Source organism: Neorhizobium sp. P12A (assembly GCF_008365395.1).
GTDB lineage: Bacteria > Pseudomonadota > Alphaproteobacteria > Rhizobiales > Rhizobiaceae > Rhizobium.
Map to the genome: position 1 here is coordinate 847149 of NZ_QOVX01000002.1, position 111550 is coordinate 958698.

Here is a 111550-nt window from a genome sequence, read left to right on the forward strand (position 1 = left end):
AATGCCCTCGGTTGCAAGCCTTTTGTGTAGCCGTACCTCACAAGGCGGCGTGCAGGGTCTGGCAATGGCCGATCACGGGCATGTGAAAAAGGTAAATGCAGTCGCTGCTGCAGCGCACAAAATTAAATGATTTTAAAGCTGTAACCGCTAGTTTCACGGTGATTGAGATGATCCCTTCTGATGGATCGCGCCTGCCATGATGGCATTTGCCACCCGCCCCGTCCAATCATGCCAATTCATTGATTTAGCGAACATTCCCGCCCGCTGGCGCAGGTCGATGTTCGCGAAGGACAACGCTCAGGAGGCGCTCGCCCATGTCTGCGAAAAACCTTTCCCTTAATGGCAAACTTGCGATCACCTTTGTCGCGCTCATTTTGATATTCATTTCCGTTTCCGCATTTGTTTATTCCAAGGCACAGATTTCAGCCAAGGCCTCGGCTGAACAGGCGCAATCGCAGCAGTTCGTGAACCTGATCGATGACTCGCTGCAGGCAATGCTTGAGCAGGCCGTCAACCTGCGCGGCTTCCTGCTGTTTCGTAGCGACAGCACCTACGGCGATATCTTCGCGAACCGTAACCGCATGCTGAAGAGCATCGACGCCGCCAAGGATGCAGCCGACGGCCAGGCCGACATGCTGCAGGCGATCGACACCATGCAGAAGGCCGCCGACCTCTATTTCCACGAGCTCGCCGAGCCGCAGGCCAAGGCCCGCAAGGAAACTGAGATGCCGGTCGACCAGATCGTCAAGATCGGCGTCAACGAAACAAAAGGCCAGCTGGACGGTTTCCGCGAGGCTGCCGCCAACATCAAGAAGGCCGCCCGCGCCAAGGCTGATGCGCTTGCCGCGATGCAGGAAGAGGCAAACAGCACTCTCAGCATGACGCTTACCATCGGTGGTATCGTTGCCGCGCTGGCAGCAGGCGTTCTGGCATGGCTGCTGTCGCGTACCATCGTTCGCCCGATCGTCGGCATGACATCGGCCATGGGGCGTCTCGCCAGCGGCGAAACCGATATCGAGGTTCCCGCCCTTAACCGTAGCGACGAAGTCGGCCGCATGGCCGAAGCCGTTCTCGTCTTCAAGGAAGCGGCGATCGACAAGATGCGTCTGACCGGCGAAACCGAAAAGATGCGCGTCGACGCAGAGCGACAGCGTCAGCTTGGCGACGAGCAGAAGGCCCGCGAAGAGGGCGAGATCCGCTTCGCGATCCAGGCGCTTGCCTCGGGATTGTCGTCGCTTGCCGGCGGCGATGTTGCCGCGCGCCTCGAAAAGCCCTTCGCCCCGCAGTTCGACAGCCTTCGTGCCGACTTCAACAATGCCGTGGAAAAGCTGGAAGCGGCTCTTCAGTCGGTTGGCCATAACGCATCGGCCATCAATGCCGGCGCCGGTGAGATCCGCTCTGCCGCAGACGACCTTGCCCGCCGCACCGAGCAGCAGGCTGCCGCCGTAGAGGAGACGGCTGCCGCCCTCGAGGAGGTTACGACGACGGTTCGGGATTCGGCCAAGCGCGCCGAGGATGTCGGCCAGCTCGTCGAGCGTGCCCGCATGGGCGCCGAGCGCTCCGGCGAAGTGGTCCGCAAGGCCGTTCTCGCCATGCAGGAGATCGAGAAGTCTTCCGGCGAGATCAGCAACATCATCAGCGTCATCGACGACATCGCCTTCCAGACCAACCTTCTGGCGCTGAACGCCGGCGTCGAAGCCGCACGTGCCGGTGAAGCCGGCAAGGGCTTTGCCGTCGTCGCCCAGGAAGTCCGCGAACTTGCCCAGCGCTCCGCCAATGCGGCGAAGGAAATCAAGGCGCTGATCAACACCTCGAGCGACCAGGTTCATTCCGGTGTCTCGCTCGTCGGCGAAACCGGCAAGGCGCTGGAGACGATCGTGACGGAGGTCCAGGAGATCAACCGCCACGTCGGCGCGATCGTCACGGCAACCCGCGAACAGTCGGTCGGCCTGCAGGAGATCAATACCGCCGTCAACAACATGGACCAGGGCACGCAGCAGAACGCCGCCATGGTCGAGGAACAGACGGCCGCAAGCCATGCGCTCGCCAAGGAAGCCGGCGCATTGAACGAACTCCTGCGTCAGTTCAGGCTCGGCAACGAAAGCCGCGCAGCGGCACGTCCCGCTGTGGCCACCGCTCAGTCACGCCCGGCAGCATCGCCGGCCCGCGCACTCGCCGGCAAGGTCGGCAGGGCATTCGGCGGCGGTGCCGCGACGGCGGCCGCTGTCCAGGAGAGCTGGGAAGAGTTCTGAGAAGCAGCCGGTGTTGGCTTAGTGTGACCTACAGCCTCCGAGGGCAACTTCGGAGGCTGTTTTGTATCCCTAGGGTTCACCGAGAGCAATGCGCTTGCCGCCCCCCTCATCCGCCCTCCGGGCACCTTCTCCGCGAGGGGAGAAGGGGAGCCGCGCACCTTCAGCCGGCAGCCCCAACGATCCGGCTGCGACCAAGTGCCTTGAACACGGTCTGGACGATCCCTGATCGGTCGATGCCCGCCTGGGCATTCATGACCTCGGGCTTTGCCTGATCCATCCAGATGTCTGGCATGACCAGCGAACGGATCTTCAAGCCATGGTCGAGCAGGCCTTCCATCGCGAGGAACTGCATGACCTGGCTGCCGAAACCGCCGACGGAGCCTTCCTCGACTGTGATGAGCACCTCGTGGTGGCTGGCGAGCTGGCGGATCAGGTCGTGATCCAGTGGCTTGGCAAAGCGGGCATCGGCAACCGTGGTCGAGAGACCGGCAGCATCGAGATCTTCCGCAGCGAGCAGACTGTCGGCAAGTCGGGTGCCGAAGGAGAGCAGCGCCACTTTCGAGCCCTGCTTGACGACGCGGCCCTTGCCGATCTGCAGGATCTGGCCGCGTTCGGGCATCTCGATCCCGACGCCTTCGCCGCGCGGATAGCGGAAGGAAATCGGACCGTCGTCATAGGCGGCGGCGGTGCGCACCATGTGTTTCAGTTCCGCTTCGTCAGCCGCTGCCATGACCACGAAGCCGGGCAGGGTGGCGAGGAAGGCGGTGTCGAACGAGCCCGCATGCGTCGGCCCGTCGGCGCCGACGAAACCGGCGCGGTCGATCGGGAAACGAACCGGCAAGCCCTGGATCGCTACATCATGCACCACCTGGTCATAGGCGCGCTGCAGGAAGGTCGAATAGAGCGCCGCGAACGGCTTGAAGCCCTCGGCGGCCAGACCGGCCGCAAACGTCACGGCATGCTGCTCGGCAATGCCGACATCGAAACAACGCGCCGGGAAGACTTCCTGCAGCCTGTCGAGCCCGGTTCCGTTGGGCATGGCGGCGGTGATGCCGACGATCTTGTCGTCGAACGTTGCCTCCTGCACCAGGGCCTCGGCAAAGACGCTGGTATAGCTCGGCGCATTCGGCTTCACCTTCGCCTGCGCGCCGGTGATGACGTCGAACTTGTTGACGCCGTGATACTTGTCGGGCGCGGCTTCCGCAGGTGCATAGCCCTTGCCCTTCTGCGTCACCACATGGATCAGCACGGGACCGCGGGCATTATCGCGAACATTGCGCAGCACCGGCAACAAATGGTCGAAGGAATGGCCGTCGATCGGGCCGATATGGTAGAAACCCATCTCCTCGAACATTGTCCCGCCGGTCACATAGCCCCGGGCATGCTCGACGGCGCGGGTGATGGCGCGGTCGACGCTCTTGCCGAGATAGGCGGTCAGCTTCTTTCCAAAATCGCGGAAGCCCATGTAGCTGCGGCCCGATGCCAGGCGCGCAAGATAGGCGCTCATCGCGCCGGTCGGGGGCGCAATCGACATATCGTTGTCGTTGAGGATGACGATCAGCCGCGCATCGAGCGCGCCGGCATTGTTCAGCGCCTCATAGGCCATGCCGGCCGACATGGCACCATCGCCGATGACGGCAATCACCTTGCGGTCGGTCTTGGCAAGATCGGAAGCCACGGCCATGCCAAGGCCAGCCGAAATCGATGTGGACGAGTGAGCAGCGCCGAACGGGTCGTATTCGCTTTCCGCGCGCTTGGTAAAGCCTGACAGCCCGCCTTCCTGGCGCAACGTACGAATGCGGTCGCGGCGGCCGGTCAGAATCTTGTGCGGATAACATTGGTGGCCGACGTCGAAGATCAGCCGGTCTTCCGGTGTGTCGAAAACCTTGTGAATGGCAATGGTCAACTCGACGACGCCGAGACCTGCGCCTAGATGCCCGCCCGTGCGCGACACCGCATCGATCATCTCGTCGCGAACTTCGCGCGCGAGCCCCGGCAGATCCCGATCTTCCAACTTTCTGAGGTCGGCAGGGATTTGCACCTGATCCAGCAGGGGCGTCTCTGGCAATTTGGTCACGGGCTGGAGCCTCTTTCTTGCTATTCTATGGGCCTGGCTGCCCGCATTACTCCAAAATAGATTGCGGCGAAAGAAGACGAATTCAAGGACGACGCCAGACTATCCTAAACGATTTAACTCTCCGGCAAAGGAATGAACTCTTCCTCGTCGCCTGGAACGATATCGAAGCGTCCGGTACGCCACTCTTCCTTTGCCTGCTCAATACGTTCCTTGGAGGAAGAAACGAAATTCCACCAGATATAACGCTTTGAATTCAGCGCGGCACCCCCGAAAAGCATGAGGTGACAGCCTTTTTCGCCGGCAACGAGCGTAATCGCATCACCGGGCCGGAAGACGAGCAACTGATCCGCTTCGAAACGGTCGCCCGCGACGATGAGGGAACCGGCGAGGATATAGACCGCGCGCTCCTCATGCTCCGCTCCAAACGGGAACGACCGATTGGGCTGAAGCTGCAGGTCGACATAGAGCGTGTCGGTAAAAACCTTCACCGGCGAGGAAAGTCCGTCGAAATTGCCGATGACGACGCGGCCGCTCGCCCCGTCACTGTCGATAAGAGGCAGCTCGGTCTTTTCGGTATGATGGAAGGCCGGGTCGATCTCTTCCTTGTCGTCAGGCAGCGCAAGCCATGTCTGGAGACCGGACATTGCCAGCGGATGGCCGCGGAGGTTTTCCGGCGTCCGCTCGGAATGAACGATGCCGCGCCCCGCCGTCATCAGGTTGATGTCCCCCGGCCGGATGACCTTTTCCGTGCCCAGGCTGTCAAGATGGCGGATCTCGCCGTCGAAGAGATAGGTGACCGTCGAAAGCCCGATATGCGGATGCGGGCGCACATCCAGCGCCTGGTCGGCCCTGAAGATTGCCGGCCCCATGCGGTCGAAAAAAATGAAGGGCCCGACCAACCGGCGCTTGGCCGTCGGCAAGGCACGCCGCACCGAGAAGCCTCCGAGATCTGTCGTCCGCGGAATGATCAGGTTCTCGATGGCATCACAGGCGAAGGCATCGCCTGGCAACGGGTCTTTGCCGGGAAAGAAGGACATGGGTCGGATCTCCAATCGCTGGAATGGGTAGCCTAGCGGGAATGTGGGGGAGCAACCAGTAAAACTTTCCTGTCGCTTTCAGCAGCAGGATCGGTGGTCGATTATAAAATGTCCGACCACCGTTTCGTAGGGGGCTTAAGCGCCGTCCAGCGGCTCGACGCCCTGCGGCTTGCCGGCGCGGTCGAGCCTGATCTTTTCGATGCGGTTTTCGGCGGCGCTGAGCAGCGTTTCGCAATGCTTCTTCAGCGCCTCGCCGCGCTCGTAGATGGCGATGGACTCGTCGAGCGCCACATCGCCGCGTTCCAGCCGGGCCACGATGCTTTCCAGCTCGGCGACGGCCTTTTCGAATGAATAGTCGGAAACGTCCGGCTTGGCGCTTTCACTCATCATCAGCCCTTCATCATGCGCAGAATATGCAGCCCTGCCGATTCGGCGAGCCCTTCCAGATCATAGCCGCCTTCGAGCAAGCTGACGACCCGGTTCTTTGCGCTGCGGTCGGCGGCTTCGAGGATGCGTCCCGTCGCCCAGTCGAAATCTTCGCCGACGAGGTTGATCTGCGCCAGGGGATCGCGGTGATGGGCGTCGAAGCCGGCCGAAATGATGATCAGGTCAGGCCGGAAATTCTCAAGCGCCGGCAGCACGCGCGACTTGAAGGCCTCGCGGAAATGGTCGCTGCCAGTGTTGGGCGAAAGCGGTGCATTGACGATGCTGTTATGCGCGCCTGTCTCGCCCTTGGCGCCGCTGCCGGGATAAAGCGGCATCTGGTGCGTCGAGCAGAAGAGCACCGAAGGATCGTCCCAAAAGATATCCTGCGTGCCGTTGCCGTGATGGACGTCCCAATCGACGATGGCGATGCGCTCGGCGCCATGCTTGCGTTGTGCGTGGCGGGCAGCGATGGCAGCATTGTTGAAGAAGCAGAAGCCCATTGCCTTGTTCTTCTCGGCATGATGTCCCGGCGGACGCGAGGCAACGAAGACGTTGTCGGCAGCGCCCGAAAAGACGTCATCGACAGCGGCCATCGCGCCGCCGACCCCTGTCAGTACCGCCTGAAAACTCTTCGGGCTGGCATAGGTGTCGGCTTCTAGCTGGTTGATCTCGTCTTCTCCCCGATCTCCATCCGGGATCGAGCGCATGACGAAGCTCAGATGCTCCTCAGGGTGGGCCAGCAGCACGGCATCCTCGTTGGCTTGCGGTGCCTGCTTGCGCTCCAACCGTGCGAAATTGGGATGCTCCAGCGCGATATTCAGCGATCGGAGCCGGTCGGATCGCTCCGGATGCCCTTCGGGCGTGACATGTTCGAGAAAGATCGGATGTTCGTAAAGACGTGTGCTCATGGGGCTAACCTATAGATGAGACATGTCGGGTTCCACTCCACATGGCGCGTATCACCACAATGTCAACAACACGTCTTAACCAAGACATGTGACCGCCCGTTTACTTCCGGTGAGGCAATGCTTAAGCTTTTGTTAAGGTGCGGCATCGCCAGTCAGGGTTTTGAGTAATGGTGAGCGTAGAAAGAGCCGATGTAACGGAGATGCGGGTTCCGCCCCGCGATGTCGATAGATATGGGCAGATGTTCATAGCCGCCTACATTTCGGTGGCTGAAACTGCCCTGTCGAATTTCTGGCGCTCGCGCCCTTTCGTGGCCGACGAGCCGATTTATGTCTCGACAAAGGCCTCGTGTTCACTGCATCGCGCCTTGCGCTACGACGATCTCGCGCGTTTCTCCGTCAGCGTCAACAAGATTGGCGGCAAGTCCGTCGGCTTCATGGTCATGGTCGAAACCGGAAACGAACTGGCCGCAGAGGTGGAAATTCTCTGGCTTGCCGTTCGCGGGGAGGAGCATGACCCCGTTCCGCTGCCGGAAGATACCCGCGACTGGCTCTACAAATACCTGATCTGATCAGCTCCGCTGCGGCAATAGCGGATAGCCCATCATGACGGCCCGCCCGACGAGCGCGGCCACGACTGCCTTCACCACATCGCCCGGGACGAAAAGCAGCGAGCCGAGGAAGGCTCCGGAAAAGCCGGTCTTGCCGGCGATGGCCAGATAGCCGATCCCGAAGGCATAGAGCACCAAAACGCCCCCGATCACGGCAGCAAGAAAGAAGCCGACGCCTTGGACTAGCGCCGATTGCTCCGGCCGCACCAGCCTCTCAGAGAGATAGCCGGTGACGAGGGCGGCGAAGATCCAGCCGACGAAGAAGCCCGCCGTCGGACCGACGAAGACAGCAAGGCCGCCGCGACCGCCTGAAAGCACCGGCAAACCGATCGCAACAAGCACCACCACGATCAGCACTGCGACCGTCCCGCGCCGGGCGCCGAGCACGACGCCCGCCATCATGACGCCGAGCGACTGAGCGGTGATCGGCACCGGGATCAGCCCGATCGAAATGGGCGGCAGCAGGCCGAGAGCGACGATGATCGCTGCAAATAGCGAGGAAAGAACGAGATCGCGGGTGCTCATGGCAGGCTCCAATCAAGAATGTCTTCGTTCAATGCCGCCGAATGCCGCGCGCGTCAATCGCAGCTGCAATGTTGTCGGCATCGCGCAGGGTCAGAATGATCAGCGGTACCAGGGTCGTCAGAATGCGGATTTTCAGCCCGCGCGCCTCGTGCGCCTCGCGGATGGCGCGATAACGCCCGAGAATATCCGGCACGAAGCGGATGACCAGGCCAACGGCGAGGCCGATATCGGCTGCCCTGACAAGACCGATCCTTTCAAGGGGTACGGCGAGCGCAGTGATCTCGTCTATGAGGGCGGCAATCGTTGTCGTGGCCGTTACCGTGGCGGCAAAGAGCACGAGCGCGGTCAAACGGAATACTGTTGCAATGGCATCGTGCAACGGGTTGAAGAGGAGGCTGAAGGCTGCCACGAGCACGATGGTGAGGATGGCGGGCCGGAGCCGCCGGAGCGCCTCGCGCCACGGCATGCCGGCCCGGAAATAAAGAACTGCCGTGACGAGCACAGTCGTCCCAAGCACGCCGAGCCGATCGGTGAGGAACAGCCCGACACCGAGAAACGCCAGTATTGCGAGTTTCGGCCGCGGCGGCAGCCGGTGCATCCAGGTATCGCCCTCGATATGCAGCTCCCGCATCAGGCCGCGATCTCCCTATATTGCGCAATGATTTCGGCCGGCCGTCCGTCTCCGACGAGGTGCCCGTCATGGAAAAGCAGCACGCGATCGAAATCCGCAATCAACGGCAGATCGTGGCTGATGACGATGAGGTTCTCGGGCAATCCGGCCATCGTCTCCTGTACGCGAGTGCGATTCCTGAGGTCGAGCTGGTTCGTCGGCTCGTCGAGGATCAGGATGTCCGGTCCGGTGACCAGAACGGAGCAAAGTGCTGCCATCTGCAACTCGCCGCCGGAAAGCTCGTGTGCCCGGCGGCCGGCAAGGTGCTGCACGCCAAATCGTGAAAGAATGGCGTCCACAGCGGCCTCGATGGCCGCCTTGCCGAGGCCACGGCTTTTTAGTCCAAAAGCGATATCATCGCGCACGATAGGCAGGATGATCTGGTTTTGCGGCGACTGAAAGATGTAGCCAACTGTACCGAGCACTTCCTTGGCATCTGCGATTGTGTCAAGGCCGTTGACGGTGACGCGCCCGGTGCTCGGTTTTGCCAGGCCATTCACCAGTCGCGCGAAGGTGGTCTTCCCTGAGCCGTTGAGGCCGATAATGCCGATTCGCCGCTCGCTGAGCGTAAGAGTGAGGGGATGCAGGGCAATGCGTGCATCGAAGCTTACGCCGGCTTCCTCGAAGCGGATATTCAATTCAGGCCCCTGTCCAGTCACGATAGTGGTCCTATAGACCCTAAAAGAAAGAAGGAAAATCCGCGAGCTGCAGATTTGAAAACGTAGGAATAAAGGCCTATGTTTTGACCATGACGAATCTGCTTTCCAATCGTGACGCCCGCCGTGTGTTCCTTGCCAAGCAAGGGCTTGCCAATCCGCCGAACCGGGCTTTGACGAAGGCCGGCTTGCTGCAACTGATCCAGGACATCGGCTTCGTGCAGGTGGACAGCATTTCGACCGTCGAGCGAGCGCATCATCTGATCCTCTTTTCCCGAAACCAGACCTATCGGCGGGAACACCTGACGGAACTGCTGGAGAAGGACGGCGCGCTCTTCGAGCACTGGACGCATGACGCCTCGATCCTGCCGAGTGCCTTCTTCGTCTATTGGAAGCACAAGTTCCACCGGGAAGAGCAATCGATCGTCGAACGCTGGCGCAAATGGCGCGGCGAGGGGTTCGAGGCCGCCTTCGAGGAAACCTACAAACGTGTCCTGCAGGGTGGCGCCATCATGGCCCGCGAGATCAAGGCGGATGGTCATGTCTCCGGCGGCTGGTGGAACTGGCATCCGAACAAGACCGCGCTTGAATATCATTGGCGCACTGGCAAGTTTGCCATCGCCGGCCGCACCAACTTCCAGAAGGTCTATGATCTCGTCGAGCGCGTCATTCCCGCCGAATTCCATTCGCCGGAAGTCGAGCACGACGAATTCGTCGACTGGGCCTGTCGCAGCGCGCTCGAACGGCTGGGCTTTGCGACGTCAGGGGAAATCGCCGCCTTCTGGGATCTGGTGACGCCGCAAGAGGCGAAGGCCTGGGTCGATGCGCATCGCGAGGAACTCGTCGAAGTGCTGATTGCGCCCGCCGATGGCGGAAAGCCGCGACCGTCCGTCGCGCTGTCAGGTTTTCTGGAAACGCTCGATAGTTTCCCCGAGGCGCCGGCGCGAATCCGGGTGCTGAGCCCGTTTGACCCGACCTTGCGCGACAGAAACCGTACCGAACGACTTTTCGGCTTCTTCTATCGCATCGAGGTCTTCGTGCCGGAGCCGAAGCGGGAATATGGTTATTACGTCTTCCCGCTGCTGGAGGGAGATCGGCTCGTCGGCCGCATCGATATGAAGGCCGATCGAAAAGCCGGAACGCTCGATGTCAAGCGGCTGTGGCTGGAGCCGGGCGTGAAGGCTTCTGCCGGCCGGTTGGAAAAGCTGGAGGCCGAACTGGAGCGGATCGCGCGGTTTGCCGGGGTGGAGAAGGTGGTGTTGATGGAGGGGTGGAGGGGGTAGCTTTGCGGATTGCGCGCGAAGACTGCATTGCGAAAATTACGCACGCAAAAGCTATATTTTCTTAACGAACTCGCCGTCTAATGAGCGGCAGAATCAATCCGCCGCGAACGCATGATGCCGTGACGAACTCACACCACTGTTCCCATGAAGGTCGGACAGGGGTCTATTGAGGAATCCGCAGTGACATCGATCCCCTCCGTAAACGGCAGCACCGCTTTATTGATCCTGCAGCAGCAAAGCCCTGTTGCGCCAAGCGTCACCCAGAGCAAGAAGAGCGCCGCAGACAATATCCTCGCGGTCGCAAGCGGCGTACCGGCTCAGCAGGCATCCGGTGTTGGTGTCAGCCCGCAGCCGACCAAGACAGAGTCGAAAATCTCGCAAGACATGTTCAGCGTGAACTCGACCAATCTCACCAAGGTCAAGCTCGATCTGTTCGAGCGTGTCGGAGACGCACTCGGGATAGACGAAAGCGATTATGGTTCCGACGCCGAATACGGCGCGGCGATCTCGAAGCAAATCGCGTGGGATAGAGCGCAGCCGAATGGCGAAGCGACGATCAACGCGATCTCACAGAAGCTGGGGCTCGATAAGCTCGGCGTTTCCCTCGATACAATCGTGGATGCGATCATTGATCCGCAAGGCGGAGCGAACGACACGCTGGATGCGGCCCTGGAAAAGCAATACGGCCAGGACAAGAAAAAGGCGCTGGATAGCAGCCAAGCAAACGAGCAGAACCAGCTTCACGTCAGACCTGACGACGCCGGTATCTATAGCTACAGCATATCGACGAACGGCTGAACGCTGAGCCGAATGCGGGCCGGATTACCCGCATCGTGGCGAGGTCGCCGAGACGCGCAGGTGGGGCGGTGATTGTGGCATTCAAAGAAGCCAAAAGATCGTCCTACCCAGGAGCTTTTCTCCGACTCTCCCCTTGGGGAGAGGATGTGGTCAGCAAATCTCGGTCTTGGCGATCTTGATCCCGAACCCTTCGAGACCAACGTAATGCCGCTCGCGGGTGGTCAGCAGCTTGATCGAGCTGACGCCGAGATCCTTCAGGATCTGCGCGCCGAGACCGATCTCCAGCCATTCGCTGTCGCGGCTCTGGGCCGTGCCGTGGGCTTCGCGGTCCTGCTGGCGGCTCTTGCGGCCGTTGTCGTGGTGGCCGACGCCGACGGAGCCTTCGCGCAGGTAGACGATGACGCCGCGGCCCTCTTCGGCGATCTTGCGCATATAGTGCTCGACCGGACGCGCCTTGCCGAACACGTCGCCGGCAACACTTTCCGGATGCAGGCGCACCGGTACGTCGATGCCGTCGCGGATGTCGCCGAAGACGACGGCGAGATGCTGCATCGGATCCCAGGGCAGCGAATAGGCATGCGCCTTTGCCTTGCCGTAGGGCGTCTCGATGTCGAAGCTGGAGCCGAGTTCGATCAGCGTTTCCTTGCGCTGGCGATAGGCGATGAGGTCGGCGACCGAGACGGCCTTCAGGCCGTTGCTTTCGGCGAAGGCCGAGACCTGCGGGCCGCGCATCACGGTGCCGTCGTCATTGACGAGTTCGCTGATCACGCCGATCGGCGGCAGGTTGGCGAGCTTGCAGAGATCGACGGCGGCTTCCGTATGGCCGGAGCGCATCAGCACGCCGCCCTCGCGGGCAACCAGCGGGAAGATGTGGCCGGGGCGGACGAAATCCGAAGCACCGATATTCGGATTGGCGAGGTTGCGGACCGTCAGCGTGCGGTCATCGGCTGAAATGCCCGTTGTCGTGCCATGCTTGAAATCGACCGAAACGGTGAAGGCCGTCGTATGCGCGCTGTCGTTTTCGGCGACCATGGCGTTCAGGTTCAGACGCTTGGCCTCCTCGCGCGGCATCGGCGTGCAGACGATGCCCGATGTGTGGCGAACGATGAAGGCCATCTTTTCCGGCGTGCAGTGGACAGCAGCGACAATCAGGTCGCCTTCATTCTCGCGGTCGTCGTCATCCATGACGACAACGATCTCGCCGGCCTCGAAGGCCCTGATAGCATCGACGACGCGCTTCTGGTCGTAGGGCATGGGATTGTCCTTATTTCAGGCGGCCTGTCTGGCCGCGATCTCTGAGGTAGTGATCGGCAATCGCGCAGGCAACCATGGCCTCGCCGATCGGGACGGCGCGGATGCCGACGCATGGGTCATGGCGGCCCTTGGTGCGCAGATCGACATTGTTGCCATCGGCATCAATGGTGCGGCGCTCGGTGAGGATAGAGGACGTCGGCTTGATGGCGAACCGCGCGATGACCGGCTCGCCCGTGGAAATGCCGCCAAGGATGCCGCCGGCATTGTTGGACAGGAATATCCGGTTGCCGTCATTACCCATGCGCATTTCGTCGGCGTTCTCCTCGCCGGTCAGTTCGGCCGCGCCGAAGCCGTTGCCGATCTCGACGCCCTTGACGGCGTTGATCGACATCAGCAGCGAGGCGATGTCCTGATCGAGCTTGCCATAGATCGGCGCGCCGAGACCTGATGGCACGCCCTCGGCCACCACTTCGACGACGGCCCCGATCGACGAACCCGCCTTCCGGATGCCGTCGAGATATTCTTCCCAGACCGGCACGATTTCCGGATCAGGCGAGAAGAAGGGGTTCTGGTCGACCTGCGCCCAGTCCCAGTTGGCGCGATTGATCTTGTGCTTGCCGATCTGGACCAAGGCGCCGCGCACGGTAACACCGGGCACGACAAGACGTGCAATGCCGCCGGCAGCGACACGCGCCGCCGTCTCGCGGGCGGAGGAACGTCCGCCGCCGCGATAGTCGCGAATGCCGTATTTGACGTCATAGGTGTAATCGGCATGGCCGGGGCGATATTGGCGGGCGATCTCGCCGTAATCCTTGGAGCGCTGATCGGTATTCTCGATCAGCATCGAGATCGGCGTTCCAGTTGAGATCATCGTCTCGCCATCGGCATCCATCATCACGCCCGACAACACCTTGACGAGATCGTCCTCGCGCCGTTGCGTCACGAAGCGGGATTGGCCGGGCTTGCGCTTGTCGAGCCACACCTGGATGTCTTCAAGCTTGAAGCGCAGGCCGGGAGGGCATCCGTCGACGATGCAGCCGAGCGCCGGTCCATGGCTCTCGCCCCAGGTGGTAATGCGGAAAAGATGACCGAATGTATTGTGCGACATGGGATAGACCGGATTGCTCTGAATGCGGCAGGGCCGCATCCGCCTTCAGAAATTCGGCCCACTCATAGGCCAAAAACCTGTCGAGACAAAAGCCTTTATTTCTGCCCCACATATGTGCTGCGGGAATGAATTTCCATGAAGCCCTTATGAGGCAATCTGCCAAGGGGTGTTGCCGGCTGCAGCAGTCGCAAAGTCCTCGAAGGAGAGGGGACGGGCAAAGGCATAGCCTTGCAGCAGATCGCAGCCGAGTTCGCGCAGCCATACCGCGTGATCCCGCGTCTCGACGCCTTCGGCCACGGTTTCGATGCCGAGAGAACCGGCGATCTCAATGATTGAGCGCACGAGGGCGCGTTCCTGCGGCGATGTCAGGATCGGCTTGACGAGCTGGCGATCGATCTTCAGCCGCTTCGGCTTCAGCTTCAGCAGGCTGACGATCGAGGTATGTCCGGTCCCGAAGTCGTCGATCTCGATATCGATGCCAAGTTGCTTGATGCGTTCCAGATTTTGCGAGACGACATCTTCGCTTTCGTCGAGGAAGATCGATTCCACCAGTTCGAACGAGAGTTCGCCCGGCGCGATCTGCAGGCCATTCAAACTATCGATCAACCCGTCATCATGCAGGCGGCGGGAGGAAACGTTGACCGAAACCTTCGGAACGATAACGCCACGCGCCGCCCAGCGCATCTTGTCCTTGAGGGCGGTTTCGAGAACGATGCGGTCGAGGACATGCACTACGTTCAGTTCGTCGGCGATGTGCAGGAACTGGTCCGGGGTCAGCACGCCCCTGGTCGGATGGATCCAGCGCACCAATGCTTCGACGCCGGTCAGTTCCATCGTGCGGGCGGAGAATTGCGGCTGATACCAGGCCGCGAACTCGCCATTGTCGAGGCCTGCGAGGATCGCGTCGGCCGTTCTCTTGCCCTTGATGATCTCGGCCTGGAGATTCTGGCTGAAGAATTCGTGGCGGTTGCGCCCCATGCTCTTGGCGCGATAGAGCGCGATATCTGCGCGGATCAGGATCTTCCGTGCGTCAATATTCACGCCACCGGCCTGTGCGATGCCGATCGACACCCCGCAACGGCACGCAAAGCCCTCGAAGTCCATGGGCTGACGGACTTCCTCGATGATGCGCGTAGCCAGTGCCGACATCTCTGCGGGATCGTTACTGCCGATGATAACGATGACGAATTCGTCGCCGCCGATACGGGCGACGATATCGTTGTGGCGCACGCTCCTTGCCAGCACTTTCGAAACGTGGACAAGCATCGCGTCGCCGGCCGCATGGCCGAGCGTGTCGTTGATTTCCTTGAAGCGATCGAGGTCGATATGAAGGATGGAGAATTTCTGCCTTTGCGAGCGGCTGTCGGCCGTCAGTTTCTCCAGTGCCAGATCAAGTTTGCGGCGGTTGGCGAGTGCCGTCAGCGGGTCGTGAAGCGCATTGTGCTCGATCCGGTTCTTGGCAAGCTCCAGCTCGATATTCTTGGCAACCGCTTCCTCGTTTGCGGCCTTGAGCTGAGCCGTCAGCAGCGCGTCCTCGGTGGCGTCGAAGGCGATACCGAGGAGTTTCAGCTGTCCCGTCGCAGTCTGGTGCACCTTGCCGGTCGAGCGGATGTAGCGGATGCTGCCATCGTCAGCCTTGACGCGGCAGATAAGCGTGTGGATGTCGCCCAGCTGTTTGAAATGCCGTGAGCTTTCCAGCGCAAGGTCGCGATCTTCGGGGAGGATGCAGGAAAGCCAGCGCTCCTCGGTCATGAAACCGTGCACTGGTTCCAGTCCGTAGAGCTCATGCATGCGCTCGTCCCACAGGGCGCCGGGGCCGCCGGGAACCGCCTCCCAGATGCCGCACTGATAGCAATTGAGAGCCAGATCGAGACGCGTCGAAAGCTCGGCAAGCTCCATCTCGCGTCGGGAAAGTTCGTCCAGCGCCAGTTCCAGTTCGGCATTCTTGATGTCGCTGTGGTCCTTGGCATTGCGCAGCAATTCGGCTGCCTCGGCATCTGCGGTCACATCGGCGACGATACCGACCGTCCGGCGCTTTCCTGCCGCGTCGTTATAGAAGGAGCCGACCGACCGCAAATGCCGGATACTGCCGTCCTCGAGCCTGACGCGGTATTGGACCGTGCAGGAGGTGCCGGCCACGCTGCAGTTGAAGAAGTGTCTCTCGGCGATTGGACGGTCTGCGACGACGATCGCCTCAAGCCAGCTTTCGAGAGGATGGTTCCCCTCGCAGGGCGGATGGCCGTGAAGGCTAGCCGCGCGCACGTCCCAATAGACGTTGTGGCCATTCTCCTGCAGTTCCCAGATGCCGATATTGGATGAATCAAGCGCCAGGTTCAGCCGTTGCGAAAGCTCGAGCAGCCGCGCCTCGCGCGCCTCAAGCTCGCTCACATTGCGGCTGCGCTCGCCGAGCAGCAGGGTTGCGAAAAAAATCGGAAGGATGATGACGGCGCCGCCGGCGATAATGATCAAACGAAGCGGAAGCTGGTTCGGCGGAGATTGATTCCACCCCGCCTTCGGCACTGCGGAAACCTCCCATTCCCCGCCTGCGAAGCTGACCCTGCGGTGCAGTGGCTGATGGGTAAGCACATCGACGCTGCCGAAGAAGGGGAGAGTATTGTCTCCTGCCGATGTGCCCAGATCGCGCACTGCAAGCGAAAGATGGTCGAGATTTGGATAGCGTTCCTGATTCTCGCTGCTGCGCGATGGTATCAGGCCGGTATCTTCGTAGAACATATCCCGATCGACCGTGACTTCGACTGCCCCCCAAGCCTTGCGCTGTCCGTCCTCCATGACGAAGATTGGATAAAAGATCGCGAAGGCATTCCTGCCATTGCCGGCATTGACCGGACCATAAAAACGGGCCTGCGGATATCCGGCATTGCGGACGCCGGATTGATCGAGCATCGTCCCGTCACGGACATCCCTGCCAATGCGGTTCCCGGCGGACTGAAGCGGGAAGACCTTGCTGACGACAAAGCCGGGCGCGATCGTGATATTGATGAAACGGGGGTTCTGGATGAGCAGCCAGTTGATCCGGCGCTCCATTTCTTCGCTGTTGGTATTCGCGCTCAGCGAGATCATGCTGGAGAGATCCCGCACGACCGTCACATCGATGTTGATCTGGGCCGCCACGCGGGCGCGGATGAGGTTCGTCTCGTTTTCCGTGCGGATCTGCAATTCGCGGAGATAGGAAGCGGTATTTGCCCGATCGAGCGTAATGCCGACCACGACGACCACGAATGCCACCAGGGCTGAAACCAGCAGTGAAGCCCAGGTGTTTTCCAATACGCTTTTAAATTGAATATTATTGCCTAATCGGAAAACCAAAGCACTCCCCTTGTTCAGCGGAAACTTTAGGAGGAACCGGTTAATTTACGATTTCGCGAGCCGTTAACGCCCACTCTGGGTGTCATCGAATTGTCGTTCATCAATTGGGCAGCAAAAGCCTTTGTTGCGGGCGATTTCCGCCATATTCGGGGAGCTATCTTTGACCCATGAAAAATTGATATCGAATCTAAAAGGGTCCTCCCAATGCGCTTCTTTGTGGCGACACTGCTGGCCGCGGCAAGCATACTTGCTCCGGTTGTGGGATATGCGGAAAGTGCGGATGTGGAGGCAACGATCCAGAAGGTCGATGCCAAGAACCTCAGTATCGTCCTCGATGACGGCAAAAGCTATCACGCGCCGCACGATTTCGATTTCACCGGTCTTGAAGCCGGCGTGAAAGTGATCGTTTTCTACACGGAAGTGGACGGCAAGCGCGTCATCAACGATCTCGATATCGTTCATCACAGCAATTTCGGCAAAACCGCGTGAGTTAAGGCGCGGCCGCGCCTATTCGATCCAGCCGATGATCTTCCAATCGGTATCGATCTTCAGAATTCGGTCCTGCGGTATTTCGGCTTCCGCGGCATCTTCCCTGGAAATATCCGCAATCAGGCGGAAAAGCGTGCGGATAACGCCGCCATGCGTGACGCAGACCGTCGGTCGGTCGACCGACAAGAGCCAGGAACCGACCCGCCAGGACAGGATCTCATAGCTTTCCGCATCTTCGCCGGGCGGGATGAAATCCCATTTCGCGGCCCTGCGTTCCGCCAGCCGGTCAGCCTGGGTCGCTTTGATTTCCTTGAGTGTGGAACCTTCCCAATCGCCGAAGGAGACTTCGACCAGCCGATCGTCGGTGCGGTAATCCTGCGGCGGCAGGCCCATGGAACTGCGTACGAGCGCCATCGTTTCGCGCGTGCGAGCGAGGGGACTTGCGACGAAATCGAATTGATCCGTCTCGTCCTCCAGGAGCTCCGCAAGCAGGGCGCCATTCTGACGCGCCTGCTTGCGGCCGAGTTCGTTGATATCGATGTCACGCTGGCCTTGCAGCCGGCGTTCCGCATTCCAGTCCGTCTGTCCGTGGCGGATCGCATAGATGAGCACGGAACTGGTTCCTGTGAGTTATCAGTCCTTGATGACCGAAATATCAGGTGCATCGACCGCCTTCATGCCGACCACATGATAGCCGCTGTCGGCATGGTGGACTTCGCCGGTGACCGAGCGGGACAGGTCGGACAGCATGTAGAGGCCGACATCGCCCACCTCTTCGATGGTGACCGTGCGGCGCAGCGGCGCATTGTACTCGTTCCACTTCAGAATATAGCGGAAATCGCCGATGCCTGATGCGGCAAGCGTCTTGATCGGGCCGGCCGATATCGCGTTGACGCGGATGTTCTTCGGGCCGAGGTCGACCGCCAGATATTTCACGCTGGCTTCGAGAGCCGCCTTTGCCACGCCCATCACGTTGTAGTTCGGCATGACCTTCTCTGCGCCGTAGTAGGTCAGCGTCAGCATGGAGCCGCCATCCGTCATCAGCTTTTCGGCGCGACGGGCAATCGACGTAAAGGAATAGACCGAAATCTGCATCGTCTTGGCGAAATTGTCCGCGGACGTATCGACATAGCGTCCCGTCAGCTCGTCCTTGTCGGAGAAGCCGATGGCGTGAACGACGAAGTCGATCTTGCCCCAGAGCTTTTCCACATTTTCGAAGACGGCGTCGATACTGGCTTCGTCGCTGACGTCGCAGTGGCCGGCAAGCACGCCGCCGATTTCGGCAGCCAGCGGCTCAACCCGCTTCTTCAGCGCGTCGCCCTGATACGTGAAGGCGATTTCTCCACCCTGCGCGTGAATGGCCTTTGCAATACCCCATGCGATGGAACGGTTGTTAGCGACGCCAAGAATGACGCCACGTTTGCCTGCCATGAGGCCTGTTGCTTGAGCCATATTCTGCTCCCTTGGACTTTCGATCGAACCTGCCTATGGCATAGGCCGTTTCATGGTTCAAGCATGAGGGAGATCATCAACTGTTAGGCATCGTAATAAAGGGTGCTCTTGTCACCGAAATTTCACAAAAACAAGCCGTCCTTCATACTGCGCATCAGATCGGTGACCTTGTCATCCGGCTTTTCCCATAGCATCAGGCGCAGTTCTACCACGAGATCGCCCTTGGCACCATTTCCGTCCGGCAATCCGCCGCCTGCAATGCGGATAACGTGATCGGAGCCGGACCATGCCGGCACGGTCACATCAACCGCGCCACGCGGTCCTTCCACCTGGGTGTGCCAGCCCAGGACAGCGTTCTCGATGGTCAAAGGCAAAATTGTGTGGATATCGAAACCGTTGACGCGGAAGCGCGCATCTTCTGCCATGTGGACAGTGATTGCGACGTCGCCACGCTGCATGCCCTGCAGCTTCAGACCTTGCGCCTTGAGATGGACCACATGGCCGTTGCTCATGCCGGCGTCTGCCTGGAAACGCACCTCCTTGCCATCCGACAACGGAACGTTGATCCAGTTTCCCTGCAGAATGTCGTCGATGCTGACGGTTGCTTCCGCCGCAATCTCAGGTGCTTTCTCTTGAACGGGCGTCGATGCGGTGCCGGTGATGCGCCGCACGAGGGAGCTCAGAATGCCGAAAGGCTGTGAGATGATGGAGCCTATTCCACCGCCTGAAAGTGCATATTCGCCTTCGGCCGTCTCGCTGTCGCCGGCCTGTTCCTCGGTACCTGCTGCTGCATCCCTATGTTTTGCACCGCTCTCGTCTGCGTCGCTCTTCGGTGCCGACGCCTGCGGATGCGATCCGAAGATGCGCTCAATCATATCCTCAGGCGATTCCGCCTGTGTCGCTCCGGATTGTTGTGTGCCTGCAGATGGCTGTGCACTGCCGGTGTTGGTGCGGGAGCCTGCCGCATTGGCGGCGGCCTGCGCAGCGGCATTTGCCGCCGCAGCCTTGGCGGCCTTCTGCGCATTCACGCGCGCCAGTTCTTCCATGACCCGCTCTGCATTGGCGCGGGCTGCCTTGGCGCGCTCGGCTGCTTCGCGCGCAGCGTTGCGCTGCTGCATGATCGTCTGCTCGGGGCTTTGATTGGTCGCCTCCGCCATGCGGATGACCTGATCGTAGCGGCTCCGCTTTTTGGGATCCTTTAGGGTTTCGTAGGCGCGGCCGATCTCGGCGAACCGTTCCGTTGCGGTCGGATCGCTCTGATTGTGATCGGGATGAACCGCCTTGGCGAGATTGCGCCACGCCGTCTTGATTTCGGCTGCCCCTGCATCCCGCTTTACGCCAAGTGTCTTGTAAGGATCACGCATAGTACAAACCGCCAATTTTTCGACGTGGCGCTTTTCCTACCCAGCGCCCAGCCCCCAAATAAACAAACCGTTGCGCCGCTCGTTCCCTTCCCCGGAAAGTAGACGGACGCATCTATAGTGCGATCCTGTCCGACAGTTGCTAATCAGTTCTTACGGGAGGGCAGGCGGCTCGAATTGTTTTTCGGCAATGGTTAGTCATTCCCTAAATATTCGATTTGGTTCGATAGAAATCGTTAACTATACTTGATGCGTCAGGTCTCTTACAACAAGACGCGATCACGGTGATTTCAACTTGACAATAAGTATAGACAAATCTTTCATGATGCCGCCCGGCGGGTTGGCGCAGCTTTGACCCCCACCCACATCAGGCATATCGAAAAGCACGAGCAGGAAGCGCGGCATCCCATGCAGGAAATCTGGATCGACTATCTCAACGCCATCGACGCGAAAGCCCTGGCACTGACCAACGACGAGATCCTCGACGCGGTCAGCAAAGCGCTCGACGCACAGGGGCGGGGAGAGACGGTCATCGAGCCGCGGGTCCATCTCGTTCCGGAAAGTTCGGACAAAGGCCATTTCAACGTTCTTCGCGGCTATGTGAAGTCGCTCGACTATGCCGGCGTAAAGGTCGTCGGCGACTTCGTCGACAATTACAAGCAGGGCCTGCCATCCGAAATGGCCGTGCTCAATCTTTTCGATCCACGCACCGGCATGCCGAAGGCGATCATAGATGCGACCGCGATCACCGATATGCGCACCGGCGCTGTAACGGCCATCGGCGCACGGCATCTTGCGCGCAAGGACAGCAAGATTCTCGGGCATATCGGCGCGCGCGGCACGTCCTATTGGAATGTCCGCCTGCTCGACCACATCTTCGATTTCGAGGAAATCCGCGTTCACTCCCGCCGGCCTGAAAGCCAGAACGCTTTTGCCGCCCGCCTGGAAAAGGACCTGGGCAAGAAGATTATCGTCACCGACAACTGGGAGGATTGCCTCAAGGACGCTGACATCATGGTCGAGGCGAGCCGCCTTCCCGAGCCGACGCCGCTCTTCAGGACCGCCTGGGTCAAGAAGGGCGCTTTCGTCGTTCCCTATGGCACGATGAGCGCGCTGGAGTTCGACCTGACAGATATCATGGACAAGGTCGTGGTCGACGACTGGGGTCAATGCGGGCCGGGCCGCCCCTATGGCGCACTCCGCCGCCATGTCGATGAAGGCAAGGTGACGGCGGAGAACCTGCATGCCGAGATCGGCCAGATCGTCGCCGGCATGAAGCCCGGCCGCGAGAGGGACGACGAGACCATTCTCTTCTGGCACCGCGGCCTCAGCACGACCGATGTCGCCCTCGGTGCCGCCATGGTGGACAAGGCGCGGCTGATGAAGATCGGCCAGCGCCTACGCTTCGCTTAAGGAGTGCGCGCCATCATGGAAGCGGACGCCGGTCGGAAGAGTGTTACGTTTGGGGCCGGCGGCACGACCGTCGAAATGATCTGCGCGGTCGCACGCGACGCAGCCGAGGTGACGATTGCCGAAGATGCGCTGGCTGGCATCGAGGCTGCCTATGATTGCCTGGTTCGTCATGCCGAAGGCGGTCAGGCGATCTATGGTGTCAGCACCGGCCTTGGTGCCGCCGTCGATACCAAGATCGCTCCGTCGAGCGGCCCCAGCCAGTATCGCATTCCCCGCGCTCGCGCGGTCGGTGTCGGCCATTTTGTCGAACCGGATGAGGTTCGCGCCATGATGGCGGCGCGCGTCGCCCGCTTCTGTCTCGGCTATTCCGGCGCCTCTGCAGCAGCCGTTGGGGCGCTCCGCGACATGCTCAACCGCTCGGTCCACCCCTGGGTGCCGATGACCGGCTCCATCGGCGAGGCGGATCTCCCGCAGCTCGCGCATATCGCCCTTGTCATGATCGGCGAGGGAAGGGCGGTTCTCCCTGATGGCACTGCCGTTTCTGGTGCCGAGGCGCTGGCGGCTGCCGGCTTGAGCCGGCCGACATTCGGCATCAAGGATGGGCTGTCACTCATTTCCTCCAATGCCGCCTCCGTAGGCTTCGCCTGCCTCGTGCTCCAGGACGCCAGGCGTGTGTTCGATGCGCATATCGGCGCGACAGCACTTTCCTTCGAAGGCTTCCGCGCGAACATTGATCCTCTCGATCCGTTGGCGAGCCGCCTGCGACCCAGCCCAGGGCAGGCGCGCGTGGCCGCGGCGATACACTCGCTCGTCGATGGCGGCGACCTGATGAAGCCGGGGGCGGCGCGGCGTCTGCAGGATCCGCTGAGCCTGCGATGCGCACCCTCGGTGATGGGGGCGGGTTGGTATGCTCTTGAACAGGCATGGCTTGCAGTCGAGCTGGAGCTGAATTCCAGCGATGACAATCCCTCTGTCATCGCCAACGAGGATCGCGTCTTGCCGACAGGCAATTTCGATCCGACCCATATGGTGCTCGCCTTCGATACGCTGTCTCTCGCGCTCGCCCGGCTGGCCGCGATGGCCGCGGAGCGGATGATGAAGCTCATGTCGCCGGGTTTTTCCGATCTGCCGCGGTTCCTCGCGCCCGCCGAACCGGGATCGAACGGCTTTTCCGCGCTGCAGAAGACGATTGCGGTGCTGGCGGCGGAGATCGGCCATCTTGCATTGCCCATGCCCTTCGCCGTCACGCCGGTCGCCGACAGGGTAGAGGACTATGCTTCGCTCGCCATGTCGGTTGTCGACAAGACTGCGCGGCTGGTCGAGAAGCTGCGTTATCTGACGGCGATAGAACTGATTGTCGCCGCCCGCGCTATCGATTTGCGCGGACCCGTCGCGCTCGGGAACGGGGCAGGGGTGCTGTTTCGGAAAATCAGGGAAGCTGTTCCGCCGCTCGATGTCGATCGCTCACCGAGCGAGGATATCTACGCAATTTCTGACATGATTGCTGCTGGAAGCCTTGTGGAGCCTCTGCTCGAAGTGCTGCACCGGCACGACAGTGCCTCTTAAATGGAATGGGTAGTCGCCGGCCGTCAGCCGTCCTGCTGGAAGCTCAGAAGCTGCCAGTTGCCGGCGCCGACTAGGCAGGTCTTGCCGTAGAAATTGGCAATGCCGTCATAGGCATGCCGGGTCGTGCGGAATTGGCGGCAGATCTCACCGGAATCAGATTTTTCGACGATCGTGTCGATTACGCCGGCGCTGCCCGTGGAAGCGTTCGCCCAAGGTAAGGGCTGACCGTTCAGCTTAGTCAGATCGGCGGAGGTGACGGCATTGCGCACGGTCGTTTCATCGGAAACGGTATCCGTCGTGACCACCGCCTGCGGCACGGTTCCGGTCGAAACGGAGCGATCGACCTTGGCGGAGCTCAGGAAATCCATGCCGCCGGTCATGCAGCCGGTAAGCGACAGAAGAGCGACGGACGCCACGATCATGACGCCACTCTTTGCCAGCTTGCCCTTTGTATGAAGCGTCGACTTTGCTATGACTTCCACCTTAAATCCTGTCCAGTTTATGAAAACTGGGCAAACGATCAAATCCGAGGCATTTGAACTAATATGTCGGAAAACGAGTTAACAAGCGGTGACTTCACCGAGCAGAGCGAACCCTTCACACTATTTGCGGAATGGCTGCGGGAGGCAGAAGGAACTGAGCCGAATGATCCGAATGCGGTTGCTTTGGCAACGGTGGATAGTGATGGATTGCCAAACGTCCGCATGGTCCTCCTGAAAGGTTTCGATCATCAAGGATTCGTATTTTATACAAATTTCGAAAGTCAGAAAGGCCAAGAACTGCTTTCCCATAAAAAAGCTGCCATGTGCTTCCACTGGAAGTCTCTCCGGCGGCAGGTTCGTCTGCGCGGATTGGTTGAAGTTGTGACCAATCAGGAGGCAGATGACTACTTCAGGTCGCGCGCCCGTGGCAGCCGCATCGGCGCCTGGGCGTCAAAGCAGTCCCGTCCACTCGAAAGCCGGTTTGCGCTTGAAAAGTCGGTAGCGGAATACACCGCGCGCTTTGCGATCGGCGAAATCCCGCGCCCAGACTACTGGTCGGGTTTCCGGATTCGTCCGCTTTCGATCGAATTCTGGCACGACCGCAATTTCCGCCTGCATGACCGTGTCGAATTCCGGCGCGAGGTACCCGAAGGCGCCTGGCAAAAGGTGCGCATGTATCCCTGAAGGAAACCTGCGTCAGGGGAGGGGAGCGAAGCCGCGCTACCCCTTCTGCCCCATCAGTCGCATCGGAATGCCCGAGGCAAGAGCCGATGCGTAGCGGGCTTTCTGATAGAAGCCATTGAGCGACAGGCGGGGCAAAAGCGTCGTGGGCATGCCGGACCGTACGACCCCCGGCCGCGTCGATAACCCGATCGTAAAGCCGAGTTCGCCGACCAGCCGTGCCTCCCGGGGCGAAGAGGCTGCGTTCGTGCCATAGGGAAACGCAATCGCCTTTGGCTGTTCGCCGGTGATGATCGCGACATAATTGGCCGACAGCGCCATCTCTGCCGCCGCCTCCGCTTCCGTCAGCCGTCCGACAGCCCTGTGGCTGACGGTATGTGCCCCGAGGGAGGCCAGAGGGTGACGGGCGACCTGTGCCAATTCTTCTCGATCCATGATGAGCGAGCGTGAGATGTTCAGCGGCTCCAGCCCGTGCTTGCGAGCAAGTTCATCGATTGCCGCGACGGCCAGCGCCTCGTCGGAACCATGCACGTAGTCGGCAAATCGGCCGTATATCTTTTGCCGCATGTCCGGCTGCCGCAGATCGAAGCTTTCGTCGCCGGACCCGAAATCGAAGGTCAGGCGGTCCAGCCGGCCGAGCAAGGCATCGAGCGTTTCCCACCACATGCCGTGCGTGCGCTCCGAAAGACCCTGCGTTACGAAGATCGTGAAGGGAACGTCGTGCCGCGCAAAGACGGGCAGGGCGAATTCCAGATTGTTGCGATTGCCATCGTCGAGGGTAAAGGCTGCGAAACGCGGCTGTGTTCCCTCGCGTGCCATGCGCTCGGGGACCTCGTCCAGCGGCAGAAACTCATAGCCTTCGCCCTTCAACTGCCGGATCGCCACGTCGAGAAAATCGGGCGTGATTTCCAGATGCCGGTTCGGTTCGAATGATTTCGGTTGGTATGGCCGGACATGATGCAATGTGAAGATCACGCCGAGGCCGCCCGCGCGCTGCATGAGGCCGAGGGATTGCAGGATGGAAGCGGTCTCCAGCCCACCTGTAATGATCGCTTGTTTCAGGCGGCTCTTGATAGCCAGTTGCATGAGATCCATCCGGCGAATTGGACGTCGCGTTCCTGCCCTCTGCAGTCTCGTTTATCTCGACCGATATCAAACCTTACTGAATAAGCAAGCTTACTAGGCCATTGTTAATGCTTCATTTACCACTAATGGCAAAATTGCGTTTTCATCCAGGCAGTTGCCTCAAGATCGCACAAATGAACAGCTTCTGTCGCGAAAGCGCACAGGACGCTGTTGCTGCATTGCATTTTATGGTTGGGGATAAACATGAAGAGAATGATGATGATCCTGTCGGCAGCGGCGGCGCTGCTGGGTTCGTCGATTGCTGCCGTGGCCGGTAGCGCCTATTTCGTCATGGACGCAAAGACCGGCAAGGTCCTCGCGTCTGACGATGCCGACACGCTGAACCATCCGGCGTCGCTTACCAAGATGATGACGCTCTACCTGACCTTCGATGCAATCCATCGCGGCAAGATCGGCTGGGCGACCAGGGTCCCGGTATCGCAGAACGCGGCCAACAAGCACCCGACCAAACTTTTTCTGAAGGCCGGCAGCACTGTCACCGTGCGCGACGCCGTCAACGGCATGATCACCCGCTCGGCCAATGATGCCGCTGCAGCCATGGCTGAGGAAATCGGCGGTAGCGAAGGCAATTTCGCCCGTCTGATGACGCAGAAGGCCCGCCAGCTCGGCATGAGCCGCACCACCTTCGTCAACGCATCGGGCCTGCCAGATGATCGCCAGGTCACAACCGCGCGCGACATGTCGACGCTCGCCGTTGCGCTGATCAACGATTTCCCCAGGGAATACCGCCTCTTCTCTCAGCGCAGCTTCGTCTACAATGGCACCCGCATCAACGGTCACAACAACCTGATGTACCGCTACAAGGGCATGGATGGCATCAAGACCGGCTATACCAATGCGTCGGGCTTCAATCTCGTCAGCGCCGTCAAGGACGGCAATCGCCGCGTCGTCGGCGTCGTCATGGGCGGACCGACCGCTCGCAGCCGCGACGACAAGATGGCCTCGCTGTTGAACCGTTATATGGACGATGCATCCGCCAAGTCAGGCGCACGACTGGTCGCAAGCGTCGGCAGCCGCGCAAAGAGCAAGGCGGTTGAAGTCGCTTCTGCCTCGGATGATGGCGACGTTCCAGTACCCTCGGTCGCATCCCGCCCCGACGATGTCACGCGTTCCACCGCATCCGCAAGTGATGTGACGCTTCCGCTCGATCGTCCCCAAGTCGCCGACGAAATCCAGAACGCCGGAAAGCCGAAGGAAGGCCGTTGGCAGCTGCAGATCGGCGCAACGCCTGACGCCAAGGCCGCAAAGGCCCTGCTTGAAAAGGCACAGTCGAAGACCGGCGGCCCGCTGGAGACGGCTTCCCCTTATACCGAAGCGGTTGGAAAAGGACGCGGCAGGCTCTATCGGGCACGGTTCACCGGCTTTGAAAGCCGCGATGCCGCCGATGCCGCCTGCAGCGCGCTGAAGAAGAACGATTTCGAGTGCCTGCTGCTGCCGAGCCAGGGCTGATCGGAGGAGGATAAGGGCGGGAGCGCGCGCAATGGCCGGCTCTACCGCCATTTCCAAAAGGCTCGACATATCGAGCAGAATCGTTCACCTCTGCCAGGAACGTAAAGGGAACGATCATGCTGAAGACACTGGCGGAGAAATTCGAGACGGCCTCGGGGCAATATGCTGCCGAGCACGGGATCGAGCGGGATGACGATTGGTTCATCCTGAAGCTTCAGGAAGAGATGGGCGAACTGACCCAGATCTGGAACAGGGCGAAGGGTAGGGGGCGCCGCAAGGGCATGTCCGATGCCGACATCGCAACTGCGCTCGCCGATGAGGTGGCCGATGTCCTCGGCCACATTCTGCTCTTCGCCAACCGCAACGGCCTTGATCTCAACGCCGCGATCGAACGCAAATGGCGCTTCCGCCTCGAGGGCTGACAGTCCTCAACCGCGCAGGCTGAGACGATAGAATTTCGTATCGACCATCATGCGCGGAAAGGATGCCGGCAGGTCCTCTGCCGAAATTTCCACAAACCCGTTCTTTTCATAGAAACGATGCGCGGCAAGAAATTTTGCCGTCGTGCCGAGGATAATGTCGCCGAGGCCGACCGCCCGGGCATGATCCACGAGACCGGCAAGCAGCCGCGTGGCGACGCCATGCTCGCGTCCGCGATAGGCGGCGGCAACGAACATCTTGCGCAGCGCCGCCTGGTCATTGCCGATATCCTTCAGGCCGATCGTGCCGACGACACCGCCATCGCGAACAGCGACCCAGAACTGGCCCTTACCTGTCTGGTAGAAGGACGGGATCTCCGCGAGATCCGGCTGGTCGGCCGCCGATATGGCGACGCCGAACTCCTCGCGCTGGATCGGTAGGATCAGCGCGATAACGCCAGCTTCATCGCCCGCACGGAACGGCCGGATCTCGATATCGGTCATGATCGTCCGCTCAGGCCTTGGTGCCGCCGACCGTTACCTGATCCATGCGCAGATGCGGCTGGCCGACGCCGACAGGCACCCACTGGCCGGCCTTGCCGCAATTGCCGCTACCGGTATCCAGCTTCATGTCATTGCCGATCATGGAAACGCGCTTCATCGCGTCGGGACCGTTGCCGATCAGCATGGCGCCCTTGATCGGCGCGCCGACCTTGCCGTTCTCGATCATGTAGGCCTCGGTGCAGCCGAAGACGAACTTGCCAGAGGTGATATCCACCTGGCCGCCGCCGAAGGAGACGGCATAGATGCCCTTCTTGACTGACGCAATGATCTCTTCCGGCGTCTTGTCGCCGCCGAGCATATAGGTGTTGGTCATGCGCGGCATGGGCACATGGGCATAGCCCTGCCGGCGGCCGTTGCCGGTCGCCTTCATGCCCATCAGCCGGGCGTTCTGCCGATCCTGCATGTAGCCGACCAGCTTGCCGTTCTCGATCAGCACATTGTAGGCCGAGGGCGTGCCCTCGTCATCGACGGTGATGGAGCCGCGGCGATTCTCGATCGTGCCATCGTCGACGACTGTCACGCCGGGCGCAGCAACCATCTGGCCCAGCAGCCCGGCAAAGGCCGACGTCTTCTTGCGGTTGAAATCGCCTTCCAGACCGTGGCCGACGGCCTCGTGTAGCATGACTCCAGGCCATCCCGAGCCGAGCACGACGTCCATCGTGCCGGCAGGCGCGTCCATGGCTTCCAGGTTGACCAGCGCCTGGCGCAGGGCGTCATCGGCGCCGTGCTGCCAGCTTTCCTCGGTGATGAAATCGGCAAAGCCGACACGACCGCCGACGCCATAGGAGCCGGATTCCTGCCGGTCGCCCTGACCGACCATGACCGATATGTTGATGCGCGTCATCGGCCGTATATCGCGGACGCGATGCCCGTCGGCGCGCAGAATGTCGACCACCTGCCAGCTTGCCGCGATAGAGGCCGTGACCTGGCGGACCTTCTCGTCCTTGTCGCGCAGATAGGTGTCGATCTCCTTCAGAAGCTTGGCCTTGGCTTCGAAGGTCGGCGCCCCGATCGGATTTTCGTCGCTGTAGAGAACCTTGTTCGTGCGCTGTGGGGCTGCCGCATAAGAGCCGGAATGGCCGCGCGTAACCGAGGTGACGGCATCCGCCGCCCGCCTCAGCGCCGCTTCGGAAAGATCGCCCGCATGCGCATAGCCAACAGCTTCGCCAGCCACTGCCCTAAGGCCGAAACCCTGCTCGGTGTTGAAGCTGCCGCCCTTCATGCGCCCATTGTCGAAGGTCAGCGATTCCGCCTGGATATGTTCGACGAAAAGCTCGCCGTCATCGGCATCGGCAAGCGCATCGGCAACGATGCCGCGCAGCTTCGTCTCGTCGGCATCGAAAAGGGTGAGGAGATCGGTGTTCATGGTGAGGTGCTCCGTTCAGTGCCGATGTAGGTCCGTGGCGTTGCAAGAGCAAGCCCTCTCGATCACTGCAGCGCGTCATAGCCTTCTGCGAAGCCCTTGAGCTCGACCGGAATGCCGATGCCTTCCTCGGGCGTCTGGAAGAGAATGAAGGTCGCCGTCTTTCCGGTCCGCAAGGTCTTCACCAGCGCATCTTCGAGGATGGCCTCGGCATAGCAGCCATCCGAGAAGCAGCGCGTGAAGTTCACCCGGCCGATATCCTTGCCGTCGATGTTGAGGCCAAGGCCATTGGGCAAGAGGATATTGAGAGGCGCGCGCACCCGCAGAATCTTCGATTTACGATCGGCGGAGTTCAGCACGATGACGGAAAGGGTGATTTCCGGGCGGTCTTCCGCCACGACGTCCTGGATCAGTCCGCATTGGTCGTTCGAGGCGCCGTTCGGCTTGTCGCACACGATCGACCATGCCCCATGGGTCGACTTAACAGTGCCAGGTGGCTTCGGCTGCGATGGAGTCGCTCGGGACGGCTGGGCTGCCGTCGGAGGCTGCTGCTCCTGCTCGTCCTCAGGCGCTGCCTGCGGCTGATCCGGTTGCTGGGCCCGAACCCCGGGCAGTTGATCCTGTTGAGCCGGCTGCTGCTGCTGGGCTGACGGCTGCGGCGCAGCGCTCTCGGCTGAAAAGGCAATACCCGGAAATAGCAGAAGTACCGCTGCAACGCGGCTGGCCACCCAAAGACCGGAAGAAGAACCAAACGTCATGAACGCCCCTTAGAATGAGGACTGCCGCTTGCCAAGGCGAATGCCGGGCGATGCTCAGGGCAGGGCATCATAACCTTCGGCGAACCCCTTGAGTTCCACGGGAATACCGATGCTATCCTTATCCCCGGTCTCGCGGATCGAAAAGACGGCTGTGGATCCGACACGCAGCATCTTCATGAGATTATCATCGATTTCGACTTCAGCGTAGCATCCATCGGCAAAGCAGCGGGCAAATTGCGTATTGCCGAGGTTTTCGCCGTCGACGATCAGGCCGAGGCCGCCGCTGACCGGCGGACGCGTATCGAGAAGGACGCCGAGCGGGGCGAGCACGCGAAGGATCCGCGACTTGCGGTCGGCGGTTTTCAGCACGACCACGGAAAGGCCGATTTCCGGTTGATCCTCGGCGATGACGTTCTGCATCAGCGCGCATTGATCGGTCATCGCGCCCGGAGGCTTGTCGCAAATGACAGACCATGCGCCATGGCTCGACTTTACGGTTCCGGGCGGCTGCTGGGCCGGGGAGGGCGCATTTGGGCTGCCTTGGGGCGCTGCCGCCGGGGGAGCGGGCTGGGCGGCCGGCGGTTTCTGGGCCGGCTGAGATTGCTGGGCGAGAACGGGTACTGTGGCCGCGGCAGCGATGCTGGCGGTTAGAAGCCAAAACCGCGCGAGGGAACGAAAACCCATGGATACCTCTAGATTCGAATCAGTCGGGCCATTGTCGAGGTCGCAGCCGACAATGAAAAGCCCTGGCCGCTGGATTCCAATTCGACTGCGGCAGAAATAGGACTAAGGCTGACTTTGTTTCCCGTAATGATTGGACCCAAGCATTGTTTTGCCTATGATGATGAAAAGGCTTGGTGTTGTTTGCGCAATGGGATGAGGACTTTAGTTTGCGCAAAAATGCCGCATAGCCGATTGCTCTGAGTTGTTGCGGACCGCCTGAAACTGTGGTTTGAAACGGTTGAGGATTGTAGGGATTCTGCGCCTGTGACTGATCCAGAACGGGCGCTTGAGGGAGAGACATCGTGATTAAGAGGGCCAACGCAGTTATGGCGGCGACCGCCTGTCTGCTTTTTGCAACCGGCAGCTATGCCGATCAGCCATCTCCATGGCAAATCAACTTGCAGCCGGCAGCGACACCGATCATGAGCCAGATTCGCTGGTTCAATGCCTACTCGCTTTGGTTTGTCGTACCGATCACGCTGCTGGTTCTTGCTCTCCTTTTTGTGGTGATGATCCGGTTCCGCGCCAGCAAGAATCCGGTTCCCTCGCGCACCAGCCACAATACGGTCATCGAGGTGATCTGGACGATTGGGCCGGTGCTCATCCTGCTGTTCCTGGCGGTTCCCTCTTTTCAGCTTCTGACCGAGCAATTGACCTTCCCCCAGAATCCGGACGTAACGGTCAAGGCGACGGCTACCCAGTGGCAGTGGAACTACGAATATGAAAATAGCGGCGACAATCCGCTGGCCTTCGATTCCTATATGCTGAAGGAGCCGGACCGCGCTGCTGCCGGCAAGGATGACAAGTCGATCTATCCGCGTCTTCTGGCTGTCGACAACGAGATGGTCATTCCGGTCGGCAAGACGGTGCGCGTGCTTGTCACCGCTGCACCGACGGATGTCATCCACTCGTTCTCCATGCCGTCCTTCGGCATCAAGATCGACGCTGTACCGGGCCGCCTGAACGAGACCTGGTTCAAAGCTGAGCGCGAAGGCATCTTCTACGGCCAGTGTTCCCAGCTCTGCGGCAAGGACCACGCCTTCATGCCGATCGCGATCCGCGTCGTTGCCGAAGACAAGTACAAACAGTGGCTGACGGCTGCCGCCACCGATCTCGGCAAGGCGAACAAGGCGCTGATGGCTGAGGTCGATGTGCCGGCCAAGGTGACCGATGTCGCCGCTAACGTCACGCAGTAATCCGGGAGGGGACTTAAAATGGCTGGATCTGCCGCTCACGACGACCATTCGCACGATCATCGCGACGCCCATGCGCACGACGATCATCATTCGCACTCCCACAAGCCGAGCTTTATCGACCGTTGGTTCTTTTCGACCAACCACAAGGATATCGGCACTCTTTATCTGATCTTCGCGATCTTCGCCGGTCTCGTCGGCGGTTCGCTGTCGATCCTGATGCGCATGGAATTGCAGGAGCCGGGCATCCAGATCTTCCCGGGCCTCGCACAGATGGTCTACGGCTACTCCGCTGACGCCGCGCTCGATGGTGGCAAGCAGATGTACAACGTCTTCACGACGGCCCACGGCCTGATCATGATCTTCTTCATGGTCATGCCGGCCATGATCGGCGGTTTCGCCAACTGGATGGTGCCGATCATGATCGGCGCACCTGACATGGCCTTCCCGCGCTTGAACAACATTTCCTTCTGGCTGATCGTACCGGCCTTCCTGCTGCTGATCCTCTCGATGTTCGTGGAAGGTCCGGCAGGTGCTTATGGCGCGGGTACGGCATGGACGCTCTATCCGCCGCTGTCGAGTTCTGTCGGTCATCCGGGGCCGGCCGTCGACCTTGCGATCTTCGCGATCCACATCGCCGGTGCATCGTCGATCCTCGGCGCGATCAACTTCATCACCACGATCCTGAACATGCGCGCGCCGGGCATGACGCTGCATAAGATGCCGCTTTTTGCCTGGGCCGTGTTGATCACCGCCTTCCTGTTGCTGTTGTCGCTGCCGGTTCTGGCAGGCGCCATCACAATGCTGCTGACGGACCGCAACTTCGGCACGACGTTCTTCGCGCCGGAAGGCGGCGGTGACCCGCTGCTCTACCAGCATCTGTTCTGGTTCTTCGGCCATCCGGAAGTCTACATCCTGATCCTGCCCGGCTTCGGCATGATCAGCCACATCGTCTCGACCTTCTCGAAGAAGCCGGTCTTCGGCTATCTCGGCATGGCCTACGCCATGGTCGCGATCGGCGCCGTCGGCTTCGTCGTCTGGGCTCACCATATGTATACGGTCGGCCTGTCGCTCGATACGCAGCGCTACTTCGTCTTTGCGACCATGGTTATCGCGGTGCCGACGGGCGTGAAGATCTTCTCCTGGATCGCGACAATGTGGGGCGGCTCGATCTCGTTCCGCACGCCGATGATCTGGGCGATCGGCTTCATCTTCCTGTTCACCGTCGGTGGCGTCACCGGCGTGCAGCTCGCCAATGCCGGCCTCGACCGCTCGCTGCATGACACCTATTACGTCATCGCGCACTTCCATTACGTGCTGTCGCTGGGCGCCGTCTTCGCGATCTTTGCCGCCTGGTACTACTGGTTCCCGAAGATGACGGGCTACATGTACAATGAGACGATTGGCAACCTGCACTTCTGGGTCATGTTCATCGGCGTCAACATGGTCTTCTTCCCGCAGCATTTCCTCGGTCTTGCCGGCATGCCGCGCCGCTACATCGACTATCCCGATGCTTTCGCCGGATGGAACTATGTTTCCTCGGTCGGTTCGTATATATCGGGCGTCGCCGTGCTGATCTTCCTCTATGGCATCTATGATGCCTTCTCGAAGAAGCGCGTCGCCGGCGACAATCCTTGGGGCGAGGGGGCAACGACGCTGGAATGGCAGCTGTCGTCTCCGCCGCCATATCACCAGTGGGAACAGCTCCCGCGTATCAAGTAACGGAATTCCGGGCGCCGTTGAAACTGCGGCGCCCGCGCATCAAGAGAAACTGGACGGGATAATGGCAGTCATCGACAATCACGAGCCACTTGCGCAACAGGCCGAGATCGGCCTGTCGGAAGCAGGAGCGCGCGATTATTTCGAGCTTTTGAAGCCTCGCGTCATGTCGCTGGTGGTCTTCACTGCCTTTGCCGGACTGGTGCTTGCTCCGGGCCATATCAATCCCATCATCGCCTTCATTTCCATCCTGTGCATCGCCGTCGGCGCGGGCGCGTCCGGCGCGCTCAACATGTGGTACGACGCCGATATCGACGCGGTCATGACCCGCACCGCGCGCCGCCCCATCCCCGCCGGCCGCATCAGGCCTTCCGAAGCTCTGGCTTTCGGCCTCGTCCTGTCCTGTTTCTCGGTGGTGATCCTCGGGCTTGCGGTCAACTGGCTGTCCGCCTTCCTTCTCGCCTTCACCATCTTCTTCTACGCTGTCGTCTACACGATGTGGCTGAAGCGCTCGACGCCGCAAAATATCGTCATCGGCGGTGCCGCCGGTGCCTTTCCGCCCGTTATCGGCTGGGCCTGTGTGACCGGCACGGTTCCGGTCGAGAGCATCGTTCTCTTCCTGATCATTTTTCTCTGGACGCCGGCGCATTTCTGGGCGCTGGCCTTGTTCAAGATGCGTGACTACGAGGCCGTCGGCGTGCCGATGCTGCCGAACGTGTCGGGCATTCCAACGACCAAGAACCAGATCGTTGTCTATGCTGTGCTGACGGCGATTGTGGCAGTCGTGCCGACAGCGATGGGCTTCGCAAGCCTGGGCTATGGCGTCGTTGCCGCGGCCCTTGGCGCCGTCTTCATATACTGTTCCATCGCCGTCTGGCGAATGCCGGACGGCGACGTGAAGATGATCCCGGCCAAGAAGCTCTTCGGTTTTTCGATCTTCTATCTCTTCGCCATCTTTTCGGCGCTCATGATTGACCGGCTGGTAGCCTTCGGCATTTCGGGAACCGGAGGATGGTTCTGATGGAACTGATTAAGCTCACGGAAGCGCAGAAGAAATCGCGGCGGGGGCGCAATGTCGCTCTCGGGCTGGTGCTGGCGGGGTTGGTCATCATCTTCTACGTCATGACCATCATAAAGATTGGCACCGGACATTAGTGAGGAGGACACGAATGGCGGAGGGGGCATCAGACAGGACAGGAACAGCGGGCCGAAATAACGGCCTGATTGTCGGGATGTGCCTCAGCTTCATTGTCGGCATGGGCGCGATGAGCTATGCCGCCGTTCCGCTTTATCGCATGTTCTGCCAGGTGACCGGTTTCAACGGCACGACGCAGCGGGTCGAGCAGGCATCCAACGTCATCCTCAACAAGCGCATCCAGGTCACCTTCGACGCGAATGTCGCGCCGGGTCTTCCCTGGGATTTCAAGCCGATGCAGCGCGAGATCGATCCGAAGATCGGCGAGACGGTCGAAGTCAAGTTCATGGTCGAGAACAAGTCCGATCAGCCGACGCACGGCCAGGCGATGTTCAACATAACGCCGTTTTCGGCAGGCGCCTATTTCAACAAGGTGCAGTGCTTCTGCTTCAGCGAGACAGACCTTGCGCCCGGGGAGAAGCGCGAGATGCCTGTGCTCTTCTACGTCGATCCGGACATCACCAAGGCAGAAGAAACCAAGGATATCGGAACGCTGACGCTTTCCTACACCTTCTATCCGCGCGAGGAAACGAAGCCGGTGGCTTCAAGCGAGGGCGCGGCGAAGGACGTGGAAAAGAAACTTTGATGAGTTGAGCTTTTCGGCTGAGCCGGAAGCAATATGGGAAAAGTTATTCGGGGAATTGCTGACATGGCCGAAGCGCATCAGAAAAATCACGACTATCACATTATCGATCCTAGCCCGTGGCCAGTCCTGGCATCACTCTTTGCTTTTGTGCTGACCTTCGGCGGCGTGTGCTACATGCGCTACCTGAACGGCGGCTCGATCAAGCTTCTGGGCCTCGAAATGGCCAATCCCTGGCTGTTTTTCATCGGCCTGGCGGGTATTTTCTACGTGATGTTCGGCTGGTGGGCCGACACGATCAAGGAGGCGCACGAGGGCGCCCATACGCGTGTCGTCTCGCTGCACCTGCGCTACGGCATGATCATGTTCATCGCTTCCGAAGTGATGTTCTTCGTTGCCTGGTTCTGGGCCTATTTCGACGCCAGCCTGTTCCCGAACGAGGCGATCCAGGCCTCGCGCACGGCCTTCACAGGCGGCACTTGGCCGCCGAAGGGCATCGAGGTTCTCGACCCCTGGCACCTGCCGATCTACAACACCATCATCCTGCTTCTCTCCGGCACGACCGTCACCTGGGCACATCATGCCCTGCTGCACAACGACCGCCGCGGCCTGATCCAGGGACTGGTTCTGACAGTGCTGCTTGGCGCGCTCTTCTCCAGCGTTCAGGCCTTTGAGTACATCCACGCGCCCTTCGCGTTCAAAAACTCGATCTATGGCGCGACCTTCTTCATGGCGACCGGCTTCCACGGTTTCCACGTCTTGATCGGTACGATCTTCCTGCTGGTCTGCCTCGTCCGCGCCATCAAGGGGGACTTCACGCCCAAACAGCATTTCGGCTTCGAAGCCGCCGCCTGGTATTGGCACTTCGTCGACGTCGTCTGGCTGTTCCTGTTCTTCTGCATCTACATCTGGGGCGGCTGGGGCGCGCCTGTCGCTGCGGGCTGATCTGAAGCCTATTGCCGGAATTGAAAAGGCGGGCGCCATGGCGCCCGCCTTTTTAGTGATTGGGATGCGTTCCGGGAACGAGATGCTCTCAGCCTCCGGAGGCAGGTGCCACAAGTGCCAGGACCAATGCTCTATTTGCCTTCGGCAATTCTCTCGAAGGCGGATGGGCGCTCGATGCCGCTGTCGAGCTTCTCCCGGATCATCTGGACGCATTCAGCGGGCGTGAGCACCGAAGTGTCGATCTCGAGATCGTAGATGCCGGGAATGTGCACCTGTTCCTGCCAGCGCAGGACAGCGGCCGGCGGTGGCTCTGTCGCAGATACCGTCAGATACTCACCGATGCGTTCCGCCGCCGGTGCGCGCCGCCGCTCCATGATGGTCTCGACCGGACAATGCACGCCGACGAAAAGCACAGGGAGATCCGCGAGCCGGCGCGCGCAGTCGATGAGGATACCGAGCGGCTGAGAATAGGTGTCGTGGTGGCCGAAATCGGCAACGACGTTCAGGCCGAAGCCGCTGTGGATTGCGATGGACTCATAGAGCGCGGCGTAGAAGAGGGGCACAAGCTCCTCCAGATCGGGCCGTTCGCCGCCCGGACGCAGGCCGATCCCAGGTCTGTATCGCTCCGGCGTGACATGCCGGACATAGGTATCGACGCCGAGATTCATCCACGGACCTTCGAATCTCTCCTGAATGGTCCTTGCAATGGTGGACTTACCGGATCTCGGCGCGCCGTTCAGAATGATGATCTGGCCGGCATGGTTGTCTGAATTCATGGTCTCTTTTCTTCATTTCATGCGAATCACTGGGACGAAAGCGCACAGGCATTCCCGATTCCCTTCGCTGTGGGAATACTCTATGTGAGAGTTGAGGAGTAATTGAGGAGATCGATGGAAGAGGATAGCGCTCATTTCCCGCCGGTGGATCCCGTTAAGGTCGGGCTCAAAGGCTGCTGCCCGCGCTGCGGCGAGGGCAAGCTCTTCGACGGCCTTTTGTCGCTGAAGCCGCGCTGCGCCGCCTGCGGGCTAGACTATTCCTTCGCAGATGCCGGCGACGGCCCGGCCGTCTTCGTCATCCTGATTGTCGGCTTCATCGTCATCGGGTCGGTGCTGTGGCTGCAGGTCAATTACGGCCCGCCGATCTGGGTGCATATCCTGCTCTTTGGACCGCTGACGATCATTCTTTCGCTTCTGTCATTGCGCTGGTGCAAGGGCACCCTGATCGCGCTCCAGTTCCGCAACAACGCCAGCCAGGGACAGATCCAACGTGACTGAAGCCGTCATGCCCGCGCGTCGAGAAAGTCTCGGATGGCGGATCGCCAAGCCGATCATCCTTTTCGTCGCCCTCGCGATCCTTCTTTCGCTGGGCACCTGGCAGGTACAGCGCCTGCATTGGAAGGAAGGACTTCTCGCCGATATCGCGGAACGCCGCGTTGCTGCGCCCGTGCCGCTCTCGATCATCGAGGCAATGGCGGCAAGCGGCGGCGACATCGAATATCGGAACGTTACGGCGACCGGCCGCTACCTCAACAACAAGGAGCGCCACTTCTTCGCCACCTATGACGGCGCCTCGGGTTTCTACATCTATACCCCACTGCAACTCGACGACGGGCGCTATCTCTTCGTCAACCGCGGTTTCGTGCCCTACGATGCCAAGGAGCCGGAGATGCGCGTCGACGGCCAGTTGACCGGCCAGCAGACGGTAGCCGGCCTGGCGCGGGCCAAGCTGCCCGGCAAGCCATCCTACATCGTGCCGGACAATGATCTCGCCAAGAACATTTTCTACTGGAAGGATCTCGACGTCATGGCCTCGAGCGATGGCTTCGACAAATCCAAGGTCATCCCCTTCTTCGTCGATGCCGACAAGACGCCCAATCCGTCCGGCTTGCCGATCGGCGGCGTGACAATCATCGATCTGCCGAACGATCACCTGCAATATGCCTTTACATGGTATGGGCTTGCCGCAGCGCTGGTCGCGATTACCGGAATTTCCTGGTATCGCAAACGCCATCCCGAGGCGCCCGCGCAATAGAATTGCTTCATTTCCTCTTTAGAATGCTCTAGAGCAGGCATGACAGGATCTATTGCGGAAAAGACATGAACATAGCAGTGTCCAAACCTCCTTTGACCATTCGCCTCTGCGGCCCGCGCGGCTTCTGCGCCGGCGTGGATCGCGCTATCCAGATCGTTGTCCTCGCGCTGAAGTCCTATGGCGCGCCGGTCTATGTCCGCCACGAGATCGTCCACAATCGCTATGTCGTCGAGGGCCTGGAAGCCAAGGGCGCGGTCTTCGTCGAGGAACTGGACGAGATCCCGGTGGAGCACAGGGCTCAGCCGGTCGTTTTCTCCGCACATGGCGTGCCGAAATCCGTGCCCGCCGATGCCGATAGCCGCAATCTCTTCTATCTCGACGCCACCTGTCCGCTGGTCTCGAAGGTTCACAAGCAGGCGATGCGCCACAATCGCCTCGGCCGCCACGTCGTCCTCATCGGCCATGCCGGCCATCCTGAAGTGATCGGCACTATGGGTCAGCTTCCCGAGGGTTCGGTTTCGCTGGTCGAGACTGTGGAGGATGTCGATGCCTACACGCCGGTCGATCCCGACAATCTCGGCTATGTCACCCAGACCACGCTGTCGGTTGACGACACCGCCGGCGTGATCGCGCGCCTGCAGGAGCGTTTCCCCAATCTGACGGCCCCGGCTGCCGATTCCATCTGCTATGCCACGACCAACCGCCAGGAAGTGGTGAAACAGGCAGCACCCGGCTGTGATCTCTTCATCGTGGTCGGCGCTCCCAATTCGTCCAATTCTAAGCGTCTCGTCGAAGTGGCGCTCCGTGCCGGCGCAAAAAAATCCATCCTGGTGCAGCGCGCGTCGGAAATCGACTGGGATGCGATGGGCGATATCTCTACGGTCGGCCTGTCAGCGGGTGCTTCCGCGCCTGAGGTCATCGTCAACGAGATCATCGAGGCTTTCCGCATGCGTTACGATGCGCAGGTCGAACTCGCAGAAACCGTCAAGGAGACGGAGAATTTCCTGGTGAACCGGGAACTGCGCAATATCGAACTGACGGCTGCCGACATGGCCTTTGTTAATGGGTGAGCCGCGGTCCCGCGAAGAGGGAGCAATCGATCCAGTGAATCGATTGCAGCGGCGAACGCCCGAAGCCCAGGCGTAGGGCCGGGCGTGAATTTGATTGTAAAACATTACTAGTGAGACCTCACCTTGGCCGTTTATACCGACATCACTGAAGACGACCTCAAGCGCTTTCTGACTGAATATGATGCCGGTGAACTCACCTCCTACAAGGGGATCGCCGAGGGCGTCGAGAATTCGAACTTCCTGCTGCACACGACGAAGAATCCGCTGATCCTGACGCTTTATGAAAAGCGGGTGGAGAAAAGCGATTTACCCTTTTTCCTCGGCCTGATGCAGCATCTGGCAGGCAACGGCCTATCGTGCCCGCTGCCGCTGCCGCGCCGCGATGGTGCTTTGCTGGGTGAACTCTCGGGCCGACCGGCAGCGCTGATCTCCTTCCTCGAAGGCATGTGGCTGCGAAAGCCGGAGGCGAAGCACTGCCGCGAGGTGGGCAAGGCCTTAGCGCAGATGCATGTTGCGGGCGAGGGGTTCTCGATCAAGCGTCCGAACGCGTTGTCGCTGCACGGATGGCAGGCATTGTGGGAAAAATCCGAGGCTCGTGCCGACGAGGTCGAACCTGGACTGCAGGACGAGATTCGCGGCGAGCTTGACGTGCTGGCATCGAACTGGCCGAAGGGTTTGCCGACAGGTGTCATCCACGCCGACCTTTTCCCCGATAATGTCTTCTTTCTCGGTGATGAGCTTTCCGGGCTGATCGACTTCTATTTCGCCTGCAACGACATGCTCGTCTATGACGTTTCGATCTGCCTCAATGCCTGGTGCTTCGAAAAGGATGGCGCCTACAACATCACCAAGGGCACGGCGCTGCTCGAGGGTTACCGCAGCGTTCGCCCGCTGAGCGATGACGAGATCGCGGCGCTGCCGATCCTGTCGCGCGGTTCGGCGTTGCGCTTCTTCCTGACGCGCCTCTACGACTGGCTGACGACGCCTGTTGGCGCGATGGTGACCAAGAAGGACCCGCTCGAATATCTGCGCAAGCTGCGCTTCCACCGTCAGGTCGCCTCCAGCGCCGAATATGGGCTGGCGCTCTGATGAAGCACGTTGATATCTTCACGGATGGCGCTTGCTCCGGCAATCCCGGTCCCGGCGGCTGGGGGGCGGTGCTTCGGTACGGCGACGTCGAAAAGGAAATGTCCGGCGGCGAGGCCGAGACGACAAACAATCGCATGGAGTTGCTGGCCGCAATCTCGTCATTGAGCGCCCTGAAGACGCCCTGCGAGGTCGATCTCTACACGGACTCGAAATATGTCATGGATGGCATCTCCAAATGGATCCATGGCTGGAAGAAGAACGGCTGGAAGACTGCCGACAAGAAGCCCGTGAAGAACGCCGAACTCTGGCAGGCGCTGGAAGAGGCGCGCAACCGGCACAAGGTCACGCTTCACTGGGTGAAGGGGCATGCCGGCCATCCTGAAAACGAGCGCGCCGACGAATTGGCGCGCATGGGGATGGCGCCCTTCAAGAAACGATAAGCGGCTTCGCGGATCGTTCATCGAGCGAGTTCGGAAAGGCAAGCGACATCGCCGTCCGTTAACGACGGCTCTGGCGCTTGTTTTTTACGATTTTGGAGAGGATTTGGACGAACGTCCACGCTTCTTGGGAGATGCGTCACTATCTGCTGGCGCGCTGGCGGCTTGTTGCAAGCGTAGTGCCTTCAGTCTTTCTGTCTTGCGTTCACGCTCCGAAAGCTCAGCGGCAATGATAGCCCGCGCCGTATGATCGGTGGCAGCGGCCTTGTCTTGCGCCGAAAGCTTGGCGGCATTGAAGAATTTTTCCTTTGTAGCGGTCATCGCGCTCTCCTTTCCAGCAGTGGTCCATGGTGGACGACGCACGCCTTGGCGCCGGAAAAATTACCGCGCGCGGAGCACTTTCTTTGGCGCAGGGAGCAGGCCTTCGCGCTGCATCTGCTTGCGGGCGAGCTTGCGCTGGCGGCGGATGGCTTCAGCCTTTTCGCGCGCTCTCTTTTCCGAGGGCTTTTCATAAGCGCTGCGCGCCTTCATTTCGCGAAATACGCCTTCGCGCTGCAGCTTCTTCTTCAGAACCCGGAGTGCCTGATCGACGTTGTTGTCTCTGACGAGAACCTGCAAAACTATATCCTCCATCTGGCGACGCCTGGCGTCGCGACTAACTGGCTTTCGCCGTTCTTGTGAATTTCGAATGCGAGATCGGCAACCAGGCGGACAAAACGGTCAGCCTGGCGCGTCAGACAAAAAAGGCCGGGCACAACCCCGACCTCTTCCCGTCACTCAGCCCATATGCTGCCAGTACATCCGTGGTCAGCCAAGGCGAATGACAATTATGCGGCCTGGAGATTATCGGCAGAATTCTTGCCGGACTTGCGGTCACGTACAATATCGTAGCGAATCTTCTGGCCTTCGGTCAGCTCGCGCATACCGGACCGCTCAACAGCGGAAATATGAACGAAAACGTCGGTGGAACCGTCGTCAGGCTGAATGAAGCCGAAACCCTTGGTTCCATTGAACCACTTTACAGTACCTGAATTCATAACGATCTCCTTTCAATCGTTGTTAATACAAGGCGAAACCTCGCCGTTTTTAATCGATGTTGAGAGGAAATCTGACTTAACGCTGTTTCGCGTTGACAAAGGTCGCAAGCAATACTCGACAGGTATCTATGTAGGGCCGTTTTCGAATTATGCAATATCTAATGTGTAAAAGAACGTATCCTTTCCGCGAAAGTCACTTTTTCATCGGACGCATAAGTTGTGGCGGCCGCATTCGGACGCTGTTTTGCCGCTCTTCGGGAACCATTTGAACACAAGTCCGTTCCGAAAACGTCGATGTATGGAAAGGGAGAAGGACCATGAAATCGCTCGTTTTAATTGTAGCTGCCTCGTTGATGGCATTTGCGTCGGTAGCCAGCGCTGCAACCACCCATCACACCAAGGCCAAGCCGGCCGAGCCAGCTGCAACGGGGCAGAAGAGCCGAATGGGTACGCTATCCTGCGAGGTCGCCGGTGGCGTCGGCATGATCATCGGATCCAGCAAGGCCGTTCAATGTGATTTCATCAAGAGTTCCGGCCCGCGTGAGCGATATGTCGGCAGTATCGGCAAATTCGGTGTCGATATCGGCGTAACCCAGAAATCCTATCTTCGCTGGGTCGTCTACAATCTCTCGGCCAATCGTGCGGGCGAGGGCGCGCTTGCGGGTAGCTATGTCGGGGCCACAGCCGGTGCATCCGTCGGTGTTGGTTTGGGGGCCAATGCGCTGATCGGCGGTACCGCCAAGAATTTCGGTCTTCAGCCGCTTAGCGGCGAAGCGACGAAGGGGCTGAATGTCGCAGCCGGTGTAACGCAACTCCAGCTTCGCCCGGCCAAATAAGCGCAGGCGCATAATCACTGGAAATGTGGCCCGGAGCATGACTTGCTCCGGGCCGCTTTCCCTCTATGCTGCCGAAAAACACCATAGGGAGATTTCGAGTGATCCTGCATTGCGTTTTCCTGCGGCTGAAGGCGGCCATGACACCCGATGAAAAGCAATCTCTCTTCGAAGCGGTCGTCGCGCTGAAGCAGTTCATTCCCGGCATTCTTGACGTGAAATATGGCCCGAATGTCTCGCCCGAGGGCCTGCATAGCGGCTTCGTCGACGGCTTTGTCGTCACCTTTGACGGGCCGGAGGCGCGCGACACCTATCTCGGTCACCCCGAGCACGCAATCGTCGGCGAACGTATCATTACTTCCACGGACGGCGGATTAGCAGGCATCATGGTCTTTGATCTCAATATCTGAGCGATTGGGGAGGCATGCTGTGGGGTCCCACAGCATGCCTTAGCCAACTCAGCTGGATTTCGCTATCGCGGCCGCAAGCTGATCAACGTTATAACGGAACATTTTTTCATATGTCGGAGCCGGCCCGTTCGCCTTCGATAGAGCCTCGACATAGAGCACGCCGCCCGGCGCTGCACCGGTTGCCTTGGCCACCTGCTTGACCAGCCTCGGATCGTTCGAGTTTTCGAAGAAGTAGGTCTTCACGTGCTCCGTCTTGATCTGCTCGATGAGCTTGGCGACATCCGCCGCAGAGGCTTCCGATTCCGTCGAGAAGCCGAGCGGCGAGAGGAAGCTGACATTGTATTCGCGGCCGAAATAGCCGAAGGCGTCGTGGCTGGTCAGGATCTTGCGGCGATCGGCCGATACACCGTCGAATTTCTTGTGTGCATAGGCATCCAGCTCGGTCAGCGTCTGGGTATACTTCGTGGCATTCGCCTTGAAGTCGGCGGCATCGGCCGGATCTGCGGCTTCGAGCGCTTTTTCGATATTGGCCACCCAGATTTTTACGTTGACGGGGCTGTTCCACACATGCGGATCGGTGATCGTCTTGCCGTCGTCGACCATGGTGCGGGTGTTGATGCCCTCGGATGCGACGACCGGAGTTCCCTTATAGCCGGATGCCGTGATCAGCCGGTCCATCCATCCTTCCAGGCCTTCGCCGCTGACGAAGGTGATCTTGGCAGCATTGAGCTTCTTGGCATCGGCCGGCGACGGCTCGAATTCATGGGGGTCGCCGTTGGGGCCGACAAGGCTCGATACCTTTACATGGTCGCCGCCGACCTGCTTGACGACATCGGCAAGTACGGTGAAGGAGGCGACGACGGGCAGCGTTTCGGCCGAAGCCGGGGCGGCGATGCCGGCCGCGACAAGTGCCGGCAATGCGGCGGAGAGGAGCAGTCTGCTATACTTCATGAAAATCTCCTTCATGGATGTGGATCAGGGGAAGGCCTAGCCCTTGAGATGCGGGCGAGGAGCGAGCCGCCGGGCTATGCCCGAGGGACCGAAGAGAATGGAAAAGCCGTAGATCAGGCTCGCCGTAATGATGATCGTCGGGCCGGAGGCGAATTCCAGCTGGTAGGAGGCAATGAGACCGATATAGCCCGAGGCTACGGCGCTGATAGTGGCAATCACCATCATCTGCGGCAGGCTGCGCGACCAGAGCTGCGCAATCGCCGCAGGCAGCATCATCAACCCGACCGCCATCAGCGTGCCAAGCGCCTGGAAACTGGCAACGAGATTGAGGACGACCATCAACAGGAAGAGAAAGTGGTAGAGCGGCCCGCGTCCGCCGACCGCCCGCAGAAAGCCGGGATCGAAGCACTCCATCACAAGCGGCCGATAGATAATGGCAAGCACCACCAACGTCACGGTCGTGATCGCGCCGATCTGGTAGAGAGCCGGCGCATCGATCGCCAGGATCGTGCCGAACAGCACATGTAGGAGATCGATGTTCGATCCGCGCAGCGAGACGATCAGGACCCCGAGCGCCAGCGACGTCAGATAGAAACTCGCAAAGCTGGCATCTTCCTGGAGAACGGTCGTGCGGCTGACGAGCCCGGACAGCAGGGCGACCGAAAGCCCAGCCACCAAACCACCGATCCCCATCGCCGTCAGCGATAGCGAGCCGGCAACGAGATAACCGATCGCCGCACCCGGAAGCACCGCGTGGCTCATGGCGTCACCCATCAGGCTCATGCGCCGGAGCATCAGGAAGACGCCGATCGGGCCGGAGCCCAGCCCCAGGCAGAGGCACGCGATCAGAGCGCGGCGCATGAAGCCGTAGTCGGCAAAGGGCGCCAGGAAGATGTCGTAAGCCGTCATTCAGCCGGTTCCCACTTTGCCCGCGGTTGCTCTGGCAGGCAGGCTTCCGCACTCTCATCCCAGCTTTCCGCCATGGCCCGCGCGGCGACGAGATTGGCAGGGCTCATGACATCCTGCGTCCGGCCCCAGCCGACCAGTTCGCGGGCAAGCAGCAACGTCTCGGGAAAATGCGCGCGAACCTGCTCGAAATCATGCAGGACGGCAATCACGGTCCGGCCGTCGCCGTGCCAGCGCAGAACGATGTCGAGCAGGTCGCGGGTGGTGCGCTGGTCTATGGCTGTAAAGGGTTCGTCGAGCAGGATGACACGGGCGTCCTGCAGCAACAGGCGGGCAAAGAGCACGCGCTGGAACTGCCCGGCCGAAAGCGAACCGATGTGCCGCCGCTCGAATCCGCCCAGTCCAACTGCAGCCAGGGTCTCCTTCGCCCGCTCCATATCATCGCGAGAAAAACCGCCGAAAGCACCGGAATTCTTCCAGGCACCCAGCATGATGGTATCGGCCACCGAGATGGGGAACCGTCGATTTATTTCTGCCGCCTGCGGCAGGTAGCCAAAATCGCTGCGTTGCAGGGCTCCGCAATCGATCGTGCCGCTGGCTGGCTTCAGCTCCCCGACGATCGCCTTGAGAAGCGTCGACTTTCCCGCCCCATTAGGCCCGGCAATCGCCGTCAGGCTACCGGCCTGGAATGCGCCGGAAACATGATGCACCGCCGGATGCCGCTCATAGGCGACGGTAACGTTGTCTAAGTGTATCGCCGGCCTGCTCATGGAAGCACCACCGCCCAAGTGATGGCGAGCCATAATAGAACAAGGACAACGGCTACGCCGACGAGGCGCGCCAAGGCGGAGCGTCCGATCAGGGACGAGAGGTATGGATCATTCAACAAGGGCATGGCTGCTTCGTGTAATGGAAATGTAATAACGTTACGTTTGTAGCTGGAAGATTACGGCAAAAAAGAGGCGGCTGACAAATTGTCCCGCACTACCTGAGAAGCTCGAAAACAAAAGGGCGCCCATCGGACGCCCTCCATCATTCCATAATCAAGACAGCCGCTCAGAGCTGCTCGATCATCGCGGCAGCGCCGGAAACCGTGGCCTGGCCTGGGGTTTCCTCGATGTTGAGGCTCTTGACCACGCCATCCTCGACGAGCATCGAATAGCGCCTGGAGCGGACACCAAGGCCGCCGCCGGAGAGATCGCCATCGAGACCAAGGGCCTTTGCGAAGGACGCATCCCAATCGGCGAGGAAATGGATCTTGCCCATGCCGCCGGAGGACTGCGCCCAGGCGCCCATGACGTGCCAGTCGTTGACGGCAACGACAGCAATATCGTCCACGCCCTTGGCAAGGATGGCGTCGCGATTTTCGAGATAGCCCGGCAGATGGTTCAGCGAGCAGGTCGGCGTGAACGCGCCGGGTACGGCAAAGAGAACGACGCGCTTGCCGTTGAAGAGTTGTTCGGTCGTGATCTCGACCGGACCGTCTGCCGTCTTTTCCTTGAAAGTGGCAGCAGGCAGTTTATCGCCGACAGCGATGGTCATGGGGTCTCTCCTCGTGTCTTGAAGTTGGATGGCGCGGGCGCCACCGGTTGAAGTAAAACTATAAATTCCGGTCAGTCGAAAGCAAGCGTCGTTTCGATGGCGCGATCGCCGTCGATTGCAAGGATGTCCCAGCGCTTGCCCTTAATGTCATAAGTCTTCGGAAGCCGGCCGATCATGATATCGGTCTGGAAGTCGCGGCCGTCGCGCTTGTCGTTCATCCGCTTGAAGAATACATATCCGCTCGGGCCGGTCACATAGATCTGCGGCGCATCGCCCGCCGCCTCCGGCAACGTCATCTTCAAGGACAATTTCTTACCGTCCGCCGAAAGCGAATGGCTCTCGACGGAGAAATCCGGGGAGGGCGGTTTCGGCAATGTCGCTGCGGTCGCATCCAGCACCGCCACCTCTTCAGGTTCGGATTGCGCCGCCGACGAAAGCGGCAGCGAAAACGATGCCTGGAAAGGGATGCAGATATCCTTGCAGAGGCCGATGAATGCCGTCAGGTCCAGCTTGGCCGGCTTGGCATCGCCCGCAACCTTCAAGTCGAGCGGCAGCGTCACGGGCTCGTCGTAGCCGATCTCCTGGATGGGGCCGATTGCAATCGGTTTCGGCACCGGATAGCTGATTTTATCGAGCGTCGTGCCGCTGTCTGCTGCAAGTGTGATTTGCGGCGGGATTCCGCTGTCGCCAGGCTCGCGCCAATAGGTGACCCAGCCGGGTTTCGGCTCGATCTGCAGCGCTGCCCTGATACGCCCCTGGTCGTCGGGCGACAGCGCTATAAGACGCATTCTCCCGCCTTCGTTAAGCTGCCAATCACTGCTGGCGGCGTCCGCAATTTGGACAGACAAGGCGAAAACTGCCGCGGTTACAGCGATCATTTTCTGAAACAGGCATGAGTTTAATGTCATGGAACAGGGATTTACCCGATAGGGGAAGAGGCCGCTATAACCGCGCTAAAAAGATTTGATCATTTTCAGTTGATTGATTTGTGACATTGCCCCATCTTCCCTCTTGCGGGTGCCATACGCGCCGCAGGCAGGAGGAACGATGTCCCTATCGACTCTGAAGAATAGGCGTGAGCGAGGCTTTCTCGACGGTCAGTTTTTGATTGCCATGCCCGGTATGGCCGACAGCAATTTTGCCCGCACAGTCATCTATATCTGCGCGCACTCCGATGCCGGTGCCATGGGCTTCGTCATTAACCGCAGCCAGAACCTCACCTTCACCGACGTTCTCCTCCATCTCGAGATGATCAAGCGGGACGATGCCATTCTCTTGCCCCAGGATGCGCGTGATTTTCCGATCCAGACAGGCGGGCCGGTCGAGAGCGGCCGTGGCTTCGTGCTGCATTCCGATGATTATCTCAGCGACAGCAGCATCCCGGTCAGCGATGACATCAGCCTGACGGCGACGCTCGATATCGTTCGGGCCATCTCCAAGGGCGGCGGGCCGAAGCGCGCTACGATGCTGCTTGGCTATGCCGGCTGGGGTTCCGGCCAGTTGGAAGCCGAAATCGCCAGCAACGGCTGGCTCAATTGCGCTGCCAACGAGGAGCTGATCTTCGACCGCAGCCTTGATGATAAATATGAGCGGGCTCTTGCTCTGATGGGTGTGACCCCTGCCATGCTTTCCACAGAAGCGGGACACGCCTAATCGGCTGCGCTGCGGAACGAAATCGATACGGCTACGTTTCCTCACTGCAAGTGCGAACAAAGGTTCGCCAAACAGAGGAGACCCGATATGGGTAGCACGAGCGATAAGATCTCCGGCAAGGTCAACGAAATGGCCGGCAAGGCCAAGCAGGCTGTCGGCAAGGCCACCGATGACAAGGAAATGCGCGCCAAGGGCGCTGTCCAGGAAGGCAAAGGCAAGGCTCAGGTCGCCGTTGGCAAGGCCAAGGACAAGGTGAAGGGTGCCGTCGATCGTATGTGATCGTGTGGTCAACTCTGCAAGAGCCTGCCGCGTTCCCGCGGCGGGCTCTTTTGGGATTTGGGCAGTTCATTTCGGACGGGGTATCGGAAATGCGGCTCTACACCTGCGATCATTGTGGACAGGTCGTTCACTTCGACAACCGTCAATGCGTCCGCTGCGGCTACCGGCTCGGTTTCGCGCCCGAACGCTTGATCATGTATGCCCTGGAGCCGGCCCCCGATCCGAATTGGCACCTCTTTTCGGAGCCGCAACGGTCCGTGCGGTTTTGCTCCAACGCCACTCTCGATATCTGCAACTGGCTCGTCGATGCCGCCGACGAGAATGCATTCTGCATCGCCTGCCGCCACAATCGCCTGGTGCCGAATACCGGCACGCAGGAGGGTGTCGAGCATTGGCAGCGTATCAGCCAGGCGCAACGGCATCTGTTCTATTCGCTGCTTCGTCTCAACCTGCCGCACCCCGATCGCCAGGAGGATCGAGAAGGCGGCCTCGTCTTCGATTTCCTTGAAGACCAGGTGGAGGTCGACGGCAATATCAAACCCGCAATGACCGGTCACGAAGAGGGCCTGATCGCTATCCGCGCCGCAGAGGCTGACGACGTGACGCGCGAGCTTGCCCGCACTTCGATGAACGAGCCCTATCGCACTCTGCTTGGCCATTTTCGCCACGAGACGGGGCACTTCATGTGGAACAAGCTGGTTCGCGATCGCAATGGCTTCGAGGCCTTTCGGTCCGTCTTTGGCGACGAGCGCGAGGACTACGCTGCGGCGCTGCAGCGACACTACGATAATGGCCCGTTGCCGAACTGGCAGGAGAGCTTCATTTCCGCCTATGCGAGCACGCATCCATGGGAGGATTTTGCCGAGTGTTTCGCGCATTATCTTCATATCGTCGATACGCTGGAAACCGCGCGCAGCTTCGGTATTGCGATCGACCCCCGCGGCCACGAGGAGATGGCCGCCGAAGTCGACTTTAACCCCTATCGGGCAAGGAGCGCCGAGCAGCTGGTCAGCGCCTGGATTCCGCTAAGCGTTGCGATCAACTCGATCCAGCGCAGCATGGGACAAAGGGATTCTTATCCTTTCGTCCTGTCGCCGCCGGTCGTGGCGAAACTCGAATATATGCACCGGCTGATCCAGGATGCTGCGTAGCGTCGATCGATCGATCGATCGAACTGGAAGGGCAGAGTGCTTACGCCCGCTTTGTCAGGGGAAAACGTTCTTTCAGCAGCCGCAGCACGGAATCGGTGCCCATGGGCGGTCCGAAGATGAAGCTCTGGCCGTAACTGCAGCCCATCTTGGCAAGCTCCAGCGCATCCTCTTCCGACTCGATACCCTCGGCGACGACCTTCATGTCCATTTCGCGCGCCATCGAAATGACGGAGCGCAGCAGCACCGCCTTCTTGTCGCTCTCGTCGCGCACTAGGCTCTTGTCGAGCTTGATCGTGTCGAATGGGAAGCGAGTGAGATAGGAAAGGGACGAATAGCCGGTACCGAAATCATCAAGCGCCAGGCCAAGGCCGGCATCACGTAGCTTGTTCAGCACGAGACGGGCTTGCTCCGGATTCTCCATCACCATGGATTCCGTCAGCTCCAGCTTGATCCGGCTCGGCTCGCAATGTGTCTTCGCAAGCAATGCCCGCACATCTTCGTAGAGCTCGTTGTTGAGAAGCTGCGCGCTTGACAGATTTACGGAAACGAAGAGCGGCAATTCGCCGGTCTGGCGCTGCCAGGACATCAGGTCGTTCGTTGACTGCTCCATCGCGAACATGCCGAGCGGGCCGATGATGTCGGAGGCCTCGGCGATCGGGATGAATTCGGATGGCGGGATATTGCCGCGCTTGGGGTGTTCCCAGCGCATCAGCGCCTCGAAACCGGCGATCTCCGCATCCTCCAGCCGCACGATCGGCTGATAGACCAGCGACAATTCCTTGCGCTCGATGGCGCGGCGTAGATCGGTCTCGATCTGCAGGCGGTCGGTGCCGAAATTGCGGAAGGCAGGACGGAAAGGCTCGACACGGTTTCCGCCAGCGCGCTTGGCGCGATACATGGCAAGCTCGGCATCGCTGAGCAGACCCGGCGCCGTTTCCTGCTGGTCGACCCAGGAGGTCAAGCCGATCGAGGCCGTCAGGATGATTTCGCGGTTGGCGAAATTGATCGGCACCATGATCGCCTTGCTGACCGCATCGGCAAAATCCGCCACTTTGGTCGGGTCGCGTTCCGAGATCAGGATCAGTCCGAACTGGTCGCCGGAAAGACGTGCGAGCGTGTCCTGTGGTTTCAGCAGGCGTCGCAGGCGCCGTGTCAGGGCGATCAGGATATTGTCGCCGGCGGCAACGCCGAGCGCATCGTTGACCATCTTGTAGCGGTCGATGTCGATCACCATCACGGTCGGGCGAACCATGTCGCCGCCGGGCGCAAGCGTCAGTACGGATTGCAGGCGGTCGATGAAGACCTGCCTGTTCGGCAAGCCGGTCAGGTTGTCGTGCAGCGCGTCATGCAGCAGCCGCTCGATCGAATTCTTCTGCTCGGTGACGTCAACGATCGTGCCGACGCAGCGGATGATTTCGCCGTTGGACCCGAGCACCGGACGTGCGCGGATCGACAGCCAGTGGAAATGCCCATCCTCGGCGCGAATGCGGAACTCGTGGTTCAGCCGGCCGCGACGATGCTCAAGCAGGACGTCGAGCGTCGCCCGGAAGCGATCGCGGTCGTCAGGATGCAGCCGCGGCAGCCAATTGCGCGCCGCTCCATGCATGCTGCCGTGGGAAAGCCCCAGCTTCTGGGAAATATCGGGGATCGTTACGACGCGATCGCGCGCCACATCCCAGTCCCAGACCGTATCGCCCGAGCCGGTCAGCGCCAGCGACTGGCGTTCGAGATCGGAAAACAGGCCTTGCTGGAATGCGCCGCCGGCAAAGGCATGCTGCATGACGGTGAAGCCGATCAAGAGGACGATCAGCACGAGACCGCCGCCAAGAGCCGGCTGGACGATATCGTTGTCGAGCTTGCCTGTTATCGTCAGCCACGCTCCGAACAGCCAGACGATGATGAGCACCCACGCTGGCACGAGCAGGATGGCGCGATCGTAGCGGTTGAAGCCGAGATAGATGATCAGAAGGATGCCAGCGGTTGCCGTCAGGGCCAGCGATACGCGCGCAATGCCGGCCGCGATCGAGGGATCGTAGATAGCGACGCCGAACACCAGGGCAAGGCCCAGGACCCAGGCGAGCGTGACATAGCCGAGATGCGCATGCCATCGATTGAGATTGAGATAGGTGAACAGGAAAATCACCAAACTCGACGCGAGCGCCACCTCCGCACAGGCACGCCATATTCGCTGGTCGCTTGAGGTCACGCTGATGAGTTTGCCGAGGAAGCCGAAGTCGACGCAGATATAGCCGAGCACCGCCCAGGCAAGTGCTGCTGTCGCCGGCAGCATCGACGTTCCCTTGACGACGAAGAGAATGGTCAGGAAGACGGCGAGCAGACCTGCAATGCCGAGAACAATGCCGCGATAGAGCGTAAAGGCGTTGACCGTATCCTTGTAGGCGTTCGGCTCCCAAAGATAGAGCTGCGGCAGGTTCGGCGAGGACAGCTCGGCAACGAAGGTGACGACAGCGCCCGGATTGAGCGTGATACGGAAGACATCAGCCTCGTCGCTCGGCTGCCGATCGAGCGCAAAGCCTTCGCTCGGCGTAATGGAGATGATGCGCTGCGAGCCGAGATCCGGCCAGAAGAGCTTCGAATTCACCAGCCGGAAATGTGGAGCGACGATGACGCGCTCGAGCTGCTCTTCCGAAACGTTGGCAAGCGCAAACACCGCCCAGTCGCCCTGGTGGTTGGGCGACGTGGAGCGCACCTCGATGCGGCGGCGAATGCCGTCGGCGCCGGCTGCCGTCGAAACCTGGAAGGCTTCGCCCTGGTTCGCGTAGATTTCCGTCGTTGCGGTGAGGTCGAGCGCGGTGTCGTCGCGCGAAATCTTGACCGGCTCGGCCGCATGCGCAGCACTGGTAAAGATGACGAACAGCGCCAGCATGGCAGCCGAAAAGATCACAGCGAGCAATCGTCGGGCTGCGGCTGGGTTCGAGAACTGAGCGGTGATCATAGGCTTAGGGATTTTCTGGTGAGGTGGGAATCCGATTCCAACCGGGAGAACATCACATGATCGCGCCATTGCCCGTTGATTTTCAAATATCCGCGCAAGTAACCTTCCCTTTGGAAACCGGCCTTTTCCAAGAGCCTCATGCTACGTTCATTATCCGGAATACAGGCTGCCTCTATACGGTGCAACTCAAGACCTGAAAAGATGTAGGGTATAACCAACTGAAGTGCGGCGAACATATGGCCTTTGCCGGAATGCCGTTCGCCCATCCAATATCCGATCATGCAGCTCTGCGCCGCACCCCGCCTGATGTAGCCGATCGTCAGGCCGCCAAGAAGCGTCATGTCCTCCTTGGAAAAGATGAAAAGCGGGATGGCCTGGCCCGAATTATATTCCTGCTTGCCTCGAATGACGCGGGCCCGATAGGCGCCCTCGGTCAGCTCGTCGTGACGCCAGGTCGGCTCCCACGGCTCCAGGAACCTTCGGCTTTCGGCCCTCAGCCGGTGCCATTGGTTGAAGTCCGAATAGCGCGGCAGGCGGAGAAGATGGTCGTCGCCTTCAAGCTGAACAGTGTCGGGATGTCGTGACAGAAACCGAAAAACCGATTTTGACATCCGTTAGTCTACTCCGGGCTTTTGATGTCTGGACTGACGGGATCGTCAGCCGCTGGCTGCTCTCGATGCTTGCGATGTCTGCGCGAGCGAAGCACTGATGTCTTCCATCGGGGCGAGCTGTTCGAGCGGCCCGATAGCGGAAAGCGTCGGTACTGTATCGAAGAACAACCGTCCGGCAAGATCCGTCAATCGCTCGATCGTGATCCCTTCAAGACGTTCCATCATTTCCGGGTTGGGGATCGGGCGACCGTAGAGCATCATCTGCCGGGCGATCTGGCCGGCGCGGGCAGCGGGGCTTTCCTGGCCCATGAGAAGCTGGGCGCGGATCTGGGCGCGGGCTCGCTCGATTTCCTGCTGCTCGATCGTGTGGGAGGACTTGCGCAGTTCCTCCACGATGACGGGCAGGAGTTCCGGCAGGTTCTCGCCGCCGGTCGCCGCGTGAATGCCGAAGATGCCGGTATCGGAAAAGCCCCAGTGGAAGGCATAGACCGAGTAGCAGAGGCCGCGAAATTCACGCACTTCCTGGAACAGCCGCGAGGACATGCCGCCGCCCAAGATGTTTGCCAGGATCTGCGAACAGTAGAAGTCGCGGGCGTGATAGGCGCGCCCCTCGAAGCCGAGCAAGATCTGCGCATCCATCAGGTCGCGCGTCTCGCGCACGCTGCCGCCGATATAGCGTGCGGGCTCGATGATCGGCGCCGTTGCCGGCGCGGTCGGCAGGCTGGAAAAACGCTCCTCGACCTGGCGAACGAACTTTTCATGATCGACGGCGCCGGCCGCAACGATGAACATGCGGTCCGTCGTATAGTTGCGGCCGAGATAGCCGCGAATTTGCGCTGGCGTGAAGCTGAGGACGGTTTCCGGCGTGCCGAGAATGGCGCGGCCGAGCGTCTGATCGCGATAGGCGACTTCGGAGAACTTGTCGAAAACGACGTCGTCAGGCGTATCGTTGGCCGCGTTGATTTCCTGCAGGATGACCTGCTTTTCGCGCTGCAATTCGTCTTCGTCGAAGGCCGATTCCGTCAGGATGTCGGCCAGGATGTCGACGGCAAGCGGCACGTCTTCCTTGAGCACGCGTGCATAGTAGGAGGTCGTTTCGGTCGAGGTCGCGGCGTTGACTTCGCCGCCGACATTCTCGATTTCCTCGGCGATCTGCCGCGCAGTGCGGCGTCCCGTGCCCTTGAATGCCATGTGCTCAAGCAGATGCGCGACGCCGTGCTCTGCCTCGGTTTCATTACGCGAACCGGATTTGATCCAGACACCCAAGGCCACGCTTTCGAGATGCGGCATCATCTGGGTTACTACCGTCAGCCCGGATTTCAGCCGGGTGCACTCAACTGTCATCGCTCGTCTTTCTGCGTTTACCGTCCCTGGGCCCGCGCATGCTTGCCGATAAAGGTTTCAACGACTTTAAGCTCGGGATCGAGGATATCGAAACGCTCCTCCCTGTCCATCAGTCCAGCAAGCCACGTCGGAAGCGCCGGGTCAATACCGCTTGCCGATTTTACTGCGGCGGGGAATTTTGCAGGATGTGCGGTCGAAAGTGTGACCATCGGGCTGTTCGGCTTTTCATGTTTCGCTGCCACGAAGACGCCGGTCGCCGTATGTGGATCGATCAGATAGCCGGTATCGGCGAGCGTCTTGCGGATGGTTTCCGCTACCTGCTTCTCGGTCGCGCGGCCGGCGCGGAAGTCGCGCTTGATGAATTTCAATGCATCCTTGCCGATCTCGAAGCCGTTCGATTGCTTCAGGCTCTCCATGGCGGCACGCACCTTCGAGGCATCGCGGTCATGGGCCTCGAACAGCAGCCGCTCGAAGTTCGAGGAGATCTGGATGTCCATTGAGGGCGAGGTCGTCGCCTTGACTTCGCGCATCTCGTAACGCCCGGTCTTCAAGGTGCGGGCGAGAATGTCGTTGTCGTTGGTCGCAATGATCAGCTTGTCGATCGGCAGGCCCATGCGCTTGGCCACATAGCCCGCGAAGATGTCGCCGAAATTGCCGGTCGGGACCGTAAACGAGATCTTCCGGTCCGGCCCGCCGAGCGCGACAGCCGTGACGAAATAATAGACCACCTGCGCCATGATGCGCGCCCAGTTGATCGAATTCACGCCGGAAAGCCTCACGCCGTCACGGAACTTCGCGTCGTTGAACATCGCTTTGACGAGATTCTGGCAGTCGTCGAAATTGCCGTTCAGCGCCAGCGCATGGACATTCGATGCCGTCGAGGTCGTCATCTGACGCTGCTGCACCGGCGAGACCTTGCCGTGCGGGAAGAGGATGAAGATATCGGTCCGCTCGCGTCCGGCGAAGGCGTCGATGGCAGCGCCGCCGGTATCGCCCGAAGTTGCGCCGACGATCGTTGCCCGCTCGTTGCGTTCGGCAAGCGCATAGTCCATCAGCCGCGCCAGCAATTGCATCGCGACGTCCTTGAAGGCCAGCGTCGTGCCGTGGAACAGTTCCATGACGAAGCTGTTCGGCCCGGTCTGCACCAAAGGCGTGATGGCCGGATGGCGGAAAGTCGCGTAAGCCTCGTCGATCATGCCGCGAAACGTCTTGGCCGGGATCTCGCCATTGGTGAACGGCGACAGGACCGCAAAGGCGATCTCCTGATAGGTCTTGCCCCTGAAACCTCTGATCTCTTTCTTGGAGAGATGCGGCCATTCCCGCGGTACATAAAGCCCGCCATCGCGCGCAAGCCCGGCCAGAAGGGCGTCGCAGAAGCCAAGGGCAGGGGCCTCTCCCCGTGTTGAGATGTAGTCCACGGTCTTTACCTCGATTTTCGGATTGGAATTTCGGCGCGCTATGCGGCTGAATTTTAAAGCGGAGAAGGGCGTAGCGACACGTCTCTTTGCGTCAAATAGACCGGCCCGGTTTTCGCAGCCGCGCAATTCGGCGAGACATGACCGTCAAGGGCGGCGGTTTGTGCCAATATGTCGGCGTCGAAAAGTGAACCAAAACGGTGCTTACCCAATCGATTTTTCGCTAGGCCGCTGGTATAGACCATCGCCAAGTGTCATGAAAGGCCCGGTGGCAAAGCCGAGGGCGGATAATATGAATTACAGGCAGAGGGTGAAATAATCGTGTTTGGCAGGGTATCTCGCGTTCTCTTCTCGGCATCACTTCTGGCAATTTTGGCCGGTTGCAACTCTCTCGGTTTTGGCGGCGACAAGCAGCCCGCAACGGATGTGACGGTGGCACCTCAGGCCAGCAGCGCGACCGCGGCTGCCGCACCGGCGGGCAGCCTTCCCCCTGTCATAGCAGGCAAGTGCCCCCAGATCGTGATCCGCGACGAGGCATCCGTCTATCACTCCTATGCCAAGGGCGCGAAGGATGATCCGAACCAGCTGATGTACCAGGCCTCGCTTGCCCAGGGAACGCGCTCCTGCTCGACTGACGGCGCGAACCTGAAAATTTCGGTTGCTGTCCAGGGCCGGCTCGTTGCCGGGCCGATGGGTAGCGCCGGCACGGTGACGCTGCCAATTCATGTGTCCGTCCTCGATGGCACGACGTCGCTCTATGACGAGCCGGTCAACTTCCAGGCCCAGATTCCTCCCGGGCAGTCGACGGCACAATTCCTGTTCACCGATGACAGGATTTCCGTGACCGGCGGCTCGGGCGGTTTCGTCACCGTCTATGTCGGCTTCGCGGACGAGACGCCGAAGGCGACAAAGCCGACGAAGGGTCACACGAAAAAGAAGTAAGGCAGTCCTCGCGACTGCTGTCATCTGTAAAGGCTCATCGAAATTTAACCGGCGGAGATAGATCCGCCGGGCCGAGATGGCCGAGAATGACGAGGAATTGAGGGGGCGGGGCTCCGGCCTGATTCGATATCCTACCGGTGTCCTCAACCCAAAGATCTGGAAATTAGAAAACCCCGTCCCATTCCGCGAGCGCCGCTACGACGCCGGGAAGGTCAGCCATGCGCGCAATCACTGTTTCGGCGCCGGCATCCGTCAGCCGGTCTGCGTGCGATGGATAGGTGTGCGATGCGCCGGTAAAGCCGATCACCCGCATGCCGGCTGCGCGTGCAGCATGGACGCCGTGTACGGAATCCTCGACCACGATGACTTGCGAGGGCGGCATGTCGAACTGCTCGGCGCCATAAAGGAAGATATCCGGCTTCGGCTTGGCGCGATCCGGACCAAGATCCTTGGCGGAATAGATATGCGGCGCAAAGAGCTGCTTGAGGCCGACCTTGCCAAGCATCATGTCGAGGCGCTCGGAACTGGAATTCGAACAGATGCAGCGCGGCATGTCGAGGCGCGACAAGGCGAGGGGTATGCCCGGAATGGCCTTGACCTCGTTTGCGAGCCTGACGTCGAGGATCTTCTCGGACTTGTCGAGAAGCGTCGCAGACAGCGGAATGCTTGCCTCGCGCTCGATCTGCAGGAGGATGTTGCGCCAGGTCATGCCAGCGAAACGCTCGCCCATTTCCTCGGCGCCGATCGGATAGCCCGCCTCGGTCAGAAGCTTGGATTCCACGTCCGCTGCAATGATTTCCGAATCGACCAGAACGCCGTCACAGTCGAATATGATGAGGTCGAAGCCGGTGCTCATGTCACGCCATACCTTTTGGGAAGATCGTGCGGCTTTACACGAAGGCTGTTCAAAGCTCAACCGCCGACAAGGCATAGCAGAACTGCGCTGATTGAAATGGTTTTGTACGCTCGACAAGTTCCGTGACGCTATTTAGAGCCTTTCCGGGTTTTATTGAAGCATTCTGCCGGAGCAGGTTTGTGACAGGGCAGAGGCGATTGGCGAAGGGCATACCCCCTGGTACGTCCGAGCCGATCGCCTCTGATCCTGGCTCAAAGATGCCCGGCCCTTCGGGTTGGCTGAAACGGGCCGCCTGATCGCCCGGCCAGCTTGGCCGTATGCTTTGGCCACGACGCCCGCCGGCCGGGCGACCATCCGACTCCGTTTGAGCCAACAGAATGCTTCAATAAAACCCGGAAAGGCTCTAAGGAACGCATATGGGCAAGGATGCCGAAGACACGATTGCGGGCCGTATCAGCCGGGTGCTTGCCGAGCGCATCATCCGGGGCGAGCTCGCGCCCGATACCCGCCTCAGGCAGGACCATATCGCCGAGGAATTTTCGACCAGCCATGTGCCGGTTCGCGAGGCTTTCCGCCGGCTGGAGGCTCAGGGGCTGGCGATCAGCTTGCCGCGTCGCGGGGTGCGGGTCGCCTCCTTCGATCTCAAGGAGGTGAGGGAGGTGGCAGAGATGCGCGCCGCCCTCGAAGTGCTGGCCTTGCGCCATGCCGCCCAGCATATAACGCCAGCCATTCTGGAAGAGGCGGAGGAAGCGACGCGCGAAGGCGATGCTGCTGCCGATGTCCATGCCTGGGAGGCGGCCAATCGTCGCTTCCATCGACTGATCCTCGCGCCCTGCGGGATGAAGCGCCTGCTCGCCTCGATCGACGACCTGCATGCGGCGAGCGCGAGGTTTCTGTTCTCGGCCTGGCAATCCGGCTGGGAAAAGCGGACCGATCAAGACCACCGCGCCATCATCTCGGCCCTTCGGCAGGGCCGGACGGAAGAGGCCGCTGCAATTCTTCAGAAGCATGTGCAATGGATCGGCCGCTCTCCCGTGCGCACGCCGATGGGCACGACGCGCGACGCTTTTGCGATCGTCGGTTAATCATCCGAAATCCTTATGGGCCGACTCAGGCTTCCAGCGGAAATAGCAGAAGAAACTGCCGCTCGCCCTCGGAGGTGAAGAGGATGGAGCGACTGTTCTGCGACCGCCTTGCCCAGCCTCTCTCGAAGAAATTCGAAAGCAGCGCCTTGCCGAGGCTGCCGGCCAGATGCGCCCTCCGCTCGCTCCAGTCGAGACACGAGCGGCAAAGCGGCCGGCGGCTTGATTTCAGCCCGGTCACGTCGATGCCGATCGATTTGAGATGCGCTTCGCCATCCCCGGTCAGTTCGAGTTTTTCGCCAGATGTCGAGATGGCGCCGGCAGAAATCAGGCTGTCGAGCATGCGCACTCCATAATCGCCGGCGAGGTGATCGTAGCAGATACGCGCCTTTCGAAGCGCCGGCTCCTTCGGTCCGGGCTGATGGCGCAGGTGTCCGCGGCTGGCGGCAAAACCCATGATTCCCTCCAGCAACTTGCCGACAGCCTCGTCCGCCAGCGCGAAATAGCGATGGCGTCCCTGTTTGCGCTGGCTGATGAGACCGCCGGCCTCCAGCTTGGAAAGATGCCCGCTCGCCGTCTGCAGGGTGATCCCGCCGGCTTCCGCAAGCTCGGTCGCCGTCAATGCCTTGCCGGCCATCAGTGCGGACAGCATATTCGCCCGTGCAGGGTCGCCGATCAGCGCCCCGATCTGGGCTATGTTGGGTCCTTCCTTCATACTTCGATCGTAACCGAAGCATGCTCGCCGCGCAACATGCGAAAACCGGCTCCGACCTCAAAGGAGAAAACCATGATTGCCGTCATCTTCGAAGTCGTTCCCTGTCTCGGCGAACGCCACCACTATCTCGACCTCGCCGGCGAGCTTCGCCCTCAGCTCGAAACCATCGACGGATTCATCTCGATCGAGCGTTTCGAAAGCCTCACGCTTCGCGGCAAGATCCTGTCGCTGTCTTTCTGGCGCGACGAGGAAGCAATCCGCAAATGGCGCAATCTCGAGGAGCACCGCGCGGCGCAGAAAGCCGGTCGCAACGGCATTTTCGCCGATTATCGCCTGCGTATAGGCCACGTGGTTCGCGACTACGGAATGAACGAAAGGCTGGAAGCGCCGGCGGACAGCAAGGAAATTCACAACTAGCGAATTAGGAAGTTCGGAAGAAAAATTTCCCAAATCGTTCCATGCTTTAGCCTTTGGTAACCAACTTGGGTAACCATAACGCTCCAGTAAAGCGTAATGCGTAAAGTGTAAGAGCGAGTATCATATGGCGTCAGTTTTCCCGCTTGCCGAGCTCAAGAAGTCAGTCAATCCGGCTTCTTGGGTCGACACGATCATCAAGGGCGATTGCGTTGCGGCCCTTGAAGCCTTGCCAACTCATTCCGTCGACGTCATCTTTGCCGACCCACCGTATAATCTTCAGCTCGGCGGCACGCTGCACCGGCCGGACCAGTCGCTTGTCGATGCCGTCGATGACGAGTGGGACCAGTTCGCTTCCTTCGAGGTCTATGATGCCTTCACGCGTGCGTGGCTGCTTGCCTGCCGCCGCGTTTTGAAGCCGACGGGCACGATCTGGGTGATCGGTTCCTATCACAATATCTTCCGCGTCGGCGCCACGCTGCAGGACCTGAATTTCTGGATCCTCAACGACATCGTCTGGCGCAAGACCAATCCGATGCCGAATTTCAAGGGTCGTCGCTTCCAGAACGCCCATGAAACGATGATCTGGGCAAGCCCGAACGCCAAGGCCAAGGGTTACACCTTCAACTACGATGCGTTGAAGGCCGCCAATGACGATGTGCAGATGCGCTCCGATTGGCTGTTCCCGATCTGCAGCGGCAGTGAGCGCCTGAAGGGCGAAGATGGCAAGAAAGCGCACCCGACACAGAAGCCGGAAGCGTTGCTCGCGCGCGTCATCATGGCATCGACCAAGCCCGGCGACATCGTTCTTGATCCCTTCTTCGGATCGGGCACGACGGGGGCCGTCGCCAAGCGCCTCGGCCGCCATTTCGTCGGCATCGAGCGCGAACAGGACTATATCGATGCGGCCTCGGCCCGCATCGCCGCCGTCGAGCCGCTCGGCAAGGCCGAATTGACGGTCATGACCGGCAAGAAGCAGGAGGCGCGCGTCGCCTTCAACGTGCTGGTCGAAAACGGCATGATCAAGCCCGGCCAGGTGCTGACGGATGCGAAGAAGCGCTACAGCGTCATCGTTCGCGCCGACGGCACGGTCGCCTCCGGCGGCGAAGCCGGCTCCATTCATCGCCTTGGCGCAAAAGTCCAGGGCCTTGATGCCTGCAATGGATGGACGTTCTGGCATTTCGACGACGGGAAAACCCTGCGCCCGATCGACGAACTGCGGTCCATCATCCGCAATGATCTGGGAAAGATGGAATAGGCAGTTCCAGGAAAGTGTGAAGCGGCTTTCCGTCCGGAACTGCGTAAAAGATAAGAGCATTTCCGGTGGCCCCGTTTTAAGCCGGAAATGCTCTTATCTCTCGATCCCGATCAATCGCCCATTCTCTTCCGGTTTTGTACCTCCAGTCCCGGAAAGAGAAATGATGACGCCCAGGATGACGAATCCTGGGCGTTTTGCATGCTGCGAGATGGTCTGTCGTTTGGTGCCGTCTACCTTTTCAGCCTGTAGCGCTCCTCGTCTTCGTCCCTTTGCCGGCCGCCGAGTGCGGCTGCGACGCTGGCAATGAAGGCGCCGACAAAGAGCGCAAGAGCGCCGACAAGTGCAGTTGCCGCAGCAGCCTTGCGAGCGGTATCAGCAGCCTTTTGAGCGGCCGCCTTGGCATCGTCGACGCGCTTGAGGACGGCGTCGACGCGCGCTTTTGCATCGGCATCGGACAGTCCGGCGCGAGAGGCGACCACTTGCTGCAGATAGGTGCGGTCATCGGCCGAGATTTCGCCCTGAGCCGCACCGTTGACCAGGATCCGCGTCACCTCAGCGCTGACGGCTTCGTTGCTCTCGTTTGCCGGGGCGGCGGCTTTCGCGTTTGCTGGACGCAAGAGGGCATCGGTAAAATAGGCCGTCGAGAAATTACTGCTTCCACTGCCGCTGTTATTGGATGCAGCCGCAGAAGCAGCAATCGTACCGGCGGAACCCGCAGCGCCGATGGCCGATGCGGTCGCCTGGGTTCCGGCGCCGATCAGCGACGAGATTGCGGAGCCGAGGAAGCCCACGACCAGCAAGGTCGCCAGCGCCCAGGACAGAAATCCGTGAGCCGTGTCGCGGAAGAACACCTCATATGTATGGACGCTCGTCCACTTGGTCCGCAGCCGCCCCGTCAGGTAGCCACCGACGCCGGCCGAGAACCACTGCACGACGATCAGCCAGGCCGCGGCCGATGCGGTAACCGTTATCGCCGAACTGCTTTCATGCGCAAAGGGAGAGATCATGGTCAGCCCGATGCCGGAGCCGACCAGCATCAAAAGCAGCGAGATCACAGCCGCAACCAGCGCGCCGGCGATGATGGGACCCCAGCTGACGGCGGAAGACGAAGACTCCATGGTCGGATCATTTAGGGAAGAGACAGGCACCGACATGTCCGCCTCCTCAATGCGTGAACAGCATGATGATGATAATCAGCGGAATCGGAACACCGAGAAGCCAGAGCAATATGCCGCGACCCATTTTTACCTCCCGTCAGCAAGGCTGACCTTGAATTGTTTCTGAGCCTGTCCGCCATGGATGCGGGCAGCTGTCCACTAACTTGCCAGGGAGGAGATGGTTCCTAAGCCAATGAACGATCTGGCTTTTACCGGAAGGGCCGATTTTCATGCCCGAAAACGGGTGAAGGAGACGTGCCCGAAGTGATGCCTGTACGATTTCGCTCGATCGATTAGAATATACAATCGCAGCGGGTGCTGACGGGGGAGGTCATCATGTATCTCGGAATGATTGTTCTATTGATGGTCATTCTTCCCATCGGGTCGATTGCCGCGGAAATGGTTATCCATGGCGGCAGTCTAATCGTGCTTGCCGGCAAATGGTTGGTCTTTTGGGCTGTCGGAATCCGGCTGATTCTCGCGGGCTGCCGCCAGACGATCAATCCTGCATTCACCGCGCAGAAGATTTTTGAGATCAAGGATCCGGCCGCCCTCGTCATCGTGCAGGAACTCGGCTTCGCGAACCTGTCCATCGGCCTGCTCGGCATCCTGTCGATTTTTGAACGCGGCTGGGTTGTCCCAGCTGCTGTTGTCGGCGGCCTGTTTTATGGTTTGGCAGGTTTCAAGCATCTGCTGAAAGGCGACAGAAACAAGATCGAGAACATCGCGATGATCTCCGATCTGTTCATCTTCCTCGTACTGGCTGCCTATCTGGCCGCAATGCAATGGGCATGAGGCGGGTAGGATATCCACGCCGCCTCATCGTCGTCAGAATGCCTGATAATCCGTGACATCGACGCTCACGACTTCGCCGTCTTCGTTGAAAGTGATCGTCTCCTCCCCTTCGCGGACGAGCGACTTGCCGGTCTTTGCGTGCGTGGCGCGCACCGACCAGACTGCACGTCCGGACAGGGGCGTCAGCGTTTCGACGCGATGGTTAATCGCGGTCTGATCCGGATAATCGCTGAAATACTGCCTGATACCGGCGAGGATCGCATCCCGGCCGACCAGGCTGCCGACGCCGGCAGAGATCCACACGGCGTTCTCGGCGAAAAAGGGCCGCATCTTCTCGATATCCATGCCGTTGATGGCTTCGTGGAAGATGACGATGCGTTCTGCGGGATCGAAGGTCATCGGCTCACACCTTGATGCCGTAGGAAGCGAGATCGCTGCGCAGCTTGTCGGCGCCGGTGAAGTGAACCGCATGCCATCCGGCAGCCTTGGCGCCTTCGACGTTGGGCAGCGAATCGTCGATGAAGATTGTTGCCGAAGGCTCCAGATCGAAGCTTTTCGCGTGCGCCTCATAGATCGCGACGTCAGGCTTGATCAGGCCGACATCACCCGAAACCGTCACGCCGCGTGGCTTGGTCAGGAACGGAAAACGCTCCTGCGCCTCGCGAAACGTATCTGATGCGAAGTTGGTGAGCATCGTCACATCGCGACCCTCTGATATCAGGCCTTCCATGATTGCAACAATGTCTTCGTAGTGGTGCGGCACCATCTCGTGCCAATGCTTGCGGAAGGAGCGAATCTGCTCCTCGCGTTCGGGATGCTCGGCGATCAGCAATGCTTCCGCCTCGGCCCAGGTGCGTCCGCGATCCTGCTCGACGTTCCAGTCATGGGTGCAGACATTCGCGAAGAACCAGGCGCGTTCGTCTTCGTCGGGGATGACGCGGCTGAAGGGAAGGTTGGGATCGTAATGAATGAGAACCTTGCCGATATCGAAAACGATATGCTTGATCTGCGTCGTCATGAATTGCCCCTAGATGTTCAGTCCCGGCTCTTGAATGCGCGTGGAATAGCCTGTGCGATCGCTTTTTTCATGACTGTTGGCAAGGCTTGGCTGTCAAGATTTGTAACCGGTTCCCACCATCCGTCATCGGCTGCAGGCTTTGCAGCAAGCACGCTGCGATAGATCGTCAGCCGAAGTTCGAAATGGGTAAAGACATGGGTGACCGTGCCGCAAGCCTGCCAATCGGCGGCAAAGGGCGCCGCGTCCGTGCCGGTGGCGCCGTCGATCCGCGCCGTCCAACCCGTGGTCGGCACTTCCGTCATGCCGCCGAGAAGGCCGCTTTCCCCACGACGACGCAGCAGGATTTCACCTTCCGAAGTAACCGCGATAAAGGCCGCACCTTGGCGGACCGGCTTGTCCTTCTTGGCGGCCTTGACCGGGAAATGTTCGGGATCATGCAGCCGCAGCGCCTCGCAAGCATCACGGAAGGGACAGAGCGAACAGGCGGGTCGCTTGGGCGTGCAGATCGTTGCCCCGAGATCCATCATCGCCTGCGCAAAGTCGCCGGGACGTGTCGCCGGCGTTAGCAGCGCCACCTTCTGCCGCATCAGCGGCTTGGCGGCAGGTAGCGGCGTCGCGATGGCATAGAGCCGCGAAATCACGCGCTCGACATTGCCATCCATGACCGCAGCCTGCTGGTCGAAGGCAATCGCTGCGACGGCCGCTGCGGTATAGTCGCCGATACCGGGAAGTGCCTTCAGACCTTCTTCCGTATCCGGGAATATGCCCGCATGATCATTCGCGACCGCTTCGGCACACTTCTTCAGGTTCCGCGCCCGGGCGTAATATCCAAGCCCCGCCCAGGCCGCCATGACGTCGTCGGTCGGCGCCGCGGCAAGATCCGTAACGGTTGGCCAGCGTTCGAGAAATTTGGCGAAATAGGATTTGACCGCAGGCACCGTCGTCTGCTGCAGCATCACTTCAGACAGCCAGACTTGATAGGGCTCTGCCTTCACGCCTCGCGCTGCCATCGGCGGCGAGACGCGCCAGGGCAGGTCGCGGTGATGCCGGTCGTACCAGATAAGCAGGGCGGCGGCTGTGGGGATTTCGGAACTGGTCTTGCTCATCATTTGCGGCATCGGGGAGAAGTGCCGTATACTTGGCTAAGCTGCGTCGGGCGATCAAGGTCTCGGGACGCGAAACAGGGCTTAAGCGCGCGATGTCCATGGGTTATCCCCGAATATGAGTTACCCCCGCAAAGGTGAGAAGCAGATCTCGGAAGTGGCGAATGCCCTGATCGACCCGGTGCTTGCCCGCCGCGCCGGCATCAACACGGCGCTGCTCGGTTCCTGGGATGAGATCGTAGGCGAGGATTTCGCCGATTGCACCCGGCCGGAAAAGATCGCCTGGGCCCGCCGCGGCGACTTCGGCGAGGAAAACCGCTATCAGCCCGGCGTGCTGACGATCGCCTGCGAGGGTGCCCGCGCCCTGTTCCTCACCCATGCGCAAGGGGAACTCATCCAGCGCATCAACAGCTTCTTCGGCTTCGCCGCCGTCAACCAGATCCGAATCGTCCAGAAGCCGGTCTCGCTGGCTGCCAAGCGCTCGCGCAAGCCGCTCCCACTGAAGGGCGAAGCCGCCCGGAAGCTCGAAGCGATGATGGACGGCATCGAGGGCGACAAGCTGCGGCAGGCGATCGAGCGGCTGGGCACGGCGGTGCTCGGCAAGCGGGGGCGGTAAAGCGGGCTTGCATCCGATATGACATTGTCATACTTTCCCGTGTAATTCTTTGCAGGAGTCGTTAATGAGAAGCAGCAAACCGATTTCGGTGACCCTCGGCGCTCAACAGCAGGCAGTAGATGAACGCGTCGAATCCGGCGCCTATGCCTCTGCGAGTGAGGTGATCCGCGCTGCGCTCAGAGCGCTCGATCGCGAGGAACGCGCTTTGGATATCTTCATGCGTACCAGAATTCAGGAGGCTTTGGACGACGATACGCCGCCGAGCAGCCTTGATGAGGTCTTCAATCGTATCGAAGCCTTGCACAGTGAGCGAATAAAAGGCGATCGCTCTTGAAATATAGGGTCGTCTTCGCGCGGCTGGCGGAAAACGATCTCGTGCGCATCTACGAGTTTATTGCAGTAGACAGTCCTGTTCGGGCCATATCCTTCGTTCGGCGTCTACGCGCCCATTGCGAACGCCTGGAGACCATGGCGCTCCGTGGCCCGATACGCGAAACGCTGGGAAAAGATATCAGAATATCTGTATTTGAGAGACGCGTAACCGTCGCCTATCGAATCGAACAAGATGCGGTAAAGATTCTACGGCTCTTCTATGCTGGCCAAGATGCGTCGTTTGGCGGCCTCGGCAACAGCTAAGAATGGTCGTCAGCGCCCATTCTGACAATAATTTAATCCCAATGTCTTTGACAGGTCACAATTCTTTGAAGAAAGTTGGCCAACCGTGGCTTGTGAGCGGCAGGATGCCGTTATATCGCATGACACTATTCAACGACCTCTTTCGACAGGTGAACAAATGCCGATGTCTGACTTGCTCTTGACCAAACGCCACCTGCTGGGCGGCGCTGCCCTGGCAGCTTTCGCTGGAGGCCTTGCAGCCTTCGGGGGAACGGCGTCCGCTGCAAATGCAACGAGCGTCAACGGCACGGACACGACCACCACCGGCGCCACCAACAACCCGGAAGACACCCCGCCTGATTCCGACGGCACCGTAGACATGGCCGACGTGCTCAAGCCCGGCCCGCTGCCGGAAATGGCGCTCGGCAAGGAAGACGCGCCGGTCAAGATCGTCGAATACATGTCGATGACCTGCCCGCACTGCGCGCATTTCGCCGTCACCACCTTCCCGGAACTCAAGAGCAAATATATCGACACCGGCAAGGTGCGTTATATCATCCGCGAATTCCCCTTCGATCCGCGCGCTGCGGCCGCCTTCATGCTGGCCCGCACCAACCCGCAGGCTCCCGACCAGCTTTCGTCGCCCGAGCAGTATTACGCAATGGTCGACATGCTGTTTAAGCAGCAGGTTGCCTGGGCCGCTGCCGATGACGGCCGCGCAGCGCTCCTGCAGATGTCGAAGCTCGCCGGGTTTACTGAGGATAGTTTCACGAAGACCTTGACGAACCAGAAGCTTCTGGATGAAGTCAACGCCGTACGCGAGCGCGGCGCCAAGAGCTATGGCGTCAACGCCACGCCGACCTTCCTGATCAACGGGAAGCGTTACGCAGGGGATATGTCGATTGTCGCAATGTCGAAGCTTATCGACGAAGCGTCCAAGTAATCCGAGCCTTCTGACGAAGACGGGCGACGGCGGGAGCCGTGCGCCCGTTTTTCATGCGCGGATGATTGCTCTTCATCCGGCCGGAAAGGGCTTGCATGAAGTTCAATAAGCTCCGTGTCGTTGGCTTCAAATCCTTCGTCGAGCCGTCGGAATTCGTTATCGAGCGTGGATTGACCGGCGTCGTCGGCCCGAACGGTTGCGGCAAGTCCAATCTCGTCGAGGCCCTGCGCTGGGTGATGGGCGAGAATTCCTACAAGAACATGCGCGCCTCGGGCATGGATGACGTCATCTTCTCCGGCTCCGGCCAGCGGCCGGCCCGCAACACGGCGGAAGTGGCGCTCTATCTCGACAATGCCGATCGCACGGCGCCTGCTGCCTTCAATGACAGCGATGAGATCCAGGTCACGCGTCGCATCGAGCGCGAACAGGGCTCGGTCTACCGCATCAACGGCAAGGAAGCCCGCGCCAAGGACGTGCAACTGCTCTTCGCCGATGCCTCGACCGGCGCCCGCTCCCCCTCGATGGTGGGACAGGGGCGCATTGGGGAACTGATCCAGGCGAAACCACAGGCCCGCCGGCAATTGCTGGAAGAAGCGGCAGGCATTTCGGGCCTGCATTCCCGCCGCCATGAGGCCGAGCTGCGCCTGCGCGCCGCCGAGGGCAATCTCGAACGCCTCGACGATGTCACATCACAGCTGGAAAGCCAGATAGAAAGCCTGAAGCGCCAGGCCCGTCAGGCCAATCGCTTCAAGATGCTTTCGGCTGATATCCGGGCCCGCGAGGCGATGCTCCTGCATATCCGCTGGGTGCAGGCCAAGGAAGCCGAGGCCGAGGCGGATAGCGCCCTCAATCAGGCGACCGTTGTCGTCGCCGAAAAGGCGCAGATCCAGATGGAGGCCGCTAAGGGCCAGGCGATCGCCAGCTTGAAGCTCCCGGAATTGCGCGAGGGCGAGGCGAAGGCGGCAGCTGCATTGCAGCGCCTGCAGATCGCCCGGTCGCAGCTTGAGGAAGATGCCAACCGTATCCTGCGCCGTCGTGACGAACTGACCCGTCGCCTGGCACAGCTTGGCGAAGACATCCGTCGCGAGGAACGCCTTGTCGAGGACAATGCGGCAATCCTTGCCAAGCTCGATGCCGAAGAGGCTGAGATCACCGATATTCTGGCAGATTCTGGCAGGCTCGCCGAGGAAACCCGCGAGGCCTTCGAAGGTGCTGCAGAAAAACTTGCCGATAGCGAGCGGCTTTTCACAGCACTGACGGCAGAGCGCGCCGAGGCTGCCGCAGGCCGCAACCAGCTGGAACGCGCCATCCGTGACCTTGCCGACCGCAAGATGCGGCTCGAGCGTCAGGTCGATGAGGCAAACAGCGAACTTGCATCCGTCGACGACAGAATGAAGGTCCTGCCGGATCCTGACGAGAAGCAGGCGATGGTGGAGGCGGCCGAGACCGCTGTTGCCGATGCCGAAGCGGCCGCGCAGACGGTTGAGGCAGCACTTGCCGCCGCCCGCGAAACCGAAGCCTTGTCCCGCGCTCCGGTCGAGCAGGCTCGGTCCGGCCTGAATGCGCTGGAGACGGAAGCCCGCACGATTTCGAAGATGCTTGCCGCCGGCGCTGCTGCCGGTGAGTTCTCGCCGGTTGCGGAAGAATTGCGCGTCGATCGCGGTTTCGAGACGGCGCTGGGTGCGGCCCTCGGCGACGATCTGGAATCCCCGCTTGATGCTGCGTCGCCGGTCCACTGGTCCGACAATGGCGGCGGCGGTGGTGATCCGGCTCTGCCCGAGGGCGTCGAACCCTTGATTTCGCATGTCCGCGCCCCGGCCGCGCTGACGCGCCGGCTGCGCCAGATTGGCCTTGTCGCTACGCCGGATGCTGCGTTGAAGCTCATGACCGCGCTCAAGCCAGGACAGCGCCTGGTGACCAAGGACGGCGCCGTGTTTCGCTGGGACGGCCACGTGACGGGCGCCGATGCGCCGAGCGCGGCAGCCCTCAGACTTGCCCAGAAGAACCGCCTCGCGGAACTGGAAGCAGAGGTCGAGCTTGCTCGTGACGCCCTGCTCGAAGCTGAGGAGCGCCTTGCCGCTGCCGGAGAAGCAATTCGGGCGGAGGAACGCCGTCTCGCGGACGCTCGCGAGACGAGCAGGCTTTCTGCCCGCCACCTGGCTGAGGCAAGGGACGCGCTGGCTGCGGCCGAGCGTGCCTCGGGCGATCTCAGGCGCCGGCGCGATGTCGTCGCCGAAGCCATCAGCCAGTTGCAGGCACAACTGGAAGAAGTGGCCCTTCAGGACGAGAATGCCCGCATCGAGCTTGAGGACGCGCCTGATCTCAGCGCCATCGACCTGCGCCTGCGCGAGCAGCAGATGGAGGTTGCGACCGATCGCGGCGCCTTGGCCGAGGTGAGGGCTCGTCACGAGGGCCTGAACCGGGAAAACGAAGCCCGCCAGCGCCGCATCATGGCGATCCATCAGGAGCGCGACACATGGCGCCAACGGGCCGCCAGCGCCGAAAACCATATCCAGACGCTGCGAGACCGCGAGGAAGAGGCGCGCGAAGAAGCGATGGAGCTGGAACTCGCCCCCGATGAGTTCGACGACAAGCGCCGCTCCCTGTTGACCGAATTGCAAAAGGCGGAGGAAGCCCGTCGCTTTGCTGCCGATCGCCTGGCGGAAGCGGAAATCGTCCAGCGCGAAGCCGATCGCCACGCAACGGTGGCGCTATCTGAGCTTGCCGAAAGCCGCGAGAAGCGCGGCCGTGCCGAAGAACGTCTGGTTTCAGCGCGCGAAAAGCGGCAGGAAGGCGAGATGCGTATCCGCGAGGCGCTCAATGTCGCGCCGCACGAGGCTTTGCGTCTCGCCGGTGTTTCGGCCACGCAAGCCATGCCTGATCTGAGGGAAGTCGAGCGCGAGCTGGAACGGCTGAAGATGGAACGCGAGCGCCTGGGTGCCGTCAACCTGCGCGCCGAAGAAGAGAGCAAGGAACTGACCGATCGGCTGAACGCCCTGATCAAGGAGCGGGACGACGTGATCGATGCCATTCGCAAGCTCCGCGGCGCGATCCAGAGCCTGAATCGCGAGGGCCGCGAGCGCCTCGTCGCCGCTTTCGATGTCGTCAATGCGCAGTTCCAGCGGCTGTTCACCCATCTGTTCGGTGGTGGCACGGCTGAACTGCAATTGATCGAGTCCGACGATCCGCTGGAAGCCGGTCTCGAAATCCTCGCGCGTCCGCCGGGCAAGAAGCCGCAGACCATGACGCTGCTATCAGGCGGCGAGCAGGCACTGACGGCCATGGCGCTGATCTTTGCCGTCTTCCTGACCAATCCGGCACCGATCTGCGTGCTGGACGAAGTGGATGCGCCGCTCGACGATCATAATGTCGAGCGCTATTGCAATTTGATGGACGAAATGGCCGCCTCCACGGAAACACGTTTCGTCGTCATCACCCACAATCCGATCACCATGGCCCGCATGGATCGGCTCTTCGGCGTGACCATGGCGGAGCAGGGCGTTTCCCAGCTCGTATCGGTCGATCTTCAGACCGCGGAACAGTTGCGCGAGACGGCGTAAGTCATTCTACTTTAAGTAAATTTTGCCATTAAAATCACATTTGCCTGCCGCTTTTTGCGCCGCATGCTCCAATTGGGGGATGCCAGCGTGGAACTTTGTGCACTAGGCTGACTTTATACGGGAAGAGTTCCGAGGGAGATCGGAACCGGTATCTTCGGTGAGAGATCTGAGCGGCCTTTGGGCGCAACGATTGGGAGCCGAGGGGCAAAATGTCCGCGCGTGGGATCCTCCAACCCCCCGTCCGGTTTTTCCTGGCCGGACGGAATGGCTTTGCGGGATCGCCGAGCGGTCCCGCAAAGTTTTTTTGAGGCCGATGATTTCAGCAAAGTCTGACAATCAGTAGATCGGCTTATCTCCAGTGGCATTTCATGAATACCGCGGCGGCGTCCAAGGCATGGCGCGCGCCTTGAAGCTCCATGACCGATCTTTGGAAAACGTGGTGCAGCCCCTCGTAAATATCCAGCTGCACCTTGCCGCCCTGCGCAGCCGCGGCGGCTGCATAGCGTCGGGCGTCGTCCAGCAGCAGCTCGTCGGTTCCGACCTGGATGGCCAGCGGCGGCAGAGCCTTCGGAATGTCATACAGCGGCGACGCGCGACCATCCTTCGGCGCGGCGCCTGCCAGATAGGTTTCCGCAGCCTTGGTCAGGATCTGTGGCGGCAGGAAGATCGGGTCGTAGGTCGCGGGATCGTTGAAGGAGGCGCCTGTCAACGCGAGATCGATCCACGGGGAGAAGACGACGACCGAGGCGACCTCGGATCGGATGTCCTCCGTGGCCATTGCGCCGAACGCCAGCGCTCCGCCCGCCGAGTCGCCCGTGAGCGCGATCTGCCCGAAACCGCGCTCACCCAGCCAGCGCCGCGCCGCGACCGCTGCGTCGAAGGCTGCCGGAAACGGATGCTCCGGTGCGAGCGGATAATCGAGCACGAAGCTCGCGACGCCAGTTCTTATGGCCAGTTGGCTTGCAAGCCCGCGATAAGCTCTCGCTGACCCCAACACGTAGGCGCCGCCGTGGATGAAGAGGATGGCGCGGTCGCTGGGCGCCTGCTGGGGACGGACCCACCATCCCTTCAACTGCGGCTCGTCGACCTCTTCAAGGGTTACGCCTTCGGCGATTGGCGTCGTCTCCGTCATCGCGTCATAGGCGTCCCGCATCGTGCCCGTCATATTCGTGAAGTGAACCCCCATCGCCGCAAGAACGGCGATTTCAGCTTGCCGATCCGCAGCGGATATCGGGTGGCGGGTTTCGCTCATGTTCAATTTGTATGTCTGCGTCATGTCTCTTCTCCTTCTGAGGCAAGGTGTCCGTTCCTCTGGAAAGAGTTTTGATCCATTCCGAATTCGGCTTGCAGACAGGGAATTGGACTACCATCTATTCCATTATGGACTTCATGAGGCTGATATGGACCGGCTCGACGCCATCAGACTTTTCATCCGCGTCATCGAGCGCGGCAGTTTCTCGGCTGCCGCCAGGGAGGCCGGGACGGGGCAGTCTGTCGTCAGCAAGCAGATCGTCGCGCTGGAGGCGCAACTCGGCGCACAACTGCTGCTGCGGACATCCCGCAGCCTGCGTATGACCGAGACGGGTCAGCGCTTCTACGAATCCGCCCTTCGGCTGGTGGATTACTATGCGGCATTGGAAGCGCTCGCCAGAGACACCCAGGCCGCGCCGTCGGGCCTGGTGCGCATTGCCGTGGCGCCGGTTTTCGGGCGGCTCTATGTCGTGCCGCACCTGCTAGCCTTCTTCGAACGCTTCCCGGGCATCCGCGTCGAGATGTTTGCCTCCGACCGCTACGTCAACATGATCGGGGAAGGTGTCGATCTCGCCATTCGCCATGGCGATCTCGCCGACTCGACCCTGACAGCGAGAAGGCTGGCGACCAGCCCTTTCGTGACAGTTGCCACGCCTGCCTACCTGGAACGCCATGGTGTGCCGGCCGCGCCTGCGGATCTCACCAGCCATGCCTGCATTGTCTTTACCGGCCGCGAAGAAATCCGGCCGTGGTCATACCGGGGAGGGGACGGCGCCAAGATGCTGCATCGTCCCGACGGCAGCTTCCTCACCAATGACGGCGAGCAGATCAGGGCCGCCGTCCTGTCGCATCTCGGCATCGCAAACTTGCCGGCATGGCTCGTCATGCCGGAACTGGCATCCGGTGCGCTGACATCTGTTCTGCGGGACCACGAGATGGAAACGACCGCCATCAGCGCCGTCTATCCCTCCCGGCGCGGCCTGACGGCCAAGGTCCGCATCTTCATCGATTTTCTCGTCGAAACGCTTGCTCGCGATCTGCAGGAGCGATGAGTGGTGCGGCGCGAGGCGATGAGGGGTTCCCACATCGCGTATCCAATTGTCACTGCTCAGCCGCGCCGCCAGCCGCAAAATCGCCCTCGCCATTGATCTTCCTCCCCCTTCCACATATTGATTTTGTGCGGCGCAACATTTTGCCTCATTTGTCGATTTTCATTTACTCCTCAATGAACTAAGTTCGGCTTGGAGCTGGACGGGGGAAAATGACCAAGTGGGTTTACACATTCGGTGATGGTCAAGCGGAAGGGCGCGCAAGCGACTTCGCGAAGCTTGGCGGCAAGGGTGCCAATCTTGCTGAAATGTGCCATCTCGGGCTCCCCGTACCTCCGGGCCTGACGATCGTCAGCCAAGCTTGCGGCCTGTACCATAAAAACGGAAGCAGCATGCCCGAGGCGCTGAAGGCCGACGTCATGCAGGGGCTGGCGCATGTCGAGGCGATTACCGGTCGCCGCTTTGGCGATACGGTGCGGCCGTTGCTCGTTTCGGTTCGCTCCGGTGCCCAGGCTTCCATGCCCGGCATGATGGACACCGTGCTCAATCTCGGCCTCAACGACGATACCGTCCAGGCCTTGGGCCATGATGCCGGTGATGCCCGCTTTGCCTGGGATAGCTATCGCCGCTTCATCCAGATGTATGCCGATGTCGTCATGGGCCTGGACAACGAGAACTTCGAAGAAATTCTCGAAGACGAGAAGGCGCGTCTCGGCCACGAATACGATACCGACCTCTCGGCCGTCGAGTGGCAACATGTGGTCGGCCTCTTCAAGTCGATGATCCGGGAGGAGCTTGGCGAAGATTTCCCGCAGGACCCGCATGTTCAGCTCTGGGGCGCGATTCATGCGGTTTTCGCCAGCTGGATGAACCCCCGCGCCATCACCTACCGCGAACTTCAGAATATCCCCGAAGCCTGGGGCACCGCGGTCAATATCCAGGCCATGGTCTTCGGCAATCTCGGCAATTCTTCCGCAACGGGTGTTGCCTTCACTCGCAATCCCTCGACCGGTGAGAAAGAACTCTACGGCGAATTCCTCGTCAATGCGCAGGGCGAGGATGTCGTCGCCGGCATTCGCACGCCGCAAAGCATTACCGAAGCCGGCCGCATTTCCTCCGGCCAGGAGCGGCCGTCGATGGAAAAGCTGATGCCGGAAGCTTTCGCGCAATTTCGCCGTATCTGCACGGAGCTTGAGGGCCACTATCGCGACATGCAGGATCTCGAATTCACGATCGAGCGCGGTAAGCTCTGGATGCTGCAGACGCGGTCCGGCAAGCGCACTACCAAGGCGGCGATGAAGATCGCCGTCGATCTCGTCGACGAGGGTGTTATCAGTGAGGAAGAGGCCGTCTCGCGCATCGATCCGGTAACGCTCGACCAGCTGCTTCACCCAACGATCGATCCGCGCGTGCGCCGACATGTCATCGGCTCCGGCCTGCCGGCTTCGCCGGGCGCTGCGACCGGCGAGATCGTCTTCACTGCCGAAGAGGCCGTGGAAGCGGAAGCGGAAGGCCGCAAGGTCATCCTCGTTCGCATCGAGACGAGCCCAGAAGACATCCACGGCATGCATGCGGCAGAAGGCATCCTGACCACGCGCGGCGGCATGACCAGCCATGCGGCAGTCGTCGCCCGCGGCATGGGCATCCCATGCGTCGTCGGCGCCGGCACGATGCGCATCGATATGCGCAACGAGAAGCTGATCGGCATCGGCGTGACATTGAAGAAGGGCGATATCATCACCATAGACGGTTCCTCCGGCCAGGCTCTTCGTGGCGAGGTTCCAATGATCCAGCCGGAGCTGTCGGGCGATTTCGGCCGCATCATGGCCTGGGCCGATCGCTCGCGACGCATGACGGTGCGCACCAATGCCGACACGCCGGCGGATGCACGCGCTGCCCGTTCCTTTGGGGCCGAGGGCATCGGCCTGTGCCGCACCGAGCATATGTTCTTCGAAGGCGATCGCATTCATGTGATGCGCGAAATGATCCTTGCCGAGGGCGAGGAGGGCAGGCGGGCTGCCCTGGCAAAGCTGTTGCCGATGCAGCGACAGGATTTCACCAGCCTGTTCTCGATCATGCACGGATTGCCGGTGACGATCCGTCTGCTCGACCCGCCCTTGCATGAGTTCCTGCCGAAGACGGATGAGGAGATCGCAGAGGTTGCTGCAGCCATGGCCATGGAGCCCGGCAAGCTGCGCCAACGCGTCGATGCCCTGCACGAATTCAACCCCATGCTCGGTCATCGCGGCTGCCGACTGGCGATCTCCTATCCCGAGATCGTCGAGATGCAGGCCCGTGCCATCTTCGAGGCGGCAGTTGCAGCGGCAAGGGAAACGGGTGCTGCAGTCGTGCCCGAGATCATGGTTCCGCTGGTCGGCCTGCGCTCGGAGCTGGATTACGTCAAGGCGCGCATAGACGAGGTGGCTGGCGCTGTCATGGCCGAGGCACAGATGAGGATCGACTATCTCGTCGGCACGATGATCGAACTGCCACGCGCTGCCCTTCGCGCCCACATCATCGCAGAGGCCGCCGAGTTCTTCTCCTTCGGCACCAACGACTTGACTCAGACCACCTTCGGCATGTCGCGCGACGATGCCGCCGCCTTCATACCGACCTATCAGCGCAAGGGCATCATTGAGCATGATCCCTTCATCTCGCTCGACTTCGACGGCGTGGGGGAACTGATCCGCATAGCCGCCGAGCGCGGCCGCCGCACCCGCAACGACATGAAGCTCGGCATTTGCGGCGAACATGGCGGCGATCCGGCCTCGATCCATTTCTGCGAAGACATTGGTCTCGACTACGTCTCCTGCTCGCCGTTTCGCGTACCGATCGCCCGCCTTGCCGCCGCCCAGGCAGCGATCAAGGCGAAAAGCTGATCAGCTTGAAGGAAATGCGCGATATTACCAGCGATGCCAGTGGCGACCGTAGCCGCCCCCGACGATGACGGTCGGGCCGCCCCAGAAGGGATCGTTGTCGCCGTACATGAAGGCGCGCTGGTCGGCGCGGCGGTCGAGATCGAGGTTCATCAGGCAATTGGCAAAAGGCGGCGTGCCCAGCTTGAACCCGTAGCCGCTGCATTTGGCCTCGTCTGCCGCGCGCTGCTGCTCGGGCGTAAGCGTCTGGCAGGCCGAAACGACCGCCGCAAGCGCTATGAGGCAAAGAATTCTGGAGATATGCATCGCAAACTGACCTTCTTCAACGCGAAGTGCTATATCACACGCGCTATCAAAGACATGGACAATCTGCGAAACCGGTCAACTGACAGTTTCGGGATGCGTAATGACTGAATCGGCCATCGGCGGTGTATCGTCTGTCTGTTCAGGCATCAGCTGCAGCACATCCACAAAGGCATCAGCGAAACGGACCAGATGTTCGGTTTCATCGTCCGGCTCCTGCAGCCGGATCTCCGCTCCGTCTCCATCGAGCACGGCGAGCACGATGCGCATGCTGCCTCCCTCGCCGGGAATACGGATGACGGCAAGCTGGCGGCAATCGGAAATCAGCCCAGCAGCCGGAAGATCGAACAGAAACTCACCATCCGCGGCTGTTGCTGCCTCGCGGACCGCTTCGCGGAAACCTGCTTCGCCGCCGCCGAATCCTTCCAGCGAAAGCTCAAGTTCCACAAGTTCAAGCGGGAGCTGCGGGTCGGCAGCATCCGCCATGACACCCGGCGGAGTGGATTGCGACTTCGCAGCTACATCCTGTGAAAGCATCACTTCAATCTCCTCAAGTCATTGACGAGGCCAAGTAAAACGCCGTGAGAATGGCCTTTTTTTGGCATTTAAGCAAGTGCTGATGATTCGGGCTGCCCGGTATGCTGTCCCGCACGGCCCCGATCTTCTTGGTGGATTGGTTGTCTCGAATATCAGACAACCCTTTTGCTTTGCCTGATTCGTGCTCTAAACATGGAGCCATCCGACGCGCCGACGAGCCCTTGATGACCATCCGTTTCGACCGTCCCGTTTCGCATGCCGCGCACGCGTCGCGCCTGATCGCCGCTTTCGCGCTGGTCCTCTGCGTGCTTGTTCTGCTCGGGCATCGGTTCGGGCCGCTGGCGACGCCAAATCTCGTTCTACTGTTGCTGATTTCGGCCGGGGTGGCGGCAATTGCTGTCTTCCTGGCGGTGGTCGGTCTCGTGCAGCTTTGGCAGATCGGTGCGGAAGGCGGCGTTTCCGCCTTCAAGGCGCTTGTCTATGCGGCGCTGCCGCTCGCACTCCTCGTGGTCGGAGCGGAACGTTATGTCGCCTTGCCGGAGCTCTATGATGTCTCGACCGATGTCGGGAATGCACCGCAATGGCTGAAGCCACCGCATGCGGATCAGATCTGGATGACGCGCAAGACGGACCTCACGCCGGAGGATCGGGCCGCTCAATCCACCGCCTATCCGGCGCTGACAGGTCGGCGCTATGAGGGCGCGGCCGACCGCGTTCTCGAAGCCGTGCGCCAGGTCGCCAAGGATAGCCGCATTACCATCACCAAGGTCGAGGGAGCAGCCGACATTGAGCCGGACGCGCCGCCTCCGATCCCCCTGCCGCGAGGCGGCAACGACGCTGCGGTGACGGATGCACCCGACTTGGTCCCCGTGCCGACACCGCGCCCGGACGAGGAAGACGAGGTCGCGTCGCTGATCCGCCGCAACACCGATGTGACGCTGCAGGGCGAGACACGGACGCGCATCCTCGGCCTGCGTTTCGACGTACTGATCCGGCTGCACGAAGAGGCGGAGACGACGCTGGTCGATATCCGGGTTGCGTCCCGCTACGGACCGCACGATCTCGGCTTCAGCGCCGCGATCGCCGAGGCCTATCTGAAGGCGCTGGATGCCGAGCTCTTGGGCATAGCGGGAGACTGATCGCCGGCACCGGACGGAAGGAAGCGACTGCGCTCCTCCGCCGTCGGGACATAGCAGCTCTCCCTGCGGCCTGCGATCCTGAAGCGATTGCGCGCCACGAATTCATAGACGGGATCGAGAATGGCGCGCGGAATGATGTTGAGGACACGCACCAGCGACCACGGCATTCCGAGCCCGGCCGCCATGCGGATCGTCCCCTCCGACTTGAAATAGGCGCGCCCGCCTTCGATCAGCAGGTTGGTCTCATAGTCACGCGTGTCGAGCCCATAGTGACGGTAGAGCGCATCGCCAAGCGGCGTCTGCGCGGCGACGAAACGGTACCGCCGCCTGCGGTCATGCTTCAGCACGAACTTCACCCAGCCGGAGCAGAAGACGCAGTGCCCATCGAAAACGATCACGGGTCTCTCATCCGCAAAGTCCGGCACGTCAGGATCGTCGCGATAGCTATAGTATTTTCGGCGCATTGCTTGCGATCTTCTCGGCCTGGAGCCTTTTTCAACTTAAATGCTTGTCACGGATCTTCGTCACGTCGGCCGGTAGATGCCCATCAGGGCCGGCGGTCCGTCGGTTTCCACCAGGCCTTTCTCCACCAGATCCTCGATATGGGCAAGCACGGAGAGTGCCGCGGCTCCGTGAAGCCGCGGGTCGGTCTCGCGATAGATGATCTTCACCATGTCGGGGATCGTCCGGTCGCCGGCCCTGATGCGCTCCAGGATCGCGCGTTCGCGCATGCGCCGGTGGGTCCTCAGGCCTCGCAGGAAGGAGGAGGGGTCTTTGACAGGCCCGCCATGGCCGGGAAAGAAGATGCGGTCGTCGCGAAGAAGCATCTTGTCCAGCGACGCCATGTAATCGGCCATCGCACCATCCGGCGGCGCGACGATCGTCGTCGACCAGGCCATGACATGGTCTGCGGAAAACACGATGCCGGTGTCGCCGAGCGCAAAGCAGGCATGGTTTGCCGTGTGCCCCGGTGTCAGCAATACCGTCATCGTCCAACCGTCTCCGGAGACGCTTTTACCATCGGCAAGAGCAATATCCGGGACGAATGCCCTGTCCGAACTTTCGGCAAATGGATTGACCTCGCCGGCATGCAGCGGCCGCGCCGGGCGATGCGGTCCTTCGCCGACGATCAGAGCCCCCGTCGCTTCCTTGAGCCGGCGGGAGAGGGGTGAATGGTCCTGGTGCGTATGGCTGACGAAAATATGCGTCACTTCGCGACCGGCAAGGGCCGCCATCAAAGCCTGGAAATGCGCCTCGTCGGGCGGGCCGGGATCGATGACGGCAACGGAGGTCGAGCCGACGATATAGCTGTTGGTCCCGTGAAAGGTGAAGGCGCTGGGATTGTTGACCGTCATCCGCTCGACGCCGGGCGCGACAGGTACGGCGCGTCCATAGGCAGGCTCGAAGGTGAGGTCGAATTCAGAATGATCCATGAATGAAGCGTAGTTCCTATTTGTATTCGATTTCGATGAAGGACATGGGCTCAGTACCGGCATTGACCACATTGTGCTCGATGCCCGCATCGCGCCGATAGGCGGCACCCTTGGCAATATCGATCCTGCGGCTGCCTTCCGTATCCTCGATCAGAAAACTGCAATCGGTCATCGGCACGACGACATAGCCGAGCCCATGCACATGACGCCCGGTATCCGCCCCCGGCTCGAAATCCCAGCGAATGATCCTGACGACGGCGTCGTCGACGAGCGTGGTCGCAATTGCAGGCGGGCGGGCGCTATACTGGCTCATCATGTCTCCATGGGATCGGTGGAAACCTACTATAGTGGGCCGATGCTCCTACAGAAATATGGGTCGCTTCAAAACTTAAGGATTGTGAGCCGATGCGACCTTTGCTAATCAGGCGTCGATTTGACGGCAACAGCTGCCTGTTCAAGCGATGGGGCGTCGCCAAGCGGTAAGGCACCGGTTTTTGGTACCGGCATTCCCAGGTTCGAATCCTGGCGCCCCAGCCACGTTTTCTCCGTCGTCATATATCTCTGAACTTTCGCCATTACGAAGCAGCCTGCTCGCCACTCTGTAGAGGCATAACGAGTCGCAGAAGGCTGATGACGTCTGCAATGGACGGTCCCTTGATCGGAGGCGGGTCCGGCCGTTCACAAAACTCCCTCCAGACGAACAAGGTCATCTCCGCTCCATCGGTCGCTGACTCTCCCGGTCCATTAGTGAAGGTTTGGAGCAACCGATATCGGTCGTCATTCCAGAACAGGTCTTCGACCCATTGATATATCGGGATGACATGAAAGTGGATCGGGTAGCCGGGCGTGTGTCCGTAGCGGCCGATGTAAACCCGCTCGGCCTGTAGATTGCGCTTCAACACGTCCTGCGCCCGGGCGAGCAGCGGACCGAGCGACAACAATGCTTCCTTCGACAGCTCGCTCAGATCGTTGGTAAACGTCTTGGAACTGACCATCAGGTAGCCGGGAAGGAAAGAGTTGATCCTGTGGTTGACCGACCAACCGTCAGTTTCGATAATGAAGAAGGGCTCCGGAATTTCAATATTTTGATGCATGCCCAAAGCTATCAGCTCCTGAAGCAAGGGCAAGGCCCGCTCACGACTGCAACTTGCACTCGCGTCGTTCTCGCTCGCTTCATAAGGTGCACGGCCCTTCATCCTCAAAAAAACAGGCGGCCCTCTCAGGCCGCCCGTAAAAATCGCATCCCCGATTTGCGCGGAAATCAGCTCTTGGCGGGTTCCGTCGGTGCCAGCAGTTCGGCGCAGTAGGATGGGCCGTTGACGCCGGGCACGTCGCCGAGGATGTGGATGGAGCGGATGACGTAGTTCGAATCGGTCTGAATGTCGGCCTTGCAGCTGAGATAGAGCGTGCGGGCGCCGGTAGCCTTCTTGCCGTCGGCGGCAGGGCGTGCGGTAACCTTCACGTTCTTGTAGCCGCCACGCCAGTTGTAGACGCGGCCGTCGCCTTCGTCATGGTCGGAGATCGGCGGGCCATAGGCGGCGAAGAAGCCACCGGCCGACTTGCCGACCCAGCGCTCGGCAATCGGATCGGCCTTCATCGCCGGGATCGAAGGAATGGTGGTGCATCCGGCGAGGGCCAGCATCAGCCCTGCCGCGGAAGTCATGCGGATATTCATCGTGTCGTCCTTGAGCTTTTTTTCGCGCATTCGACCATAGGAAGCGCGCTGTCCCGCACTGCTTCCGCCTGTCCCACAAAGCGCTTTAGCGCCAAAGCCGGCAAAAGAAAATTGCAATACGAACGATCACGAAGAATTTGCTTAGGGTGTTGCGACTAGCGCACTTTAGCGGTTTCGACGGCGCACAGTGCCACCGATTTTCACACTGATTTTTTTGACCAGAATCAAACGTCTTTTCGATTTTGGTGCTTGCACATAGAAAATGCCCGGTCTATAGAGGCGCCGCTGGTCACGGAGTGTAGCGCAGTCTGGTAGCGCACCACGTTCGGGACGTGGGGGTCGAGTGTTCGAATCACTCCACTCCGACCAGCCGAAAAGCCCGCTTATGCGGGCTTTTTTCATTTCTGCCCATCGGTTTTTCCGCGGCAGGCGCGCGATCAATTTTCCGTGCGAATACTATTTGTTGCATCTATGTGACGTGCGTACCATTCCCAAGGGAAGTTGGTGCTGTTATAAGGGTGGTCTGCCGGGGGGCATAATCTTGATCGAGATTGCTATGCCTTTATCCAAGATCGTCCCCGTCGAGATCCTTCCCGAAAAGACGGCCATTGCGGCCTATGAACTCGTGGCGAAAGCCTTGCGAGAGCAGACTGCGGAGCTGAATATCACCCTGTCCAACGTGACGGACGATGGGAATCTTGTTGGAAGCTTCGAGATTTCGATTCGAAAAATCGATGAAAAAGATCTCGATTGCGCCCGCGGGGATCAGCAGACGATAATCGTTCCGCCGCTACCGACCCGGTAGCCTGCCCGGATAGTTATTGTCATATGATATCACGATAACGTGTTTCCGCTTTCACTTTACGTTAACCATGACGGCCCATTTACGTCAGGCGCCATAGCGAGCGCAGTGTCTATTTTAAAAGGACCCCACAATGAAGAACCTGATCATTGCTTCGGCAGTCGCTCTTGCCTCCTTCGCAGCTATCTCCACGCCTTCTGAGGCTGCACCGATGCACCACCATTGCGTCGTGAAGACTGTCAAGCACCGCGTTCATGGCCACTGGGTCATCAGCAAGGAAAAAGTCTGCCGCTAAGCGCAGCAAGCCTACTGCCGACGGGCTCTTCCGTCGGCAGCCTGCGGCCAACCGCCCAAGACTACCTGCCTAAGACTACCTACCCAAGACGCTTTTTTGCACACCAGCCCTGACGCTTTCGGCTTTCGCCCGAAAAAATGAGCTAGGCTCTTGAATATGTCAGGCACTATCGCTACTTCCCGGTCATTGCCCGTATCGACAGCCTGCCGAGCCGACTTTTCGAAGTCAGGCTAGCGTTCGCCGTCCGGGATAAAAAAGGGCGCTCCCCATTCGGGTCGAGCGCCCTTTTTGTTGTTCGCTATCGGCGGAGGCTCGTGCCATCCGCCGATATCCTATCCCTCACTTGGCCGAAAAGCCCGGCAGGGTGACCTGGAAGACCTGGAACATCGTGTCGACATCAGCACCGCCGTCGCCCTTGTAGGCCGTGCCGACCTGGAAGCCATCCTGGGTCAGGAAGTCGTTGTCATTGGCGACGAACAGGAAGTAATCGTTCGGCAGGTTCGGATCGATAACCTTGGCGATGCCCATGGCTTCCCACTTTTCCGACAGGTTGTTGCGGTCGTTCGGTGCGCCGTTGTGCAGGCCGAAGCGTGCGAGATCGGCGCTGTCGTTGATGTCGATGAACTGCGTCAGCGTCGCCGGCTTGACGGAGGGGTCGACGACGCCCTTCGGCGCAACCGGCTTTACGCCGTCGAAATCGGTGCCGGCGATGTCCGTTGCGGCGGATACGTCGACGATATCGATGCTGCGATAGAGCGACTTGTCGCCCGGCTGGCCGTAGCCATTGCCGCTGTCGCGAGCGAGCATGAGGAAGGAGGTCGGCGAAAGCGCCAGCACTTCGCTCTGGGCGGCGACGGCCTTCTTGCCCTTGGCATCGGTAAAGACCGGAAGCGGCACGACATATTCGTGAACCAGCTTGAGGTGGTTAAGATCGGCGGCATCGTAGACGAGCGCACGGGTGTTCTGGCGGGTGGAACCGGAATCGCCGCCGTCCTGGCGCGTTGCCGACTGAAGGACCGCGATCAGGAACTTGCCGTCAGGTGTCATCGACATGCCTTCCAGACCCTGGTTGTTCTGGCGGCCGGTATCCGGATCCTTCGGGGTGGGCGCCGTTTCGCCGGGGCCGGGGTTGTTGGAGGCGAAGCTCAGCTTGCCCTTGCGCATCGGCAGCAGCGCTGCCGGCGGCTGCGTGGCCGAAACCAGATGACCGTCGGCAGAGAAGCGGTAGATATAGGGGCCGTATTCGTCGCTGATGAACATGCCACCGTCAGGCAGGCGGACGATTGCTTCATTGTCGAGCGAAATCTTGCCGTTCGGGGCCTGCGGCAGATCGGGCATGCCGCCGGCGGCCGGACGAACGCCATCCATCGGATCGAGGCCGGTCGTATCCGCACCCTTGTCGTCCACCAGCATCAGGGTATCGGCAAGCTTGGCCTGAACGCTCGACTGCTGCTTGTCGGCGCTGGGCGTGGTGCCCGGCGCGACCGGCGTCAGCTGGATGTCGATCGTGTTGATGCGGGGGCGATAATCGGTCGTGCCGACGGCGTTATAGCCGCGATCCGGCAGCAGCCAGAGAGAGCCCTTGTAGGTGTCGCCGTCGCGCGTCCAGCTCTTGGCATCGACCGACATGCCGGAACCGGAGCCGAAGGTCTCGCCGAACTTGTCGCGCTGGTTGGCCGGAATACGACCGATGCCGACGCGGCCCTTGTTGACGAATGTGGTGCCATCGATCGTGACGGAACTGTCGGCAAACGAAACGGCGGTCGTGGCGAGCAGGAAGGCAAGCGCTGCGGGCAGCAGCGACAATGAAGTCGAACGTACGTGTTTCATAATAATATCCTCCGTCAAAATCCATGGTCAAAAATGGAGCCTTGGGTTGTCTAGGGCGATAACATGATAGGAACATGACAGTTTTTGTAGAACAGCCGCAGCCGTTTCAAGGCGATGAGGCGGCCTTGAGAGTCGGCGCTGCGGGCACCTCGGCATCCCGTCAGGGCTTCTCTTCGATTCAGGAAAATTAGGAACATCCCGCGGAGGCGGAAGTTAGCCTGTCGTAAGCCCCCAGGACAATGATAGGAGAAACCCTATGTTTTTGAAAATTCTTGCTGTATCCGCGCTATCCGTCGGCATGGCAACCGCTGCGATGGCCCAGAGCTCGGGCACCAGTGGTTCAGGCGCCGGTGGTTCCGGGCAGGGCACCGGCCAGTCCGGTTCCAGCACCAGCGGCGACAACGGAAATGGAGCCAATGGGACCAGTGGGACAGATTCGAGTACGACAGGCAGCACATCGAATGGCATGAACAGTGGCAATGGTTCGCCCAGTGGCGGAGGCAAGTCCCAGGATTGCAACGGCATGGTCACCAACAAGAACACGACCGCCATGAAGCAGGACCAGGCAAACAATCCTGCCGCGTCCTCCAATTGTCCGCAGTAAAATGGAAATGAAAGAGTTTGGCAGAAAGGCCGGTCAGCCGGCCTTTCGTCATCTTAGCTATTTCTGTGCTGAATGTTGTGGCGGCTGCATGCCGCGCTGCGGCGCCTGGCCGCTCATCGGCACCATGAGTGCGACGTAGAAAGCCACGGCCGCAACGACGACCGCAAGACCGATATGCCATTCACGAACTTGCATAGTGCCCTCCCGTAACGCGACGCGGGATACTGCTTTTTCTATCTGATCTCGGCTTCGATCGATGCGGCGCGACACGGTTGACTATTGCAACAGGCTTCGCTTGCCATCCGAGGACAACCGCATCCGGTTAATTCCCGCACCCAGCAGGACACCCCACAGGCCGGCAGCCATGTTTGCGATGATATCCAGCGGATATCCATAAGTGCCGTTGGCAAAGAGGTGCGCCACCCCGAGGCCGAAGACGCCGGCGATCATCATCAGGCACGCGCCCGATGGTGCGAATGGATAGGCAATCCGCGCCAACATACCGGCCACGCAAAGCGCGACGATCCTGTACACGTTGAAAGGATTACCGATCTCGGCCTGAAGATTGAGATGCGCCAGTGTCAGCGCGACCAGCGCGATGACATAACCCCAGGCTGCAATCTTAAGGACTCGTTCCGACATCATAGGTGGATTGTATAGCAGGCAGTATGTGAAACGCCAGTGTCAAAGCCCTGGGAGAAACCTAACTCACGCCCCAGTGCCAACACATTTTGTTTGTCCGCGAAACATTCAGCGAAGCTGACTTTGACGAGCAAAGGCGCGCGAAAGCTGGAAAATTGTCTCGCCCACGCAATTTTTCGTCCATTCTGTGATCTATTTTTCGCGTTGAACGTAGACAAGTGCGTGAAGCAGGTTTGTGTGGGTTACATGTTTGGACTTTAGTCCGGGCTCAAGTCATTTCTAAAATGTGCAAGTAGGGGTGCGCCCGATTCGAATGGTCATGCGGTCCAGTAGAAGTCGGAGCGTCGGCGGCGTCTCCATGGGGCGCCGGGAAAGAGCATGGGCGTGGGGCCGAAACAGAGAAGAAATCGCAAGGAGCGCGTAAAGCTCCGCGATGTGGCGAATAAGGTCGGTGTAAGCGCTATCACCGTATCGCGTGCATTACGCAACCCGAACAAAGTCTCCCCGGAACTGCGGCAAACCATTCTCGAGGCGATCGAACAGATGGGTTATATACCCGATCTGGCAGCGCGAGCTCTTGCCAGCTGCAACAATGGTGTCGTTGGCGTCCTTCTCCCCGCGCTCAACCAGCAGCTTTTCAGCAGCGTCATGCTAGGGATCGAGGAGCGGTTGCGGCCGACCGATCTTCGCATTCAATATGCCAATACGCGCTACGAACCCGAAGAAGAAGTGAACAGCATCCGGGCATTCCTCGCCCAGAAACCTGCCGGGCTTATCCTGATAGGCGTGGAACGCTATGAGGAGATCGAACTGCTTGCCAATCGCGCGCCCTGTCCGATCGTGCATATCGTCGATCTCAGCCAACAGCCGAACTCCCTTGCCGTCGGGATCAGGCATCGCGTGGCGGCAGAGAGCGCCGTCCGCTTCATGCTTGACAGGAACTATCGCCGCATCGCGCTTCTCGGCGGCCGCATGGATGTGCGGGCCCGCCAGCGTCAGGTGGGTTACGAGGAGGTGATGCGGGAGGTCGGTCTTTTCGACCCTTCGCTGATCATCAATGAACCAAGCGCGACCAGCGTCGGCCTCGGCTGCAGCCTTTTCGAGCGCCTGTTCGCCCAGGCCCCCGATATCGACGGCGTCCTTTGCCATAATGATGATCTTGCGCTCGGCGTGCTCTTCGAATGCCAGCGCCGTGGGATCCGGGTGCCCGAAGACATCGGCATCTGCGGTTTCAACGATCTGGATTTCGCGTCATCGATCCATCCGGGACTGACGACGGTGCATGTCCCGCGCTATGAGATCGGCCACCGTGCCGCCGATATGCTGGTGAATGCGATGCAGGATGACGAGGTCGCCGAGGGCAAGATCGAGCTTAGCTTCACCGTCATGGAACGCGGAACGACGCGTGGATTGGCCGCAACTTCCTTATCCGGCGAAAAATGACGATACCCTCATGTTAACGCTTGAATCCCCGTTTTCCGAGGCGTAGAGCGGCTTCGTTAACGTTTGAGGGGAGTCCAGTGAAGGCTGTCGCATCTTTCTCCGCGTTTGTCGGCAAGACATTCGCGATCTGGGTTATTCTGTTTGCCGTTCTCGGTTTCTTTTTTCCAGCCACGTTCAAGCAGGTCGCGCCTTATATCGTATGGCTGCTCGGCATCATCATGTTCGGCATGGGCCTGACGCTGTCGGTCGATGACTTTCGCGAGTTGGTGAAGCGCCCGTTCGAGGTCGCGATCGGCGTCTTCGCCCACTTCCTCATCATGCCGACGATTGCCGTCATCCTGACTAGGATCATTCCAATGCCGCCTGAAGTCGCAGCCGGCGTCATTCTGGTCGGCTGCTGCCCGGGCGGAACGTCGAGCAACGTCATGACCTATCTCGCCAAGGGTGACGTCGCATTGAGCGTGGCCTGCACCAGCGTCACGACGCTTGCAGCTCCGATCGTTACCCCATTCCTCGTCTGGATGTTTGCGAGCCAGTATCTTCCGGTCGATCCGATGTCGATGTTCATCAGCATCGTCCAGGTCATCCTGCTGCCGCTCGCGCTCGGCTTCATCTTCCAGAAGCTCATTCCCGGCGTGGTCAAGGGCGCCATGCCGCTGCTGCCGATCGTCAGCGTCGTCGGCATCGTGCTGATCGTCGCCGCCGTCGTCGGCGCCAGCAAGGGCGCGATCGCTCAATCGGGCCTGCTGATCTTTGCGATCGTCGTTCTGCACAATGGCTTCGGCTATTTGTTCGGCTATTTCGCAGCCAAGCTCTTCGGCCTGAACCTGACCAAGCGCAAGGCATTGGCGATCGAGGTCGGAATGCAGAACAGCGGCCTGGGTGCAGCCCTTGCCACGGCCTATTTCTCGCCCATCGCTGCCGTTCCGAGCGCCATTTTCAGCGTCTGGCACAATATCTCAGGCGCACTGATCGCCAATTATTTCTCGGGCCGCACGGACGAGGAGCAGGAAGACGCAGTTCCGGCGACACGATAAGCCGTTCAAGCTCCGGAAAAGGAAAAGGGTCGGCCTTGGGCTGGCCCTCTTTTATTTGGCTCCGCCCATATGTCGGAGGCAGGGCGTCATCTGTGGCCCCCAAAGTTGTGTCATAGCCCTCACCGATAGACAGCCATCTCGTTGAAAAGGTACCGTGTGCGACAAATAGATGGACCCGATGTCGGATTGTCTGAATCGCTTTCGTCCTAAGTGCGTCTACTCCAACAACTCAGAAGGATCATGACCATGCCGAGTACCATACGTTTGCATCGGGTTCTGGCAACAAGCCCGGAGAAGGTCTATCGCGCATTCATCGAGGCGGACGCGCTTGCGAAGTGGCTTCCCCCGAACGGCTTTGTCTGCACCGTGCATAATCTGGAAGCAGCCGTCGGCGGCAAGTTCAGGATGTCCTTCCGCAACTTTACGACGGGCGGAAGTCACGCATTCGGCGGCGAATACAAGGAACTCGTCCCAGGCGAGCGCCTGCGCTACACGGATGTGTTCGACGACCCGAATCTGCCCGGCGAAATGGAAGTCACCGTCATCCTGAAGAAGGTCTCTGTTGGCACCGAGGTGAACATCACGCAGGCCGGCGTCCCCGATCTCATTCCTGCCGAGGCCTGCTATCTCGGCTGGCAGGAGTCGCTGAAAAACCTGGCACGGCTCGTCGAACCCGAAATCAACCAATAGGGCGCTGGGTGAGCCTTATGATTGCCTATGAGAAAGGGGCCAGTTTGGCCCCTTTCTCACGTCTTGTATCTGGCAGTTTTCAGATATCGCTTGCCGCGTTCGACCACAGGTCGGCAGCTTCCGCTGCCGTCATGCGGCGCACCTCGGCTTCGTGGCGGCGGCTCGCGAAGAGTTCGCTGGCCATGATCTGGTCGGCGAGATCGGCCGGCAGCGAGAGAATGACGCGGGCTTCGCCGCTATGCAGGCCGCCGAGTTCCGAGCGCTTGGCCGTGATCATGCCGCCCGCAACCGTGTTGTTGGTGTCCGGATCGATCAGGATGAAGGCGCCCGTCGAACGGTTCTGCTCGTAGGGGTCGAAGATCGCGGCTTCATCGAAGGAAAGGCGAACCTTGCCGATCGCGTTCATGTAGAGCCGCTGCGACGGCGCCCAGGCGCCGGTCTTCAACTCAAGCTGGGCGAGGGGCTGGACCTGCACGCGCTGGCGGCGGCTGCCGCTCTTCAGCCAGTAGCGCTTGCCGCCCTCGATACCTTCAGGCTGCAATGCCACGATCTGTGCATCAAAGGACAGGCCGGTCTGCGGCTGGCTGTCGATCGAAACGATCATGTCGCCGCGCGACACGTCCACCTGGCGGTCAAGCACGAGCGTGATCGCGTCGCCGGCAACGGCTGCATTGCGCACCAGATCGAACGTGACGATCTTGGAGACGTTGGCGACCATGCCCGAGGGCAGGATCATGACGCTGTCGCCGGGCTTGACGGAGCCACCGGCAACCGTGCCCTGATAGCCGCGGAAGCTTTCGCCCGGGCGCGATACGCGCTGGACGGAGAGGCGAAAACCGACGGTCTGCGAGGAGCGTGTCGTTGCCAGTTCCAGCGTCTCGACCAGCGTCGGGCCGGTATACCAGGGCATGGCCGCCTGGCCGGAATAGACGACGTTCTCGCCCTTCAGCGCCGACATCGGGATCGCGGTGATCTGCTTGACGCCGAGCGAGAGTGCGAATTCGCGGAATTCGTGGGTGATCTTCTCGAAGCCGGCGCGATCGTAGTTCGTCAGGTCGATCTTGTTGACCGCAAGCACGAACTGCTTGATGCCGAGCAGAGATGCGATCGTCGCATGGCGGCGCGTCTGCTCCAGAATGCCGGCACGGGCATCGACGAGCAGGATGGCGAGATCGGCGGTCGAGGCGCCGGTCGCCATGTTGCGGGTATATTGCTCATGACCGGGCGTGTCGGCGACGATAAAGGAACGCTTGTCGGTTGAGAAATAGCGATAGGCCACATCGATGGTGATGCCCTGTTCGCGCTCCGCCTGCAGGCCGTCGAGCAGCAGCGCGAAGTCGGGCAGGCCAAGATCGTTCTGCTTGCCTGTCGAGTCGCGCTTGAGCGTCGCGGCCTGGTCTTCCTTGACAGCCTTGGTGTCCCAGAGCAGGCGACCGATAAGGGTCGACTTTCCGTCATCGACGCTGCCGCAGGTGATGAGGCGCAACGGCCGGGAGTCGCGCAGAGCCTTCGCCGGCTCGGCAGCGGCCGCAGGCTCTCCGACGGGAAGGGCGACGGCGTTGACTGATGTTGCTGCGGTCATCTTAGAAATATCCTTCGCGCTTCTTCTTTTCCATGGAGCCGGACTGGTCGCGGTCGATGGCGCGTCCCTGGCGTTCGGACACGGTTGCAATTTCAAGTTCGGCAATCACCTCTTCGAGGGTCGTTGCCTGGGAGGGAATGGCGCCCGTCAGCGGGAAGTCGCCGAGCGTGCGGAAGCGGATCATGCCTTCCTGCTTGACCTCGCCGGGCAGCAATTCAAGCCGCGGATCTTCCGCCAGGATCATCATCCCGTCGCGTTCCACGTACGGCCGCTTCTTGGCGTAGTAGAGCGGCACAAGCGGAATGTCCTCGGCCTGGATGTAGCGCCAGATGTCGACCTCGGTCCAGTTGGACAGCGGGAAGGCGCGAACGCTTTCGCCCTTGCGGATCATGCCGTTGTAGATGTCCCAAAGCTCGGGGCGCTGGTTGCGCGGGTCCCAGCGATGATCCGGCGTGCGGAACGAATAGATGCGCTCCTTGGCGCGGCTTGCTTCCTCGTCGCGCCGTGCGCCGCCGAAAGCCGCGTCGAACTGGCCGGCATCGAGCGCCTGGCGCAGGCTCTGCGTCTTCATGATGTCGGTGAAGGCTGCCGAACCATGCGTAAAGGGCGTAATGTTTTCTGCAGCACCACGCGGATTGATGTGCTCGATCAGGTCGAGATCATACTTCTTTGCGGTTTCATCGCGAAACGCGATCATCTCGCGGAACTTCCAGCCGGTGTTCACATGCAGCAGTGGGAAAGGGACGCGACCGGGATAGAAGGCCTTGCGCGCCAGATGCAGCAGCACCGAACTGTCCTTGCCGATCGAATAGAGCATGACCGGTCGCTCGAATTCCGCGGCGACCTCACGGAAAATATGGATCGCTTCATTTTCCAGCGCTTTCAGATGGGGATCAAGCGGCGGCTTGGCACTCTGCGGATTGCTGAGCTCCGTATCCGGACGGGTATCGGGCATGTACTACTCCAGACTTTCGATCGTTTACGCGGCTACCCGCAAGGAATGTCAGTGCTGGCTTCCAGGGAGCGATGATGGCCGCCTGTTGATCTGGAAACCGATTATTCGGCTATTGCGCAGCCACCGCGGCTGCTTCCTCGGTAACATGCAGGCCGCATTCGCGCTTTTCGTCCTGCTCCCACCACCAGCGGCCGGCTCTCTCTGACTCGCCCGGCTTGATGGCGCGGGTGCAGGGCTCGCAGCCGATCGAGGGGTAGCCACGGGCATGCAGCGGGTTGATCGGAACACTGTTGTCGGCGACGTAAGCCTTGATCGCGTCGATGTCCCAATCGGCAAGCGGATTGATCTTCAGGAGATGACGTTCAGCGTCATATTCCGCAAAGGGTGTGTCCGCACGGTTAGAGGACTGGCCGCGGCGCAGGCCGGTGATCCATATGGTCGCCCCAGAGAGCGCCCGCGCAAGCGGCATCAGCTTGCGCACGCCACAACAGGCATGCCTGGCTTCGACACTTTCGTAAAAGCCGTTGAGGCCATACTTAGCGGCATAGGCGTCGATATCGGCCTTCTCGGGCTCATAGCGCTGGATACGGATGTCGTACTGATTTTCCGTTTCGTCGATCAGGGCCAGCGTCTCGGGAAAAAGACGGCCGGTCTGGAGCGTGGCGATATCGATCGGGAGGCGATGGTTGCCGATCTCGGCTGTGATCACCTGATCCTCGATCCCGAGCGAGGTCGTGAAGACGGCGCGGACGCCAAGGCTGGCGACGAGCGACAGCCTACCGGCCAGGTCGAGGGCTGCTAGCCGGTCGTTCAGCGAGGAGGCATCTTCAATTGGATTGATGGCAGTCATGGATAGTCCTGTCCTGATATTGGCCCGGAGTATTGCAGCTGCGAGCGGTTGCGGACAGAAAAAGCGATTTCTAAAGAGCGGGCTGAGGAGCAAATATCTCTACTCAACCGGCGCCCAAACAGAAAAGCCGCCGCCGGAATCGATTATCCGGGGCGTTTGGGGCTTGAAGGGCAAGCGCTCATCCATCGCGATGAATGCGTCTTGCTTCAATGTCTATAGAAATAGTAGTGTTACACGCTGCTTGTCAAATGGAAATCCGAAGTGATGACCGGAAAGATGCGAAATCGCAATTTTTGGCGTACACTTGAGCGCAATCATCCGAAGGTGAGAAACAGCAATAAAGCTCTTATCTTCCAAAGACTTTTCATACCCGTTCAAACTCCGTTCATGCTGGACGTGCGATAGAGAACAGGCAAATTTCCGGAACGGTGCCCAGGTCGCATCGTGCGTGTGTGTAGACGGTTCGATATGATCACCCAGAAGGCAAAATATGCGCTGCGGGCGCTTTCGGCTTTGGCTCAGGCAGAACGAGGCGAGCCGAAGATGATTTCCGAGATCGCCGTTCAGCAGAACATACCGAAGAAGTTTCTCGAGCAGATCCTCCTTGACCTGAAACATCAGGGCATCGTCGCCAGCCGGCGCGGCAAGCAGGGTGGTTATCTGCTTTTGAAAGCGCCTGACGAGATCACCTTCGGCGAGGTCCTGCGGATCATGGACGGGCCGATCGCACCATTGCCTTGCCTGTCGATAACGGCCTACCGGCAGTGCGACGATTGCGACGGCGAGCAGAACTGCGAGATCCGCCACGTATTCGCCAAGGTCGCTGAGGCAACGCGCAGGGTCCTGTTTTCGACCACGATCGCGGATGCCGTTTCCGAGCCCGAAAGCGCTCAGGTCACCAGGCTTCTTGCCTGATCCGGCCGGCGAGCCTGTTTAGATGCCGATATCAAGGGCGACAGTCAGTGCGCCGCGCTCCCCTCAGCCGGCCCCTTTTCCATCGCACGCCGCGCCCGAATCGCTGCGGCGATGAAGTTGCGCGACAGGCCGTGATAGAGCGGCTCGCGCGACAGGATGCGCGAGGTGACATAGCCGATCATCGAAACCGCCATGATCGGGATGACTGCCTGATGGTCGCCGGTCATTTCGAGGATGATGACGAAGGCGGTCATCGGCGCCTGGACCACGCCTGCGAAATAGCCGGCCATGCCGAGAATCGCCGCAAGGGCGATGCTGGTCCCGAAGAAGTAGCCGACCGTGCTGCCGAAGCCGGCGCCGACGGCTAGTGAGGGCGCAAATATGCCGCCGGGGATGCCCGATATCATCGACAGGAAGCTGGCGAGCAGCTTTTCCGGGAAGAAGAGCAGGGGCAGGGCGTGCCCCTCGACGGCGCCGCGCGCCTGCTCATAACCTGTTCCGAACGTATTGCCGCCGGAAACGACGCCGACCATTGCCACCACGAGGCCACAGGCGCCGGCGAGCAGAAGCATGCGCTTCAGCGGCTGTGGTTGCGCCCAGCGACGTATTCGCATGCCGAAATGTAGCGCAAAGCCGCTGAAGGTCGCGCCCAGCATGCCGCCGCCAACCCCGCAAACAAGGACGAGACCCCAATCGGCGAGATGCACCGGTGCTGCCGACGCCGTGCCGAAGTAATTGTAGCTGCCGGAGAGGCCAAGCGCTGCGAGGCCGGAGAGGATGACGGCCGTCAGAACCAGCCCGTTGGCGCGCGATTCATAGGTTCTGCTCATCTCCTCGATGGCAAAGACGATGCCGGCGAGAGGCGTGTTGAACGCGGCCGCAATGCCGGCTGCCGAACCTGCCAGGATCAGTCCACGTGCCTGCGCCATGCCTCCGAAACGGGCGACTGCCAGCATGAAGGATGCGCCCACCTGGACGGTCGGCCCTTCACGCCCGATCGAGGCGCCGCAAAGCAGACCCAATATGGTCAGGACGATCTTGCCGAAGGCGAGGCGCAGCGACAGAAGCCGCGTCCGGTCACCTTCATCATGCAGATGCCGCGCCGCGATCGCCTGCGGAATGCCGCTCCCTTGCGAGTTCGGAAACACCGTCATCGCCAGCCATGCCGACAGCATGAAGCCGAGCGGCGTGATGATGACAGGCAGCAGAAAACCCCATTCGCCCGAGGTCGTGACACCAGAAAATGCCTTCTGCGCCATATCCGCAAGCTTGGCAAAGCCGACGCTGATCACCCCGATCGCCAGCGCTCCCGTCCAGAATACGAGCCGCGGTTTCCAGAGATTGAACGAGCCCCGGAAGACACGGGAACGACGAAGGAGCTTGGACTTACGATAGGAAGGAGGCATGGCGGATATTCGAAGGTATGTGACGGGTCAAAGCGCGAGCCGGCTGATGCTCGCACTTTGCTCTACTCCATTTCCCAAAGGAATTAAAAGCCGTTCCTCTCAGTTGCGAAAAAGCGCAGATGATGTTTGGGGCTGACAGAGCGCCAAGCCCTCTGCGCCTCAAGCCTCCAGATGCCAATCCGCCTCGTTCAGGCAGAGCTCAAGCCGTGGATCGGAAAGCATCGCGATGTCTTCGCGGATCATCCTGCGCCAAATCTTCGCAGGAGCGGCGACTATAAGCTGCGGCGTTCCATCGAGTTCGTCGATGATGCGCATTCCGTCATCTTCATATTTGGCCAGACTCGCGACAAATGGCTGCTTCATCTGGTGAAATTCGCCGTCGAGGAAATCGTTACGCACGACCATATCCGAAATGCGGGCGGCGCGTGCGAGTGCGTCATCCGACTCGATCGAGACGAGGAACGCGACGTCCTCCGTCGGTCTCGACTCCTCAACAACCTGCCTGACCTCTGGACTGAGCATTTTCAAAGTCCTTTCAAAGGATCTAATTTAGCATTTACGCTAAATACTGGCAAGATCCAGCCGCCCGTAGCCGAAGCGGCGCACATCGGCATTATGCGGGCTGGATGGTAAAACGCAAGTTAAAGCCAACAATCTGTTTGCGAGCCTGTCGGCGTTTCGGCGCAAAGAGGGATCCTGCTGGATGAGCAGCGCCGCAGCGCCGGAGACCTGTGGACAGGCTTGGGACGTGCCGCTCATCGGTCCGTAAAGCGCATTCGGCAGGGCGCTGTGAATATTGACGCCGGGTGCGACGAGATCAGGCTTGAAGGCGCTAATCGTCGTGTTGCCGTAGCTAGGTCCCCAAGCGCTGAAGGGTGCGACGTGGTGGTTCATGTCAGAGGCGCCGACGCCGATCACGCAGTTGAACTTCCCGGGCGAACCGTGATGGCCGATCCCCATATGGCCGTTATTGCCGATCGCGGCGATGGTTAGCAGACCGCGGGATCGATAGACGTTGTAGACCGAATAATACTTCCGCTCGATATTGCTGCCTCCGAGCGAGGCATTGATGATGTCGACGCCAGAGCCCCTGCTGCCAGCCTGACGAGCCAACCAGTTGATGCCGGCGACGATTTGGTTGGTGTAGCCGCACATTCGTCCCTGCGCATCGCGCTTAGTCAGAACTGCGGCGACCGCGATCTCCGCATCGGGAGCGACTCCGACAGTCGCGCCGGCACAGATGGCCGAGACGTGCGTGCCGTGTGAATGGAAATCGAGCGGTTGTGAAACGAAGCGCGATGGGGAACCATTGGGTTCGAAGGCGCGGAAATCGATTTTCTTGCCCTTGAATTCGGGATGCGACGCGTCGATGCCTGTGTCGAGTATGCCGATGATCGCGCCAGAGCCGCTCAGATTTTTCTCCCGCGCTGCCGTGACGTTGATGACCGGAAGATGCCAGCCGTTTTTGCTGTCGGACGAGATTTCCTCCACCGGATCGGTCAGCGAGATCAATGTATTTTCAAGTACGACTGCACCTGAAGCTTCCAATGCTTCTACATCGGCCAGAGAAAGTTCGGGCAGGATGGCAGCCCCTAATGCTTCCAGATAAAGGCCACGCATGCCAGATTTGCGATTCGCGGCTACGGCGACGGAGGGCAATCGCTTATTCTTCGCGTTTTCGGCATTGACGAGATCGAGCACGGTTGACGAACCGGCGCTAAGGTTCTCTTTGACGAGACGGCGTACGCGCCGTCGCATCTGTGAGTCCGAGAAACCATCATCGCTGTCATCGTTCGAACTGGGCGGCGCGATCAAGAGCATCGTGCGCTCCGGCGGGGTTTCGAGCCACGCGTGTTCATCCCCGAAGCTGCGGTCAAGCCGAGGCAAATCGACATGACCCGTTGCTTTCTTGTAAAGCTGGGTATGTTTTCTGATCAGATTGCGGGCATGGCGTCGATGGGCAACGTTACGTTTCCCCCCTTTTCGACGCCAGACAGTCTTCCACTCTTCCAGCGCCGAAACGAAGTCTGTCAAACTCATGGTTGAGCGAAGTTTTTTCATAGTGAGAAGCCCTTGAATCACTATGAAAAACGTACGGAATCTCTCTTGGAAATGCAATACAAGATTGTATAACAAATTTTATACAACCTTATATTATCCGATTTGCACGGCTTCCTTGCTGCGGGTTGTGAGATGGGCAGCTTGTGACTACCGATCGCTCACTTCCCAGCGCGGATTGACCCAGGGTTCCTGGTTGGACCTTGCCATCTTCCGCCCCAGAATATGATCCGCCGCCTTCTCGCCGGTCATGATGGAAGGGCCGTTGAGGTTGCCGTAGGTGACATGCGGGAAGATCGAACTGTCCGCAACGCGCAGGCCGTCGACGCCGATTACGCGAGTTTCCGGATCAACAACGGCCATCGGGTCGTCCTTGGCGCCCATCCTGCAGGTGCCGCAGGGATGGTAGGCGCTTTCCAGGTGCTCGCGCAGGAATGTGTCGATCTCGGCATCCGTCTGGATGCGCACGCCGGGCTGGATCTCCGGGCCACGATAGTCGTCGAAGGCCTGCTGGCTGAAGATTTCGCGGGTTAGCCGCACACAGCGGCGGAATTTCTCCCAGTCTTCCGGATGGCTCATATAGTTGAACCGGATCACCGGATCGGCCTTCGGGTCAGAGGAGCGCAGGGTGACGTTGCCGCGCGATTTCGACAGGTTGTAGCCGACATGCACCTGGAAGCCGTGGCTCTTTGCCGCCGCCTTGCCGTCGTAACTGATGGCGACGGGTAGGAAGTGGTACTGGATATCCGGCTGCTTGAGGCCCGGCGCCGAGCGCAGGAAAGCGCAGGCCTCGAACTGGTTCGACGTGCCGAGGCCGGATTTTGTGAACATCCACTGTGCGCCCGCAACGCCCTGCCAGAACCAGGGCAGCCAGGAATAGAGCGAGACCGGCTTGGTGGAGACCTGCTGGAAATAGAATTCCATATGGTCCTGGAGATTGGCACCGACACCGGGGCGGTCGAGCTTCACCTCGATCCCCATGTCCTTCAGATGTGCGCCCGGCCCGATGCCCGACAGCATCAGCAGTTTCGGCGAGTTGAAGGAGGAGGCCGAGACGATGACTTCGCGATGCGCCTTGATGATCTCGATCTTGCCTCCGCGCTCGATCTCTACGCCCGTCGCGCGGCCGTCTTCGATGATGATCCTGCGAGCAAATCCGTTGACGAGACCGATATTGGAGCGCTTGAGGGCAGGCTTCAGATAGGCGCTTGCCGCAGACCAGCGCTTGCCGCCATAGATCGTCTGCTCCATCAGGCCGAAGCCCTCCTGCTTGGAGCCGTTGTAGTCTTCCGTCGTCTCGAACCCGGCCTGCTTGCCGGCCTCGACGAAGGCGTGGAACAGCGGGTTCGTGAAGACGCCGCGCTGGACATGCAATGGCCCGTCGGTCCCGCGCCAGCCTTCCTCGCCGCCATGGCTATGTTCCATCCGCTTGAAGTAGGGCAGCACGTCAGCATAGCCCCAGCCGCGCGCGCCGAGCTCTTCCCAGCGGTTGAAGTCTCCCGAATGGCCACGCACATAGACCATGCCGTTGATTGACGACGACCCGCCGATCACCTTGCCGCGCGGCGCGGTGATGCGCCGGTTGTTGAGATTTGGCTCCGGCTCGGAGAGATAGCCCCAGTTGTAGCGCTTCATGCTCATCGGCCAGGCAAGCGCTGCCGGCATCTGGATGAACGGTCCGAAATCGGACCCGCCCGCCTCGATGACGATAACCGTATTGCCCGGATCCTCTGACAGACGATAGGCCATGGCCGAGCCGGCCGAACCGGAACCGATGATGATGAAGTCTGCTTGCATGGTTTTTTCTCTGGCCAATTTGCGGGATGCAGCTAATGATAGTTGTATTGCGAATAGCTATTTTCTAACTCGTCAAATTCATCGTCGGCGGCCCTTTATGTCGATCTTGATGATCTGGTAGTCCGAGGAACGGCTGCAAAAAAATGAGCGACCAGAAAACCCGCGAAAGTCGATCGCCGCCCCGAGACAAACTATTGTCTCTGGATCGGGATGGTCGCAACGACTATGGCGAAAACAGTAAGTCATCTCGAAAGAACATTCCCTTGTTCAAGGCTCAGTCCAACCGGCGTGGCCGGCATGCTGCCAAGGTAGCCGTGAACGCTATGGGCGACGAAGACGCGATTGAGAGCGACCGCCGGCTCTCGCTTGCCGACCAGAAAGCGTTGAGACCGGCGAAGACAAAGGCGCCCGATGTACCGCTTCGCGAAGTGCTGAAGCGACAGGGTAAGCTGCCGAAGCGGTAATCGCCCAATCATCCTCATCTCAATACGGCGCCACCACCGGCCCCATGCCGACATAGACCGTCTTCAGCTCGGAATAATGCTCCAGCGCGGCAAGCGAATTCTCGCGGCCGAAGCCGGATTGCTTGGAGCCGCCGAAGGGGATTTCGACCGGGCAGAGATTGTAGGTGTTGATCCAGAGCGTGCCGGCTTCGAGCTGGTCGACGACGCGATGGGCGCGGGTGAGATCCGCGGTGAAGACACCGCCGGAGAGGCCGAATTCGGTGGCGTTGGCGCGAGCGATGACCTCGGCCTCGTCTTCGAAATCGAGCACGCACATGACAGGCCCGAAGATTTCTTCCCGCGCGATCGTCATGTCGTCGGTGACATCCGCGAAGACGGTCGGCTGCACATAATAGCCCTCGCCGGAGACGTTGTTCGGGATACCGCCGCCCGAAATCAGCGTTGCGCCTTCGGCCTTGCCCTTCTCGATATAGGAGATCACCTTCTCGCGCTGCGCCCAGGAGACCATAGGGCCGATCTGCGTCGCCTCGTCCATGGGGTCGCCGATGACCATCGCATCGGTGCGAGCCTTCAATCGCTTGAGGAATTCGCCCTTGATCCTGCCATGCACGAAGACGCGGGTGCCGTTCGAGCAGACCTGGCCGGTCGAGTAGAAATTGCCGAGCATCGCGCCGCCGATGGCGCTGTCGACATCGGCATCGTCAAAGACGATCAGCGGCGACTTGCCGCCGAGTTCCATGGTGACGTGCTTGAGCTGGCCCGCAGCAGCGGCAGCGACCCGCCGGCCTGTTGGCACCGAGCCGGTCAGCGACACCTTGGCGACGTCAGGGTGGTTGACGAGCAGCGGCCCGGTATCGCGGTCGCCCTGGATGACATTGTAGAGCCCCTTGGGCAGGCCGGCCTCGATCAGGATTTCGGCGATCTTCAAGGCGCCGAGCGGCGTGTTTTCCGAAGGCTTGAAGACCATGGCATTGCCCGCGATCAGCGCCGGTGCGCCCTTCCAGCAGGCGATCTGCTGCGGATAATTCCAGGCGCCGATGCCGACGCAGACACCGAGCGGCACGCGCTTGGTATAGGCGAAATCGCCACCGAGCGGGATGTAGGAGCCGTTGAGACCCGCTGCCGCGATGCCGCCGAAGAATTCGAAACTGTCAGCGCCCGAGGTCGGGTCGGCAACGATCGTTTCCTGGATCGGCTTGCCGGTATCCAGCGTCTCAAGCTCGGAAAGTTCGCGGTTGCGCTCGCGCATGATGTCAGCCGCGCGCTTCAGGATGCGTCCGCGCGCCGTCGGGCTCATTGCCGCCCATTCCGGCTGGGCGCGCTTGGCTGACGCGATCGCCTTTTCGACGATATCAGGCGTTGCTGCATGCAAGCGGGCAATGATCTCCCCGGTCGCGGGATAGATGCTTTCGATGACTGTGCCTGCAGTATCCTCGACATATTCCCCGTCGATGAAGTGGGAGGCTTTCGGCTGGGCATTCATGTCACTTGTCCTTGGATGGCTTGAGGCAGTGGTCCCTTCTCCCTCGGGGGAGAAGAATAAGGGCGGGCAAGAAGCGCGGTCACGTAGTCTTCCGTCAGCCCGATTGAGGCTTCGATGCTGATCGGCGCCGATTTCAGACTCTGGCGGATATAGAGCCCGTCGATCATCGCCGCTGCGCCTTCCGCAATGGGTTCTGCGGCATCTAGGGGGCAGAGCGCTTTGAGGCTAGCCAGCAGGTTGGAGCGGAGGCGCCGGGCATAGATGACGAGGAAGCGCCGCGTCTCTTCCGACCGCTGCGCCTCGGCATAGAAGGCAAGCCATGCGGCGATCGTCTCGGGCGCGAACTGATCGGCCTGGAAACTGACGCGGATAATGGCGGAAATCTTCTCTCGCGGCGTGTCTGCAGCCTTCAGCGCCATCACAGCATCGTCGCGCAATCGGCGTAGAAGGGAGCGGATGGTTTCGATCAGCAGCTGTTCCTTGCTGCCGAAATAGTGATGCGCCAGCGCAGCGGAAACCCCGGCCTGCCGGGCGATTTCGGACATGGTTACGCTGAGCGAGCCATGATCGCCGATCACGCGCAGCGCGGCGTCCACAAGCGCCTTACGGCGCACAGGTTCCATTCCGATCTTCGGCATCTCTTGTCCTCGAGTATGCGCATTCTATTTTTGATTGATCCATCAATCAATAAAAAACATCGCGCCGTCCGATCGCAATTTCGCTCGGAAATTGCCAAACGGACCTGTTTTCCGGGGCGGGACGCAAAGAAGTGAAGTGCTCACACAGGCTTACTTTTTGACAACAAACGTGAGCGGCAGTATCTTTCGGGCCTCGCCGTTCTGAACGGCTGGCGCTGATGCAGCGCTGCGCATCGATCGATGCATTGGCGAAAAATCGCCCGACTCATGACACGACGGTTGTGTGTCTCCCAGCAAGGGTTCTGAACCAAGAACAGAAAAGGGAGGAATATCATGCCGATGGTAACCGTTTCCATCTCTCCGCAACAGGCTGCCGGCATTCGCGCGGCCGTCGATTCCGGCCTTTACGCGTCCGGCAGTGAAGTGGTTCGCGAGGCGTTGCGCCTCTGGGACGCGGCGCGTCGGCGCGGGGAGCTGACGGAGGCTCCGCAGGCAGTAAACGCAGGGGATAATTCCGCCCGAAGAGGCAGCCGTTGTGTCGCCGACATGTTTGCCGATTACGAGGCCGAGAAGCGCAGACACGTCTGAAACTCAGCTCGAAATATGCTGGGTTGCCGTAACATTTAGCTGGGTCGCCCGTCGCGTGTAGGTTGAGCGGGAATTCACAAAAGTTTCACAGAGCCGAAAGGTTTCATTGACCGTTGTCGGCAATGGTCCGAAGGAAAACGATAAAGTAAAAAACATTTGGAGATTGGCGTGTCTATCACTGCCACCGTCGAGCCGGCCTCGCTGCGCAAATACGCTAGCGATCAAATTGTCACTCTGGCCAAGCTCGTCGTCGAAAACGCGTTCCAGCCGATCGTCGAAGCCGGTACGGGCACTGTCTTCGGCTATGAATCGCTGATGCGCGGTCAGGACCGGATCGGTTTTGAAACCCCGATCGAAATTCTCGATGAGGCAGAACGCACAGGTCAGCTCCTCGCCCTCGAACAGATGGTGGCGAGCCGGGCGCTCGCGAAATTCGCAACATTGCCCGATTGTGCGACAGCGACCCTCTTTCTCAATCTCGATGTCCGGTTGATCCCGCAAGGCGATGCCCTGATCGACAGCCTGGTTCAGCATCTGCGGAAGGCGGGCATTCCTCCTTCATCCGTCTGCTTCGAGCTTTCCGAGCGGTTCGACAATACGAGCGTACCGGAATTCTCGGCGCTGATCGAGAGAATGCGCAAGATCGGCTTCAAGCTGGCGATCGACGATTTCGGCGTGGGTCACGGCGAGGTAAAGCTGCTCTGCGACCACGCTGTAGATTACCTGAAGATCGACCGGCATTTTGTCGCGGATATCGACCGCAGCTCCCGTAAGCGCCATCTCCTGAAGAACATGGTCAATATCGCCCATGTCCTCGGCACGCGCGTCATTGCGGAAGGCATCGAGACCGAAGCGGAATTTCTGGCCTGCCGCGAGTTCGGCGTCGATCTCGTGCAGGGTTGGTTCATCGCGCGACCGACGACATTGGTCAACGAACTGAAGCCTGCTTTCCCGCATCTGCAGGATCTCGGGGAAATCAAGCGCAACAACCAGTCGCTGGACGAAATCCTGATCCGCAAGCAGATCGAAATGCTGCCGGCCATCTATGAAACCGACAGCATAGACAGCGTGTTCGAGATTTTCCGCCGCAACCCGCGCCAGGCGTTTTTCCCGGTGCTCAACGCCAATGGCGAACCGCGCGGCATCATCCACGAGTACCATCTCAAGGAATATATCTATCAGCCCTTCGGCCGCGATCTCCTGAAGAACAAGGTCTATGAGCGCACGATTTCGCATTTCGTCGAAATGGCGCCGATCGTCGGTCTTGATTCCGATGCCGAAAAGCTGATGGCGATTTTCGCCAACATGGAAGGCAGCAGCTGCCTGATCATCACCGAAGGCATGCGCTATGCCGGCATCGTTTCGGCCGCCTCGCTCATCAAGGTGATCAACGAAAAGCAGCTCAAGATGGCGCAGGATCAGAACCCGCTGACAGGCCTGCCGGGCAATCGCGCCATCCGGGAGTTCATGCAGCATTCCGGTCGCGACGGCGACGAAGTCCGCTATTTCTGCTACTGCGATTTCGACAACTTCAAGCCGTTCAACGATGCCTATGGCTTCCATCTCGGTGACCACGCGATCTCGCGCTTTGCTGCCCTGATGCGCCGCTATTTCTTTGCCGACAGGCATTTCCTCGGCCATGTCGGCGGAGACGACTTCTTCATCGGGGTCGAGGGCGGAAACATCGAGGAATTGAGTGACGTGCTCGCTCGTCTGCTGAAGGATTTCCGGGAAGATGTCCTGACGCTCTATTCGGACGAAGATCGCGCCGCCGGCCGGCTTCACGGCCACGACCGCAACGGTGTCGAAACCTTCTTCCCGCTGATGCGCTGCTCGATCGGTGTCCTCGAATTGCCGCAGGGCCTCGTCATCGATGATATCAATCGCGTCAGCACCGCCATCGCCGGCCTGAAGAAGAAGGCCAAGGAAAGCGAAACCGGCATCGCTTTCCACCCTTTGGGCGAGACCAATTGACGCCCTTCATGCACCGGTCCTTTCCAAGCCCGAAACTCTGAACTATGTCCATGTCCTCATGTCGCATTGTCTCCCCGGCAAGGTCCAGGGAGCGTGTGTCCATCCTTGAGGTGGGACGGGGAGATCTGAAGATGACCTTGCCAACTGAAATGCGTTTTGTCGATCTGCCCTCCTTCGGCGCGCCCGAAGTGATGACGATCGCTCGCAAGCCGCTGCCGGAGCTGAAGCCGGGGGAGATTCTCGTCCGCGTCGAAGCCGCAGGCGTCAATCGTCCCGATGTCGCCCAGCGGCAGGGCATCTACCCGCCGCCGAAGGATGCAAGCCCGATCCTCGGCCTCGAGATAGCAGGCGAAGTGGTCGATGTTGGCCCCGGCGTCAGCGAATTCTCCATTGGCAACAAGGTCTGCGGGCTAACGAACGGTGGCGCATATGCCGAATATTGCGTTCTCCCGGTCGGTCAGACGCTGCGATTTCCGAACGGCTACGATGCCGTCAAGGCGGCCGCAGTGCCGGAAACCTTCTTCACCGTCTGGGCCAATCTCTTCCAGATGGCCGGTCTCACTGAAGGCGAAAGCGTCCTCATCCATGGCGGTTCCAGCGGTATCGGCACGACCGCCATCCAGCTCGCCCGCGCCTTCGGGGCCACGGTCTATACGACCGCCGGCTCGAAGGAGAAATGCGAGGCCTGCGAAAAGCTCGGCGCCAAGCGCGCCATCAACTACCAAGAAGAAGACTTCGCCGAAGTCATCAAGACAGAGACCGGCCATGGCGTCGACATCGTTCTCGACATGATCGGTGCGGCCTATTTCGAGAAGAACCTCGCGTCCCTCGCCAAGGATGGCTGCCTCTCGATCATCGCCTTCCTTGGCGGCGCCGTCGTCGAGAAGGCAAGCTTGCAGCCGATCATGGTCAAGCGCCTGACCGTCACGGGTTCGACCATGCGTCCCCGCACGGCGGAGGAAAAGCGCGCCATCCGTGACGATCTTCTTTCCCAGGTCTGGCCGCTGCTCGATACCGGCAAGGTGGCACCCGTCATCTACAAGACCTTCGCGTTCGAAGATGTCGTCGAGGCCCATCGCCTCTTGGAAACCAGCAATCACATCGGCAAGATCATGCTGAAGCTCGCATGAGCGAAAGCGATGCGGCAATCGAAATGACGCCTGGCAGCGCCATCAGAATATAGAGCCAGTGGGCGGCCGAAAGGTTTCCGGCAATGCCGCCGGGATCGATGAGGCCGCTGCTGTTGACTATGACGCCCGAAAGGGATGCGCCAAAGGCGCTGGCGAGTGCACTGAGCATCGAAATTGCGGCGGATGCCTTGTCCTGCTCGTCGCGTTTCACCAGTCGGAGCACCTTTGCCACCAGATGCGCCCATCCGAGGCCGACGCCGAAACCCATCAGGAACAGGCCGATGGTGACAGGCGCAAGCACCACCACGTCGCTTGCCGTGTTCTCCCTGGCAAGGAACAACGCCATCGAGACGGTCGCCAGCGCCTCCACCACACAGCCCGCCACAATGGCTGCGTTGGCCCGACGCCCCGTCAGGGACCCGCCGAGGAAAGCCGAAGCGGTCCAGCCGAGCGCGACAAGAGCGACGAGATAGCCCGAAATCAGCGGCGTAACCCCGTGCAACATCTGCAGGAAATAGGGAATGTAGATATCGCTCACCAGGATGAGGGTCAGGGCGAACATGGTGAGATAGACGCGCGAGATCGGTTGTCTAAGCATCATCGCAGCTGCAGGCAGAAGTCGGCTACGGCTTCGCTTCTCGATGGTGAACATGGCAATGATCGCAATCACGGATGCCGCGATCAGCGCAGATTTGACGTCCATCCTCTCTGCCGTGCCGGCAAAGCCGACAAGCAGGACGGCCGCCAGCAGGAATGCGATCTGCGCAAGCGGCGCTCGCTGCTTCATCCGGTCATCCTCCACTCGGGGCAGCAGGCGTGGAGCGAATATCGCCATCAAGCCACCGAGCGGAACCAGCACGACGAACGCATAGCGCCAGTTGCTTCCCGTCGAAAAGAAGCCGCCGAGTGTCGGGCCGATGACCGTCGATATGCCCCAGATCGCGGCGTAAAGTGCTGAAGCCTTTGGCCACAGCGGCTCCGGATAGACGAAGCGGATGAAGGCATAGGCGAGCGCCGCCAGCGCACCCGTGCTGAAGCCCTGTATGGTTCGGCCGACCAGCACGATCGGCATCGATGGGGCCAGCGCGCAAATCAGGCTGCCGGCACCGAAAACGACTGCCGCGATGACATAGACATTTCGCAGGCCTATCCCGCGCGGTCGGGCTGCAACGAAGATCGAGCCGAGAACGGCAGCCGCGACAAAGAGGCTGGTCACCCAGGAAAGCAGCTCCAATCCGCCGATGTCGCGCACGATCGATGGCGCGATGGTGGCGGTAATATAGCTCTCGACCGCATAGAGGGTGACGCCGCCCGCAAGAATGAGTGTGGCGGGCAGAAGCTCCGGTGAAAAGAGACGAAAGACGGATGTGGAGGCAACGGGTGCTGCCTCATCGAGACCGGACATGGGGCGATCCTTGATGTTCCCTGGCGAAGAATTATTATTTTCAAAGTTATTGCTTGGAAAAATTGCACGGAGCGATTATTAAAGCAAGAAGAAACTTGGAAAAATAAATGCATCAGACATCAGCCAACCGAATTCTTCTCCTGCTCAAGAACGAGGGGCCGCAGCTCGCCGCCTCCATCGGCGAGGCATTCGGCATAACCTCCGAGGCGGCGCGGCAGCAGCTGATGAAGATGGCCGAGGACGGGTTGGTCGAGGCGGTCACCGGGACCGCGTCAGGTCGCGGACGCCCCCGCCAGCTCTGGCATCTGACCGAGGCGGGAAACCGGCAATTTCCCGACGGTCACGCGGAGCTGACCGCAAACCTTCTGACCTTGCTCGTGGAGCAGTTGGGATCCGGCGCGCTGGATACCGTCATTTCGGCACGCGAGATCGAGACGGAAAAACGCTATCTGGTCGAAATCGGCAGCGAAGGCGACCTCAAATCCCGCGTTGGCAGGCTCGCGGCGATCCGCACGCGGGAAGGCTATATGGCCGACAGCTGGGAGGATGAGGATGGCTCGTTGATCCTGGTCGAAAACCATTGCCCGATCTGCGCTGCCGCGTCGGTTTGCGCCGGTTTCTGCCGATCCGAGCTGGAGACCTTCCGCACCGTTCTCGGTGCCAGGGTGGAGCGGACGGAACATATTCTGCATGGCGCGCGCCGTTGCGCCTATGTCGTCAATCCCGCCTAGGCGGTGGCCGCCTTGGAGCGCTTCCCGTCCAGCATAAGCATCAGGACAACAGCGATAAGGCCGCTCGCGACGCCGACGCGGGCCGTTTCCGAATAGTCGCCGATTGCCGTGCCGATGGCGAAGAGGATCGCGGCGACGCCGCCACTCAGGAACATGTTGACGGCAATCAGCGAGCTGCCGAGCCCCGGCCGGTCGGCGATCAGGTCCTGCAGGTAGGAGATCGGCACGCAGAGGATGGCCGCGGCCCCGCAAGAATTGATGCCGACGAGTGCATAGAGCTGCCACGTCTCGGTTGCGAAGCTGACGAGCGTCAGATGCGTGGAGTAAAGCAGGGCGCCTGCGACCAGCACATGGACATTGTGAAAGCGGCGTAGCATCGCGCCCCAGAACAGCATGAATGGCATTTCGAGGAAGGCGACTGCCCCTGAGAGGAAGCCGACATCGGTCACGGTGCCATGCACCATCTGCGTGGTGATGAGCGGCGAGAGGGTGGTGCTTAGCCGCTGCGTGCCGGTGATCAACGCCATGGCGCCGAGCCGGATCATCAGCGCCGGATCCAGCAGTCGCATGAGGGAGGCAAAAAACCCTTCCTCGCCGAAGGTCGCTCCGCCCACCTTGCCGACACTGCGCGGCACGAAGAAGAAATAGAGGCAGAAACAGGCAAGACTTGCCGCCGCTGCAACCGCATAGGCCGGCATCATGCTTTGCGAATGGGCGAGATAAAGCCCGACGAGCCCGGGCATCAGCGCCCAGGACCCGGAATAAATCGCGCGCACCGTCGAGGTGATCGAGACCGCCTCGCGCGGCGCGATCTCGTTGGTCGTCGCGCGAATACTGCCGAACAGGATCGAGAAGGTGGAATTGCTAACCGGGATCAGGAACAGCACGCAGAGGATGAAGACCGGCACGCTTCTGACCTCATAGATAAGGCCGTAGCCGAAGATGCCGGCGATGGTCAGCGCCAGCACCAGGGGTCGCCGGTCCCCCAGCCTGTCCGACAATATTCCGAGAAGGACGCTGGCTGCGACATTGATCGCCGCCGCCGCAAAGATCAGCATCGAATAGAGCCCGTCACTCAGGCCGAATTCGCCGATGCCGATCATCGACTGATAGGGCAGGGTCGAGGCATAGGTGAAGCCGGCCACAAAGAGCGTCAGCGTCGGGATGCGCAGATAGGGATCGCGAATGATGCGGAGAAGGGCTGAAAACATGGGGGACGTGATTCCTGATGTCGTCCTTTTAGACCCATGCGGCCGTTGCGCAATAAAAGATACGATCGGATTCTTCACTTGATATGACGATTGGCAATCCGTCGTGCAGTCGTTATCACTGGCGGACCCCACAAATCAGGAATCCCCGTCCCATGACCAATCCCGTCTGCGTCGAAGTCACCCGTGGCAATCTCGTCGAAAGCCGCCATCGCGGCTCCATCGTCGTGGTCGATGGCGATGGTCGCACGGTCTTTTCGCAGGGCGATATCGAGCAGGCGGTCTTCCCGCGCTCGGCCTGCAAGGCGATGCAGGCATTGCCGCTGGTCGAAAGCGGCGCGGCCGACGCCTACGGCTTCGGCAACAAGGAACTGGCGCTTGCCTGCTCCTCACATAGCGGCGAGGACGAGCATGTGGCGCTCGCCGCCTCCATGTTGTCGCGCGCCGGCCGCGATGTGTCCGCGCTGGAATGCGGCGCGCATTGGTCGTCCGACCAGAAGACGATCATCCACCAGGCGCGCACCATCGACAAGCCGACGGCGCTTCACAACAACTGCTCGGGCAAGCATTCCGGCTTCGTCTGCGCCTGCTGTCACCAGGGCATCGATCCCAAGGGCTATGTCGGCTACGATCACCCGCTACAGCAGCAGATCCGCGACACGATGCAGAGCCTGACGGGTGCGGCACTCGGCCACGACAGTTGCGGCACCGACGGCTGCTCGATCCCGAATTACGCTGTTCCGCTGAAGAAGCTCGCCCACGGTTTTGCCCGGATGGCGACCGGCGCGGGCCTAGAGCCGTTGCGCGCCAAGGCCGCCCGCCGCCTGTTCGATGCCTGCATGGCCGAGCCCTTCTATGTGGCTGGCACCGGTCGCGCCTGCACCAAGCTGATGAGCCTTGCGCCCGGCCGCATCTTCGCCAAAACAGGCGCCGAGGGCGTCTTCTGTGCGGCGATCCCGGAGCAGGGGATTGCGCTCGCCCTCAAATGCGATGACGGCAATGGCCGTGCATCCGAGGCGATGGTCACTGCGACGCTGGCGCGCTTCTTCGAAAGGGATGGCGAGGTCCATGCCGGCCTGATGGCGATGGCCAACAAGGCCCTGCACAACTGGAACGGCATCCATGTCGGCGACATCAACGTCACGTCGGCGGTAACTGCCTGACTGTGTCTCGAAGCGAAACACGTTTTGTTAATATACGTATACTCTAATATGAATTAAACCAATTCTGCGAAAGCCGCATGCAGCGCTGCGGCCTTTGCATACAATCGGTCCGAAATGATTTCGTGTTCCCTGCCATGAGGGCATGACATGTTCGCAGGCCGTTATCTCTGGTGGATGCTGATCGCAATCGGGACATTCGTCTTTTGCGCGATCTATTTCGATTATGTCGGCTGGACGATCATCCAGTTCTCCGGCTGCGAAAGGAATGCCGGCTCCTGCGGTCCGCTGATCTCCCTCATGGGCGGTGCGGTTAAACCCGCCGGCTTTTGGCTCTGCGGCGGCATAGTCCTGTTCTGCATGCTTGCGCGCATTCTCTTCCTGCGCCTGAGCCTCCTCTGGAGCATTGCAGCCATTGCCTGGTTTGCAGCGTCCACGGACTTTCCAACGATATTCGTCAGCATCTGGGAGGGGCACGTGCAGCTGGATGCCATTTTCGGCGTCCTACCGCTGCCGCTGCTCTTCCTCGTTCTGTTTGCTGCTTATCTGCTGGTTCCCTTCGAGGATGACGAGCGTCAACCGCTGGGTTCCTGGAGACTGCCCCGCTATGCCGCTGCTCTCACGGCTGCCCATGCCACGCTCTGGTCATTTGCAAACCAGCCCAACCTGCCGCTTCTCCTTGCTGGCAAAATGCAGATGCCGTCCCTCGGCGCTGCTATCGCTAACCTGCAGCCGCAATTGAACTATCTGGCCGAGCTTGGAATCGGCGACACGACGCCGATCTATGCGAGCCTCATGATCTTCGCCTGCGCTCTGCTGGGAAGTCTCCTGCCGCAGCAAAGGGTGGAGGTCGCCTGGCTTTCGCTGCAGATTCTCATGTCTTCAGGATCGCCGCGCCGGCGCTCCGGTAGGGTTTGAGGCGATCCTCGGGCACGCCTGCTGCGACGATCAATCCCGAGATGGCTGACAGGGACACGACGTGGCAGGGCGAGACGGTGTCCAGCTTCTCCTCCGTCACCATGACATAGGTTTCCACCGAACATTGGGCGATGTGCCGCTTGATCGTGGCTTCCTCGAAATCGCCTGTCGAAAGACCGTGCGCGGGATGAACGGCGGTCACGCCGAGAAAGAAGATATCCGGTCTGACGAGCGAGATCGCCACGATCGCCGATGCGCCGGTCGCCACCATCGAATGCTTGTAGAGCCTGCCGCCAATCAGGATCACTTCAGCGGTCGGGTGATGTTCCAGTTCGCCTGATATCGTCGGGCTGTGGGTGACGATGGTAAAGGCGAAATCGCGCGGCAGATGCCGGACAATCTCGGCCGTCGTCGTCCCGCCATCGAGAAAGATCGTCTGCCCGGCGCGGATCATCCCGGCGGCATAGACACCCAGCGACCGCTTTTCTTCCGACGAGACTGTCCTGCGCGTCGAAAAATCCGGCAGGTCCGGCGATAGCGGCAGCGCCCCGCCATGCACCCGCTTCAGCAGGCCCTGTGCCGACATCTCCCGCAAATCCCGCCGGATCGTGTCCTCGGAAAGGTTGAATTCCTCGGCGACGCTCTTCGCAACAACCTGCCCATCGCGGCGGAGCAGGTCGAGGATAATGGTCTGGCGTTGACTGGTCAGCATGCACGCTCCCGCACGAAAATGAATGAATTATCGTGATTATGCCTGAATTGACTCGACAATCAAGAAATTTCCCGCATATTCGGGCAGTTTCCTGCATGAGGCGGGGCAAAGGAGAGATAACATGCTGATTTTGATTGCTGGACCCTATCGCTCAGGGACCGGAGACGACCCGGAAAAGATGGCGATGAACCTGAAGCGCCTGGAGGAGCCGTCCTATGCGCTGTTCAGGGCCGGCCACGTGCCGATGATTGGCGAATGGGTGGCCCTGCCGGTGTGGAATGCCGCGGGCGGCAAGGCCGTCGGCGACGCGCTTTACGAGGAAGTCTTTCACCCGACCGCCCATCGGCTGCTCGAGCTCTGCGAAGGCGTATTGCGGCTTCCGGGCGAGTCCAAGGGCGCCGATAATGATGTGCGGATCGCCCGTGAGCGCGGCATTCCCGTCTGGCATCGGCTGGAGGATGTGCCGGGCTGCACATGATTGTCTGCGACGGAACGGGCGGCATGCCGCTCGTTCCAGCCCGATGCCCATTACGGGATCAATGTTCCCGCTACGCTGCGAATCCGCTATAAGGCTCCCTTTGAAACGGGATGGAGCGGGCATGTTGACTTTGTATTATTCGCCGGGAGCTTGCTCACTGGCGAGCTTGATTGCGCTGGAAGAATCCGGCCTTGCCTTCGAAGCCAAGCGGGTCGATTTCAGCAAGGCGGAGCAGCAATCGCCGGAATATCTGCGCCTCAATCCGAAGGGCCG

At 60.3% G+C, this 111550-nt stretch carries 116 protein-coding genes and 2 tRNA genes (1 of these 118 running past the window's edge); 57 read left to right on the forward strand and 61 right to left on the reverse strand.

The window, feature by feature from the left end; all coding sequences use genetic code 11:
- Positions 1-314 precede the first annotated feature (314 nt).
- A complete protein-coding gene (locus tag DTW90_RS10115) occupies positions 315-2252 on the forward strand; it encodes a methyl-accepting chemotaxis protein (protein ID WP_149338009.1) in 1938 nt (645 codons plus the stop codon).
- Positions 2253-2412: 160 nt separating this feature from the next.
- On the opposite strand, the gene dxs is transcribed toward DTW90_RS10115, so the two are convergent.
- The 4 genes from dxs to DTW90_RS10135 all read right to left on the reverse strand — a co-directional run bounded on the left by dxs (position 2413) and on the right by DTW90_RS10135 (position 6700).
- Positions 2413-4329: a 1-deoxy-D-xylulose-5-phosphate synthase gene (gene dxs, locus DTW90_RS10120; protein ID WP_132517981.1), complete on the reverse strand. Its 1917-nt coding sequence runs from the start codon at positions 4327-4329 to the stop codon at positions 2413-2415.
- Positions 4330-4442: 113 nt separating this feature from the next.
- Complete coding sequence (locus DTW90_RS10125; RefSeq protein ID WP_149338011.1) at positions 4443-5366, reverse strand: pirin family protein; 924 nt, start codon at positions 5364-5366, stop codon at positions 4443-4445.
- Positions 5367-5501: 135 nt separating this feature from the next.
- Positions 5502-5753 (reverse strand): exodeoxyribonuclease VII small subunit, encoded by a 252-nt coding sequence (locus DTW90_RS10130; protein WP_132518113.1) that lies wholly within the window; start codon positions 5751-5753, stop codon positions 5502-5504.
- 2 nt (positions 5754-5755) lie between these two features.
- Complete coding sequence (locus tag DTW90_RS10135; protein WP_149338013.1) at positions 5756-6700, reverse strand: histone deacetylase family protein; 945 nt, start codon at positions 6698-6700, stop codon at positions 5756-5758.
- 167 nt (positions 6701-6867) lie between these two features.
- On the opposite strand from DTW90_RS10135, the gene DTW90_RS10140 reads away from it, so the two are divergent.
- Positions 6868-7269 carry a thioesterase family protein gene (locus DTW90_RS10140; RefSeq protein WP_132517975.1) on the forward strand — a complete coding sequence of 134 codons (402 nt, stop codon included), beginning with the start codon at positions 6868-6870 and terminating at the stop codon, positions 7267-7269.
- Here the strand turns inward: DTW90_RS10140 and DTW90_RS10145 are convergent, their stop codons facing one another.
- From DTW90_RS10145 to DTW90_RS10155, 3 genes are read right to left on the reverse strand one after another with little or no spacing between them, the layout of a single operon-like run.
- On the reverse strand, positions 7270-7833 hold the full coding sequence (locus DTW90_RS10145; RefSeq protein ID WP_132517973.1) for a biotin transporter BioY: 564 nt from the start codon (positions 7831-7833) through the stop codon (positions 7270-7272). It lies immediately after the preceding gene.
- A 28-nt stretch (positions 7834-7861) separates the two neighbouring features.
- Entirely contained in the window at positions 7862-8464 is a 603-nt protein-coding gene (locus DTW90_RS10150; RefSeq protein WP_149338015.1) for an energy-coupling factor transporter transmembrane protein EcfT, read from the reverse strand.
- Positions 8464-9141, reverse strand: coding sequence for an ABC transporter ATP-binding protein (locus DTW90_RS10155; RefSeq protein ID WP_149338420.1), 678 nt, complete (start codon positions 9139-9141; stop codon positions 8464-8466). The genes DTW90_RS10150 and DTW90_RS10155 overlap by 1 nt, the downstream gene beginning before the upstream one ends.
- 110 nt (positions 9142-9251) lie before the next feature.
- On the opposite strand from DTW90_RS10155, the gene DTW90_RS10160 reads away from it, so the two are divergent.
- Both DTW90_RS10160 and DTW90_RS10165 read left to right on the forward strand, forming a co-directional pair.
- The gene (locus tag DTW90_RS10160) at positions 9252-10442 is read left to right on the forward strand and encodes a winged helix-turn-helix domain-containing protein (protein WP_149338017.1); all 1191 of its coding nucleotides are present in this window, start codon (positions 9252-9254) and stop codon (positions 10440-10442) included.
- A gap of 180 nt (positions 10443-10622) precedes the next feature.
- Positions 10623-11240, forward strand: a complete 618-nt coding sequence (locus tag DTW90_RS10165) for a hypothetical protein (protein ID WP_149338019.1) — start codon at positions 10623-10625, stop codon at positions 11238-11240.
- 150 nt (positions 11241-11390) lie between these two features.
- Here DTW90_RS10165 and ribB read toward each other — a convergent pair whose 3' ends face one another.
- The 3 genes from ribB to DTW90_RS10180 form a co-directional block, all read right to left on the reverse strand.
- Positions 11391-12494: a 3,4-dihydroxy-2-butanone-4-phosphate synthase gene (gene ribB, locus DTW90_RS10170; protein ID WP_132517965.1), complete on the reverse strand. Its 1104-nt coding sequence runs from the start codon at positions 12492-12494 to the stop codon at positions 11391-11393.
- Between the two features lie 10 nt (positions 12495-12504).
- Entirely contained in the window at positions 12505-13602 is a 1098-nt protein-coding gene (aroC, locus tag DTW90_RS10175; RefSeq protein WP_149338021.1) for a chorismate synthase, read from the reverse strand.
- Between the two features lie 144 nt (positions 13603-13746).
- Complete coding sequence (locus DTW90_RS10180) at positions 13747-16929, reverse strand: EAL domain-containing protein (RefSeq protein WP_149338023.1); 3183 nt, start codon at positions 16927-16929, stop codon at positions 13747-13749.
- Between the two features lie 204 nt (positions 16930-17133).
- On the opposite strand from DTW90_RS10180, the gene DTW90_RS10185 reads away from it, so the two are divergent.
- A complete protein-coding gene (locus DTW90_RS10185; RefSeq protein WP_149338024.1) occupies positions 17134-17418 on the forward strand; it encodes a DUF1344 domain-containing protein in 285 nt (94 codons plus the stop codon).
- 18 nt (positions 17419-17436) lie between these two features.
- On the opposite strand, the gene DTW90_RS10190 is transcribed toward DTW90_RS10185, so the two are convergent.
- The 3 genes from DTW90_RS10190 to DTW90_RS10200 all read right to left on the reverse strand — a co-directional run bounded on the left by DTW90_RS10190 (position 17437) and on the right by DTW90_RS10200 (position 20234).
- Positions 17437-18030, reverse strand: coding sequence for a histidine phosphatase family protein (locus DTW90_RS10190; protein WP_149338026.1), 594 nt, complete (start codon positions 18028-18030; stop codon positions 17437-17439).
- 21 nt (positions 18031-18051) lie between these two features.
- On the reverse strand, positions 18052-18870 hold the full coding sequence (fabI, locus tag DTW90_RS10195) for an enoyl-ACP reductase FabI (RefSeq protein ID WP_132517955.1): 819 nt from the start codon (positions 18868-18870) through the stop codon (positions 18052-18054).
- A gap of 122 nt (positions 18871-18992) precedes the next feature.
- Positions 18993-20234, reverse strand: a complete 1242-nt coding sequence (locus tag DTW90_RS10200; RefSeq protein ID WP_149338028.1) for a DnaJ domain-containing protein — start codon at positions 20232-20234, stop codon at positions 18993-18995.
- A 405-nt stretch (positions 20235-20639) separates the two neighbouring features.
- Here DTW90_RS10200 and DTW90_RS10205 point away from each other — a divergent pair, with 405 nt between their 5' ends.
- Both DTW90_RS10205 and DTW90_RS10210 read left to right on the forward strand, forming a co-directional pair.
- The gene (locus DTW90_RS10205) at positions 20640-21644 is read left to right on the forward strand and encodes an ornithine cyclodeaminase family protein (protein WP_149338422.1); all 1005 of its coding nucleotides are present in this window, start codon (positions 20640-20642) and stop codon (positions 21642-21644) included.
- A 15-nt stretch (positions 21645-21659) separates the two neighbouring features.
- Positions 21660-23210 carry an aromatic amino acid ammonia-lyase gene (locus DTW90_RS10210; protein WP_149338030.1) on the forward strand — a complete coding sequence of 517 codons (1551 nt, stop codon included), beginning with the start codon at positions 21660-21662 and terminating at the stop codon, positions 23208-23210.
- Between the two features lie 23 nt (positions 23211-23233).
- On the opposite strand, the gene DTW90_RS10215 is transcribed toward DTW90_RS10210, so the two are convergent.
- On the reverse strand, positions 23234-23692 hold the full coding sequence (locus tag DTW90_RS10215) for an RT0821/Lpp0805 family surface protein (protein WP_132517947.1): 459 nt from the start codon (positions 23690-23692) through the stop codon (positions 23234-23236).
- Between the two features lie 63 nt (positions 23693-23755).
- Between DTW90_RS10215 and pdxH the strand changes: the two genes are divergently transcribed.
- Positions 23756-24376, forward strand: coding sequence for a pyridoxamine 5'-phosphate oxidase (pdxH, locus tag DTW90_RS10220; RefSeq protein ID WP_149338032.1), 621 nt, complete (start codon positions 23756-23758; stop codon positions 24374-24376).
- Positions 24377-24412: 36 nt separating this feature from the next.
- Here pdxH and DTW90_RS10225 read toward each other — a convergent pair whose 3' ends face one another.
- Entirely contained in the window at positions 24413-25459 is a 1047-nt protein-coding gene (locus DTW90_RS10225) for a polysaccharide deacetylase family protein (RefSeq protein WP_149338033.1), read from the reverse strand.
- A gap of 243 nt (positions 25460-25702) precedes the next feature.
- On the opposite strand from DTW90_RS10225, the gene DTW90_RS10230 reads away from it, so the two are divergent.
- The gene (locus DTW90_RS10230) at positions 25703-26968 is read left to right on the forward strand and encodes a D-alanyl-D-alanine carboxypeptidase (protein ID WP_149338035.1); all 1266 of its coding nucleotides are present in this window, start codon (positions 25703-25705) and stop codon (positions 26966-26968) included.
- Between the two features lie 116 nt (positions 26969-27084).
- Positions 27085-27390: a pyrophosphatase gene (locus DTW90_RS10235; RefSeq protein ID WP_149338037.1), complete on the forward strand. Its 306-nt coding sequence runs from the start codon at positions 27085-27087 to the stop codon at positions 27388-27390.
- A gap of 6 nt (positions 27391-27396) precedes the next feature.
- On the opposite strand, the gene DTW90_RS10240 is transcribed toward DTW90_RS10235, so the two are convergent.
- The 4 genes from DTW90_RS10240 to DTW90_RS10255 all read right to left on the reverse strand — a co-directional run bounded on the left by DTW90_RS10240 (position 27397) and on the right by DTW90_RS10255 (position 30756).
- Positions 27397-27891 (reverse strand): GNAT family N-acetyltransferase, encoded by a 495-nt coding sequence (locus tag DTW90_RS10240; RefSeq protein ID WP_149338039.1) that lies wholly within the window; start codon positions 27889-27891, stop codon positions 27397-27399.
- 10 nt (positions 27892-27901) lie between these two features.
- Positions 27902-29317, reverse strand: coding sequence for a metalloprotease TldD (gene tldD / locus DTW90_RS10245; RefSeq protein ID WP_149338041.1), 1416 nt, complete (start codon positions 29315-29317; stop codon positions 27902-27904).
- Between the two features lie 62 nt (positions 29318-29379).
- Positions 29380-30072, reverse strand: a complete 693-nt coding sequence (locus DTW90_RS10250) for an invasion associated locus B family protein (RefSeq protein ID WP_149338043.1) — start codon at positions 30070-30072, stop codon at positions 29380-29382.
- A gap of 54 nt (positions 30073-30126) precedes the next feature.
- Entirely contained in the window at positions 30127-30756 is a 630-nt protein-coding gene (locus tag DTW90_RS10255; protein WP_132517931.1) for an invasion associated locus B family protein, read from the reverse strand.
- A 341-nt stretch (positions 30757-31097) separates the two neighbouring features.
- On the opposite strand from DTW90_RS10255, the gene coxB reads away from it, so the two are divergent.
- The 6 genes from coxB to DTW90_RS10280 all read left to right on the forward strand — a co-directional run bounded on the left by coxB (position 31098) and on the right by DTW90_RS10280 (position 36430).
- The gene (gene coxB, locus DTW90_RS10260; RefSeq protein ID WP_149338045.1) at positions 31098-31991 is read left to right on the forward strand and encodes a cytochrome c oxidase subunit II; all 894 of its coding nucleotides are present in this window, start codon (positions 31098-31100) and stop codon (positions 31989-31991) included.
- A gap of 18 nt (positions 31992-32009) precedes the next feature.
- Entirely contained in the window at positions 32010-33710 is a 1701-nt protein-coding gene (gene ctaD / locus DTW90_RS10265; protein ID WP_132517927.1) for a cytochrome c oxidase subunit I, read from the forward strand.
- Positions 33711-33771: 61 nt separating this feature from the next.
- Positions 33772-34728 carry a heme o synthase gene (locus tag DTW90_RS10270; RefSeq protein ID WP_149338046.1) on the forward strand — a complete coding sequence of 319 codons (957 nt, stop codon included), beginning with the start codon at positions 33772-33774 and terminating at the stop codon, positions 34726-34728.
- Positions 34728-34862: a hypothetical protein gene (locus DTW90_RS38025; RefSeq protein WP_281024705.1), complete on the forward strand. Its 135-nt coding sequence runs from the start codon at positions 34728-34730 to the stop codon at positions 34860-34862. The genes DTW90_RS10270 and DTW90_RS38025 overlap by 1 nt, the downstream gene beginning before the upstream one ends.
- A 14-nt stretch (positions 34863-34876) precedes the next feature.
- Complete coding sequence (locus DTW90_RS10275) at positions 34877-35488, forward strand: cytochrome c oxidase assembly protein (RefSeq protein WP_132517923.1); 612 nt, start codon at positions 34877-34879, stop codon at positions 35486-35488.
- A gap of 63 nt (positions 35489-35551) precedes the next feature.
- The gene (locus tag DTW90_RS10280) at positions 35552-36430 is read left to right on the forward strand and encodes a cytochrome c oxidase subunit 3 (RefSeq protein WP_132517921.1); all 879 of its coding nucleotides are present in this window, start codon (positions 35552-35554) and stop codon (positions 36428-36430) included.
- A gap of 131 nt (positions 36431-36561) precedes the next feature.
- Here the strand turns inward: DTW90_RS10280 and DTW90_RS10285 are convergent, their stop codons facing one another.
- The gene (locus tag DTW90_RS10285; protein WP_149338048.1) at positions 36562-37206 is read right to left on the reverse strand and encodes a chloramphenicol phosphotransferase; all 645 of its coding nucleotides are present in this window, start codon (positions 37204-37206) and stop codon (positions 36562-36564) included.
- Positions 37207-37320: 114 nt separating this feature from the next.
- Between DTW90_RS10285 and DTW90_RS10290 the strand changes: the two genes are divergently transcribed.
- From DTW90_RS10290 to rnhA, 5 genes are all read left to right on the forward strand, one after another.
- Positions 37321-37704 carry a DUF983 domain-containing protein gene (locus DTW90_RS10290; protein WP_149338050.1) on the forward strand — a complete coding sequence of 128 codons (384 nt, stop codon included), beginning with the start codon at positions 37321-37323 and terminating at the stop codon, positions 37702-37704.
- 7 nt (positions 37705-37711) lie between these two features.
- On the forward strand, positions 37712-38461 hold the full coding sequence (locus DTW90_RS10295) for an SURF1 family protein (protein ID WP_149338424.1): 750 nt from the start codon (positions 37712-37714) through the stop codon (positions 38459-38461).
- A gap of 65 nt (positions 38462-38526) precedes the next feature.
- Positions 38527-39531 (forward strand): 4-hydroxy-3-methylbut-2-enyl diphosphate reductase, encoded by a 1005-nt coding sequence (gene ispH, locus DTW90_RS10300; protein ID WP_132517913.1) that lies wholly within the window; start codon positions 38527-38529, stop codon positions 39529-39531.
- Positions 39532-39654: 123 nt separating this feature from the next.
- Positions 39655-40620 carry a homoserine kinase gene (locus DTW90_RS10305; protein WP_132517911.1) on the forward strand — a complete coding sequence of 322 codons (966 nt, stop codon included), beginning with the start codon at positions 39655-39657 and terminating at the stop codon, positions 40618-40620.
- Positions 40620-41060, forward strand: coding sequence for a ribonuclease HI (gene rnhA, locus DTW90_RS10310; RefSeq protein WP_132517909.1), 441 nt, complete (start codon positions 40620-40622; stop codon positions 41058-41060). The genes DTW90_RS10305 and rnhA overlap by 1 nt, the downstream gene beginning before the upstream one ends.
- An 84-nt stretch (positions 41061-41144) precedes the next feature.
- Here rnhA and DTW90_RS10315 read toward each other — a convergent pair whose 3' ends face one another.
- The 3 genes from DTW90_RS10315 to DTW90_RS10325 form a co-directional block, all read right to left on the reverse strand.
- Positions 41145-41378 (reverse strand): hypothetical protein, encoded by a 234-nt coding sequence (locus tag DTW90_RS10315; protein WP_149338052.1) that lies wholly within the window; start codon positions 41376-41378, stop codon positions 41145-41147.
- A 60-nt stretch (positions 41379-41438) separates the two neighbouring features.
- Positions 41439-41675, reverse strand: a complete 237-nt coding sequence (gene rpsU / locus DTW90_RS10320; RefSeq protein ID WP_132518109.1) for a 30S ribosomal protein S21 — start codon at positions 41673-41675, stop codon at positions 41439-41441.
- A 209-nt stretch (positions 41676-41884) separates the two neighbouring features.
- Complete coding sequence (locus DTW90_RS10325; RefSeq protein ID WP_132517905.1) at positions 41885-42094, reverse strand: cold-shock protein; 210 nt, start codon at positions 42092-42094, stop codon at positions 41885-41887.
- Positions 42095-42411: 317 nt separating this feature from the next.
- On the opposite strand from DTW90_RS10325, the gene DTW90_RS10330 reads away from it, so the two are divergent.
- Positions 42412-42930, forward strand: a complete 519-nt coding sequence (locus DTW90_RS10330) for a DUF992 domain-containing protein (RefSeq protein WP_149338054.1) — start codon at positions 42412-42414, stop codon at positions 42928-42930.
- A gap of 98 nt (positions 42931-43028) precedes the next feature.
- Positions 43029-43337 (forward strand): Dabb family protein, encoded by a 309-nt coding sequence (locus tag DTW90_RS10335; RefSeq protein ID WP_132517901.1) that lies wholly within the window; start codon positions 43029-43031, stop codon positions 43335-43337.
- A gap of 48 nt (positions 43338-43385) precedes the next feature.
- Here DTW90_RS10335 and DTW90_RS10340 read toward each other — a convergent pair whose 3' ends face one another.
- The 5 genes from DTW90_RS10340 to DTW90_RS10360 all read right to left on the reverse strand — a co-directional run bounded on the left by DTW90_RS10340 (position 43386) and on the right by DTW90_RS10360 (position 47524).
- Positions 43386-44288: a zinc ABC transporter substrate-binding protein gene (locus tag DTW90_RS10340; protein WP_132517899.1), complete on the reverse strand. Its 903-nt coding sequence runs from the start codon at positions 44286-44288 to the stop codon at positions 43386-43388.
- A gap of 36 nt (positions 44289-44324) precedes the next feature.
- The gene (locus tag DTW90_RS10345; protein WP_132517897.1) at positions 44325-45197 is read right to left on the reverse strand and encodes a metal ABC transporter permease; all 873 of its coding nucleotides are present in this window, start codon (positions 45195-45197) and stop codon (positions 44325-44327) included.
- Positions 45194-45964 (reverse strand): ABC transporter ATP-binding protein, encoded by a 771-nt coding sequence (locus tag DTW90_RS10350; protein WP_132517895.1) that lies wholly within the window; start codon positions 45962-45964, stop codon positions 45194-45196. Before DTW90_RS10350 ends, DTW90_RS10345 begins: the two co-directional genes overlap by 4 nt.
- A 286-nt stretch (positions 45965-46250) precedes the next feature.
- Positions 46251-46736: a peroxiredoxin gene (locus tag DTW90_RS10355; RefSeq protein ID WP_149338056.1), complete on the reverse strand. Its 486-nt coding sequence runs from the start codon at positions 46734-46736 to the stop codon at positions 46251-46253.
- Positions 46737-46807: 71 nt separating this feature from the next.
- A complete protein-coding gene (locus DTW90_RS10360; protein ID WP_348642637.1) occupies positions 46808-47524 on the reverse strand; it encodes a protein-disulfide reductase DsbD domain-containing protein in 717 nt (238 codons plus the stop codon).
- A 259-nt stretch (positions 47525-47783) separates the two neighbouring features.
- On the opposite strand from DTW90_RS10360, the gene DTW90_RS10365 reads away from it, so the two are divergent.
- The 3 genes from DTW90_RS10365 (at position 47784) to DTW90_RS10375 (ending at position 49819) form a co-directional block, all read left to right on the forward strand.
- Entirely contained in the window at positions 47784-48389 is a 606-nt protein-coding gene (locus DTW90_RS10365; protein WP_149338060.1) for a YqgE/AlgH family protein, read from the forward strand.
- Between the two features lie 87 nt (positions 48390-48476).
- A complete protein-coding gene (locus DTW90_RS10370; RefSeq protein ID WP_132517890.1) occupies positions 48477-48668 on the forward strand; it encodes a CsbD family protein in 192 nt (63 codons plus the stop codon).
- A gap of 89 nt (positions 48669-48757) precedes the next feature.
- Complete coding sequence (locus DTW90_RS10375; protein WP_149338062.1) at positions 48758-49819, forward strand: putative zinc-binding metallopeptidase; 1062 nt, start codon at positions 48758-48760, stop codon at positions 49817-49819.
- Positions 49820-49859: 40 nt separating this feature from the next.
- Here the strand turns inward: DTW90_RS10375 and DTW90_RS10380 are convergent, their stop codons facing one another.
- From DTW90_RS10380 to thrC, 4 genes are all read right to left on the reverse strand, one after another.
- Complete coding sequence (locus DTW90_RS10380; RefSeq protein ID WP_245512588.1) at positions 49860-52706, reverse strand: sensor domain-containing phosphodiesterase; 2847 nt, start codon at positions 52704-52706, stop codon at positions 49860-49862.
- A 65-nt stretch (positions 52707-52771) separates the two neighbouring features.
- A complete protein-coding gene (locus tag DTW90_RS10385) occupies positions 52772-53386 on the reverse strand; it encodes a GNAT family N-acetyltransferase (protein WP_132517884.1) in 615 nt (204 codons plus the stop codon).
- Between the two features lie 45 nt (positions 53387-53431).
- A complete protein-coding gene (locus tag DTW90_RS10390; protein ID WP_149338064.1) occupies positions 53432-54730 on the reverse strand; it encodes a pitrilysin family protein in 1299 nt (432 codons plus the stop codon).
- A 17-nt stretch (positions 54731-54747) separates the two neighbouring features.
- A complete protein-coding gene (thrC, locus tag DTW90_RS10395; RefSeq protein WP_149338066.1) occupies positions 54748-56148 on the reverse strand; it encodes a threonine synthase in 1401 nt (466 codons plus the stop codon).
- Positions 56149-56466: 318 nt separating this feature from the next.
- Here thrC and DTW90_RS10400 point away from each other — a divergent pair, with 318 nt between their 5' ends.
- Entirely contained in the window at positions 56467-57087 is a 621-nt protein-coding gene (locus tag DTW90_RS10400; RefSeq protein ID WP_149338068.1) for a hypothetical protein, read from the forward strand.
- A gap of 163 nt (positions 57088-57250) precedes the next feature.
- Here the strand turns inward: DTW90_RS10400 and DTW90_RS10405 are convergent, their stop codons facing one another.
- Positions 57251-57943: an HAD family hydrolase gene (locus tag DTW90_RS10405; RefSeq protein ID WP_132517876.1), complete on the reverse strand. Its 693-nt coding sequence runs from the start codon at positions 57941-57943 to the stop codon at positions 57251-57253.
- A gap of 416 nt (positions 57944-58359) precedes the next feature.
- Here DTW90_RS10405 and DTW90_RS10420 point away from each other — a divergent pair, with 416 nt between their 5' ends.
- Complete coding sequence (locus DTW90_RS10420; protein ID WP_132517874.1) at positions 58360-59028, forward strand: GntR family transcriptional regulator; 669 nt, start codon at positions 58360-58362, stop codon at positions 59026-59028.
- A 25-nt stretch (positions 59029-59053) separates the two neighbouring features.
- On the opposite strand, the gene DTW90_RS10425 is transcribed toward DTW90_RS10420, so the two are convergent.
- Positions 59054-59740 carry a helix-turn-helix transcriptional regulator gene (locus DTW90_RS10425; RefSeq protein WP_149338070.1) on the reverse strand — a complete coding sequence of 229 codons (687 nt, stop codon included), beginning with the start codon at positions 59738-59740 and terminating at the stop codon, positions 59054-59056.
- A 72-nt stretch (positions 59741-59812) separates the two neighbouring features.
- Between DTW90_RS10425 and DTW90_RS10430 the strand changes: the two genes are divergently transcribed.
- A complete protein-coding gene (locus DTW90_RS10430) occupies positions 59813-60157 on the forward strand; it encodes an antibiotic biosynthesis monooxygenase (protein WP_149338072.1) in 345 nt (114 codons plus the stop codon).
- A gap of 124 nt (positions 60158-60281) precedes the next feature.
- The gene (locus tag DTW90_RS10435; protein WP_132517868.1) at positions 60282-61412 is read left to right on the forward strand and encodes a site-specific DNA-methyltransferase; all 1131 of its coding nucleotides are present in this window, start codon (positions 60282-60284) and stop codon (positions 61410-61412) included.
- A 230-nt stretch (positions 61413-61642) separates the two neighbouring features.
- Here the strand turns inward: DTW90_RS10435 and DTW90_RS10440 are convergent, their stop codons facing one another.
- On the reverse strand, positions 61643-62566 hold the full coding sequence (locus tag DTW90_RS10440; protein WP_132517866.1) for a hypothetical protein: 924 nt from the start codon (positions 62564-62566) through the stop codon (positions 61643-61645).
- A gap of 339 nt (positions 62567-62905) precedes the next feature.
- On the opposite strand from DTW90_RS10440, the gene DTW90_RS10445 reads away from it, so the two are divergent.
- Entirely contained in the window at positions 62906-63364 is a 459-nt protein-coding gene (locus tag DTW90_RS10445; RefSeq protein WP_149338073.1) for a DUF6790 family protein, read from the forward strand.
- A gap of 33 nt (positions 63365-63397) precedes the next feature.
- Here the strand turns inward: DTW90_RS10445 and DTW90_RS10450 are convergent, their stop codons facing one another.
- The 3 genes from DTW90_RS10450 to mutY are packed head-to-tail and all read right to left on the reverse strand — an operon-like array spanning position 63398 to position 65488.
- A complete protein-coding gene (locus DTW90_RS10450) occupies positions 63398-63763 on the reverse strand; it encodes a nuclear transport factor 2 family protein (RefSeq protein WP_132517862.1) in 366 nt (121 codons plus the stop codon).
- 4 nt (positions 63764-63767) lie between these two features.
- The gene (locus DTW90_RS10455; RefSeq protein ID WP_149338075.1) at positions 63768-64382 is read right to left on the reverse strand and encodes an HAD family phosphatase; all 615 of its coding nucleotides are present in this window, start codon (positions 64380-64382) and stop codon (positions 63768-63770) included.
- Positions 64383-64399: 17 nt separating this feature from the next.
- Positions 64400-65488: an A/G-specific adenine glycosylase gene (mutY, locus tag DTW90_RS10460; RefSeq protein ID WP_188079929.1), complete on the reverse strand. Its 1089-nt coding sequence runs from the start codon at positions 65486-65488 to the stop codon at positions 64400-64402.
- 115 nt (positions 65489-65603) lie between these two features.
- Between mutY and DTW90_RS10465 the strand changes: the two genes are divergently transcribed.
- The 5 genes from DTW90_RS10465 to DTW90_RS10485 all read left to right on the forward strand — a co-directional run bounded on the left by DTW90_RS10465 (position 65604) and on the right by DTW90_RS10485 (position 71219).
- Positions 65604-66101 carry a DUF721 domain-containing protein gene (locus DTW90_RS10465; RefSeq protein WP_132517856.1) on the forward strand — a complete coding sequence of 166 codons (498 nt, stop codon included), beginning with the start codon at positions 65604-65606 and terminating at the stop codon, positions 66099-66101.
- Between the two features lie 64 nt (positions 66102-66165).
- Positions 66166-66435 (forward strand): type II toxin-antitoxin system ParD family antitoxin, encoded by a 270-nt coding sequence (locus tag DTW90_RS10470; RefSeq protein ID WP_132517854.1) that lies wholly within the window; start codon positions 66166-66168, stop codon positions 66433-66435.
- A complete protein-coding gene (locus tag DTW90_RS10475; protein ID WP_149338079.1) occupies positions 66432-66737 on the forward strand; it encodes a type II toxin-antitoxin system RelE/ParE family toxin in 306 nt (101 codons plus the stop codon). The genes DTW90_RS10470 and DTW90_RS10475 overlap by 4 nt, the downstream gene beginning before the upstream one ends.
- A gap of 157 nt (positions 66738-66894) precedes the next feature.
- Complete coding sequence (locus DTW90_RS10480; protein ID WP_149338081.1) at positions 66895-67659, forward strand: DsbA family protein; 765 nt, start codon at positions 66895-66897, stop codon at positions 67657-67659.
- A 95-nt stretch (positions 67660-67754) separates the two neighbouring features.
- Positions 67755-71219 carry a chromosome segregation SMC family protein gene (locus DTW90_RS10485; RefSeq protein ID WP_149338083.1) on the forward strand — a complete coding sequence of 1155 codons (3465 nt, stop codon included), beginning with the start codon at positions 67755-67757 and terminating at the stop codon, positions 71217-71219.
- A gap of 349 nt (positions 71220-71568) precedes the next feature.
- Here the strand turns inward: DTW90_RS10485 and DTW90_RS10490 are convergent, their stop codons facing one another.
- Entirely contained in the window at positions 71569-72495 is a 927-nt protein-coding gene (locus DTW90_RS10490) for an alpha/beta hydrolase (RefSeq protein ID WP_149338085.1), read from the reverse strand.
- A gap of 124 nt (positions 72496-72619) precedes the next feature.
- On the opposite strand from DTW90_RS10490, the gene DTW90_RS10495 reads away from it, so the two are divergent.
- A complete protein-coding gene (locus tag DTW90_RS10495) occupies positions 72620-73522 on the forward strand; it encodes a LysR family transcriptional regulator (RefSeq protein ID WP_149338087.1) in 903 nt (300 codons plus the stop codon).
- Positions 73523-73731: 209 nt separating this feature from the next.
- Complete coding sequence (ppdK, locus tag DTW90_RS10500; RefSeq protein ID WP_149338088.1) at positions 73732-76398, forward strand: pyruvate, phosphate dikinase; 2667 nt, start codon at positions 73732-73734, stop codon at positions 76396-76398.
- A 24-nt stretch (positions 76399-76422) separates the two neighbouring features.
- Here ppdK and DTW90_RS10505 read toward each other — a convergent pair whose 3' ends face one another.
- On the reverse strand, positions 76423-76701 hold the full coding sequence (locus DTW90_RS10505; RefSeq protein ID WP_132517840.1) for a hypothetical protein: 279 nt from the start codon (positions 76699-76701) through the stop codon (positions 76423-76425).
- Positions 76702-76776: 75 nt separating this feature from the next.
- Entirely contained in the window at positions 76777-77235 is a 459-nt protein-coding gene (locus tag DTW90_RS10510) for a hypothetical protein (protein WP_132517838.1), read from the reverse strand.
- 224 nt (positions 77236-77459) lie between these two features.
- On the opposite strand from DTW90_RS10510, the gene DTW90_RS10515 reads away from it, so the two are divergent.
- Positions 77460-78374, forward strand: a complete 915-nt coding sequence (locus DTW90_RS10515) for a DUF1499 domain-containing protein (protein WP_149338090.1) — start codon at positions 77460-77462, stop codon at positions 78372-78374.
- Here DTW90_RS10515 and DTW90_RS10520 read toward each other — a convergent pair.
- Genes DTW90_RS10520 through DTW90_RS10530 form a run of 3 tightly spaced genes read right to left on the reverse strand, consistent with a single transcriptional unit; the run spans position 78326 to position 80120 of the window.
- Positions 78326-78838 carry a thiol-disulfide oxidoreductase DCC family protein gene (locus DTW90_RS10520; protein WP_149338092.1) on the reverse strand — a complete coding sequence of 171 codons (513 nt, stop codon included), beginning with the start codon at positions 78836-78838 and terminating at the stop codon, positions 78326-78328. The genes DTW90_RS10515 and DTW90_RS10520 overlap by 49 nt on opposite strands.
- A gap of 60 nt (positions 78839-78898) precedes the next feature.
- The gene (locus DTW90_RS10525) at positions 78899-79807 is read right to left on the reverse strand and encodes an MBL fold metallo-hydrolase (RefSeq protein WP_149338094.1); all 909 of its coding nucleotides are present in this window, start codon (positions 79805-79807) and stop codon (positions 78899-78901) included.
- A 16-nt stretch (positions 79808-79823) separates the two neighbouring features.
- Positions 79824-80120 carry a cupin domain-containing protein gene (locus DTW90_RS10530; protein ID WP_149338096.1) on the reverse strand — a complete coding sequence of 99 codons (297 nt, stop codon included), beginning with the start codon at positions 80118-80120 and terminating at the stop codon, positions 79824-79826.
- A 149-nt stretch (positions 80121-80269) separates the two neighbouring features.
- Between DTW90_RS10530 and DTW90_RS10535 the strand changes: the two genes are divergently transcribed.
- A tRNA-Gln gene (locus DTW90_RS10535) sits at positions 80270-80344 on the forward strand.
- A gap of 38 nt (positions 80345-80382) precedes the next feature.
- On the opposite strand, the gene DTW90_RS10540 is transcribed toward DTW90_RS10535, so the two are convergent.
- Positions 80383-80889 carry an HIT family protein gene (locus DTW90_RS10540; RefSeq protein WP_149338426.1) on the reverse strand — a complete coding sequence of 169 codons (507 nt, stop codon included), beginning with the start codon at positions 80887-80889 and terminating at the stop codon, positions 80383-80385.
- A 179-nt stretch (positions 80890-81068) separates the two neighbouring features.
- Positions 81069-81482 (reverse strand): hypothetical protein, encoded by a 414-nt coding sequence (locus DTW90_RS10545; RefSeq protein WP_149338098.1) that lies wholly within the window; start codon positions 81480-81482, stop codon positions 81069-81071.
- A 292-nt stretch (positions 81483-81774) separates the two neighbouring features.
- On the opposite strand from DTW90_RS10545, the gene DTW90_RS10550 reads away from it, so the two are divergent.
- The 3 genes from DTW90_RS10550 to DTW90_RS37065 all read left to right on the forward strand — a co-directional run bounded on the left by DTW90_RS10550 (position 81775) and on the right by DTW90_RS37065 (position 82579).
- A tRNA-Pro gene (locus DTW90_RS10550) sits at positions 81775-81851 on the forward strand.
- Complete coding sequence (locus DTW90_RS10555; protein ID WP_149338100.1) at positions 81826-82287, forward strand: hypothetical protein; 462 nt, start codon at positions 81826-81828, stop codon at positions 82285-82287. The genes DTW90_RS10550 and DTW90_RS10555 overlap by 26 nt, the downstream gene beginning before the upstream one ends.
- 130 nt (positions 82288-82417) lie before the next feature.
- Positions 82418-82579 carry a hypothetical protein gene (locus tag DTW90_RS37065; protein ID WP_165927746.1) on the forward strand — a complete coding sequence of 54 codons (162 nt, stop codon included), beginning with the start codon at positions 82418-82420 and terminating at the stop codon, positions 82577-82579.
- A 339-nt stretch (positions 82580-82918) separates the two neighbouring features.
- Here the strand turns inward: DTW90_RS37065 and DTW90_RS10560 are convergent, their stop codons facing one another.
- Entirely contained in the window at positions 82919-84409 is a 1491-nt protein-coding gene (locus DTW90_RS10560; RefSeq protein WP_132517824.1) for an esterase-like activity of phytase family protein, read from the reverse strand.
- 256 nt (positions 84410-84665) lie between these two features.
- On the opposite strand from DTW90_RS10560, the gene DTW90_RS10565 reads away from it, so the two are divergent.
- Positions 84666-85013, forward strand: coding sequence for an oxidoreductase (locus tag DTW90_RS10565; RefSeq protein ID WP_149338102.1), 348 nt, complete (start codon positions 84666-84668; stop codon positions 85011-85013).
- A 57-nt stretch (positions 85014-85070) separates the two neighbouring features.
- On the opposite strand, the gene DTW90_RS37070 is transcribed toward DTW90_RS10565, so the two are convergent.
- Both DTW90_RS37070 and DTW90_RS10570 read right to left on the reverse strand, forming a co-directional pair.
- Positions 85071-85208, reverse strand: coding sequence for a hypothetical protein (locus tag DTW90_RS37070; protein WP_165927745.1), 138 nt, complete (start codon positions 85206-85208; stop codon positions 85071-85073).
- Positions 85209-85289: 81 nt separating this feature from the next.
- Complete coding sequence (locus tag DTW90_RS10570) at positions 85290-85655, reverse strand: hypothetical protein (protein WP_149338428.1); 366 nt, start codon at positions 85653-85655, stop codon at positions 85290-85292.
- A 378-nt stretch (positions 85656-86033) separates the two neighbouring features.
- On the opposite strand from DTW90_RS10570, the gene DTW90_RS10575 reads away from it, so the two are divergent.
- The 3 genes from DTW90_RS10575 (at position 86034) to DTW90_RS10585 (ending at position 88825) form a co-directional block, all read left to right on the forward strand.
- Positions 86034-87098, forward strand: a complete 1065-nt coding sequence (locus tag DTW90_RS10575) for a LacI family DNA-binding transcriptional regulator (RefSeq protein WP_149338103.1) — start codon at positions 86034-86036, stop codon at positions 87096-87098.
- Between the two features lie 77 nt (positions 87099-87175).
- Positions 87176-88135, forward strand: coding sequence for a bile acid:sodium symporter family protein (locus tag DTW90_RS10580; RefSeq protein ID WP_149338104.1), 960 nt, complete (start codon positions 87176-87178; stop codon positions 88133-88135).
- 246 nt (positions 88136-88381) lie between these two features.
- Entirely contained in the window at positions 88382-88825 is a 444-nt protein-coding gene (locus tag DTW90_RS10585) for an SRPBCC family protein (protein WP_132517816.1), read from the forward strand.
- Positions 88826-88904: 79 nt separating this feature from the next.
- Here DTW90_RS10585 and cysN read toward each other — a convergent pair whose 3' ends face one another.
- The 3 genes from cysN to DTW90_RS10600 all read right to left on the reverse strand — a co-directional run bounded on the left by cysN (position 88905) and on the right by DTW90_RS10600 (position 92212).
- Complete coding sequence (gene cysN, locus DTW90_RS10590) at positions 88905-90407, reverse strand: sulfate adenylyltransferase subunit CysN (protein WP_149338105.1); 1503 nt, start codon at positions 90405-90407, stop codon at positions 88905-88907.
- A gap of 1 nt (position 90408) precedes the next feature.
- Complete coding sequence (cysD, locus tag DTW90_RS10595; protein WP_149338107.1) at positions 90409-91362, reverse strand: sulfate adenylyltransferase subunit CysD; 954 nt, start codon at positions 91360-91362, stop codon at positions 90409-90411.
- Between the two features lie 109 nt (positions 91363-91471).
- Positions 91472-92212, reverse strand: a complete 741-nt coding sequence (locus DTW90_RS10600) for a phosphoadenylyl-sulfate reductase (protein ID WP_149338108.1) — start codon at positions 92210-92212, stop codon at positions 91472-91474.
- Positions 92213-92680: 468 nt separating this feature from the next.
- Here DTW90_RS10600 and DTW90_RS10605 point away from each other — a divergent pair, with 468 nt between their 5' ends.
- Positions 92681-93127, forward strand: a complete 447-nt coding sequence (locus DTW90_RS10605) for an Rrf2 family transcriptional regulator (protein WP_132517808.1) — start codon at positions 92681-92683, stop codon at positions 93125-93127.
- A 44-nt stretch (positions 93128-93171) separates the two neighbouring features.
- Here the strand turns inward: DTW90_RS10605 and DTW90_RS10610 are convergent, their stop codons facing one another.
- From DTW90_RS10610 to betA, 4 genes are all read right to left on the reverse strand, one after another.
- Entirely contained in the window at positions 93172-94533 is a 1362-nt protein-coding gene (locus DTW90_RS10610; RefSeq protein ID WP_149338110.1) for a chloride channel protein, read from the reverse strand.
- A gap of 159 nt (positions 94534-94692) precedes the next feature.
- Positions 94693-95055 (reverse strand): hypothetical protein, encoded by a 363-nt coding sequence (locus DTW90_RS10615; protein WP_132517804.1) that lies wholly within the window; start codon positions 95053-95055, stop codon positions 94693-94695.
- Between the two features lie 39 nt (positions 95056-95094).
- A complete protein-coding gene (locus DTW90_RS10620; protein ID WP_149338111.1) occupies positions 95095-96594 on the reverse strand; it encodes a S8 family serine peptidase in 1500 nt (499 codons plus the stop codon).
- A gap of 147 nt (positions 96595-96741) precedes the next feature.
- Positions 96742-98388: a choline dehydrogenase gene (gene betA, locus DTW90_RS10625; RefSeq protein ID WP_149338112.1), complete on the reverse strand. Its 1647-nt coding sequence runs from the start codon at positions 98386-98388 to the stop codon at positions 96742-96744.
- Positions 98389-98531: 143 nt separating this feature from the next.
- Between betA and DTW90_RS10630 the strand changes: the two genes are divergently transcribed.
- Positions 98532-98852 carry a hypothetical protein gene (locus DTW90_RS10630; RefSeq protein ID WP_149338114.1) on the forward strand — a complete coding sequence of 107 codons (321 nt, stop codon included), beginning with the start codon at positions 98532-98534 and terminating at the stop codon, positions 98850-98852.
- A gap of 19 nt (positions 98853-98871) precedes the next feature.
- On the opposite strand, the gene betB is transcribed toward DTW90_RS10630, so the two are convergent.
- Together betB and betI are read right to left on the reverse strand one after the other, a co-directional pair.
- On the reverse strand, positions 98872-100335 hold the full coding sequence (gene betB, locus DTW90_RS10635) for a betaine-aldehyde dehydrogenase (RefSeq protein ID WP_149338115.1): 1464 nt from the start codon (positions 100333-100335) through the stop codon (positions 98872-98874).
- Complete coding sequence (gene betI, locus DTW90_RS10640) at positions 100332-100973, reverse strand: transcriptional regulator BetI (protein ID WP_149338116.1); 642 nt, start codon at positions 100971-100973, stop codon at positions 100332-100334. The genes betB and betI overlap by 4 nt, the downstream gene beginning before the upstream one ends.
- Before the next feature lie 333 nt (positions 100974-101306).
- On the opposite strand from betI, the gene DTW90_RS10645 reads away from it, so the two are divergent.
- The 3 genes from DTW90_RS10645 (at position 101307) to DTW90_RS10655 (ending at position 104665) form a co-directional block, all read left to right on the forward strand.
- Positions 101307-101561, forward strand: a complete 255-nt coding sequence (locus tag DTW90_RS10645) for a type II toxin-antitoxin system ParD family antitoxin (protein ID WP_149338118.1) — start codon at positions 101307-101309, stop codon at positions 101559-101561.
- 168 nt (positions 101562-101729) lie between these two features.
- Positions 101730-103535, forward strand: coding sequence for a GGDEF domain-containing protein (locus tag DTW90_RS10650; protein WP_246664917.1), 1806 nt, complete (start codon positions 101730-101732; stop codon positions 103533-103535).
- A gap of 131 nt (positions 103536-103666) precedes the next feature.
- Entirely contained in the window at positions 103667-104665 is a 999-nt protein-coding gene (locus DTW90_RS10655) for an NAD(P)H-quinone oxidoreductase (RefSeq protein ID WP_149338121.1), read from the forward strand.
- Here the strand turns inward: DTW90_RS10655 and DTW90_RS10660 are convergent.
- Positions 104646-106070 (reverse strand): MFS transporter, encoded by a 1425-nt coding sequence (locus DTW90_RS10660; RefSeq protein ID WP_149338122.1) that lies wholly within the window; start codon positions 106068-106070, stop codon positions 104646-104648. The two genes, DTW90_RS10655 and DTW90_RS10660, sit on opposite strands and share 20 nt — an antisense overlap.
- A 107-nt stretch (positions 106071-106177) precedes the next feature.
- Here DTW90_RS10660 and DTW90_RS10665 point away from each other — a divergent pair, with 107 nt between their 5' ends.
- On the forward strand, positions 106178-106801 hold the full coding sequence (locus DTW90_RS10665) for a helix-turn-helix transcriptional regulator (RefSeq protein WP_149338123.1): 624 nt from the start codon (positions 106178-106180) through the stop codon (positions 106799-106801).
- Here the strand turns inward: DTW90_RS10665 and DTW90_RS10670 are convergent.
- Positions 106798-108066, reverse strand: a complete 1269-nt coding sequence (locus DTW90_RS10670; RefSeq protein ID WP_149338430.1) for an MFS transporter — start codon at positions 108064-108066, stop codon at positions 106798-106800. The two genes, DTW90_RS10665 and DTW90_RS10670, sit on opposite strands and share 4 nt — an antisense overlap.
- A 98-nt stretch (positions 108067-108164) precedes the next feature.
- Between DTW90_RS10670 and DTW90_RS10675 the strand changes: the two genes are divergently transcribed.
- Both DTW90_RS10675 and DTW90_RS10680 read left to right on the forward strand, forming a co-directional pair.
- Positions 108165-109172 (forward strand): asparaginase, encoded by a 1008-nt coding sequence (locus DTW90_RS10675; protein WP_149338125.1) that lies wholly within the window; start codon positions 108165-108167, stop codon positions 109170-109172.
- Positions 109173-109319: 147 nt separating this feature from the next.
- Positions 109320-110087, forward strand: a complete 768-nt coding sequence (locus tag DTW90_RS10680) for a hypothetical protein (protein WP_149338126.1) — start codon at positions 109320-109322, stop codon at positions 110085-110087.
- On the opposite strand, the gene DTW90_RS10685 is transcribed toward DTW90_RS10680, so the two are convergent.
- Entirely contained in the window at positions 110044-110799 is a 756-nt protein-coding gene (locus DTW90_RS10685; RefSeq protein ID WP_149338128.1) for a DeoR/GlpR family DNA-binding transcription regulator, read from the reverse strand. The genes DTW90_RS10680 and DTW90_RS10685 overlap by 44 nt on opposite strands.
- Before the next feature lie 121 nt (positions 110800-110920).
- Here DTW90_RS10685 and DTW90_RS10690 point away from each other — a divergent pair, with 121 nt between their 5' ends.
- A complete protein-coding gene (locus tag DTW90_RS10690; protein WP_132517775.1) occupies positions 110921-111277 on the forward strand; it encodes a DUF4406 domain-containing protein in 357 nt (118 codons plus the stop codon).
- Positions 111278-111398: 121 nt separating this feature from the next.
- Positions 111399-111550 carry the start of a glutathione S-transferase family protein gene (locus DTW90_RS10695; protein WP_132517773.1) on the forward strand. Its footprint extends 469 nt past the window's final position, so the window shows 152 of its 621 coding nt (coding positions 1-152); the start codon lies at positions 111399-111401; its stop codon lies off the right edge, out of view.

Excerpts from the sequence above, each read along its gene's own strand:
- DTW90_RS10585 (WP_132517816.1), top strand. The coding sequence starts at position 88,382 with ATGCCGAGTACCATACGTTTGCATCGGGTTCTGGCAACAAGCCCGGAG.
- DTW90_RS10515 (WP_149338090.1), top strand. The coding sequence starts at position 77,460 with ATGACCATCCGTTTCGACCGTCCCGTTTCGCATGCCGCGCACGCGTCG.
- DTW90_RS10160 (WP_149338017.1), top strand. The coding sequence starts at position 9,252 with ATGACGAATCTGCTTTCCAATCGTGACGCCCGCCGTGTGTTCCTTGCC.
- DTW90_RS10290 (WP_149338050.1), top strand. The coding sequence starts at position 37,321 with ATGGAAGAGGATAGCGCTCATTTCCCGCCGGTGGATCCCGTTAAGGTC.
- DTW90_RS10465 (WP_132517856.1), top strand. The coding sequence starts at position 65,604 with ATGAGTTACCCCCGCAAAGGTGAGAAGCAGATCTCGGAAGTGGCGAAT.
- DTW90_RS10370 (WP_132517890.1), top strand. The coding sequence starts at position 48,477 with ATGGGTAGCACGAGCGATAAGATCTCCGGCAAGGTCAACGAAATGGCC.
- DTW90_RS10345 (WP_132517897.1), bottom strand. The coding sequence starts at position 45,197 with ATGACGGCTTACGACATCTTCCTGGCGCCCTTTGCCGACTACGGCTTC.
- DTW90_RS10240 (WP_149338039.1), bottom strand. The coding sequence starts at position 27,891 with ATGACCGATATCGAGATCCGGCCGTTCCGTGCGGGCGATGAAGCTGGC.
- ispH (WP_132517913.1), top strand. The coding sequence starts at position 38,527 with ATGAACATAGCAGTGTCCAAACCTCCTTTGACCATTCGCCTCTGCGGC.
- DTW90_RS10675 (WP_149338125.1), top strand. The coding sequence starts at position 108,165 with ATGACCAATCCCGTCTGCGTCGAAGTCACCCGTGGCAATCTCGTCGAA.
- DTW90_RS10405 (WP_132517876.1), bottom strand. The coding sequence starts at position 57,943 with ATGAGCACCGGCTTCGACCTCATCATATTCGACTGTGACGGCGTTCTG.
- DTW90_RS10250 (WP_149338043.1), bottom strand. The coding sequence starts at position 30,072 with ATGACGTTTGGTTCTTCTTCCGGTCTTTGGGTGGCCAGCCGCGTTGCA.
- mutY (WP_188079929.1), bottom strand. The coding sequence starts at position 65,488 with ATGAGCAAGACCAGTTCCGAAATCCCCACAGCCGCCGCCCTGCTTATC.
- DTW90_RS37070 (WP_165927745.1), bottom strand. The coding sequence starts at position 85,208 with ATGCAAGTTCGTGAATGGCATATCGGTCTTGCGGTCGTCGTTGCGGCC.
- DTW90_RS10455 (WP_149338075.1), bottom strand. The coding sequence starts at position 64,382 with ATGACGACGCAGATCAAGCATATCGTTTTCGATATCGGCAAGGTTCTC.
- DTW90_RS10205 (WP_149338422.1), top strand. The coding sequence starts at position 20,640 with ATGCAGGAAATCTGGATCGACTATCTCAACGCCATCGACGCGAAAGCC.
- DTW90_RS10690 (WP_132517775.1), top strand. The coding sequence starts at position 110,921 with ATGCTGATTTTGATTGCTGGACCCTATCGCTCAGGGACCGGAGACGAC.
- DTW90_RS10360 (WP_348642637.1), bottom strand. The coding sequence starts at position 47,524 with ATGCGTCTTATAGCGCTGTCGCCCGACGACCAGGGGCGTATCAGGGCA.
- betB (WP_149338115.1), bottom strand. The coding sequence starts at position 100,335 with ATGAATGCCCAGCCGAAAGCCTCCCACTTCATCGACGGGGAATATGTC.
- DTW90_RS10135 (WP_149338013.1), bottom strand. The coding sequence starts at position 6,700 with ATGAGCACACGTCTTTACGAACATCCGATCTTTCTCGAACATGTCACG.
- DTW90_RS10655 (WP_149338121.1), top strand. The coding sequence starts at position 103,667 with ATGACCTTGCCAACTGAAATGCGTTTTGTCGATCTGCCCTCCTTCGGC.
- tldD (WP_149338041.1), bottom strand. The coding sequence starts at position 29,317 with ATGAACACCGATCTCCTCACCCTTTTCGATGCCGACGAGACGAAGCTG.
- DTW90_RS10130 (WP_132518113.1), bottom strand. The coding sequence starts at position 5,753 with ATGAGTGAAAGCGCCAAGCCGGACGTTTCCGACTATTCATTCGAAAAG.
- betI (WP_149338116.1), bottom strand. The coding sequence starts at position 100,973 with ATGCCGAAGATCGGAATGGAACCTGTGCGCCGTAAGGCGCTTGTGGAC.
- cysN (WP_149338105.1), bottom strand. The coding sequence starts at position 90,407 with ATGACCGCAGCAACATCAGTCAACGCCGTCGCCCTTCCCGTCGGAGAG.
- DTW90_RS10660 (WP_149338122.1), bottom strand. The coding sequence starts at position 106,070 with ATGTCCGGTCTCGATGAGGCAGCACCCGTTGCCTCCACATCCGTCTTT.
- DTW90_RS10665 (WP_149338123.1), top strand. The coding sequence starts at position 106,178 with ATGCATCAGACATCAGCCAACCGAATTCTTCTCCTGCTCAAGAACGAG.
- DTW90_RS10470 (WP_132517854.1), top strand. The coding sequence starts at position 66,166 with ATGAGAAGCAGCAAACCGATTTCGGTGACCCTCGGCGCTCAACAGCAG.
- DTW90_RS10325 (WP_132517905.1), bottom strand. The coding sequence starts at position 42,094 with ATGAATTCAGGTACTGTAAAGTGGTTCAATGGAACCAAGGGTTTCGGC.
- DTW90_RS10620 (WP_149338111.1), bottom strand. The coding sequence starts at position 96,594 with ATGAAAAAACTTCGCTCAACCATGAGTTTGACAGACTTCGTTTCGGCG.
- DTW90_RS37065 (WP_165927746.1), top strand. The coding sequence starts at position 82,418 with ATGAAGAACCTGATCATTGCTTCGGCAGTCGCTCTTGCCTCCTTCGCA.
- DTW90_RS10450 (WP_132517862.1), bottom strand. The coding sequence starts at position 63,763 with ATGACCTTCGATCCCGCAGAACGCATCGTCATCTTCCACGAAGCCATC.
- DTW90_RS10520 (WP_149338092.1), bottom strand. The coding sequence starts at position 78,838 with ATGCGCCGAAAATACTATAGCTATCGCGACGATCCTGACGTGCCGGAC.
- DTW90_RS10380 (WP_245512588.1), bottom strand. The coding sequence starts at position 52,706 with ATGCTGGCGCTGTTCGTCATCTTTACCAGTGCTGCGCATGCGGCCGAG.
- DTW90_RS10315 (WP_149338052.1), bottom strand. The coding sequence starts at position 41,378 with ATGACCGCTACAAAGGAAAAATTCTTCAATGCCGCCAAGCTTTCGGCG.
- DTW90_RS10125 (WP_149338011.1), bottom strand. The coding sequence starts at position 5,366 with ATGTCCTTCTTTCCCGGCAAAGACCCGTTGCCAGGCGATGCCTTCGCC.
- DTW90_RS10545 (WP_149338098.1), bottom strand. The coding sequence starts at position 81,482 with ATGAATATCCGCATGACTTCCGCGGCAGGGCTGATGCTGGCCCTCGCC.
- DTW90_RS10565 (WP_149338102.1), top strand. The coding sequence starts at position 84,666 with ATGTTTTTGAAAATTCTTGCTGTATCCGCGCTATCCGTCGGCATGGCA.
- rnhA (WP_132517909.1), top strand. The coding sequence starts at position 40,620 with ATGAAGCACGTTGATATCTTCACGGATGGCGCTTGCTCCGGCAATCCC.
- DTW90_RS10680 (WP_149338126.1), top strand. The coding sequence starts at position 109,320 with ATGTTCGCAGGCCGTTATCTCTGGTGGATGCTGATCGCAATCGGGACA.
- DTW90_RS10145 (WP_132517973.1), bottom strand. The coding sequence starts at position 7,833 with ATGAGCACCCGCGATCTCGTTCTTTCCTCGCTATTTGCAGCGATCATC.
- DTW90_RS10385 (WP_132517884.1), bottom strand. The coding sequence starts at position 53,386 with ATGTCAAAATCGGTTTTTCGGTTTCTGTCACGACATCCCGACACTGTT.
- DTW90_RS10390 (WP_149338064.1), bottom strand. The coding sequence starts at position 54,730 with ATGACAGTTGAGTGCACCCGGCTGAAATCCGGGCTGACGGTAGTAACC.
- DTW90_RS38025 (WP_281024705.1), top strand. The coding sequence starts at position 34,728 with ATGGAACTGATTAAGCTCACGGAAGCGCAGAAGAAATCGCGGCGGGGG.
- DTW90_RS10685 (WP_149338128.1), bottom strand. The coding sequence starts at position 110,799 with ATGCTGACCAGTCAACGCCAGACCATTATCCTCGACCTGCTCCGCCGC.
- DTW90_RS10235 (WP_149338037.1), top strand. The coding sequence starts at position 27,085 with ATGCTGAAGACACTGGCGGAGAAATTCGAGACGGCCTCGGGGCAATAT.
- DTW90_RS10115 (WP_149338009.1), top strand. The coding sequence starts at position 315 with ATGTCTGCGAAAAACCTTTCCCTTAATGGCAAACTTGCGATCACCTTT.
- DTW90_RS10210 (WP_149338030.1), top strand. The coding sequence starts at position 21,660 with ATGGAAGCGGACGCCGGTCGGAAGAGTGTTACGTTTGGGGCCGGCGGC.
- DTW90_RS10420 (WP_132517874.1), top strand. The coding sequence starts at position 58,360 with ATGGGCAAGGATGCCGAAGACACGATTGCGGGCCGTATCAGCCGGGTG.
- DTW90_RS10375 (WP_149338062.1), top strand. The coding sequence starts at position 48,758 with ATGCGGCTCTACACCTGCGATCATTGTGGACAGGTCGTTCACTTCGAC.
- DTW90_RS10430 (WP_149338072.1), top strand. The coding sequence starts at position 59,813 with ATGATTGCCGTCATCTTCGAAGTCGTTCCCTGTCTCGGCGAACGCCAC.
- DTW90_RS10185 (WP_149338024.1), top strand. The coding sequence starts at position 17,134 with ATGCGCTTCTTTGTGGCGACACTGCTGGCCGCGGCAAGCATACTTGCT.
- DTW90_RS10445 (WP_149338073.1), top strand. The coding sequence starts at position 62,906 with ATGTATCTCGGAATGATTGTTCTATTGATGGTCATTCTTCCCATCGGG.
- ctaD (WP_132517927.1), top strand. The coding sequence starts at position 32,010 with ATGGCTGGATCTGCCGCTCACGACGACCATTCGCACGATCATCGCGAC.
- DTW90_RS10330 (WP_149338054.1), top strand. The coding sequence starts at position 42,412 with ATGAAATCGCTCGTTTTAATTGTAGCTGCCTCGTTGATGGCATTTGCG.
- DTW90_RS10270 (WP_149338046.1), top strand. The coding sequence starts at position 33,772 with ATGGCAGTCATCGACAATCACGAGCCACTTGCGCAACAGGCCGAGATC.
- DTW90_RS10615 (WP_132517804.1), bottom strand. The coding sequence starts at position 95,055 with ATGCTCAGTCCAGAGGTCAGGCAGGTTGTTGAGGAGTCGAGACCGACG.
- DTW90_RS10560 (WP_132517824.1), bottom strand. The coding sequence starts at position 84,409 with ATGAAACACGTACGTTCGACTTCATTGTCGCTGCTGCCCGCAGCGCTT.
- ribB (WP_132517965.1), bottom strand. The coding sequence starts at position 12,494 with ATGCCCTACGACCAGAAGCGCGTCGTCGATGCTATCAGGGCCTTCGAG.
- DTW90_RS10230 (WP_149338035.1), top strand. The coding sequence starts at position 25,703 with ATGAAGAGAATGATGATGATCCTGTCGGCAGCGGCGGCGCTGCTGGGT.
- DTW90_RS10485 (WP_149338083.1), top strand. The coding sequence starts at position 67,755 with ATGAAGTTCAATAAGCTCCGTGTCGTTGGCTTCAAATCCTTCGTCGAG.
- DTW90_RS10510 (WP_132517838.1), bottom strand. The coding sequence starts at position 77,235 with ATGCTTTCACAGGATGTAGCTGCGAAGTCGCAATCCACTCCGCCGGGT.
- DTW90_RS10275 (WP_132517923.1), top strand. The coding sequence starts at position 34,877 with ATGGCGGAGGGGGCATCAGACAGGACAGGAACAGCGGGCCGAAATAAC.
- DTW90_RS10645 (WP_149338118.1), top strand. The coding sequence starts at position 101,307 with ATGCCGATGGTAACCGTTTCCATCTCTCCGCAACAGGCTGCCGGCATT.
- cysD (WP_149338107.1), bottom strand. The coding sequence starts at position 91,362 with ATGCCCGATACCCGTCCGGATACGGAGCTCAGCAATCCGCAGAGTGCC.
- DTW90_RS10150 (WP_149338015.1), bottom strand. The coding sequence starts at position 8,464 with ATGCGGGAGCTGCATATCGAGGGCGATACCTGGATGCACCGGCTGCCG.
- DTW90_RS10340 (WP_132517899.1), bottom strand. The coding sequence starts at position 44,288 with ATGAAGTATAGCAGACTGCTCCTCTCCGCCGCATTGCCGGCACTTGTC.
- fabI (WP_132517955.1), bottom strand. The coding sequence starts at position 18,870 with ATGGCTCAAGCAACAGGCCTCATGGCAGGCAAACGTGGCGTCATTCTT.
- pdxH (WP_149338032.1), top strand. The coding sequence starts at position 23,756 with ATGTCGGAAAACGAGTTAACAAGCGGTGACTTCACCGAGCAGAGCGAA.
- DTW90_RS10140 (WP_132517975.1), top strand. The coding sequence starts at position 6,868 with ATGGTGAGCGTAGAAAGAGCCGATGTAACGGAGATGCGGGTTCCGCCC.
- DTW90_RS10525 (WP_149338094.1), bottom strand. The coding sequence starts at position 79,807 with ATGGATCATTCTGAATTCGACCTCACCTTCGAGCCTGCCTATGGACGC.
- DTW90_RS10505 (WP_132517840.1), bottom strand. The coding sequence starts at position 76,701 with ATGCATATCTCCAGAATTCTTTGCCTCATAGCGCTTGCGGCGGTCGTT.
- betA (WP_149338112.1), bottom strand. The coding sequence starts at position 98,388 with ATGCAAGCAGACTTCATCATCATCGGTTCCGGTTCGGCCGGCTCGGCC.
- DTW90_RS10440 (WP_132517866.1), bottom strand. The coding sequence starts at position 62,566 with ATGTCGGTGCCTGTCTCTTCCCTAAATGATCCGACCATGGAGTCTTCG.
- DTW90_RS10530 (WP_149338096.1), bottom strand. The coding sequence starts at position 80,120 with ATGAGCCAGTATAGCGCCCGCCCGCCTGCAATTGCGACCACGCTCGTC.
- DTW90_RS10225 (WP_149338033.1), bottom strand. The coding sequence starts at position 25,459 with ATGCAACTGGCTATCAAGAGCCGCCTGAAACAAGCGATCATTACAGGT.
- DTW90_RS10600 (WP_149338108.1), bottom strand. The coding sequence starts at position 92,212 with ATGACTGCCATCAATCCAATTGAAGATGCCTCCTCGCTGAACGACCGG.
- DTW90_RS10480 (WP_149338081.1), top strand. The coding sequence starts at position 66,895 with ATGCCGATGTCTGACTTGCTCTTGACCAAACGCCACCTGCTGGGCGGC.
- DTW90_RS10610 (WP_149338110.1), bottom strand. The coding sequence starts at position 94,533 with ATGCCTCCTTCCTATCGTAAGTCCAAGCTCCTTCGTCGTTCCCGTGTC.
- DTW90_RS10570 (WP_149338428.1), bottom strand. The coding sequence starts at position 85,655 with ATGTCGGAACGAGTCCTTAAGATTGCAGCCTGGGGTTATGTCATCGCG.
- DTW90_RS10495 (WP_149338087.1), top strand. The coding sequence starts at position 72,620 with ATGGACCGGCTCGACGCCATCAGACTTTTCATCCGCGTCATCGAGCGC.
- DTW90_RS10490 (WP_149338085.1), bottom strand. The coding sequence starts at position 72,495 with ATGACGCAGACATACAAATTGAACATGAGCGAAACCCGCCACCCGATA.
- DTW90_RS10280 (WP_132517921.1), top strand. The coding sequence starts at position 35,552 with ATGGCCGAAGCGCATCAGAAAAATCACGACTATCACATTATCGATCCT.
- ppdK (WP_149338088.1), top strand. The coding sequence starts at position 73,732 with ATGACCAAGTGGGTTTACACATTCGGTGATGGTCAAGCGGAAGGGCGC.
- DTW90_RS10605 (WP_132517808.1), top strand. The coding sequence starts at position 92,681 with ATGATCACCCAGAAGGCAAAATATGCGCTGCGGGCGCTTTCGGCTTTG.
- DTW90_RS10255 (WP_132517931.1), bottom strand. The coding sequence starts at position 30,756 with ATGGGTTTTCGTTCCCTCGCGCGGTTTTGGCTTCTAACCGCCAGCATC.
- DTW90_RS10435 (WP_132517868.1), top strand. The coding sequence starts at position 60,282 with ATGGCGTCAGTTTTCCCGCTTGCCGAGCTCAAGAAGTCAGTCAATCCG.
- DTW90_RS10575 (WP_149338103.1), top strand. The coding sequence starts at position 86,034 with ATGGGCGTGGGGCCGAAACAGAGAAGAAATCGCAAGGAGCGCGTAAAG.
- DTW90_RS10200 (WP_149338028.1), bottom strand. The coding sequence starts at position 20,234 with ATGCGTGATCCTTACAAGACACTTGGCGTAAAGCGGGATGCAGGGGCA.
- DTW90_RS10285 (WP_149338048.1), bottom strand. The coding sequence starts at position 37,206 with ATGAATTCAGACAACCATGCCGGCCAGATCATCATTCTGAACGGCGCG.
- aroC (WP_149338021.1), bottom strand. The coding sequence starts at position 13,602 with ATGTCGCACAATACATTCGGTCATCTTTTCCGCATTACCACCTGGGGC.
- DTW90_RS10425 (WP_149338070.1), bottom strand. The coding sequence starts at position 59,740 with ATGAAGGAAGGACCCAACATAGCCCAGATCGGGGCGCTGATCGGCGAC.
- DTW90_RS10630 (WP_149338114.1), top strand. The coding sequence starts at position 98,532 with ATGAGCGACCAGAAAACCCGCGAAAGTCGATCGCCGCCCCGAGACAAA.
- DTW90_RS10365 (WP_149338060.1), top strand. The coding sequence starts at position 47,784 with ATGTCCCTATCGACTCTGAAGAATAGGCGTGAGCGAGGCTTTCTCGAC.
- DTW90_RS10350 (WP_132517895.1), bottom strand. The coding sequence starts at position 45,964 with ATGAGCAGGCCGGCGATACACTTAGACAACGTTACCGTCGCCTATGAG.
- DTW90_RS10355 (WP_149338056.1), bottom strand. The coding sequence starts at position 46,736 with ATGACCATCGCTGTCGGCGATAAACTGCCTGCTGCCACTTTCAAGGAA.
- DTW90_RS10295 (WP_149338424.1), top strand. The coding sequence starts at position 37,712 with ATGCCCGCGCGTCGAGAAAGTCTCGGATGGCGGATCGCCAAGCCGATC.